At 72.9% G+C, this 106,029-nt stretch carries 99 protein-coding genes, 2 tRNA genes and 1 pseudogene; 60 read left to right on the top strand and 42 right to left on the bottom strand.

Annotated elements, in window-relative coordinates; genetic code table 11:
• Positions 1–95: 95 nt before the first annotated feature.
• Positions 96–950: an LLM class F420-dependent oxidoreductase gene (locus ACWDN5_RS08955; RefSeq protein ID WP_310973176.1), complete on the bottom strand. Its 855-nt coding sequence runs from the start codon at positions 948–950 to the stop codon at positions 96–98.
• 299 nt (positions 951–1,249) lie between these two features.
• Between ACWDN5_RS08955 and metH the strand changes: the two genes are divergently transcribed.
• Entirely contained in the window at positions 1,250–4,873 is a 3,624-nt protein-coding gene (gene metH, locus ACWDN5_RS08950; RefSeq protein WP_449675651.1) for a methionine synthase, read from the top strand.
• Here the strand turns inward: metH and ACWDN5_RS08945 are convergent.
• Both ACWDN5_RS08945 and ACWDN5_RS08940 read right to left on the bottom strand, forming a co-directional pair.
• Positions 4,855–6,006, bottom strand: coding sequence for an FAD-dependent monooxygenase (locus tag ACWDN5_RS08945; RefSeq protein ID WP_449675649.1), 1,152 nt, complete (start codon positions 6,004–6,006; stop codon positions 4,855–4,857). The genes metH and ACWDN5_RS08945 overlap by 19 nt on opposite strands.
• Positions 6,007–6,062: 56 nt before the next feature.
• Positions 6,063–7,469, bottom strand: coding sequence for a hypothetical protein (locus ACWDN5_RS08940; protein WP_449675647.1), 1,407 nt, complete (start codon positions 7,467–7,469; stop codon positions 6,063–6,065).
• A 102-nt stretch (positions 7,470–7,571) separates the two neighbouring features.
• On the opposite strand from ACWDN5_RS08940, the gene cutA reads away from it, so the two are divergent.
• The 7 genes from cutA to ACWDN5_RS08905 all read left to right on the top strand — a co-directional run bounded on the left by cutA (position 7,572) and on the right by ACWDN5_RS08905 (position 12,234).
• Entirely contained in the window at positions 7,572–7,895 is a 324-nt protein-coding gene (cutA, locus tag ACWDN5_RS08935) for a divalent-cation tolerance protein CutA (RefSeq protein ID WP_449675645.1), read from the top strand.
• Positions 7,896–7,904: 9 nt separating this feature from the next.
• Positions 7,905–8,612, top strand: coding sequence for an RraA family protein (locus ACWDN5_RS08930; RefSeq protein WP_449675644.1), 708 nt, complete (start codon positions 7,905–7,907; stop codon positions 8,610–8,612).
• Between the two features lie 67 nt (positions 8,613–8,679).
• Positions 8,680–9,144 (top strand): DUF6292 family protein, encoded by a 465-nt coding sequence (locus tag ACWDN5_RS08925; protein WP_310973171.1) that lies wholly within the window; start codon positions 8,680–8,682, stop codon positions 9,142–9,144.
• Positions 9,145–9,273: 129 nt separating this feature from the next.
• Positions 9,274–9,915 carry a response regulator transcription factor gene (locus tag ACWDN5_RS08920; protein WP_449675641.1) on the top strand — a complete coding sequence of 214 codons (642 nt, stop codon included), beginning with the start codon at positions 9,274–9,276 and terminating at the stop codon, positions 9,913–9,915.
• Positions 9,916–9,986: 71 nt separating this feature from the next.
• Positions 9,987–10,385 (top strand): ATP-binding protein, encoded by a 399-nt coding sequence (locus ACWDN5_RS08915; RefSeq protein WP_449675639.1) that lies wholly within the window; start codon positions 9,987–9,989, stop codon positions 10,383–10,385.
• Between the two features lie 50 nt (positions 10,386–10,435).
• The gene (locus tag ACWDN5_RS08910; RefSeq protein WP_449675637.1) at positions 10,436–11,857 is read left to right on the top strand and encodes a PAS domain-containing sensor histidine kinase; all 1,422 of its coding nucleotides are present in this window, start codon (positions 10,436–10,438) and stop codon (positions 11,855–11,857) included.
• Entirely contained in the window at positions 11,854–12,234 is a 381-nt protein-coding gene (locus ACWDN5_RS08905) for a response regulator (protein WP_310973167.1), read from the top strand. Before ACWDN5_RS08910 ends, ACWDN5_RS08905 begins: the two co-directional genes overlap by 4 nt.
• Before the next feature lie 4 nt (positions 12,235–12,238).
• On the opposite strand, the gene ACWDN5_RS08900 is transcribed toward ACWDN5_RS08905, so the two are convergent.
• On the bottom strand, positions 12,239–12,631 hold the full coding sequence (locus ACWDN5_RS08900) for an STAS domain-containing protein (protein WP_449675635.1): 393 nt from the start codon (positions 12,629–12,631) through the stop codon (positions 12,239–12,241).
• Between the two features lie 221 nt (positions 12,632–12,852).
• Between ACWDN5_RS08900 and ACWDN5_RS08895 the strand changes: the two genes are divergently transcribed.
• Positions 12,853–13,161, top strand: a complete 309-nt coding sequence (locus tag ACWDN5_RS08895; RefSeq protein ID WP_449675633.1) for a DUF4326 domain-containing protein — start codon at positions 12,853–12,855, stop codon at positions 13,159–13,161.
• A 46-nt stretch (positions 13,162–13,207) separates the two neighbouring features.
• Positions 13,208–15,778 (top strand): hypothetical protein, encoded by a 2,571-nt coding sequence (locus ACWDN5_RS08890; protein WP_449675631.1) that lies wholly within the window; start codon positions 13,208–13,210, stop codon positions 15,776–15,778.
• Here the strand turns inward: ACWDN5_RS08890 and ACWDN5_RS08885 are convergent.
• Positions 15,775–17,220, bottom strand: coding sequence for a phenylacetate--CoA ligase family protein (locus ACWDN5_RS08885; RefSeq protein WP_449675629.1), 1,446 nt, complete (start codon positions 17,218–17,220; stop codon positions 15,775–15,777). The genes ACWDN5_RS08890 and ACWDN5_RS08885 overlap by 4 nt on opposite strands.
• Positions 17,221–17,248: 28 nt before the next feature.
• Here ACWDN5_RS08885 and ACWDN5_RS08880 point away from each other — a divergent pair, with 28 nt between their 5' ends.
• The 9 genes from ACWDN5_RS08880 (at position 17,249) to ACWDN5_RS08840 (ending at position 26,250) form a co-directional block, all read left to right on the top strand.
• A complete protein-coding gene (locus ACWDN5_RS08880) occupies positions 17,249–17,737 on the top strand; it encodes a MarR family winged helix-turn-helix transcriptional regulator (protein WP_310973162.1) in 489 nt (162 codons plus the stop codon).
• A gap of 209 nt (positions 17,738–17,946) precedes the next feature.
• A complete protein-coding gene (locus tag ACWDN5_RS08875) occupies positions 17,947–19,032 on the top strand; it encodes a hypothetical protein (protein WP_449675627.1) in 1,086 nt (361 codons plus the stop codon).
• A gap of 100 nt (positions 19,033–19,132) precedes the next feature.
• Positions 19,133–19,432 (top strand): DUF1883 domain-containing protein, encoded by a 300-nt coding sequence (locus ACWDN5_RS08870; protein ID WP_310973160.1) that lies wholly within the window; start codon positions 19,133–19,135, stop codon positions 19,430–19,432.
• An 83-nt stretch (positions 19,433–19,515) separates the two neighbouring features.
• On the top strand, positions 19,516–19,992 hold the full coding sequence (locus ACWDN5_RS08865; RefSeq protein WP_449675625.1) for an MSMEG_6728 family protein: 477 nt from the start codon (positions 19,516–19,518) through the stop codon (positions 19,990–19,992).
• Between the two features lie 423 nt (positions 19,993–20,415).
• Positions 20,416–23,043: a glutaminase domain-containing protein gene (locus tag ACWDN5_RS08860; protein ID WP_449675623.1), complete on the top strand. Its 2,628-nt coding sequence runs from the start codon at positions 20,416–20,418 to the stop codon at positions 23,041–23,043.
• Between the two features lie 24 nt (positions 23,044–23,067).
• Positions 23,068–24,216: a type III PLP-dependent enzyme gene (locus ACWDN5_RS08855; protein WP_449675621.1), complete on the top strand. Its 1,149-nt coding sequence runs from the start codon at positions 23,068–23,070 to the stop codon at positions 24,214–24,216.
• Complete coding sequence (gene speD / locus ACWDN5_RS08850) at positions 24,209–24,568, top strand: adenosylmethionine decarboxylase (RefSeq protein ID WP_449675619.1); 360 nt, start codon at positions 24,209–24,211, stop codon at positions 24,566–24,568. The genes ACWDN5_RS08855 and speD overlap by 8 nt, the downstream gene beginning before the upstream one ends.
• Positions 24,568–25,440, top strand: coding sequence for a spermidine synthase (locus tag ACWDN5_RS08845; RefSeq protein ID WP_449675618.1), 873 nt, complete (start codon positions 24,568–24,570; stop codon positions 25,438–25,440). Before speD ends, ACWDN5_RS08845 begins: the two co-directional genes overlap by 1 nt.
• Before the next feature lie 183 nt (positions 25,441–25,623).
• Complete coding sequence (locus ACWDN5_RS08840; protein WP_310973154.1) at positions 25,624–26,250, top strand: DUF4360 domain-containing protein; 627 nt, start codon at positions 25,624–25,626, stop codon at positions 26,248–26,250.
• Between the two features lie 267 nt (positions 26,251–26,517).
• Here ACWDN5_RS08840 and ACWDN5_RS08835 read toward each other — a convergent pair whose 3' ends face one another.
• The gene (locus ACWDN5_RS08835; RefSeq protein WP_310973242.1) at positions 26,518–26,949 is read right to left on the bottom strand and encodes a MarR family winged helix-turn-helix transcriptional regulator; all 432 of its coding nucleotides are present in this window, start codon (positions 26,947–26,949) and stop codon (positions 26,518–26,520) included.
• 93 nt (positions 26,950–27,042) lie between these two features.
• On the opposite strand from ACWDN5_RS08835, the gene ACWDN5_RS08830 reads away from it, so the two are divergent.
• Entirely contained in the window at positions 27,043–29,133 is a 2,091-nt protein-coding gene (locus ACWDN5_RS08830) for an MMPL family transporter (RefSeq protein ID WP_449675616.1), read from the top strand.
• A 236-nt stretch (positions 29,134–29,369) separates the two neighbouring features.
• On the top strand, positions 29,370–30,872 hold the full coding sequence (locus tag ACWDN5_RS08825; protein WP_449675615.1) for an alpha/beta hydrolase: 1,503 nt from the start codon (positions 29,370–29,372) through the stop codon (positions 30,870–30,872).
• 3 nt (positions 30,873–30,875) lie between these two features.
• On the opposite strand, the pseudogene ACWDN5_RS08820 reads toward ACWDN5_RS08825, so the two are convergent.
• The 8 genes and pseudogenes from ACWDN5_RS08820 to ACWDN5_RS08785 form a co-directional block, all read right to left on the bottom strand.
• A pseudogene (locus ACWDN5_RS08820) lies at positions 30,876–31,090 on the bottom strand (IS481 family transposase); the annotation flags it as partial.
• 16 nt (positions 31,091–31,106) lie between these two features.
• Positions 31,107–31,457, bottom strand: coding sequence for an STAS domain-containing protein (locus tag ACWDN5_RS08815; RefSeq protein WP_310973151.1), 351 nt, complete (start codon positions 31,455–31,457; stop codon positions 31,107–31,109).
• Positions 31,454–32,524, bottom strand: coding sequence for a cobalamin B12-binding domain-containing protein (locus ACWDN5_RS08810; RefSeq protein ID WP_449675614.1), 1,071 nt, complete (start codon positions 32,522–32,524; stop codon positions 31,454–31,456). Before ACWDN5_RS08810 ends, ACWDN5_RS08815 begins: the two co-directional genes overlap by 4 nt.
• A complete protein-coding gene (locus ACWDN5_RS08805; protein WP_449675613.1) occupies positions 32,521–34,149 on the bottom strand; it encodes a PP2C family protein-serine/threonine phosphatase in 1,629 nt (542 codons plus the stop codon). The genes ACWDN5_RS08810 and ACWDN5_RS08805 overlap by 4 nt, the downstream gene beginning before the upstream one ends.
• On the bottom strand, positions 34,142–34,540 hold the full coding sequence (locus tag ACWDN5_RS08800) for an ATP-binding protein (protein ID WP_310973148.1): 399 nt from the start codon (positions 34,538–34,540) through the stop codon (positions 34,142–34,144). The genes ACWDN5_RS08805 and ACWDN5_RS08800 overlap by 8 nt, the downstream gene beginning before the upstream one ends.
• Before the next feature lie 92 nt (positions 34,541–34,632).
• Positions 34,633–35,016, bottom strand: a complete 384-nt coding sequence (locus ACWDN5_RS08795; protein WP_449675611.1) for an STAS domain-containing protein — start codon at positions 35,014–35,016, stop codon at positions 34,633–34,635.
• Positions 35,017–35,115: 99 nt separating this feature from the next.
• The gene (locus tag ACWDN5_RS08790) at positions 35,116–36,282 is read right to left on the bottom strand and encodes a VanZ family protein (RefSeq protein WP_449675610.1); all 1,167 of its coding nucleotides are present in this window, start codon (positions 36,280–36,282) and stop codon (positions 35,116–35,118) included.
• Between the two features lie 74 nt (positions 36,283–36,356).
• Positions 36,357–36,551 carry an antitoxin gene (locus tag ACWDN5_RS08785; protein WP_310973145.1) on the bottom strand — a complete coding sequence of 65 codons (195 nt, stop codon included), beginning with the start codon at positions 36,549–36,551 and terminating at the stop codon, positions 36,357–36,359.
• A 324-nt stretch (positions 36,552–36,875) separates the two neighbouring features.
• On the opposite strand from ACWDN5_RS08785, the gene ACWDN5_RS08780 reads away from it, so the two are divergent.
• From ACWDN5_RS08780 to ACWDN5_RS08765, 4 genes are all read left to right on the top strand, one after another.
• Positions 36,876–38,591, top strand: a complete 1,716-nt coding sequence (locus ACWDN5_RS08780; RefSeq protein ID WP_449675653.1) for a sulfatase — start codon at positions 36,876–36,878, stop codon at positions 38,589–38,591.
• Positions 38,592–38,810: 219 nt separating this feature from the next.
• The gene (locus ACWDN5_RS08775; protein WP_310973144.1) at positions 38,811–39,140 is read left to right on the top strand and encodes a hypothetical protein; all 330 of its coding nucleotides are present in this window, start codon (positions 38,811–38,813) and stop codon (positions 39,138–39,140) included.
• Positions 39,141–39,547: 407 nt separating this feature from the next.
• Complete coding sequence (locus ACWDN5_RS08770; RefSeq protein WP_449675607.1) at positions 39,548–40,672, top strand: S1 family peptidase; 1,125 nt, start codon at positions 39,548–39,550, stop codon at positions 40,670–40,672.
• 103 nt (positions 40,673–40,775) lie between these two features.
• Positions 40,776–41,318 (top strand): dihydrofolate reductase family protein, encoded by a 543-nt coding sequence (locus ACWDN5_RS08765; RefSeq protein WP_449675606.1) that lies wholly within the window; start codon positions 40,776–40,778, stop codon positions 41,316–41,318.
• Here the strand turns inward: ACWDN5_RS08765 and ACWDN5_RS08760 are convergent.
• From ACWDN5_RS08760 to ACWDN5_RS08750, 3 genes are all read right to left on the bottom strand, one after another.
• Positions 41,315–41,905, bottom strand: a complete 591-nt coding sequence (locus tag ACWDN5_RS08760) for a TetR/AcrR family transcriptional regulator (RefSeq protein ID WP_310973141.1) — start codon at positions 41,903–41,905, stop codon at positions 41,315–41,317. The genes ACWDN5_RS08765 and ACWDN5_RS08760 overlap by 4 nt on opposite strands.
• A 4-nt stretch (positions 41,906–41,909) precedes the next feature.
• On the bottom strand, positions 41,910–42,779 hold the full coding sequence (locus tag ACWDN5_RS08755) for an alpha/beta fold hydrolase (RefSeq protein WP_449675604.1): 870 nt from the start codon (positions 42,777–42,779) through the stop codon (positions 41,910–41,912).
• A 347-nt stretch (positions 42,780–43,126) separates the two neighbouring features.
• On the bottom strand, positions 43,127–43,573 hold the full coding sequence (locus ACWDN5_RS08750; protein ID WP_449675601.1) for a YybH family protein: 447 nt from the start codon (positions 43,571–43,573) through the stop codon (positions 43,127–43,129).
• 50 nt (positions 43,574–43,623) lie between these two features.
• Here ACWDN5_RS08750 and ACWDN5_RS08745 point away from each other — a divergent pair, with 50 nt between their 5' ends.
• Together ACWDN5_RS08745 and ACWDN5_RS08740 are read left to right on the top strand one after the other, a co-directional pair.
• Positions 43,624–44,259, top strand: a complete 636-nt coding sequence (locus tag ACWDN5_RS08745) for a helix-turn-helix domain-containing protein (protein WP_449675599.1) — start codon at positions 43,624–43,626, stop codon at positions 44,257–44,259.
• Between the two features lie 68 nt (positions 44,260–44,327).
• Complete coding sequence (locus ACWDN5_RS08740) at positions 44,328–44,846, top strand: VOC family protein (protein WP_449675597.1); 519 nt, start codon at positions 44,328–44,330, stop codon at positions 44,844–44,846.
• On the opposite strand, the gene ACWDN5_RS08735 is transcribed toward ACWDN5_RS08740, so the two are convergent.
• Positions 44,843–45,268 carry a DoxX family protein gene (locus ACWDN5_RS08735; protein WP_449675595.1) on the bottom strand — a complete coding sequence of 142 codons (426 nt, stop codon included), beginning with the start codon at positions 45,266–45,268 and terminating at the stop codon, positions 44,843–44,845. The two genes, ACWDN5_RS08740 and ACWDN5_RS08735, sit on opposite strands and share 4 nt — an antisense overlap.
• A gap of 433 nt (positions 45,269–45,701) precedes the next feature.
• On the opposite strand from ACWDN5_RS08735, the gene ACWDN5_RS08730 reads away from it, so the two are divergent.
• The 6 genes from ACWDN5_RS08730 (at position 45,702) to ACWDN5_RS08705 (ending at position 50,447) form a co-directional block, all read left to right on the top strand.
• Positions 45,702–46,388, top strand: a complete 687-nt coding sequence (locus ACWDN5_RS08730) for a TetR/AcrR family transcriptional regulator C-terminal domain-containing protein (protein ID WP_449675593.1) — start codon at positions 45,702–45,704, stop codon at positions 46,386–46,388.
• Positions 46,388–47,479, top strand: a complete 1,092-nt coding sequence (locus ACWDN5_RS08725; protein ID WP_449675591.1) for an FAD-dependent oxidoreductase — start codon at positions 46,388–46,390, stop codon at positions 47,477–47,479. The genes ACWDN5_RS08730 and ACWDN5_RS08725 overlap by 1 nt, the downstream gene beginning before the upstream one ends.
• Before the next feature lie 13 nt (positions 47,480–47,492).
• Positions 47,493–48,155 carry an alpha/beta fold hydrolase gene (locus ACWDN5_RS08720; RefSeq protein WP_449675589.1) on the top strand — a complete coding sequence of 221 codons (663 nt, stop codon included), beginning with the start codon at positions 47,493–47,495 and terminating at the stop codon, positions 48,153–48,155.
• Between the two features lie 29 nt (positions 48,156–48,184).
• Positions 48,185–49,444, top strand: coding sequence for a PucR family transcriptional regulator (locus ACWDN5_RS08715; RefSeq protein WP_449675587.1), 1,260 nt, complete (start codon positions 48,185–48,187; stop codon positions 49,442–49,444).
• A gap of 85 nt (positions 49,445–49,529) precedes the next feature.
• The gene (locus ACWDN5_RS08710) at positions 49,530–49,778 is read left to right on the top strand and encodes a hypothetical protein (RefSeq protein ID WP_310973131.1); all 249 of its coding nucleotides are present in this window, start codon (positions 49,530–49,532) and stop codon (positions 49,776–49,778) included.
• A 45-nt stretch (positions 49,779–49,823) separates the two neighbouring features.
• Positions 49,824–50,447: an NAD(P)H-dependent oxidoreductase gene (locus ACWDN5_RS08705; protein WP_449675585.1), complete on the top strand. Its 624-nt coding sequence runs from the start codon at positions 49,824–49,826 to the stop codon at positions 50,445–50,447.
• Here the strand turns inward: ACWDN5_RS08705 and bla are convergent.
• On the bottom strand, positions 50,444–51,364 hold the full coding sequence (gene bla, locus ACWDN5_RS08700) for a class A beta-lactamase (RefSeq protein WP_449675583.1): 921 nt from the start codon (positions 51,362–51,364) through the stop codon (positions 50,444–50,446). The genes ACWDN5_RS08705 and bla overlap by 4 nt on opposite strands.
• 109 nt (positions 51,365–51,473) lie before the next feature.
• On the opposite strand from bla, the gene ACWDN5_RS08695 reads away from it, so the two are divergent.
• Complete coding sequence (locus ACWDN5_RS08695; protein WP_449675581.1) at positions 51,474–52,343, top strand: LysR family transcriptional regulator; 870 nt, start codon at positions 51,474–51,476, stop codon at positions 52,341–52,343.
• Positions 52,340–53,233, top strand: coding sequence for a serine hydrolase (locus ACWDN5_RS08690; RefSeq protein ID WP_449675579.1), 894 nt, complete (start codon positions 52,340–52,342; stop codon positions 53,231–53,233). Before ACWDN5_RS08695 ends, ACWDN5_RS08690 begins: the two co-directional genes overlap by 4 nt.
• A gap of 438 nt (positions 53,234–53,671) precedes the next feature.
• Here the strand turns inward: ACWDN5_RS08690 and ACWDN5_RS08685 are convergent, their stop codons facing one another.
• Complete coding sequence (locus ACWDN5_RS08685; protein WP_449675577.1) at positions 53,672–54,238, bottom strand: cysteine hydrolase family protein; 567 nt, start codon at positions 54,236–54,238, stop codon at positions 53,672–53,674.
• Between the two features lie 202 nt (positions 54,239–54,440).
• Between ACWDN5_RS08685 and ACWDN5_RS08680 the strand changes: the two genes are divergently transcribed.
• On the top strand, positions 54,441–54,581 hold the full coding sequence (locus tag ACWDN5_RS08680; RefSeq protein WP_449675575.1) for a hypothetical protein: 141 nt from the start codon (positions 54,441–54,443) through the stop codon (positions 54,579–54,581).
• Here the strand turns inward: ACWDN5_RS08680 and ACWDN5_RS08675 are convergent.
• Positions 54,578–54,790: a DUF2795 domain-containing protein gene (locus ACWDN5_RS08675; protein WP_310973123.1), complete on the bottom strand. Its 213-nt coding sequence runs from the start codon at positions 54,788–54,790 to the stop codon at positions 54,578–54,580. The genes ACWDN5_RS08680 and ACWDN5_RS08675 overlap by 4 nt on opposite strands.
• Before the next feature lie 57 nt (positions 54,791–54,847).
• On the bottom strand, positions 54,848–55,840 hold the full coding sequence (selD, locus tag ACWDN5_RS08670) for a selenide, water dikinase SelD (protein WP_449675573.1): 993 nt from the start codon (positions 55,838–55,840) through the stop codon (positions 54,848–54,850).
• 54 nt (positions 55,841–55,894) lie between these two features.
• Here selD and ACWDN5_RS08665 point away from each other — a divergent pair.
• From ACWDN5_RS08665 to ACWDN5_RS08650, 4 genes are all read left to right on the top strand, one after another.
• Positions 55,895–55,989: transfer RNA gene (locus tag ACWDN5_RS08665), tRNA-Sec, on the top strand.
• Positions 55,989–57,272: an L-seryl-tRNA(Sec) selenium transferase gene (gene selA, locus ACWDN5_RS08660; protein ID WP_449675571.1), complete on the top strand. Its 1,284-nt coding sequence runs from the start codon at positions 55,989–55,991 to the stop codon at positions 57,270–57,272. The genes ACWDN5_RS08665 and selA overlap by 1 nt, the downstream gene beginning before the upstream one ends.
• On the top strand, positions 57,263–58,987 hold the full coding sequence (gene selB, locus ACWDN5_RS08655; protein WP_449675569.1) for a selenocysteine-specific translation elongation factor: 1,725 nt from the start codon (positions 57,263–57,265) through the stop codon (positions 58,985–58,987). The genes selA and selB overlap by 10 nt, the downstream gene beginning before the upstream one ends.
• Before the next feature lie 467 nt (positions 58,988–59,454).
• On the top strand, positions 59,455–61,590 hold the full coding sequence (locus ACWDN5_RS08650) for a P-loop NTPase fold protein (protein WP_449675567.1): 2,136 nt from the start codon (positions 59,455–59,457) through the stop codon (positions 61,588–61,590).
• Here the strand turns inward: ACWDN5_RS08650 and ACWDN5_RS08645 are convergent.
• On the bottom strand, positions 61,587–62,426 hold the full coding sequence (locus ACWDN5_RS08645) for a helix-turn-helix transcriptional regulator (protein WP_449675565.1): 840 nt from the start codon (positions 62,424–62,426) through the stop codon (positions 61,587–61,589). The genes ACWDN5_RS08650 and ACWDN5_RS08645 overlap by 4 nt on opposite strands.
• A 126-nt stretch (positions 62,427–62,552) precedes the next feature.
• Here ACWDN5_RS08645 and ACWDN5_RS08640 point away from each other — a divergent pair, with 126 nt between their 5' ends.
• A complete protein-coding gene (locus tag ACWDN5_RS08640) occupies positions 62,553–63,326 on the top strand; it encodes an SDR family NAD(P)-dependent oxidoreductase (RefSeq protein ID WP_449675563.1) in 774 nt (257 codons plus the stop codon).
• On the opposite strand, the gene ACWDN5_RS08635 is transcribed toward ACWDN5_RS08640, so the two are convergent.
• The 3 genes from ACWDN5_RS08635 to ACWDN5_RS08625 all read right to left on the bottom strand — a co-directional run bounded on the left by ACWDN5_RS08635 (position 63,317) and on the right by ACWDN5_RS08625 (position 65,798).
• Positions 63,317–64,195, bottom strand: a complete 879-nt coding sequence (locus ACWDN5_RS08635; RefSeq protein ID WP_449675561.1) for an alpha/beta fold hydrolase — start codon at positions 64,193–64,195, stop codon at positions 63,317–63,319. The genes ACWDN5_RS08640 and ACWDN5_RS08635 overlap by 10 nt on opposite strands.
• A gap of 67 nt (positions 64,196–64,262) precedes the next feature.
• Entirely contained in the window at positions 64,263–64,445 is a 183-nt protein-coding gene (locus ACWDN5_RS08630) for a CsbD family protein (RefSeq protein WP_308670772.1), read from the bottom strand.
• A gap of 87 nt (positions 64,446–64,532) precedes the next feature.
• Entirely contained in the window at positions 64,533–65,798 is a 1,266-nt protein-coding gene (locus ACWDN5_RS08625; protein WP_449675559.1) for a cation:proton antiporter domain-containing protein, read from the bottom strand.
• Between the two features lie 344 nt (positions 65,799–66,142).
• Between ACWDN5_RS08625 and ACWDN5_RS08620 the strand changes: the two genes are divergently transcribed.
• Together ACWDN5_RS08620 and ACWDN5_RS08615 are read left to right on the top strand one after the other, a co-directional pair.
• Entirely contained in the window at positions 66,143–66,487 is a 345-nt protein-coding gene (locus tag ACWDN5_RS08620; RefSeq protein WP_310973115.1) for a hypothetical protein, read from the top strand.
• Positions 66,488–66,526: 39 nt separating this feature from the next.
• On the top strand, positions 66,527–67,834 hold the full coding sequence (locus tag ACWDN5_RS08615) for a cytochrome P450 (protein ID WP_449675557.1): 1,308 nt from the start codon (positions 66,527–66,529) through the stop codon (positions 67,832–67,834).
• On the opposite strand, the gene ACWDN5_RS08610 is transcribed toward ACWDN5_RS08615, so the two are convergent.
• From ACWDN5_RS08610 to ACWDN5_RS08595, 4 genes are all read right to left on the bottom strand, one after another.
• Positions 67,818–69,125: a DJ-1/PfpI family protein gene (locus tag ACWDN5_RS08610; RefSeq protein ID WP_449675555.1), complete on the bottom strand. Its 1,308-nt coding sequence runs from the start codon at positions 69,123–69,125 to the stop codon at positions 67,818–67,820. The two genes, ACWDN5_RS08615 and ACWDN5_RS08610, sit on opposite strands and share 17 nt — an antisense overlap.
• 2 nt (positions 69,126–69,127) lie before the next feature.
• A complete protein-coding gene (locus tag ACWDN5_RS08605; RefSeq protein ID WP_310973112.1) occupies positions 69,128–69,517 on the bottom strand; it encodes a hypothetical protein in 390 nt (129 codons plus the stop codon).
• Positions 69,518–69,603: 86 nt separating this feature from the next.
• Positions 69,604–70,257, bottom strand: coding sequence for a response regulator (locus ACWDN5_RS08600; RefSeq protein ID WP_449675553.1), 654 nt, complete (start codon positions 70,255–70,257; stop codon positions 69,604–69,606).
• Positions 70,254–71,348: a sensor histidine kinase gene (locus tag ACWDN5_RS08595; protein ID WP_310973110.1), complete on the bottom strand. Its 1,095-nt coding sequence runs from the start codon at positions 71,346–71,348 to the stop codon at positions 70,254–70,256. The genes ACWDN5_RS08600 and ACWDN5_RS08595 overlap by 4 nt, the downstream gene beginning before the upstream one ends.
• A gap of 120 nt (positions 71,349–71,468) precedes the next feature.
• Here ACWDN5_RS08595 and ACWDN5_RS08590 point away from each other — a divergent pair, with 120 nt between their 5' ends.
• The 3 genes from ACWDN5_RS08590 to ACWDN5_RS08580 all read left to right on the top strand — a co-directional run bounded on the left by ACWDN5_RS08590 (position 71,469) and on the right by ACWDN5_RS08580 (position 76,375).
• Positions 71,469–74,048: a glycosyltransferase gene (locus ACWDN5_RS08590; RefSeq protein ID WP_449675551.1), complete on the top strand. Its 2,580-nt coding sequence runs from the start codon at positions 71,469–71,471 to the stop codon at positions 74,046–74,048.
• Positions 74,048–75,478, top strand: a complete 1,431-nt coding sequence (locus ACWDN5_RS08585) for a radical SAM protein (RefSeq protein ID WP_449675549.1) — start codon at positions 74,048–74,050, stop codon at positions 75,476–75,478. Before ACWDN5_RS08590 ends, ACWDN5_RS08585 begins: the two co-directional genes overlap by 1 nt.
• 93 nt (positions 75,479–75,571) lie before the next feature.
• Positions 75,572–76,375, top strand: a complete 804-nt coding sequence (locus ACWDN5_RS08580; RefSeq protein ID WP_449675547.1) for a GH25 family lysozyme — start codon at positions 75,572–75,574, stop codon at positions 76,373–76,375.
• Here the strand turns inward: ACWDN5_RS08580 and ACWDN5_RS08575 are convergent.
• Entirely contained in the window at positions 76,372–76,614 is a 243-nt protein-coding gene (locus ACWDN5_RS08575; RefSeq protein WP_310973106.1) for a hypothetical protein, read from the bottom strand. The two genes, ACWDN5_RS08580 and ACWDN5_RS08575, sit on opposite strands and share 4 nt — an antisense overlap.
• Before the next feature lie 128 nt (positions 76,615–76,742).
• Between ACWDN5_RS08575 and ACWDN5_RS08570 the strand changes: the two genes are divergently transcribed.
• The 6 genes from ACWDN5_RS08570 to ACWDN5_RS08545 all read left to right on the top strand — a co-directional run bounded on the left by ACWDN5_RS08570 (position 76,743) and on the right by ACWDN5_RS08545 (position 81,185).
• Positions 76,743–77,984, top strand: a complete 1,242-nt coding sequence (locus ACWDN5_RS08570) for a GDSL-type esterase/lipase family protein (RefSeq protein ID WP_449675545.1) — start codon at positions 76,743–76,745, stop codon at positions 77,982–77,984.
• A 56-nt stretch (positions 77,985–78,040) separates the two neighbouring features.
• A complete protein-coding gene (locus ACWDN5_RS08565) occupies positions 78,041–78,427 on the top strand; it encodes a hypothetical protein (protein ID WP_396136954.1) in 387 nt (128 codons plus the stop codon).
• 30 nt (positions 78,428–78,457) lie between these two features.
• Positions 78,458–78,793 (top strand): ClpX C4-type zinc finger protein, encoded by a 336-nt coding sequence (locus ACWDN5_RS08560; protein WP_310973240.1) that lies wholly within the window; start codon positions 78,458–78,460, stop codon positions 78,791–78,793.
• A gap of 95 nt (positions 78,794–78,888) precedes the next feature.
• Positions 78,889–79,614, top strand: coding sequence for a dihydrofolate reductase family protein (locus tag ACWDN5_RS08555; protein ID WP_449675543.1), 726 nt, complete (start codon positions 78,889–78,891; stop codon positions 79,612–79,614).
• 21 nt (positions 79,615–79,635) lie between these two features.
• Positions 79,636–79,989 (top strand): YciI family protein, encoded by a 354-nt coding sequence (locus tag ACWDN5_RS08550; protein ID WP_310973238.1) that lies wholly within the window; start codon positions 79,636–79,638, stop codon positions 79,987–79,989.
• A complete protein-coding gene (locus ACWDN5_RS08545) occupies positions 79,986–81,185 on the top strand; it encodes an RNA polymerase sigma factor (RefSeq protein WP_449675542.1) in 1,200 nt (399 codons plus the stop codon). Before ACWDN5_RS08550 ends, ACWDN5_RS08545 begins: the two co-directional genes overlap by 4 nt.
• A gap of 216 nt (positions 81,186–81,401) precedes the next feature.
• Here the strand turns inward: ACWDN5_RS08545 and melA are convergent, their stop codons facing one another.
• The 6 genes from melA to ACWDN5_RS08515 all read right to left on the bottom strand — a co-directional run bounded on the left by melA (position 81,402) and on the right by ACWDN5_RS08515 (position 87,718).
• On the bottom strand, positions 81,402–82,709 hold the full coding sequence (gene melA, locus ACWDN5_RS08540; protein ID WP_449675540.1) for an alpha-galactosidase: 1,308 nt from the start codon (positions 82,707–82,709) through the stop codon (positions 81,402–81,404).
• 27 nt (positions 82,710–82,736) lie between these two features.
• Positions 82,737–83,618: a carbohydrate ABC transporter permease gene (locus ACWDN5_RS08535; protein WP_310973099.1), complete on the bottom strand. Its 882-nt coding sequence runs from the start codon at positions 83,616–83,618 to the stop codon at positions 82,737–82,739.
• Positions 83,615–84,529, bottom strand: coding sequence for a carbohydrate ABC transporter permease (locus ACWDN5_RS08530; RefSeq protein WP_310973098.1), 915 nt, complete (start codon positions 84,527–84,529; stop codon positions 83,615–83,617). The genes ACWDN5_RS08535 and ACWDN5_RS08530 overlap by 4 nt, the downstream gene beginning before the upstream one ends.
• Before the next feature lie 9 nt (positions 84,530–84,538).
• Positions 84,539–85,804, bottom strand: a complete 1,266-nt coding sequence (locus ACWDN5_RS08525; protein WP_449675537.1) for an ABC transporter substrate-binding protein — start codon at positions 85,802–85,804, stop codon at positions 84,539–84,541.
• A 206-nt stretch (positions 85,805–86,010) separates the two neighbouring features.
• Positions 86,011–86,826, bottom strand: coding sequence for an endo alpha-1,4 polygalactosaminidase (locus tag ACWDN5_RS08520; RefSeq protein WP_449675536.1), 816 nt, complete (start codon positions 86,824–86,826; stop codon positions 86,011–86,013).
• Between the two features lie 91 nt (positions 86,827–86,917).
• Positions 86,918–87,718 (bottom strand): DeoR/GlpR family DNA-binding transcription regulator, encoded by an 801-nt coding sequence (locus tag ACWDN5_RS08515; protein ID WP_310973095.1) that lies wholly within the window; start codon positions 87,716–87,718, stop codon positions 86,918–86,920.
• Between the two features lie 127 nt (positions 87,719–87,845).
• On the opposite strand from ACWDN5_RS08515, the gene ACWDN5_RS08510 reads away from it, so the two are divergent.
• From ACWDN5_RS08510 to ACWDN5_RS08475, 8 genes are all read left to right on the top strand, one after another.
• The gene (locus ACWDN5_RS08510) at positions 87,846–88,967 is read left to right on the top strand and encodes an SIS domain-containing protein (RefSeq protein ID WP_449675533.1); all 1,122 of its coding nucleotides are present in this window, start codon (positions 87,846–87,848) and stop codon (positions 88,965–88,967) included.
• Position 88,968: 1 nt separating this feature from the next.
• On the top strand, positions 88,969–89,925 hold the full coding sequence (locus tag ACWDN5_RS08505) for an N-acetylglucosamine kinase (RefSeq protein WP_449675531.1): 957 nt from the start codon (positions 88,969–88,971) through the stop codon (positions 89,923–89,925).
• Positions 89,926–89,934: 9 nt separating this feature from the next.
• Entirely contained in the window at positions 89,935–90,831 is an 897-nt protein-coding gene (locus tag ACWDN5_RS08500) for a DMT family transporter (RefSeq protein ID WP_310973092.1), read from the top strand.
• Positions 90,828–91,745, top strand: coding sequence for a 1-phosphofructokinase family hexose kinase (locus ACWDN5_RS08495; protein ID WP_449675529.1), 918 nt, complete (start codon positions 90,828–90,830; stop codon positions 91,743–91,745). The genes ACWDN5_RS08500 and ACWDN5_RS08495 overlap by 4 nt, the downstream gene beginning before the upstream one ends.
• The gene (locus ACWDN5_RS08490) at positions 91,742–92,596 is read left to right on the top strand and encodes a class II fructose-bisphosphate aldolase (protein WP_449675527.1); all 855 of its coding nucleotides are present in this window, start codon (positions 91,742–91,744) and stop codon (positions 92,594–92,596) included. The genes ACWDN5_RS08495 and ACWDN5_RS08490 overlap by 4 nt, the downstream gene beginning before the upstream one ends.
• A 136-nt stretch (positions 92,597–92,732) precedes the next feature.
• Positions 92,733–93,383, top strand: a complete 651-nt coding sequence (locus ACWDN5_RS08485) for a hypothetical protein (RefSeq protein ID WP_310973089.1) — start codon at positions 92,733–92,735, stop codon at positions 93,381–93,383.
• 130 nt (positions 93,384–93,513) lie between these two features.
• A complete protein-coding gene (locus ACWDN5_RS08480) occupies positions 93,514–95,643 on the top strand; it encodes a DUF6351 family protein (protein ID WP_449675524.1) in 2,130 nt (709 codons plus the stop codon).
• Between the two features lie 19 nt (positions 95,644–95,662).
• Positions 95,663–101,899 carry a beta-ketoacyl synthase N-terminal-like domain-containing protein gene (locus ACWDN5_RS08475; RefSeq protein ID WP_449675522.1) on the top strand — a complete coding sequence of 2,079 codons (6,237 nt, stop codon included), beginning with the start codon at positions 95,663–95,665 and terminating at the stop codon, positions 101,897–101,899.
• A 146-nt stretch (positions 101,900–102,045) separates the two neighbouring features.
• Here the strand turns inward: ACWDN5_RS08475 and ACWDN5_RS08470 are convergent, their stop codons facing one another.
• The 5 genes from ACWDN5_RS08470 to ACWDN5_RS08450 all read right to left on the bottom strand — a co-directional run bounded on the left by ACWDN5_RS08470 (position 102,046) and on the right by ACWDN5_RS08450 (position 105,929).
• Positions 102,046–102,189, bottom strand: a complete 144-nt coding sequence (locus ACWDN5_RS08470) for an ANTAR domain-containing protein (protein ID WP_449675520.1) — start codon at positions 102,187–102,189, stop codon at positions 102,046–102,048.
• A complete protein-coding gene (locus ACWDN5_RS08465) occupies positions 102,189–103,142 on the bottom strand; it encodes a hypothetical protein (protein ID WP_449675519.1) in 954 nt (317 codons plus the stop codon). The genes ACWDN5_RS08470 and ACWDN5_RS08465 overlap by 1 nt, the downstream gene beginning before the upstream one ends.
• Positions 103,139–103,906, bottom strand: coding sequence for an ATP-binding protein (locus tag ACWDN5_RS08460; protein ID WP_449675517.1), 768 nt, complete (start codon positions 103,904–103,906; stop codon positions 103,139–103,141). Before ACWDN5_RS08460 ends, ACWDN5_RS08465 begins: the two co-directional genes overlap by 4 nt.
• 127 nt (positions 103,907–104,033) lie before the next feature.
• Positions 104,034–105,500: a multicopper oxidase family protein gene (locus ACWDN5_RS08455; protein ID WP_310973084.1), complete on the bottom strand. Its 1,467-nt coding sequence runs from the start codon at positions 105,498–105,500 to the stop codon at positions 104,034–104,036.
• 355 nt (positions 105,501–105,855) lie between these two features.
• A tRNA-Pro gene (locus ACWDN5_RS08450) sits at positions 105,856–105,929 on the bottom strand.
• Positions 105,930–106,029: the final 100 nt, after the last annotated feature.

Below are 106,029 nucleotides of genomic sequence, written 5' to 3'. Positions count from 1 at the left end.
CGACCTTGATGTGCTTGCGGACGGCGTTGAAGCCGAGGTCCTTCTGCGCCTTCAGGTTGAAGACGAGGGCGTCGTCGCTCGGGGCGGTGTTCAGGTCAGTGTGCGGGGGCGAGGGTGAGCTTCCCGGCCAGCCGGCCGATCCACGCTTCGACTTCCTCCGGTGACCGGTCCGGGAGGCCGAAGATCGTCTCGGTGACGCCGAGGGAATCCAGGTGCGCCAGCCGTTCCGGGTCCGGTCGCTCGCCGAGCGCGCAGATCCGCGGAGCGCCTTCCCGGCCTTCGGCGTGCCAGATCTCCTTCAGCAGGGCCACGTGCCCGTCGAGGTCGGTGTCGGCCGGCGTGGTGAGCCAGCCGTCGGCGTGGCGGGCGATCCAGCGGAACGTCTTCTCGGTCGGGCCCGCGCCGAGCAGCACCGGGATGTGCGCCTGGACCGGTTTCGGCCACGCCCAGCTCGGCCCGAAGGAGACGAACTCCCCGTCGTAGGCGGCTTCCTCCTGCGTCCACAGTGCACTCATCGCCTCGAGGTACTCGCGCAGCGCGGTGCGGCGGCGGTTCCCGGGCACGCCGTGGTCGGTCAGCTCGTCGACGTTCCAGCCGAACCCGGCGCCGAGCGTGACGCGGCCGCCGGAGAGGTGGTCGAGGCTGGCGATCGTCTTGGCGAGCGTGATCGGATCGCTCTCGACCGGCAGCGCCACCGCCGTGGACAACCGGATGCGCGACGTGACCGAGGCCGCCGTCGCCAGGGCGACCCACGGGTCGAGCGTCCGGCTGTAGCGGTCGTCGGGCAGCGACGCGTCGCCGGTGCGCGGGTGCGGTGACTCGCGCTTCACCGGGATGTGGGTGTGCTCGGGGACGTAGAAGGTCGAGAACCCCGCGGCTTCCGCGGCGCGCGCCGCGGCCGCCGGGGTGATCCCCCGGTCGCTGGTGAACAGCACGATTCCGTAGTCCACCCGCGGAGCGTATTAGAACGTGTTTCAGTTTTCAAGGTGGGCAGTCCACGAGGTGAGCACTGCCGCCGCCACGGGGAGCATGGGGGGTGGAGGTGCAGGGTGGAGACAATGCTCTACTGTGGACGGTCGCGGCCGGTGTCCCAGATCGTGGACGCCCGGGCGGGGCGGGATGGCCAGCCGGGTGCCGTATCCACTATCCTCGGTTACGGGCCGAGAGGCGCTGCAACGGACCGCGGGGTCCGCCACGCTCGACCCGCTCCACCGCACCAAGGGCGCCTCCCGGACGAGGGAGGGCGCCGATGAGTCAAGATCCCACCAGCCGGCTGCGTGAGCTGCTCGACCAGCGCGTAGCGGTCCTCGACGGTGCCTGGGGCACCATGCTGCAGGGCGCCGGGCTCACCCCGGCCGACTACCGCGGCGACCGCTTCGGCGAGCACACCCACGACGTCACCGGCGACCCCGACCTGCTGAACCTCACCCGCCCGGACGTCATCCTCGACGTCCACCGCCAGTACCTGGCCGCGGGCGCGGACATCACCACGACCAACACCTTCACCGCCACCGGCATCGGCCAGGCCGACTACGGGATGCAGGCGTACGTCCACGAGATGAACGTCCGGGGCGCGCAGCTGGCCCGCCAGGCGGCCGACGAAGCGGGCGGCCGGTTCGTCGCGGGCTCGATCGGCCCGCTCAACGTCACCCTCAGCCTGTCGCCGAAGGTCGACGACCCGGCGTACCGAGCGGTCACGTTCGAGCAGGTCAAGGCCACCTACGCCGAGCAGATCGCCGGGCTCGCCGAAGGTGGCGTCGACGTGCTGCTCATCGAGACGATCTTCGACACGCTGAACTGCAAGGCCGCGGTCGCCGCCGCGCGCGAGGTCGCGCCGCACCTGCCGCTGTGGATCTCGGTCACCATCGTCGACCTGAGCGGGCGGACGCTGTCGGGGCAGACCGTCGAGGCGTTCTGGAGCTCGATCGAGCACGCGAAACCGCTGGTCGTCGGCGTCAACTGCGCGCTCGGCGCCCAGGAGGCCCGCCCGCACGTCGAGGAACTCTCGCGGCTCGCCGACACCTACGTCGCCTGCCACCCGAACGCCGGCCTGCCGAACGCGTTCGGCGGCTACGACGAGACGCCCGAGCAGACCGCCGGGCTGCTCGGCGGGTTCGCCCGCGACGGCCTGGTCAACCTGGTCGGCGGCTGTTGCGGCACGACCCCGGCGCACATCGCGAAGATCGCCGAAGCGGCGAAGAGCATCGGCCCGCGGGTGATCCCGGCGCCGCGCACCCACACGCGCTTCAGCGGCCTCGAGCCGTTCGGCATCGGCGCCGACACCGGGTTCGTGATGATCGGCGAGCGCACGAACGTCACCGGCTCCAAGCGGTTCCGGCGGCTCATCGAATCCGGCGACCACCAGGGCGCGGTCGACGTCGCCCTCGAACAGGTCCGCGGCGGCGCCAACCTGCTCGACGTCAACATGGACGCCGACCTGCTCGAATCCGAGCAGGCGATGACGACGTTCCTCAACCTCATCGCCACCGAGCCCGAGGTGGCCCGGATCCCGGTGATGGTCGACAGCTCCAAGTGGAGCGTGCTCGAAGCCGGCCTGCGCTGCCTGCAGGGCAAGGGCGTGGTCAACTCGATCAGCCTCAAGGAGGGCGAGGAGCCGTTCCTGGCCCAGGCCCGCACGATCCGCGACTACGGCGCCGGCGTCGTCGTGATGGCCTTCGACGAGCAGGGCCAGGCCGACACCGCCGACCGCAAGGTGGAGATCTGCGCCCGCGCGTACGACCTGCTCACGCAGCAGGCCGGCTTCGCGGGCGAGGACATCATCTTCGACCCGAACGTCCTCGCCGTCGCCACCGGTATCGCCGAGCACAACGGCTACGCGAAGGCGTTCATCGACGCGCTGCCCCGGATCAAGGAACGCTGTCCCGGCGTCCACATCTCCGGCGGCATCTCGAACCTGTCGTTCTCCTTCCGCGGCAACGACGTCGTCCGCGAGGCGATGCACTCGGCGTTCCTCTTCCACGCCATGCAGGTCGGCCTGGACATGGGCATCGTCAACGCCGGCCAGCTCGCCGTCTACGAAGACATCCCCAAGGACCTGCTGGAGCTGGTCGAGGACGTGCTCTTCGACCGTCGCGAAGACGCCACCGACCGGCTGGTCGCCTTCGCCGAGAACGTCAAGGGCAGCGGCACCAAGCGCGTCGTCGACCTCTCCTGGCGCGAAGGCCCGGTCGGCGACCGCCTGTCCCACGCCCTGGTCCACGGCATCGTCGACTACATCGAGGAAGACACCGAAGAGGCGCGGCAGCAGCTGCCCCGGCCCCTCGACGTCATCGAGGGCCCGCTGATGGACGGCATGAAGATCGTCGGCGACCTGTTCGGCTCCGGCAAGATGTTCCTGCCGCAGGTGGTCAAGAGCGCCCGCGTGATGAAGCGCTCGGTCGCCTACCTCGAGCCGTTCATGGAGGCGGAGAAGGAGCAGGCGCGCCAGGAAGGCCGGCTCGCCTCCAGCGGTGGCCAGGGCAAGATCGTGCTCGCCACGGTCAAGGGCGACGTCCACGACATCGGCAAGAACATCGTCGGCGTCGTCCTCGGCTGCAACAACTACGAGGTGATCGACCTCGGCGTGATGGTGCCGGCGGGCAAGATCCTGGACACCGCGGTCACCGAAGGCGCCGACGCCGTCGGGCTGTCCGGGCTGATCACGCCGTCGCTGGACGAGATGGTCGCCGTCGCCACCGAAATGCAGCGGCGCGGGCTGAAGATGCCGCTGCTCATCGGCGGCGCGACGACGTCCAAGCAGCACACGGCGGTGAAGATCGCCCCGGCCTACGACAACGCGACGGTGCACGTCCTCGACGCCTCGCGCGTGGTCGGCGTCGTCTCCGACCTGCTCGACCCGGACCGCTCGATCGCGCTCACCGCGAAGAACCGGGCCGACCAGGAAGTGCTGCGCGAGCAGCACGCGAGCAAGCAGCGCCGCCCGATGCTCACCCTCGAACAGGCCCGCGCGAACCCCGAGAAGGTGGCCTTCGACGGCTTGCCGACCCCGGCGTTCACCGGCTTGCGCGTGGTCGAGCCGAGCATCGCCGAACTGCGCGAGATGGTCGACTGGCAGTTCCTGTTCCTGGCCTGGGAGCTCAAGGGCAAGTACCCGGCCATCCTCGAACAGCCGGTCGCGCGCGAGCTGTTCGACGACGCGAACACGCTGCTGGACCAGATCATCGCCGAAGGCAGCTTCACCGCGAAGGGCGCGTACGCGTTCTGGCCGGCGCACAGCGAGGGCGACGACATCCTGCTCGAAGGCGACTACGCGCACGTCAAGTTCCCGATGCTGCGGCAGCAGACGGCCAAGCCCGAGGACCGCGCGAACCGCTGCCTGGCCGACTACATCGCCCCGATCGGCGACCACCTCGGCGGCTTCGCGGTGGCGATCCACGGCGCCGAGGCGCTGGCCGCGCGCTACGAGGCCGAGCAGGACGACTACCGCGCGATCATGGTCAAGGCGCTGGCCGACCGCCTCGCCGAGGCGTTCGCCGAGCACATCCACCTGCGCGCCCGCCGCGACTGGTTCGAGCCGGACGCGCAGCCGAAGCTGGAGGACCTGCACGCGGAGCGCTTCCGCGGCATCCGCCCGGCGCTCGGCTACCCGGCCAGCCCCGACCACAGCCAGAAACGCGAGCTGTTCGAGCTGCTGGAAGCGGACGGGCTGGGCATGGCCCTGACGGAGTCGTTCGCGATGACCCCGGCGGCGAGCGTGTCCGGCCTGATCTTCGCCCACCCGGACTCCCGCTACTTCACCGTCGGCCGCCTCGGCCGCGACCAGGTCGAGGACTACGCCCGCCGCAAGGGGGTCGAGGTCGCCGAGGTCGAGCAGTGGCTCCGCCCGAACCTGGCCTACGACCCCGAGGCGTAGTCCGGCAGCTCGATGTCCGTGGCGAACTTGTCGGTCGCCTTGAGCATCAGGCCGAGGAGGAAGCGGGACTTGAACGTCCAGTCCCGCAGCTTGATCCGCAGCGGCGACGGCGGCGCCAGGAACGGCCCGGCGCTGCCGCGCTGCGAGACCTTGGCGTAGTCCCGCATCTGCTCCTCGTAGCGGGCGAACGCGACCCGGTGGTCGCCGTCGGCCGCACGCAGCTCGCCGGCCAGCACGTACGCGCCGACGACCGCCAGGCCGGTGCCGAAGCCGCCCAGGGTGTTGCCGTACGCCGCGTCGCCGAGCAGCACGACCCGGCCGCGGGCGTAGCCGTCGATCGTCACGCGGCTGAGCGAGTCCAGGTAGAACTCGCGCGCCTGGGGGATCTTGGCCATCAGCTCCGGCACCCGCCAGCCGACGCCCCGGTAGGCGTCCATCAGCAGCTGGCGCTGCTTGTCGGTGTCGGTGCGGTCGTAGTCCAGCTCGGGGGAGGCGAACACGAAGAACGCCGACGCCTTCGGACCGCCGACCGCGGCCATCCGGCCGGGCTCGTTGTACGTCTGCGCGTCGCCGCCGCCGAGCTCCTCGCCGAGCTCGGCCAGCGCATAGTGGTAACCGAGGTACTGCACGTAGTCGCGCTCCGGGCCGAAGGCGAGCCGCCGGACGTTCGAGTGGATGCCGTCCGCGCCGACGACCAGGTCGAACCGGCGCGGCTCCGCCCGGGCGAAGGTGACGTCGACGCCGTCGGTGGTCTCGGTCAGCGACGTGATGGTGTCACCGAAGAGGTACTCGCAGTCCGTGTGGCTGTACAGGATCTCCGACAGCTCGCCGCGGCGGATCTCGATGTCGCCGCCGGTGAATTCGCCGGGGATCACGGCCCGCGGCCTTCCGGTCGCGTCGACGATCGTCTGGTCCTGCCCGCCGGTCTGGCGGCGCAGGACCTCGTCGAGGACGCCCAGGCGGCCGAGCACGGCGCGGTGGGTGGCGCCCTTGAAGTCGACGGCCTGGCCGCCGGGCCGCAGCGCCGGAGCGCGTTCGACGACGGTCACGGTGCAGCCGAAGCGGGTCAGCCAGCAGGCCAGCGCGGGGCCGGCGACGCTCGCGCCGGAGATCAGGACGGTGAGGTTCTTCATGCCGCCGAGCTTCGCCAGGGCCGCTTACCGGTCCCTGGCGAAGCGCTGACGGCCGGCTACTCGACGGCGCCGTTGTTCGTCAGCAGCGTCTGGTACCAAGCGTCGTACGGGTGGTTGGTCGCCGGGTAGTTCGCCAGGGGAGTCGTCGCCTGGCTCGCGGAGTCGAAGTCCCAGCCGCGGACCAGCCTGCCCGCCTGCCGGGCGGAGGTGATGAACGCCGACTCCGTCGCGGGCGCGCCGTAGAACAGCGCGCCCTGCTGCAGCTCGGCGCTGTCGCCCTTCTGGAACTCGTCGAAGGCGACCTGCCGGTAGCGGATGCGGTCACCGGCGACGCGGTCGGTGTCGGCGCGCAGGGTCTGCGCCGAGGTCGGGCCGTCCGCGCCGGTCCACACCGACACCGTGCGGCCGGCGCTGCTCGACGTCGCCTTCGCGAACCGCGCGTCGGAAGTCTTGCCGTTGCCGGTCCACGCCACCGTGATGCCCGCGAGCACGCCGTCCCAGGCCCAGTTCTGGCTGTTGTTCTGGCTCTTGTGGATCTCCCGCAGGTGCGTCCCGTCGGTGAAGGCGACCGTCGGCAGGACGCCGTTGTCGTACTGGTGGCTGGCCTGCCAGGTGATCTCGCCGTCCGCGCCGAGCTTGCCGACGTGGGACCACAGCGTGGTCGCGCCCTGCGACTGGTGGACCTCGACGAGGTCGCCGTTGTCGTTGAGGGCCACGGCCGGTGTCTGCCCGCTGTCGTACTTGCCGTGCCGCAGCCAGGTGACCCGCCCGTCGGCGCCGTAGGTCCCGGTCCAGTACCAGAGCGCGCCGGCCCCGGAGTCGTGCACCTCGACGACCTGGCCGCGGCCGTTGAGCGCGACGGCCGGGTGGTAGCCGACGTCGCGCTTGTACTCGGTGCGGGAGCCGCCGTCGCCGGACAGCAGCGGCAGCACGCGCCCGCGCAGCGCGTCGACGTCCGGCTGGGCCGCCGGGTAGTCCTGCGCCCGCAGCAGCCTCGCGCCGAACACCGACTCGAGCTCCTGGTTGAGCGCGGTCAGGTTCCCCGCGGCGAACGAGGGGTTGTCGGTCAGGTCGTCCTTCAGGTCGAGCATGACGACGATCGGCGCGGCGGCCGGGTGCTGCGCGGACCAGGTGTTCACCACGGCCAGCCAGTCGCGGAGGTTGTTCGACGCCGGGTTGCCGCCGCCGTGGTCCACGAGGTTGCCGGGCGAGTCGTGCCCGACGGCGTAGTCGTGCGAGGTGGCGTAGCCGTTGTCGTGCACGTCGAGTTCGAGGAATCGCACGCCGTGGTCGAGCTGGTAGGCGAGGGAGTTCTTGGCGCCGTCGACGTTGCCCGAGTAGCTGTTGTGGGTCGCGCGGAAGACCGACGCGGTGAACGGCGGGCTCGCGGCGTGGGCCGTGGCGGGTATCAGGAGGGCGGAGGCGGTGAGTGCGGCGGTGGCCAGTGCGGGCAGACGGCGCATCCTGGAGTCCTCACGTCGGCAACGGGGCGCGGCCCATCCTGGCGCCCGCGCGGTGGCGCTGTCTCGAATTCCGGGTGAACGGTCACCGGTAATCTCGCCGGTATGGCGGCAGAACACGTGATCGTGATGTCCACGACGGACTCGGAAACCGCGGCCCGCGAGCTGGCCACCGAGGCGGTGGCCGCCCGGCTCGGGGCGTGCGCCCAGATCGTCGGCCCGATCACCAGCGTCTACCGGTGGGAGGGAGCCGTGCAGACCGATCAGGAGTGGCGGGTGGAAATCAAGACCACCGCCGAACGGGTGCCCGCGCTCACCGAACGCCTCCGGCAGCTGCACGGCTACGACCTGCCGGAGGTCGTCGCCACGCCGATCACCGGGGGCAGCGCCGAATACCTGGCGTGGCTGACCGAGGAGACCGCTGGCTAGATTCGGCGCATGGACCACGATGGACTCAGGCAGCGCTTCGCGACGCTGACCACCGCCCACCTCGCCGACGCGTGCATCCGCGCCGGGCTCCCGGTGCGGTGCGCACCGGCCCCGACCCGAGCCGTGGTGCCGGGCAGCCGGCTGTTCGGGCCGGCCGTTCCGGCCCGGCACGTCGGCAGCGTCGACGTCTTCCTCGAGGCGTTCGAGGACGCCCCCGGCGGCGGCGTGCTGGTGGTCGACAACGGCGGACGCCTCGACGAAAGCTGCGTCGGGGACCTCGTGGTGCTCGAGGCGCGCGCCGCCGGGCTGTCCGGGGTGGTGATCTGGGGCCTGCACCGCGACACCGCGGACATCCGCGCCATCGGGCTGCCGGTGTTCAGCCTCGGCTCGCTGCCCACCGGCCCGCTCAGCCTGGGGCCCCGCATCGACGGCGGGCTGGCCGAAGCGATCGTCGGCACGTGGCGGATCGGGCCGGCCGACCTCGTGCTCGGCGACGACGACGGCGTCCTTTTCGTCCCGCTCGCCCGTGCGGGTGAATTGTTCACCCTCGCCGAAGGAATCCGCGACACCGAACGGCGCCAGGCCGACCGCATCCGCGGCGGCGAACCGTTGCGGCAGCAGGTGCGGTTCGGTGACTTTCTTGCGGCGCGGGAAACGAATCCGGCGTTGACTTTCCGTGCCCATCTCCGGGCCGTGGGCGGCGCGATCGAAGAGTGAGCGCGAAAGTGTGATCACCCGCCTGATCGGGTATTCCGGGCCTGCAGCGGGCGCGGGAGGCGGAACCATGAACACGCTCATCGGCTTCGGCCGGGACATCGAATACCACTTCGCCCGGGGGCTGCGTGCCTACCTCGCCCGGGTCGCCCGGGCGGTCGGCGTCGGCTTCGAATCGTGTTCGCTCGACCTCGACGAGCCCGCCTCCGGGTACGTCGCCCTCGACCGCACGCTCCCCGACCTGCCGGGGCACGACCTCGCCCTGATCTGGGACGAGGTGCACGGCTGGTCGGCGGTCGTCGAGCCCGCGGGCGGCGGGGCGGCGAAACCGCTCGCCTACCTCGGCGGCCCCGAGGTGCTGCCCGCGCCGCGCGTGGTCGCCCGGTTCCTCGAGGTGCTGCGGGTCGCCGGGTCGCCCGCCGGGTCGTTCCGGCCGCCGGTGTTCCGGGCGGCCGGGCACCACGAGGAGCTCGTCGACTGGCTGCCGGTCACCGGTCCCGAAGGCCTGCTGCGGCCGAGCTCCCCGGCCTGGTGACCGGCGGCGATCCCGCGCTCGGCCGCCTAGGATGGGTGGGCACACCGCTTTCGGGGGCCCGGGTGGCGAAGCCCCCGGCTCGGGGCGAAGCCCCGGTTGTCACAGCCGTAACCGGAGTGAGGGACCACCGTGAGCAGCGCCGAGGAGCCCCGACCAGTCCGTGTCCTGCTCGTGGAGGACCACGACATGGTCGCCGAGGCCCTCCAGCAGGCCCTCGACCGCGCCGACGGGATCACCGTGGTCGGCCGGGCGCGGTCCCGGGCGGAGGCGGTGGCCGACGTCGCCGAGCACGCCCCCGACGTCGTGGTGCTGGACCGGCGGCTCGCCGACGGCGACGCCCTCGGCGTCCTCGCGCAGCTCGGCTCGGGCGGGGCGCGGGTGCTGGTGCTGACCGGCGACGCGACGCCCGCGATCGCCGTGCAGGTCGCCAAGGCGGGCGGTGCGGGGCTGCTGCTGAAGTCCTCCCAGCTCGGCGTGCTGGAATCCGCCGTGCGGGACGTCGCCGCCGGCGGGGTCGTCTTCGACCCGGAGCTGCTGCCCGGCGTCTTCGACCGGCTCACCGGCCGCGGCGGGGGTGCGGCGCTGACCGCGCGGGAACGCGAGACCCTCGACCTGCTCGCCGAGGGCGCGACCACCGACGAGATCGGCCGTCGGCTGGGCGTTTCCCGCAACACCACGCGCAACCACGTCCAGCGGGTGCTGGAGAAGCTCGGCGCGCGCTCGAAGCTCGAAGCGGTCGCGGTGGCCCGCCGGGAGGGCCTCATCGGCTGATGCAGCTGCACCAGCCGCGTGAGGGCTTTTGCATCTCGCGCCGCCCGGGCCGCTTCGACGAGGCTTACCGCGTGACCATCCCTGCCCCGCTCACCGCGGAGTGCGTGCTGACCGGCTCGGTACACGGGCTCGCGCTCGCCCGCCGGTTCACCCGGCTCGCCCTGGTGGCCTGGACCGACGGCCGCGCGGTCGACGACGCGCTGCTCGTCGTCACCGAGCTCGCGACCAACGCGCTGCGCCACGGCGTCGGCGACCCGGTCCTGCGGCTGAGCGTGGATGGCGCGGACGTCCGCATCGAGGTCTTCGACGACAACCCGGCGCCGCCGGTCCGGCGCCCGGCGGGAGCCGACGGCGGCTGGGGGCTCGTCCTGGTCGACCGCCTGTCCTCGGTGCGGGGAACCGAACGCCACGGCCGCGGGAAGGTGGTCTGGTGTGTCCTGCCCGCCTCGGCGGCCGAACTCGCGGGCTGAGCCGGGTTCGTGGCCGTGCCGGGCGGGCGGTCATCCGGCAGAGTTGCCGCATGGACGACGACCGGTTCCGCCTCCTGGTGCAGGGAGTGCTGGACTACGGGATCTTCATGCTCGACACCGGGGGCCGGATCTCGACGTGGAACGCGGGGGCGGAGCGCATCACCGGGTACGCGGCGGAGGAGATCGCCGGACGGCACTTCTCGGTCTTCCACCCGCCCGAAGACGTCGCGGCGGGTGAGCCGGCCCGGGAGCTGGAGACTGCCGTCGCCGAGGGGCGGCTGGAGGACGAGGGGTGGCGGGTGCGCAAGGACGGCACCCGGTTCTGGGCGAACGTGGTGATCACGGCGTTGTACGACGAGCAGGGGCGGCTGCACGGGTTCGGGAAGGTCGTCCGGGACATGACCGAGCGCCGCGCGGCCGAGCTGGCGCTGAGGGAGAGCGAGGAACGGTTCCGCCTGCTCGTCCAGAGCGTCCAGGACTACGGCATCTTCATGCTGGACACCGGCGGGCACATCTCCAGCTGGAACGCCGGCGCCGAGCGGATCAAGGGGTACGCGGCCGAGGAGATCATCGGGAAGCACTTCTCGGTGTTCTACCCGGCCGAGGACGTGGCCGCCGGGAAACCGGCCTGGGAACTGGAGGCCGCCGTCGCGGAAGGGCGGCTGGAGGACGAGGGGTGGCGGGTGCGCAAGGACGGCACCCGGTTCTGGGCGAACGTGGTGATCACGGCGTTGTACGACGAGCACGGCCGGCTGCACGGGTTCGGGAAGGTCACCCGCGACATGACCGAACGCCGCAACGCCGAGCAGGCCCTGCGTGAACGCCGCCGGCTGGTCGGGCACCTCGTCGAGGCGCAGGAGGTGGAGCGGCGCCGGATCGCCTGGGACGTCCACGACGAGTCGATCCAGTCCATGGTGGCCGTCGGCATGCGCCTGCAGCTGCTGGCCTCCCGGCTGCCGGAACCGCACGCGAGCGCCGTCGGCGGCCTCGACGAGTCGGTCGCCGCCGCGATCGCGCGGCTGCGCGGCCTGGTCTCGCGGCTGCGGCCGCCGGAACTCGACCGGCACGGCCTGGTGGAGGCGGTCTCGGCCTACACCGACGAGGTCGCGGGCCGCTGGGGATTGGCGCACGAGGTGCGCGACGAGCTCACCGCCGAGCCGTCGCCCGAAGCGGCGATCACCGTGTACCGGATCTGCCAGGAGGCGCTCAGCAACGTCCGCAAGCACGCGCGCGCCACCCGGGTCGGCGTCTCGCTGTCCACAGTGGACAACGGCACCCTGGTGCGGATCACCGACGACGGCGTCGGCACGGCCGGCGGCGATGCCGGCGCGGGCCACTTCGGGCTGGTCGAGATGCACGAACGCGCCGAAGCCGCGCACGGCTGGCTCTCGGTGGACAGCACGCCCGGCGAGGGCACCGTCATCGAGTTCTGGCTGCCCCTGCTGCCCGACGCGACGGAGCTCGAACCGTGACCGAGCTGCGCGTGCTGATCTCCGACGACGACGTGCTGATCCGGGACGTCCTCAAGGAAGTCCTGGACGCCGAGGACGGCATCGCCGTGGTCGCGGTGGCCGGCGACGCCGACGAGGCGATCCTGCTCGCCGAGCGGCACCGGCCCGCGGTCGCCGTCCTCGACGTCCGGATGCCGGGCGGCGGCGGGGCCCGGGCGGCCCGCGAGATCGTCCGGCGCAGCCCGGACACCGCCATCCTGGCCTTCTCCGCCTACGCCGACCGGGCCTCCATCGCCGGGCTGGCCGCGGCCGGCGTCACCGAGTACCTGGTGAAGGGCGCGCCGAACACGGCGATCGTCGAAGCCGTCCGGCGGCTGGGCGGTCAGGCGGCGGGGTGAGCGGTCAGGGCACCGGCCGGACGTTGGCGACGCAGTCGAAGTCGGTCGGCAGCAGCGTGAACAGCCGCCGCACCGCGCGCGATCGCCCGGCGTCCACGGTGAGGCGGGCGCCGGCGGAGTCGGCGAGCAGCTGGGCGCGCAGCAGCGAGTTGAGCCCGGCGACCGAGAAGAACGTGACCCCGGCCAGGTCGATGACGAGGTCGCCGAGGTCGCCCCGGACCCGGTCCTGCAGGAGCTCGTCGAGGCGGCGGGCGGTGCTCAGGTCGACTTCGCCGGTCACCTCGACGAGCAGGGTGCCGGTGCGGGGGGAGCGCACGCGCAGGGACATGTGGCCGCCGGCGTGGAGCCAGTCGGTGTCGGTGAGCCGGTGGTCGGCCGAGCGTGGTTCCGGAACCATCGCGGCACCCTTTCGTCGGGCAGCGGAAGCGGACCGGACGTTGCGGGACGGGGATGCCGGACGGGGGCAGCCTGCCGGCCCGGGCGCGGAACGTCCGGCAGCGGCTGACGGCTCAACCGTGAGCCTCAAGCATAGTGCATCTGCACTACGTGGACCATCGGGCGCCACCGGATGGGCGGCGAACCGGTGGACAATGAACCACCACGGGTGAAGGAGGCCGGATGCCGACCACGGTCGTCAACCTGAAGGGACACCGGGACGACCCGGACTACGCCGACGTCGTCTACGTCGGGCGGGCGATGCACCGCGGCGGCTGGCACCTCGACGGGTCGAAGCTGGCCAGCCCGTTCCGGCCCGGCCCGGACGGCACGCGCGAGGACGTCGTCGCGCGGTACCGCGAGTACCTGCTGTCCCGGCCGGACCTGCTGGAGCTGCTGCCCGGGCTGCGCGGTCGCCGGCTCGGGTGCTGGTGCGTCCCCGAACCGTGCCACGCCCAGGTGATCGCCGAGCTCGCGGATAACGGGCCGTAACAGAACGGACCCCCTGTGCGAGTAACCTGACACGAGGGGGTGAGTAATGGTGCACGCGCGGCGACTCGGCGGGTTCGACCAGGCCGAACTCCCCGCGGCTCACCGGATCCGGTGGTGGCTGGCGGCGGTGGCGGCGGGGCTCGTCGCGGCCGGCTTCGCCGTCGTGCCCTACCTGCCGTTCTTCCAGTCCTGGACGTTCGTGCGGGACCCGAAGGTCGCCACCGTGATCACCTGGACCGTGCTGCAGACGTCCGTGGTGCTCGTCTCGGCCGTCCTGACGCTGTACTTCATCGGCAAGGCGCGGCTGGAAGCCGCCGCCTACCGGGCCAACCAGATCGACATCCGGGTGTTCGTCGACGAACGGCCCGAAGGCAGCCACGACCGCGAGATCGACTCCGCCGTCGAGCTGACCGCCACCTTCAAGCGGTTCCTCAACGACTCCCGCCTCTACACCCCGACCCCGGTCCCGGGCGCCGGGAGCTCGTACGACTTCCTCCAGATCGTCGAGCACGCCGGCGACGCCGCGGAGGGCTGGTGGAAGGCCGTCACCAAGGTGATCCGGCTCGCCCAGCCGCCCGCCGCGTTCACCGTCACCGGCACCGTCCGTCCCGGCAACACCCCCGGCCGCCACCAGCTCATCCTGGAACTCGTGCGCGTCCCGCGCTTCGCTGCGAGCCCGCTGGTCATCGAGGACGCGAACTGGCCGCGCGTGCTGCACCGGGCGGCGAACGCGGTGGCCGCGCTGGTCATCCCGCGCAGCGCGTACGTCCGTTCCAACATCCACTGGTCCGCCTGGCGCGGTGCGAAGATCCCGTACGAGCTCTTCGACGCCTACCAGCGCGCCAACCACTTCATCGCCTACCGCCGCTACGACGAGGCCCTCGCGGAGTACTACCGCGCGGTCAGCCTCGACCCGGCCAACGTCTACATCAGACTCGAGATCGCCGCCCTGCAGGAACAGCTCGACCTGCACCTCGACGCGCTCGCCACCTACGACGACGTGATCACCGTGTGCAGCCGCGGACACCCGCGGCTGGCCCGCTGGTGGATCGGCCCCGACTTCGCGCGCCAGCCCCGCCACGCCGGCCGCGGCCGCGACGTCGCCCTGCTCATCGCCCGCTACCGGCACGCGCTCGTCCTCGGCCACGGCGACTCCGTGGCCGGGTCCTGGTGGGTGCGGCGCACCACCGCGGGCATCCCCGGCGACGCGCGGGCCCAGCGCCGCGCCGAACTGCGGGCGGCGATCGAGCTGCGCTTCCGCCGGTACGTCGACCTCGACGTCCGGACGCGCCCGTACGCGATCCCGCGCGAGAAGCGCCTGGAACTGCACCGGCGCGTGCTGAAGGTGCCGGTCGAGGAACTCTTGGTCAGCGAAGCGACCCCGGAACAGCTCGCCGAGTACAACCAGCGCGCGGCGGAGATGCGGTCCTACTTCTGCGCGCTGTCGCAGTACGAGATCGAGCGGCTCATCGAGGACTACCGGCGGTTCGGCCGGCGCTGGCGCCGCAGCTGGCAGCAGCTGACCAACCGCGCGCTCGACCTGTCGCTGGTCTGGTCGGTGCTGCGGCGCGCGATGGCGGACGTCGAACCGGTCACCGGCGCGGTGCCCGAACCCCAGCCCGCCTACCCCGGCAGCCGCGTCCGGTTGGCCGACGTCTGCCCGGACCGGCGCTGGCCACCCGACCCGGGCAGGCTCGACGCCACCGTCGAAGCCGCGGGGCCCCGCAAGTCGTGGGAAGAGTGCTACAACGCGGCGAGCGTGTACGCGGTGGCGATGCTCGAAGTCGGCCCGCGCGGCGAGCGCGACCTGCGTGACCGCGCGCGCAACCCGCGTCTGCTCGGCGAATCGCGGGACGAGGTGGCCCGCCGCGCGGTCCGCGAGCTCTACCACGCGGCGACGATCAGCCACAGCGGACGGCTGCCGGAGCGCCGCTCCTGGGTGATGGGGGAGGACCCGGACCTCGCCGCCCTGCGCGGCCACGAGCTGTTCCGCGTGTTCGAGATGGTGACGTTCTCCCCGGACCGGGCGGCGCCGCTGCGGCCGCAACGCGCCCACGTCTGGGAGCAGGTCGGCTACGTCCGACGCCTGGTCGCCGAGATCGCGGGCTGCCGGGCGCACTTCTGGCGCGTCCGGGCGCACGCCGAGGGCCCGCCCCCGGACGGCCGCACCCTCGACCGCTGGCGGTCGGCCGATCGCGACGCCTGGCGGAAGCTGGCGAGCCTGGCGGCCGGGAAACAGGACTGGTACACGCGCTACCAGGCGATCTGCGCGTTCCGCGAGTGGGCGGCGGAGTCCGGCTACCCGGGCTCGATCTCCGGATTCCCGCTGTACTGCGAGGAAAGCCTGCACGCCCAGCTGCGGGGCGCGGCCGGCCCGCGGGCGAAGACGAACCTCGACGCGAACATCGTCGTCCGCGAGTACGTCCGGCTCTGCGACCGCCGCCTGGACCACCTGGTCGCGGACATCGCCGAGCTGACCGAGCAGTCCACCATCGAGGACTTCGCGAGCTGCGCCGAACTGTGGGCGGCGCTGTGCTCGTGGTTCGACGACGACATCGCCGACGGCTCGTCGGCCGACGAGCGCCGCGAGCGGTTCCGCAAACTCGCCCGGCCCTAGTTCTGCCGCGTGTAGCGGTGCTTCACCCCGGCGGGGAAGTACTCGGGGTCGCCCGCCGGGCGCAGGACGACGTCCGGCAGCTGCCGCTCCGGCGGGACGTAGTGGGCGAACTCGCTGTTCAACCGGACGAGCTGGTCCCGCACGGCCGTCGCGATCCGGCCCGCGTCGGCGGTGGTGCCCGGTGCGGTCTCCACGGTGAGGCGCAGCCGGCGGTCGCGGTCGGCGTCCTCGACCGACTCGATGACGAACTTGCCGGTCACGGTGTCGCTGATGCCGGGCTGCTCCAGACCGACGGTGACGTTCTCCGGGTAGACGTTGGCGCCGAAGAACGACACCGTGAACAGCGAGCGGCCGAACACGTAGACGAACGGGAGCTCGGGGCCCGGTGGTGGGGTGAAGCCGTGCCGGGCGCAGAAGGCCAGCAGCTCGGCGTGCGAGAGGAGCCCGCCGTCGTCGGCGATGTGGTAGCGGACGAGCGGGATGCCGCCGTCCGCGGTGAACAGCAGCGTGCCGTCCTCGACTTCGAAGAAGCGGCTCGCCGGGTCGTATTGCACGAGCGTCGGCAGCCGCGCGTCGCCGAAGACCTCGCGGGCCAGCTCCGGGCGGCCGGCGAAGAACCGGCGGATGCTCGCCGACCGGGGCGTTTCGGTGCCGAGCACGCCCGCGTCGGCCGTCCCGTAGAGCGACGCGATGTCGCGGACGGGGTCGGCGATCCCGGCCCGCCCGGCGACCAGCTCGCGCCACTGTTCGCTGAAGACCTCGCCGGCGAGCACGAGCTTGACGGCGTAGGAGGGCCAGTCGACGCCCTCGGCGAGTCCGGTGTCGACGACGTCCTTGACGAACGGCGGGTAGCCGAGCAGCACGACCTGGTCGAAGTGCGGCGCCAGCTCGGGCAGCACGCGCAGGATCTCGGCCTTGTTGTTGCCGGGCGCCACGACGGTGATCGGGCAGCCCTTGGCGGCGAGGTGGCGCACGCAGGCCGTGGTGAACAGGCCGCCGACCCAGGTGCCGAGCGGGAAGCAGACGACGGCGAGGGTGCGGCGCCGATCGGCCTCGAAGGCGTCGACGAGGACGGTTTCGAACCGCCGGGCGACGTGCAGCTCGTCTTCGAGGGCCCGCGGCCAGATCGTGGGGTGGCCGCTGGAGCCGGAGGAGACGGCGATCATGTCGAGCCCGTCGAAGGTGCCGCCGCGGCAGAGCTCGGGCAGCGGGTGTTTCCGGTGGTAGCCGGCCTTGTCGGTGCGGGGCAGCGTCCGGAAGTCCGCCATGGTCCGGACGGCCTGCGGCTCGATCCCGTGCTCCCGCAGGAACTTCCGGTACGCGGGCACGGTTTCCGCGGTGCGGTGGAACAGTTCGAGGACGGCGGTTTCCGGCGCCGGTGCCGCGGGGCCGAAGAAGGAGTCGAGCGCCTGCCGCACGCGGGTCTGCCGGCCGAGGTCCATGATCGGAGCATAGCGGCGGAAGCGTGCCATGATGGGCGCCGTGACGACCTCGGCCCAGGAGCAGCCCGCCGGCCCGCCGTTGACCCTGTACCTGGTCAAACGGCTCGAGCTGGTGATCAGGGCGCTGCTCGACGACGCCCTGCGGCCGCTGGGGCTGACGACGCTGCAGTACACGGCGCTGAGCGTGCTGGAGGCCAGTGGAGCCCTGTCCTCGGCCCAGCTGGCCCGCCGGTCGTTCCTCCGTCCGCAGACGATGCACGAAATGGTGCTGACGCTGGAGAAGCGCGGCTTGATCGCGCGAACCCCGAAGGCGGACAACAAGCGCGTCCTGCTGGCGGGCCTCACGGACGCCGGACGCGAGCTGCTGGCGGGCTGCGCACCGGCGGTCACCGAGCTGGAGAACGCGCTCCTGGCGGACCTCAGCCCGGGCCAACGAGCGACGTTCCGCGAGGGCCTCCAGCACGGCGTCCGGGCCCTGGGGGCGCTGTCGGGTCAGCGGCGCGCACCGGAAGCCTGATTGCCCCGGAGGTACGTCTTCGGGGACACCTGGTGGATCGGTCTCCCCCGAGTGGAGTCTCGAGCCGGGCTTGCCGAGCCGGAAGTGCTAGGCCGACCGAGTGGAAGCGCCGGACGGCCCGTAGCAGGCGTGTGGGGTGCGGCGTTGGAGGGTAAGTCCCAGGCCTGTTCTCACCGTGGAGGTTCGCCGACGTGACCGGGGCTCGCGAGGTGTCCGTCGCCGCCCGCAGGTTGCTGGTCCTGGCGGCGGCGGTGGCGGGCTTCTGGCTGGTTTCGTGGCTGGTGTCGGGTAACGCCTCGGCGGCGGAGGGCCGGAGTGCCGAGCTGCCGGTGCTGGGCCCGCCCTCGGGGGCCGGTGCGGTGGTGGCTGCCGGGGTTTCGCCGGCGCGGCCGAGCGCGGTGGATGCACCGGGTGCCGTCGCGTCCGCGAGGTCGGTGGCGCGTGCCGCGGAGCCGATCGCGCGTGTGGTGGGAGTGGTTGCCTCGCCTGTCGCCAAGAGCGCGGCCGCGGTTGCCGAGCCGGTATCGCAAGCGGCGGCACCGGCGACGCGTGCCGTCGGCGCATTGGGTGAAACGGCGGCCGCGGGGGTCGCACCGGTGACTCGTGCGGCAGGCGCCCTTGTCGCGCCCCTGGGCCGGGCCGCCAACGCCGTTGTCGCGCCGGTTGCCGATGCCGTGACCTCGGCTGCGCCGGTGACCCGCGCCGTCGTTGCGCCCGTCGTGCGTTCGATCGAGCCGATCCTGAGCCCGGCGAAGGCGCTCCTCTCGCCGGTGACGAAGACCGTCACCGGCCTTGTCGACCCCGTCGTCTCCGACACCGGACTGACCAGCGTCGTCCAGCCGGTCACCGGCGACACCCCGCCCGTCGTGAACCCCGTCGCCGACCGGGGCCGGCAGCCCCATGCGACACACGCACCCGTGGCCGGCGCCGTCGTCCGGCCGATCACCCCGCCGGCCGAAGCGACGGCGACCGGCCCGCTGCCGAACCAAGTCCGGCAGCCCGTCGCCGTCATCGGGAAGACGGCCGGCCGCACCTGTGTCCCGCCCAGCTCACCCCGGCGGCACAAGCTCTCCGTGCACCACACCGGCGTTGCCGGGCACCGTTCCGGGGGGACCCCGAGCCACCCCGTCGCGCCCGTGTCGTCTCCCGATGCCGCGACCGGCGCCGGCGCCGGCATTCCGCCCGCCTTCCTGAGCGCGGGCCACGGTCCACACCACTTCCGCGCGTCCCCCTGGGCGCACGGGGATTTCGTGCCGCTGTGGCGGCCGCGCGAACCGGGCACCGGGCCCGGCTAGCCCGTTCCGATCTTCCGCCCGTCGTGTGCTGCGCGGCGCGATCCGCGCTGCCCGCGACCGTCGAATCCGAACCGAAAACCACGCGTGGAAGAGGGACGAAATGGAAGCGAGCGTGTTCGACCTGGGGAAGGTCCGAAGAGACGCGGTGGTCACCGTCCGCCTGGACGCGATGGCCAACGTCAGGCTCCTGACCGCGGTCAACTTCCAGGCCTACCGGCGCCGGCAGTACTACCGGATGCACGGCGGGGTGGCCACCGCACCGATGTTCAAGATCCACATCCCGGCGAACGCCCACTGGTTCCTGGTGATCGACGTCGAGGGCCTCGAAGCCCGGCCCCTGCGCCCGCGGGTGAGCGTCGAACCGGAAGCGGCCGTCACGGCCAAGGCGCGCCCCCGGTGACCCCGGCGGCGGCCCCGATCCCGCGGTCGGGGCCGCCGCGGCTTTCCCCGCGTCGGCGGGCGGATGCGGGGTACCCGGCCGGGATGCAGACGTTCCTGCCGTGCACCGACTTCACCGCCAGCGCCCGCACGCTCGACCGCCGCCGCCTCGGCAAGCAGCGCGTGGAGGCGCTCCAGGTGCTGCGCGCGCTGGTGATCCCCGGCTACGGCTGGCGCCACCACCCGGCGGCGAAGATGTGGACGGGGTACGAGGAAGCGTTGACGCGCTACGGCCTGGAGGTGTGCGCGGTGTGGTGCGAGCTGGGCGCGGCGGACACGTGCGCGGCGAAGCTGGGGGAGGAGTTCACCCGGTCGGTGGGCAAGACGGAGATCCGGACGCAGCGCGACCTGACGGCGGCGGGCGACGTGCCACCGTGGCTGGGCGACGAAGCGGTCCACCGCAGCCACCAGTCGGCCCTGGTGCGGAAAGACCCGGACCACTACGGCGCGCTGTTCCCGGGGGTGGCGCCGGACCTGCCGTACGTGTGGCCGCCCTCGGACCGGCCCAGCCGCACGGCTTGACCTGCCCGCGGCGGGCGGTGGGCCGGAGCCTTGGGGGCGGTTGATGCGGCTCGGGTTGGTTGGCGCGGGCCGGGCGGCGCGGGTCGGCCGGGGTGGGGCGAGTGGCTCGGGTTGGCTGGTGTGGCTTGGGCTGGTGTGGTGCGGGTTGACCGGCGGCCGCGGGCGCGGCCAGGGCGCGGCGAGCGGCTCGGGTCGGCGGGCGTGGTTCGGACCGAGGCGGGTGCGAGGCCGGAAATCGGCTGAGGCAGCGCGAGTGGCCCTGGCGGGCCTGGGGCGGTTGCCAGCGGCCGGAAACCCGTGTGGACCTGCGGCTCCACTGGTCCACACCCTACTCCGGCGCCGACCTTCGGCGGATTTACAACGTTGTACCAACGATGTAAAAAAGTCCCTGCCCGGCTCGCACGCCGTTGGAAGGGGTCACCGATGTCCTCTCAAAACCGAAATCGAGACCGATACCAGGGCCAGCATCAGCACCGAACCCGGGAAACCGGCCACCTCACCCGCCGCGACCTGCTCCGTCTGGCCGGAGGCACCACCGCAGCCGTCACCGCCACAATCTGGCTCCCCGCGACCGCCGAAGCCGCACCCGCAGCGACACCCGCGGCAGCCCCAGTCACCGAAGCCGCCGCCGGGACCTTCAGCCCGATCCGCCCGCCGGCCACCCCGCTGATCGTCCGCTCGCCCTACCTCTCCACCTGGCAGCCCGCCGACACCCTCACCGGCACCTGGTCCAGCTTCTGGACCGGCCACACCACCGCCCTCTGCGGCATCGCCCGCATCGACGGCACCGCCTACCTCTTCGCCGGCGCGCCCGGCAGTCCGGCGCCCACCCCGATGACCCAGGTCAGCCTCCAGGTCACCGGCACCCGCTCGACCTACCTCCTCACCGGCGGCGGCGTGAACCTCACCGTCACCTTCTTCTCCCCGGTCGATCCCGCGAACCTGCAACGCCAGTGCATCCCCTTCGGCTACGTCACCATCCAGGCCGCCAGCGCCGATGGCCGCGCGCACGCCGTCGACCTGCACTTCGACACCTCCGCCGAGTGGGTGCACGGCAACACCGCTACCCCCGTCACCTGGACGCAGCAGCAAACCGGCGGCTACACCCTGCTCAGCTGCACCCCCGCGAACCCCGGTGTGCTCCAGGAGAACGGCGACCAGGCCGGCTGGGGCTCCCTCGTCCTCGCCGCCCCGGCCTCCGGAACCACCTGGCAGATCGGGCAGGACACCGTCGTGCGCGCCGCGTCGGCGGGCCAAGGCGTCCTGAACAACACCAGCGACACCGCCCAGCCCCGCGCCATCGACGACCGCTGGCCGGTGCTCGCCTTCAACAAGAACCTCGGCACGATCCCCGCCGGCGGGGCGGCCACGCCCTTCACCCTGGCGATCGGGCACGTCCGCACGCCCGCGGTCCGCTACCTCGGCAGCGAACTCCGTCCCTGGTGGACGCACTACTGGAGCACCTGGCCGGACATGGCGGTCTGGTTCGCGAACGACTACGCCGCCGCACTCGCCGCCGCCACCTCGATCGACCAGCGGCTGCACGACGACGCCGTCGCCGCGGCCGGGGGCGGCAGCACCGGTGAGCACTACGCCGGGATCTGCGCGCTCGCCCTGCGCCAGGCCTTCGGCGGCACCGAACTGGTCGACCGCGGCGGCGCGCCCTGGGCGTTCCTCAAGGAGATCTCCTCCAACGGCAACATGTCCACAGTGGACGTCACTTATCCGGCGTTCCCGGCCTACCTCTACCTTTCGCCCGCCTACCTGCGCCTGCTGCTGGAGCCGTTGCTCGACTACGCCGAGCGCGGCGGCTGGCCGATGCCGTTCGCCGAGCACGACCTCGGCACGCACTACCCGGACGCGACCGGGCACAACGACGGCAACGAGGAAAGCATGCCCGTCGAGGAGTCGGCCAACCTGCTGATCATGGCCGCCGCGCTGGTGCAGCGGCTGCCGCAAGCCGACGCCGTCGCCTTCGCGACCACCCACTACCGGATCCTGCGGCAGTGGGCCGAATACCTGGTCGCCAACACCCTCGACCCCGGCTTCCAGAACCAGACCGACGACTTCACCGGCTTCATCGCCCACAGCGCGAACCTCGCCCTGAAGGGCATCATCGGCGTCGGCGCGATGGGCATCATCGCCGCCGCGACCGGCAACGCGGCCGACACCCAGCGGTACCGGTCGACCTCGCGCGGCTACGTCAGCCAGTGGGTGACGCTCGCCGAGGACGGCCAGCACCTGCGGCTCGCCTACGACCAGCCGGGCACCTGGAGCCTCAAGTACAACGGCTTCGCCGACCGCGTGCTCGGCCTCGACCTGGTCCCGCTCGGCGTCGCCGCGCAGGAGGCCGCCTGGTACCAGGGCCGCGCCGGCGCCCACGGCGTCCTGCTCGACCCGCGCAACAACTACACGAAGGCCGACTGGGAACTGTGGACCGCGGCCTGGCTCGCCGACCAGCCGAACATCCGCACCACGCTCGTCGAAGGCGTCTACAGCTACGCCGACACCACGCCCCAGCGGGTGCCGTTCAGCGACTGGTACGTCGTCGCCGACGCCACCCAGCGCGGCTTTCAGGCCCGCCCGGTCGCCGGTGGCTACCTCGCGCTGCTGACCCGGCCCGCCGCGTCGGCGACCGTCTGGCGGAAGCTGCAGAACCAGCGCTCGGGCAAGGTGCTGGCCGTCTCGGACATGTCCCTGGCCGACATGGCCGAGGTGACGCAGTGGTCGGACAACGGCACCGCCGACCACCTGTGGGCCGTCGTGGACAACGGCGACGGCACCGTCCGGATCGTCAACCGCAACAGCGGCAAGGTCCTCGCCGTGCACGACCAGAGCCTCGACAACGGCGCGCACGTCCAGCAGTACCGCGACAACGGCACGCCGGACCACAACTGGCGGATCGTCGACGCCGGCGGCGGCTGGTCCAAGCTCGTCAACGTCCGCAGCGGCAAGGTCCTGGCGGTCGACCAGCAGTCCACGGCGGACGGTGCCCAGGCGACCCAGTGGGACGACAACGGGACACCGGACCACCTGTGGCGGTTCGTCTGACGCCGGTTTGCGACACTGGCGCCCGTGTGCGCCGACTACACCCGGATCCGCCGCTTCCTCGAGGAGCGTGAGCCGCCGACGCCGTGCCTGGTCGTCGACACCGACGTCGTCGCGGCGCGGGCGCGGGAGTTCGGCGCGGCGTTCCCCGGTGCGCTGATCCGGTACGCGGTCAAGGCCAACCCGGCGCCGCCGGTGCTCGACGCGCTGGTGGCGGCCGGGATCGGCTTCGACGTCGCCGGGCCGGCCGAACTGGACCTGTGCCTCGGCCGCGGCGCCGCCCCGGCGGACATCGCCTACGGCAACCCGATCAAGAAACCGCGGGACATCGCCTTCGCGTTCGACCGCGGGGTCCGGGAGTTCACTTCGGACGCCCCCGCCGACGTCGACCACCTGGGCCGGCACGCACCGGGCTCGGCGGTGTCGATCCGGGTCGTACTCGACGCCCCGGATTCGGTGACGCCGTTCGGGCGGAAGTTCGGCTGCGCCCCGGCCGAAGCCCTCGACCTGGTGCTGCGCGCGGCCGCGCTCGGGCTGCGGCCGGGCATCGCCTTCCACGTCGGTTCGCAGCAGCCGGACGTCGGCGCCTGGGAGATCGGCATCGCCACGGCGGCGAAGCTGTTCGGCGAGGCCGCGGCGCACGGTGTCGCCATGACCCGGCTCAACCTCGGTGGCGGCTTCGCCACGGCGCACCGCACCGCCGTCCCGTCGCTGGCCGCGTACGCGTCGACCATCGCGACGGCGCTCGAGACCGCGTTCCCGGAGGACCGGCCGGAGCTGCTGCTCGAGCCCGGCCGGGTGCTGGTCGCCGACGCCGGCCTGCTGCGGACCGAGGTCGTGCTGGTCGCGCAGCGGGACACCCGCCGCTGGGTCTACCTCGACATCGGCCGCTACAACGGGCTCGCCGAGGCCGAGAACGAAGCCATCGCCTACCGGTTCGAACCGGTGGCGGCCCACGACGGCCCGGACGGGCCGGTGGTGCTCGCCGGGCCCACCTGCGACGGCGACGACGTGCTCTACCAGCGGACGCCGTACCGGCTGCCGCTGTCGCTGCGCAGCGGTGATGGGCTCGACCTGCCCGGCACCGGGGCCTACACCGCGAGCTACGCCTCGGTCGGGTTCAACGGGATCGAGCCGCTGCGCACCTACTGCCTCGGGAGGTGGGGCGATGCCTGACGTCGGCCGGTTCACCGGGCGGCACGTGCTCGCCGAGCTGCACGGCGTCGACCCGGGCCTGCTCGACGACCCGGCCCGCCTCGGCGAGCTGCTGCGGGCCGCGGTGACGGAGGCGGGCGCCACCGTCCTCGACGTCGTCGCGCAGCGGTTCGCACCGCAGGGCGCCACGGTGATCGCGCTGCTGGCCGAGTCGCACGCCTCCGTCCACACCTACCCGGAACACGGGTCGCTCTTCGCCGACGTGTTCACCTGCGGGGAACGCGCCGATCCCGAGCACGCCCTGCGGCTGCTGGCCAAGTCCCTGGACGCCGCGCCGGTCCACCTGTCGGTCCTCCACCGGGGAGAACGCTGATGCCCCTGATCCACGAACCGGTCGGCGCCGGCCTCACCCGCGTCTGGGAGGTCGGCGAGGTGCGGTTCCACGAACGCACGCCGTACCAGGAGGTGCTGATCGGGACCACCGCGCAGGGGGTTTCGCTGTTCTGCGACGGCGAGCGCCAAAGCACCGAGGCGAGCCAGCTGGTGTACCACGAAGCCCTGATGGTGCCCGCGCTGCTGCTGGCCGAGCGGGTGCGGCGGGTGCTGATCGTCGGGTCGAGCGAGGGCGTGGCGAGCCGGCTCGCAGTCGACGCCGGCGCGGTGCACGTCGACCACGTCGACATCGACGAACAGGCCGTCCGCGCCTGCGCCGAGCACCTGCCCTACGGCTACACCCCGGCGGAGCTGGCGCGGGCCGAGCGCGGGGAGGGGCCGGTCCGGGTGTCCTATGTGGACGGCTGGGTCTTCCTCGCCGAGGCCGAGGGCCGGGGTGACACCTACGACGTGGTCGTGATCGACCTGCCGGACGAGAACACCGATCCGGACGCGCAGCACAACCGCTTGTACGGCACTGATTTCCTCGCCCGCTGCGCGCGCCTGCTGGCGCCGGGCGGGGTGGTGGCGTGCCAGGCGGGCTGCCCGACGCTGTGGCGCAACGAGACGCTGCGCGCGTCCTGGCGGCGGTTCCGCGAGGTGTTCGGCGCGGTGCTGTACTTCGGCTCCGACGAGCATGAGTGGGCGTTCCTGTCCGGGCGCGTGGACCGGGTCGAGAACCCGGGCGCGCTGGTGGCACGGCGGTTCGCGGACCGGGGGAGCACGGCGGTGACACTCGACGCCGAAGCGTTGCTCGGAGGCGTCACCCCGCCCCGCTCCCTGCGCGTGGGTGGTCTGAACCAGTCGTCTTGACCTTCGATTCTCCGCATTTCGAGCCCCGGGAAACGGGAAATAGCGGGAAATGGATTTCCCGCGCGCTCCGCTGTCGTGTTACTCCGTTCAGTGGCCGTCGAAAAGGTTGCGATCGCGCTACGATCCTCTCCGCGCGCGATCATCATCACCACCTAGGCACCGTGGCCCATTTGGAGGAGCGTCATGCTCGGTATGTCGGTCGTAGGCGCAATGATTCTGTCCACCCTCGTCGCTCCCGTCGATTCTGCGGCGATGTCGGCGCCGAGCGAAAAGATCACGCTCGACATCAAGACGATCAACGGCTCCGGCTGCCCGGCGGGCACGGCCACCGCGTCCGCCGACGTCGCGTCCGACAACACCTCGTTCACGGTGCACTACACGAACTTCACCGCGAAGGCGGGCGGCGGCGCGTCCGCGCTCGAAGCCCGGAAGAACTGCCAGATCAACGTGCTCGTCCATGTGCCGCAAGGGTTCACGTATGCGATCGCCGAGGCGGAGTACCGCGGCTTCGCGCACATCGAGAGCGGGGCGAGCGCCCTCGAACAAGCCAACTACTACTTCGCCGGGACGGCGCCGACCGCCCGGGTGCGCCACACCTTCCCCGGTCCGTTCCACGGCGTGTGGCGGGCCACCGACACCACCGACGTGGCCGAGCTGGTGTTCGCCCCGTGCGGCGAGAGCCGCAACCTGAACATCAATGCGGAACTGCGGGCGGACGCGGGTTCGTCGTCCGGCGGAAGTTTCATCGAAATGGATTCCGAACACGCGAGCGTGGACACGATTTACCACTTCGCGTGGAAGACCTGCTGAATTCGGGAGGTTATTGCCGCGGCGCCCGCTCACCGGAACCCCTCGCCGGTGAGCGGGTTTTGCCGTGTCCGCCGGACCGGGGATTTCCGTTGAACACGGATCAACCTTTCCGCGTCAGCCGCGGGCCGGCGCGCGTTCGGTTTCGGGGCTCGGCACCAGCCGGCACCGGCGCTCGAACCGCTCCATGAGGACGGTAGCGATCAGGACGGCCACTGGGGTGCTCACCGCGATCCACATGTAGGAAGATCTACCCACCGGCGCGCGCTCTCAATCGCCCGCCGACAGCCGGGTGATGAGGTCCAGCAGGCCGGCGCGGAAGGCGCCGTCGTCACCCAGGCTGCCGAGCAGCGCGGGTTCGGCGCGCACGGCCCGCTCGTGCACCTCCCGGCCGCGCGGGGTCAGCCGCGTGAGCTGGCGGCGGGCGTCGGCGGGGTCCGCGGCCCGGCTGACGAACCCGGCCTTGGCCAGGCGGTCGAGCGTGCGGCTCATCGTCTGGTCGGTCACCTGGCAGCGCTGGGCCAGCGTCCGCTGGGGGAGCGGCCCGTCGCGCAGGGTGTGCAGCGCGATGAGGCCCGCGTGGGTGAGGCCCATGCCGTCGAGCACGGCGACCCAGCGTTGCTCCACCAGCCGTGCGGCCACGGCGAGCAGCCGGCCGGTCGGCCACGTGCTCAGGTCGGGTTCGGGGGCCGTGCTCACCATCGCTGTGTTCACCGTCACTCACGGGTCGTCGTGCAGAATGTTCAGCTTGCTGAACAATTGGGCGTGTTCGCGCTCGAAAGGACCTTAGCGACCATGAACGACTCCCCGCGCCGCCTCCGCTGGCTGATCCCGGCCCTCCTGGTGATCGCCTGGCTGGGCCTCGGCGGGTTCGGCGGCCCGTTCGCCGGCAAGCTGAGCGAGGTCGCGAAGAACGACAACGCCGCCTTCCTGCCGCGCTCGGCGGAGGCCACCGAGGTCTCCGACGAGCAGAAGGCGTTCACCCCGCGCCAGGTCCTGCCCGCCACCGTCGTCGCCGAGCGCGCCGGCGGCCTGACCGCGGACGACCGGCGGTTCCTCGAGGCCAAGGCCCAGGAGCTGGGCCGCGTGCCGGGGGTGGCCGGCCCGCTCGGCAAGCCGGAGCAGGCGCCGCGCGACGACCAGGCCGCGCAGCTCGCCGTGCCGATCTTCGCCGACGGCAACCCCGCCGACGTCGTCAAGGAGGTCCGGGCGCAGCTCGGCGGCGCGCCGGCCGGGCTCACCGTGCTCGTCACCGGCCCGGCCGGGCAGATCGCCGACCTGGTCAAGGCGTTCGGCGGCATCGACGGCATCCTGCTGCTCGTCGCCGGCGGCGTGGTCGCGCTCATCCTGATCGCCGTCTACCGCAGCCCGCTGCTGCCGTTCCTGGTGCTGCTGTCGGCGGTGTTCGCGCTCGGGCTCGCCAGCCTCGTCGTCTACCTGCTGGCCGAGCACGACGTCCTCGCGCTGAACGGCCAGAGCCAGGGCATCCTCTCGATCCTCGTCTTCGGCGCCGCGACCGACTACGCGCTCCTGCTGGTGGCGCGGTTCCGCGAGCAGCTGCGCGACACGCCGAGCCGGTTCGACGCGCTGAAACTCGCCTGGCGCGCGACGCTCGAACCGATCGCGGCGTCGGCGGGCACGGTCGTGCTCGGCGTGCTGTGCCTGCTGTTCAGCGACCTCAACTCGAACAAGGGCCTCGGCCCGGTGGCGGCGATCGGCATCGGCGCCGCGCTGCTCGCATCGACGACGTTCCTGCCCGCCGCACTGGCCCTCTGCGGGCGCGGCGCGTTCTGGCCGTTCAAGCCGGCGCTGGGTTCGCCGCACCCGGAGACGTCCGGGATCTGGGGGAGGGTGGCGCGCCTGGTCGGCCGCCGCCCGCGCACGGTCTGGGTGGTGACGGCGCTGGTGCTCGGCGTCGGCGTGGCGTTCCTGCCGCAGCTCAAGGCGTCCGGCACCGCGCAGTCGGACGTCTTCCTGACCCAGGTCGAATCCGGGACCGGGCAGGAGATCCTCGGCCGACACTTCCCGGGCGGCCTCGGCGCACCGGCGATCACGATCGCCGACGCCGGCGCGCTGCCCGCGGTGCTGAAGGCGTCCACAATAGACGGAGTGGCGCAGTCGTTCCCGTTGCCGGGCCCGGACGGCCGCCCCAAGGTGGTGAACGGCCGCGTCCAGATCCTGTCGGTGCTGACGGACCCGGCGGACTCGGAGACGGCGGTCGCGACGGTCGGGCGCCTGCGCGACGCGGTGCACGCGGTCCCGGAGGCGAACGCCAAGGTGGGCGGCCCGACGGCGATCCAGCTGGACACGCAGCAGACGTCGAAGCGCGACCGGGCGCTGATCATCCCGATCGTGCTGCTGGTGATCTTCCTGGTGCTGGCGCTGCTGCTGCGGTCGTTGCTGGCCCCGCTGCTGCTGATCGCGACGGTGGTCCTTTCGTTCGCGGCGACCATGGGCGTGTCGGCGCTGATGTTCAACCACGTCCTGGACTTCCCGGGCGCAGACCCGGTGGTGCCGCTGTTCGGCTTCGTCTTCCTGGTGGCGCTGGGGATCGACTACAACATCTTCCTGATGACCCGGGTGCGGGAAGAGGCGCTGACGCGGGGAACGCGCGACGGAACGTTGCGCGGGCTGTCGCTGACGGGCGGGGTGATCACGTCGGCCGGCGTCGTACTGGCGGCGACGTTCTCGGCGCTGGCGGTGATCCCGATCCTGTTCCTGGCGCAGATCGCGTTCATCGTCGCGTTCGGGGTCCTGCTGGACACGCTGCTGGTGCGATCCCTGCTGGTCCCGGCGCTGACCATCGACGTCGGGCGGCGGATCTGGTGGCCGTCGAAGCTGGCACGCCAGGAGGTCCAGGGCCGGCAGATCGCTCGTGAGGAGTAGGCCTTCTCGCCGCGGGCACGGTCGGGCCGGTGGTGAGCCCGGCCGCGTCCGGTTCGGCGAATCCGCAGGAGGCGCGGGACCATCGGCCCGTCCCCGGCCTGCCCGGGGCCGACCGGCGAGCAAGCCGGCAGCCAGCTGAAACTTCTGCCAGGCAGCCCCCAAGGCGGCGATCGCGGTCGACAGCACCCACACCCCATGATAAGAATCTTAGTAGCCGAACATCTCATGGGGGAAGTATGTGGGGAAGGATCGCGGCACTCGTCGTCCTGCTCGTGGCCGTCGTCGCTCAACCCGCCTCCGCCGCCCCGGAACGCCCTGACTGGGTGCCCTGCGGCGTGGGTGCGGAATGCACGAAGATCGCCGTCCCGCTGGACTGGGCTCGGCCGGACGGGCCGCAGATCACGCTGGCCTTCAACCGGCACCGGGCGGACCCGGCGCACCGCAAGGGCGTGCTGTTCATGGCGCCGGGCGTGGGGTTCGACTTCCTGCTCACCGACGTCCACGCCGGGGTGTTCGCGATGTTCCCCGGCCTGCTGCGCGACTTCGACCTCGTCGGCGTGGACCTCCGCGGCGGCGGGGTGCACCCGTTCACCGGCCGGCTGCCCGCGCCGGTCCGGTCCGACGCGATCGACTGTGGCCTGCCGGTGCACGACCCCGGCGTGACCGTGTTCCCGCGCTCGGCCGCCGAGGTCGACGCGCTGGTCCGGCACAACCGGACGTACGAAGCCAGCTGCGCCGGCCCGTTGCCCGGCCACCTGGACACCGTCACCCAGGCCAAGGACCTCGACGCCGTCCGGGCCGCCTTGGGCGAAGAGCGGGCCAGCTTCTTCTTCTACGGCTACGCCGGGCCGGGGCAGGCGTACGCGCGGCTGTTCCCGCAGCGCGTCCGGGCCATGGCGATGGACAGCCCGCTCGACCACAGCGTTCCGGTGGTCGTCCGAGCCGCGGAGTACGCGTCCACAGTGGAGCGTGAATTCACGCGGTTCGTGGCGTGGTGCCGGCGATCGGTGAACTGCGTCCTGCACGGACAGGACGTGGCTGCGGTCTACGACGCCCTGCTGCGCGCAGCCGACCGGCACCCGGTCCGGCTCGACCTGCCGCCCGAGCCGGGGCGCCCGCAACCGCAGCAGGCCACGGTCGCGATGCGCGGCGACGACCTGGCGTTCCTCACCGAGCAGCTGCTGGAGATCGGCGACCTGACCCTCCCGGGCGGCGGCATGGGATGGGCCGACCTGGCGACCGCCATCCAGCAGGCGAGGAGCGGCACGAGCCCGGTGTTCGCCTTCGTCTACCGCTACTCGTGGGGCTTCCGCGACCTGTGGAACCCGATGCGGGCCGGCATGTGCGAGGACTACCCGGCCTCGGCGGCCGATCTGCTCGCGGCCCGGCCGATCGTGGCCGGGCTGGCTCCGCACACCCGCGGCGCGTCCCAGGCGTGGGACGCGCTGAGCGGCTGCGTCGGCCGCCGCACACCGGGCACGAACCCGCCCCGGCCGGCGATCGTCCGGGACGCGCCCCCGATCCTGATCGTGGGCGCCGAGGGCAACCCGTGGTCGCCGTACGGGAACGTCGCCAGGGTGTCGGCGCAGATCCGGGGGAGTGTGCTCCTGAAGTACGCGGGCGACGCGCACATCGCGTTCCTGTCGTCCCCGTGCGTGGCCGGCCGGATCGAGGCCTATCTGGACGACCTGCAGCTGCCCGCCAGGGGAACCGTGTGCCCGGCCATCCCCACTCCCTAGGTGTGCGGCGTGCTCGTAGCGGCGGACCGGCTGGCCGGTGACCCGATCGAGGTCCACCGTGGAGGGGTTGAGACCGAGCAAGCAGGCGATGCGAGCCGGTCCCCACGGCGCAGGACACGGACCTTGATGACGCGCCGCTCGGTCCGCAACGGCGTGCGGGCCGGACTGCTGCGCGGGCGGCTGGACCGGTCGGCCATGCCGGCTTCGCCCACGCTCCGGGGGAGGCGGACCGGCTCAGGAATCCCGCCGGGCCCGGGAAATCACCGCTTCGCCGGTGAGGTAGCCGGCGGTGCCGGTGCGGGTGAGCAGCCGGTCCAGGGCGGGCTGGCGGTTGTCCAGGTGCAACCGGGCGCCCGCGTCGGCGGCCACGTGGAGCACCTTCATCAGCTCCGACAGCCCGGAGGAGTCGCAGAAGCCGATCCCGGCGCAGTCCAGCCGCACCTCGTGGACGCTCGCGGGGCCGGCCAGCCGGTCGGTGACCAGCCGCAGCAGCGTGCCCGTGGTCGCGAACTCGAGGTCGCCGTCGATCGCCACGCGGGCGACGCCGTCCTCCACCACCCAGGTGCAGGTGAGCCCGGAAGTCATGCGGACCGCTCCGATCCGGCGGCCGGCTCCGCCAGGTGGGTTCGTGCGGTGCGGAGCATGCCGGTGGCCCGCGGGAAGTCGCGCAGTTCCGCTTCGAGCAGCTCGAGGGCCGGCTCGAGCGAGGCCGCCGGGACGCCCCGCGCGGTCAGGATCCCGGCCGTCCAGCTCAGGTATCCGGTGAACAGCTCGGTGTCGCCGACGTAGAGCGCGGTCGCCAGGTAGTCGACGGTGTGCGCGAGGTCCTCGGCCGTGTACTGGCGCTGCAGGTCGGTGTAGGCCCGCATGGCCGGGATCCGCTCCTCCAGCCCGGCCAGCACCGTCTTCACCAGCCGGCCCGAGCTGCGCGTGACGAGCGTGTACTCCTGGTCGGCCAGGTGCGGCAGGTCGTCGAGCGGCTGGTGGGCGGCGTGCGGCCGGGGGAGCGGCTCGGCCAGCCGGTCGGCGGCCGCCCGCGCGTCCGGGGCCCACGCTTCGGCGCCCAGCAGCCGCGCGTACCGGCCGTCGGGCCCGAAGGCGGCGCCGCCCGCGATGACCGGGGTCGCCGCCGCCTGGCACGCCGTGATCGTCGCGTGCGCCGTCGGCAGCCGGGGCGCGAGCGAGCCGGACAGCGCGACCGCGTCCGGGCCGGTCCGGTGCAGGTGGGCCACCAGGTGCGGGGCCGGCACCTGCGCGCCCAGGTAGTCGACGTGGAACCCGCGCAGCCGGAGCACTTCGGACAGCAGCCGGGCCGGCATCGCGTGCCACTCCCCGTCGACGCACGCGACGGTGATCCGGCCGAGGTGCGGTTCCGGGCGCTTCAGCACGTAGCCGAAGGCGGCGATGACGCGGTCGTTGATCGCGGTCGCCGCGTGCTCCTGGGCGACGGTGAGGCGGTTCGCCGCCCACTCGCGCCCGACCCGCCGCTGCACCGCGCCGATCACGTCGAGCAGCACGCTCTCCGGGTCGGTCCCGTCGCCGAGGGCCCGGACCACGACGTCACCCGCCGTGTACTCGTCGCCGGCCGTGACGGCGGACCAGAGCCGTTCGGCGTGCTCGGCCACCCCGGTGCTCCGGGTAGCGGTGCTCAAGCGGTGTACCTCCCGCGTCCGTGGCCGCCCACCGCGGCCAGGTGCTGCCCGCGCGGCGCGGTGATCGCCACCACGGCCATGTCGTCGTGGGTGCCGCGCCCGATCCACTGCGAGGCGAGCATCTGCACGCGCTCGACGACGGCGTCGGCCGGCATGTTCGCGCACTCGGCCAGGGCCTGCATGAGCCGCTCCTCGCCGAACATGGCGTCCCCGAGCGGGCCGCCCTTCGCCTCGACGATCCCGTCGGTGTAGAGCAGGCAGGTCTCGCCGGGGTGCAGCGTGATGTCCGCGCTCGACGACTCGATCTCGGGCAGCACGCCGATCAGGCTGCCCTGGCTGTCGGCCTCCTCGACCCGGCCGTCGGCCCGCACGATCAGCGGTGGCGGGTGTCCCGCACACGTGACGCGCAGCCGGACGGTGGCGCCTTCGCGCCGCGCGGAGGCCAGCACGAGCGTGACGTAGCGGGCGTCGGCGTTCTCGCCGAGCGTGCGGTTCAGCAGTTCGAGCAGCCGGTGGTGGTCGCCGGCCATCGGCAGCAGCGCCCGCAGCGTGGTGCGGATCTTGCCGGTGAGCACGGCCGCGTCGAGGCCCTTGCCGCAGACGTCGCCGAGCACGGCCAGTGACTCGTCGCCTTCGGTGGTGACCGCCGAGTGGACGTCGTAGAAGTCGCCGCCGATCCGCTCGCCGTCGCGGGCCGGGCGGTAGCGGCCGGCGAACTCGACGCCCCCGAGCTGTTCGAGGGTCGGCGGGAGCAGCTCGCGCATGAGCGTGTCGGTGATCGACGCCTGCAGCGCGAACACCCGCGCCGCCGACATCGCCGCGCCCGCCCGCGCCGCGAACAGCCGGGCGAAGAGCTCCTCCTGGGCGGTGAACGACGCCCGGTCGCCGCGGCGCAGCAGGACCAGGGCCCCGGCGGGGACGCCGTGGCCGGGCAGCGGCGTCACGACGATCGAGCCGACCGGCCCGAAGCCCTCCGGCAGCACCCAGGACGGCGCCGCGTCCGGGTCGAGCCAGCGCGACGGCACCGGCGGGAAGCCCTGCAGCGCTTCGCCGAGGCCGGGCAGGTCGTCCGGGTCGATGTCCAGCCGGGACCGGGTCGGCCGGCCACCGCGCACGCAGGTGACGGCGGGGAAGGTCGTCCCCGCGGCGGGGGCCAGGACGAGTGCGGCGTCGGCCAGGTGCTCGGCGGCGAGCTGGGCGGCGACCTCCATGCAGCGGTCCAGGTTGAGCGAGCCCAGCAGCGCGGCGGAGGCCTCGCTGAGGAACGTGGTCCGCTCCTGCTCGCGGGCCAGCGCCTCGCGCGCCGAGTGGACGTCGGTCTCGTCGACCAGCCACCAGGTCACGGCCTCGCCGTGCGGGACCGGGTGCGCGGCGAACGCCTGGTCGCCCACTTCGCCGCGGACGACCTCGTCCGAGCCGCGGTCGTGGGCTTCGACGAGCCAGCCGGCGACCGTCCCGGCCGCCGGCCGGCCGGGTGCGGCGGCGGGGAACAGCAGGTGGGCGGCGTCGTTGAGGGCGCGGATCGTCCCGGACCGGTCGAGCACCACGGCCGCGGCCGGTGCGCCCGCCCAGCCCGCGGTGCCGTCGATCGCGACGGCGGACGCGGTGTGCGCCGGATCAGCCACGGGCGCCCGCCGGATCCGGGTCGGTGGCCAGCTCGGCCCACAGGGTCTTGCCGCTGGGCCGGCGCAGCTGACCCCAGGCCGCCGCGCAGCGTTCGACCAGCAGGAGCCCGCGGCCGCCGTGGTCGGACGGCGTCCGGCGGCGGGCACTCTCGCCCCCGCTGTCGTCGACCTCGATCCGCAGCTTGGCGGCGCTGGGCAGCAGGCGGACGTGGTAGGGCGCGCGGCCGTGGCGCAGCGCGTTCGACGTCAGCTCGTCCACCACCATGACCGCGGTGCCGACGAAGTGCGCCGGGAAGCCGCGCAGGACCGTCCGGACCCAGTGGCGGACCCGCGCCAGTTCGGAAAGCTCGGGGGAGATGCCGAGTTCGTGCCGGATCGATCGGAGTTTCACGTCCGCCTCCTTCGCCGTGCCGGCCCCCGCGGGGAGGCCCTCCCCTTCTTCATGCCCGGAACCGGGCCCGCCGACACGGGTGTCCGAGGTCGTCATGCCGCACCCCAGGAAGCTTCGACCGACTCGTGGGCCGGGTACACGGGCATGACGTCGCCGAGGCCGAGCAGGCCGATGGGCCGGGTCACGGCGGGGGAGGCCGACACGACGGCGAACCGGCCGCCCGCCGCGCGCAGCCCGCGGGCCAGCCGCAGCAGGACCTGCAGGCAGCTGGAGTCGCAGTACGCGACCTCGGCCATGTCCACGACGACCCGCGCGGGGCCGGGCTCGGCCGGGAGCAGCTCGGCCAGCTTCGCCGAGGCCGCGAAGTCGAACTCACCGCGCAGCGTGTACACGCCGGTACCCCCGGAGTCGTGCGCTTCGAGTGACCAGCCGTCACCCGAATGCCGCTGCCGGGGCCGCGCTGCGTCGGTGGTCATCACAAGCTCCTGGATGGGGATCGGGACACGGGCTGGCGGCTCAACCCGTTCCGGACGCAATCTACCAGCGCTGTCGACCGTGGGCAGGCCGGTGTCCCGTTACTGTCCTTTAAGGACTTTCTCCGGCGGCGCGGGCGCCGGCTCCGGTTCCGCGGCCGCCGGCGGCACGACGGCGGTGTTCACGGTGCGGGTCAGCCGCTCGTAGGGCGCCCGGTGCTCGGGGTCGAGCAGCACCGCCAGCGGCGTCCAGACGCCGACGACGAACACCGACGCGGCCAGCGCGACCGGCAGGAGCAGCTGCTCGGGGTGGCCGGCCAGGTCCCAGCGGTCCAGGTCCAGCAGCAGCCAGGTCAGCCACAGCGGCGAGAGCAGCACGCCGTTGCGGACCAGCAGGGCGACCGGTCCGGCCCGGCGGCCGCCGCGGCGGGTCACCCGCAGCAGCACCGCGCGCTTGCCGGGCGTCGACCCGGTCACGGCGGGCAGAACGACGAACCACACGAGGGCGAGGATGACCACCGGCGTGTCGCGGTGGCGCAGGTCCTCGCCGAACAGCGTCAGCAGGCCGAAGAGGAACCCGAGCAGCGCGCCGAACCCGAGCAGGTCGGTGGCCAGCGCGAACAGCCGCCGGGTGAAGGTGACCCGGGCGGCGTAGCGGCGCCGGTCGTGCTCGGGTTCCGGCGACGGGAGGAGCCGCCCGAGCGGGCCGGCCAGCAGCCAGCCCACGACGACGCCCGCGGTGTTGAGGATCAGGTCGTCGACGCTGAAGAGCCGGTACGGGCACGGGTAGACGAACCAGAGGCCGGTCAGCTGCGTCAGCTCGAAGAACAGCGACACGCCGAAGCCGATCAGGGTGGCCGGCAGCAGCCGCATCCGCTGGGCGTAGCGGACGTAGAAGCCCAGCGGGGCCAGCATCACGACGTTGAGCGCGGTGGTCCAGACCGCCGGGTTGTGCAGCAGCGCGCCGGGGCTCCAGTGGCCGCGGGCCCGCTGGGAGACCACCTCGACGAAGTAGAAGGGCCGCAGTTGCGGCGAACTCGCGTACGTGTGGCCCGCGCAGTACGCCGGGTCGGCGGGCAGCGGCAGCACCGTCTGCGTGGCGATCGCCAGCAGGTAGAAGAGGAACGCGTAGAAGACGAACGTCGGCCACCCGCCGGCGCGGCCGCGGCGGCGGTAGCTGACGAAGGCGGCCGGCAGCATCACGGCGAGCGCGACGAGCGGGAACAGGAGCAGGGCGGTCCGGACGGGGACGAGGTAGGTGGCGACCACGGAGCCGGTGGTACCCAGCCGCGGGGGCGGCGAAGCGTGCTTCCCCCGGACGGCTGGGGATCACCCGCGACGGCTCACTGAGGCGGCGCGTCCTGCTGCCCGCCGCCCTGCTTGTGCAGGAACTCCTTCGCCTTCTCCGAGCCCTGGTCGATCTTGTCGGAGTGCTGGCCGAACCGCTCCTTGGCGGCCTCGGCGGCCTTGTCGACACCCTGGTCGGCCTGGTCCGGGTGTTTCCCGAGCGCTTCCTTCGCCTTGTCGAACAGGTTCATCGTGGGCCTCCTTCGGAGTGGATCTTCGGACCTCCCGAGGAGAACACCGGCCGAGCGGGCCCGCAACGCTCGTTCCCCTGTGCCGGGGATTTCGGGTGTTCGCGCGGGTGAAAGGCGGTCCGCGGGGGTTTGGGCAGATCGCCGGCGGGTAGCGGCGGCCGATCGTCCGGTTCCTCCCGCGATGACGGACGCCGGCCCACCGGCTGGGCGAGCGGACCCGGGGTGCGTGAACCGCGCGCCGCCGCGGCCCGTATATCGGGGGTGACGATCGCCGCCCGGCCGCACGGGCCGGCGATCACCGTGCACCACGACGTGAGGCTCGCCATGGTTGGAAACATCGGTCTGCCGCTGGTGCGGCGCGTCCGCCGCCGCACCCCCGTCCCGGGGGTGGCCCTGCCCGACTTCGGGCTGCCCCGGCCCGGGCGGCGGCGGCACGTCGTCGCGAGCCGGGCCCTCACCGCGCTGGCCGCGCTGCTCGTGCTGTTCGGGCTGCTCGCCCCGGACGACCTCAGCTCGTTCTCCGCCGCCGCGCTGGTGCGCGTGCCCGTCGAGGGGCTCGTCATCGGGGCGGTCCTGCTGGTCCTGCCGCCGCGGGCGCGCCGCGTCGCCGCCGTGCTCGCCGGGCTGGGCCTCGGGCTGCTGACCCTGATGAAAGCCCTCGACACCGGCTTCTACGCGACGCTGGAGAAGCCGTTCGACCCGGTCTACGACTGGAGCTTCTTCCACGCCGGCGTCGAGTTCCTGGCCGGCCAGATCGGGAACGCGGCCACGATCGCCGCGCTGGTCGGCGCCGGTCTGCTCGCGGTGGCCGTCGTGGTGCTTATGGTGCTGGCGATGCTGCGGCTGAGCCGCGTCGCCGCCGGACGGCGGACCGGCGCCACCCGGGTCGTGGCCGTCCTTTCCGTGGTCTGGATCGTCTCGTCGGTGTTCGGTGTCGAGATCGCGCCGGGGCAGCCGGTCGCCGCGCAGAGCGCCGCCGCGCTGGCCTACGGCGACCTGCGCCAGGTGGGCGCGGACCTGCGCGACCAGCGGCCGTTCGAGGAGGTCGCCGCCGAAGACGCGTTCCGCTCGACCCCGGGCCCGCAGCTGCTGAACGGGCTGCGCGGCAAGAACGTCGTGCTGACGTTCGTGGAGAGCTACGGCCGGATCGCGCTCGACGACCCGGTCATCGGCGCGAAGATCGGCCCGACGCTCGACGCGGGCACGGCCGAACTGCACGCGGCCGGCATCGGCGCGAAGAGCGCGTTCCTGTCCTCGTCGACGTTCGGCGGCGGCAGCTGGCTCGCGCACTCGACGGTGCAGTCGGGGATGTGGATCGACAACCAGCAGCGGTACAACGACCTCCTCGCCGGCGACCGGCTGACCCTCGGCGGGGCGTTCCAGCGGGCGGGCTGGCGGACGGTCTGGGACGTGCCCGCGCACACGAAGGACTGGCCGGAAGGCCAGCGGTTCTACCACCCGGACGCCTACTACGACGCCCGTTCGATCGGGTACCACGGCCCGGGCTTCGCCTACGCGACCATGCCCGACCAGTTCTCGCTTTCGATGCTGCAGCGCAAGGAGCTGGCGAACGCCACCCCGCAGCGGCCGGTGATGGCGGAGGTCGACCTCGTCTCCAGCCACGCGCCGTGGTCGCCCCGGCCCTGGCTGGTGGACTGGAACCAGGTCGGCGACGGCTCGATCTTCAACCCCCAGCCCGCGGCGGGCGAAGCGCCGGAGTCGGTCTGGAAGGAGCCGTCGAAGATCCGCGAGGCCTACCGCGACGCGACGGACTACTCGCTGAAGACGGTGATCTCGTTCGTCAAGCAGTACGGCGACGAGAACACGGTGCTGGTGTTCCTCGGCGACCACCAGCCGCCGGTGGTCACCCCGCAGGGCGCGGTCCACGACGTGCCGATCACGATCGTGGCGAAGGACCCGAAGGTGCTCGACCGGATCGCCGGCTGGGGCTGGCAGGACGGCCTGCACCCGGGCGCGCAGGCACCGATCTGGAAGATGGACTCCTTCCGGGACCGGTTCCTGAACGCCTTCGCGCACTGACCGTCCTGTTCGGACGCTTCCACCGGTGGTGCCGGGCTGCGAGCGGAGCCACGGGCCGCGGCGGGGAATCCGCCATCCGTCCAGGGGCGCGGGCTAGCCCGGATGGAGCAGCGCTGTGACTTTCCGCTGCGTGCCGATTCACTGGCCCGATGAATTGCCGGTAATTCTCGCGCACTTCTACGCTCGGCACGTCGGGTTCTCGGCGTCGGAGGAGTGGTCATGCGAAGGAAATGCGCGGTTTTTGCGATCGCGGTGTTTTCCCTGTTCGGTCTGTCGGTCGTGCCGGCGGCCGCGGCGACCGGTGATTTCGCGCCACCCGGCTGCTTCGGCGAGCGTTACGGGACCCTGTTCGGACAGGGCGTCTCCGTCAGCTGCTTCCCCGGTGAGGGCTACGGGTACCGCGTCCTCGCGCACTGCTCGAACGGCAGCGCGTTCTGGCTGGTCGCCGGTCTTCCGGTGCCGTACGGATTCGGCCCCGCGGTCGCGGAGTGCTCCGGTGCGCTCCTCGTGCCGGCCCGGGTGATCGCCTACCAGGTCGACGAAATCTGATTCCGGGCACGGAACCGCCCGGCCACCGGAAAATCGGTGGCCGGGCGGCGTCGTGCCCGGAGTTCTCCCATTCGGGGCCGTAGTGGCCAGGGGACGGCCGGGCACGTCCGGTGCCCGCCAGACTCCTGTCCGCGCTCGCCGTCGTGGAAACGTGTTCTACTTGGTTCAGACCTTTCCCAACGCCGCGAAGAAGGGGTGGCGACACCGACGCGGGGCGGCCCGAGAGCCGGTCCGCCTCTCCGGCGTGCGCGGCAAAATCCCTGCCGGGCAAGCAATCTTCACTATCCACAGTGGACAACAAGCGTGGAAATCGGACAGAAGACCGGACAAATCTGGCCCCGGCGCGGACCTCACCCGCACACTCTGCGGACGGTGTGTTTCTTTCCCCCGGCCTTGGAGGAGTTCCCATGCGTCGAAGAATCGCCCTGACCCTCGGCAGCGCCGCCGCCGTCCTCACCGCGTCCCTGACCGCCCTCACCCCCGCCGTCGCCCAAGCCTCACCCGGGCTGATCGCCGCCATGCAGCGGGACCTCGGGCTCACCGCCGCCCAGGCGTCGGCCCGGCTCACCCAGGAAATGACCGCCTCCCGGGTGCTGCCCGGCGCGCAGCAGGCCGCCGGTGCCGCGTTCGGCGGGGCGTGGTTCGACCCCGCGCGGGGCAAGCTGGTGGTCGGCGTGACCGACCCGGCCGCGGCCGCCGCCGTCCGGCAGGCCGGTGCCGAGCCCGTCGCGGCCACGACCAGCGCGGCGAAACTCGACGCCGCCAAGGCCGCGATCGACGCGTCGGCCAAGGCGAAGCCCGCCCCGGCCGCCGTCAGCGGCTGGCGGACCGACCCCCGCGCCGGCAGCGTCGTGGTCACCCTGCAGCCGGGTGCGCACGGCGCCGACGTCGACGCCTTTCTCGCGAAGGCCCGCGCCGCCGGCCCGGTCACCGTCCAGACCGCGCCGGCCGCGCGGCCCTTCTCGGCCGGCACCGTCGGCGGCGACCCCTACTACATCAACGGCAACACCCGCTGCTCGATCGGCTTCTCCGTCCAGGGCGGGTTCGTCAGCGCCGGGCACTGCGGCGGCACCGGCAGCTCGGTCGTCGGCTGGGACGGCTCGTGGATGGGCACCTTCGCCGGCTCGTCCTTCCCGGGCAACGACTATTCGTTCATCAGGATCGGCGGCGGCTGGTGGACCGCGCCCGTCGTGCTCGGCTGGGGCACGGTGAGCGACGCGCTCGTCCGCGGCTCCTGGGTCGCGCCGGTCGGCACGTCGGTGTGCCGCTCCGGCTCGACCACGCACTGGCACTGCGGCACGGTGCTGGGCCAGAACGAGACGGTCAACTACGCCCAGGGCGCCGTCTACCAGATGACCCGCACCAACGTCTGCGCCGAGCCCGGCGACTCCGGCGGCTCGTTCATCACCGGCGACCAGGCCCAAGGCGTCACCTCCGGCGGCTGGGGCAACTGCGGCTCCGGCGGGGAGACCTGGTTCCAGCCGGTCAACGAGATCCTGCAGACCTACGGCCTGTCCCTGGTGACGGCGTAGGAAAAAAGTTCCGGCGGCGGCCGATGAATCCGGCGGCCGCCGCCGGTAGGTACCGGTGCGGCCGCGCCACCGGGGCGCGGCGAGGGAGACACCGGGAGCAGTCATGAGCGTGATCGTCGTCGAGTTCACCACCCTGGACGGCGTCGTCGAGGACCCCGACGGCAGCGGCGGCACCCCCGCCGGCGGCTGGGCGTTCCGGCACGGCCCGGACGCGGTGGCGGGGGACAAGTTCCGGCTCGGGTCCCTGCTGGACACCGGCGTCCTGCTGTTCGGGCGAGCAACGTGGGAGCAGTTCGCGAAGCTCTGGCCCGGCCGCTCGGGCGAGTTCCCCGACCGGCTCAACGCCGCCGCGAAACTGGTCGCCACGCGGACCCTCCACGACGTGTCCGCGTGGCAGAACTCCGCGCTGCTGCAAGGAGAGCTCGCCGAAGCGGTCGCCCGGGAAGAACGGGACGTCGTCATCATCGGCTCGGTCGGGATCGCCCAGGAGCTCGCCCGCCACGGCCTCGTCGACGAGTACCGCCTGCTCGTCTTCCCGAGCGTCGCCGGAACGGGCCGGCGGCTCTTCGTCGACGCCGTGGACTTCCACCTGGTCTCGGCCACCCGGGTCGGGCCGGCGATCCTCAGCACCTACCGGACACGCTAGGTCCGCACCAGGCTGCCGAGCCAGCCGCCGAGGACCTCCTGCACTTCGGCGCGGGTGCGGGCCGGGTCGTCGGCCGCGGCGATCATCCGCGCCGCTTCCATCACCGCACTGAGCACCAGCTGGGCCAGGGCGCGGACGGGCAGCTCGACGATCAGCCCGTCCGCCCTGGCCTGCTCCAGCACGGCGACGATCAGGCCGAGGCCGTACTCCGCCTCGATCTCGCGCCAGACGTCCCAGCCGAGCACGGCGGGGGCGTCGGTGAGGGAAATGCGGCGAACCTCCTCGCGCAGACACGCGTCGAGGAACACACCGAGGCCCTGCAACATGCCGGAAAGGGGGTCGCTGCCGGCGGCGAACGCGGCCCGGACCTCCTCGGTCAGCTCGCGTTCCAGCTCCTCGACGACGGCCCGGAACAGGCCCTGCTTGTCGGCGTAGTGGTGGTACAGCGCGCCGCGGGTGACCCCGGCGGCGCGGGTGATCTCGTCGGCCGGCACGGCCTGGTAGCCGCGGGCGGCGAACAGTTCGCGCGCGGCGGCGACCAGGGCGGCCTTCGTGCCGGCGGAACGGTCCTGCTGGGTACGTCGCACCCGCCTAATCTGCCATGACGCCCGCGAACTCGACGACGTGGCGGGCCAGCACCGCCGGCTGGTCCTCGGACAGGAAGGTGTAGGAGTCCGGCACCTCCACGAGTTTCGCGTCCGGCAGCAGCTCGGCGAGCCGGTGGGCCAGCCGGATCGGGAACAGCTTGTCCTCCGGCGCCCACGCGAGAAGCACGGGCCGGTCGAAGGTCCGCAGCTTCTCCGCGGCGGCCAGGGTGTGCCGCGGATGCACCTCCCGCAGCAGCTTCCGCAGGTCACGCCGAACCCCGGCGGACTTGCGCAGCGGCGAAAGGTAGGCCTGCGCGACGGCGTCCGGCAGCGGCCGCTTGACGACCCAGCCGAAGAGGACCGGCAGCGGGTGCAGCGCCCGGATCCGCAGCAGCTGCCCGAGCACCGCCATCGACCCGGGGATCCGGGCGAGCGGCGGCAGCGCCTTGAAGATCGGCGGGAAGAAGTACTCGAAGCAGTCCGACGGCGTGAGCACGACCCGGCCGACTCGCTCGGGGCGCCGGCCGAGCAGGATCTGCGTCAGCGCGCCGCCGGTGTCGTTCGCGACGAGCGTGACGTCCCGCAGGTCCAGCGCGTCGAGGAAGTCGGCGATGACGTCGGCGTTGCCGGTGGGGGAGAGGTCGGCGTCCGCGCGCATCGGCAGGTCGTGCGCGCCGAGCGGCAGATCCGGCGCCAGGCACCGGAACCCGGCCGCGGCCACGTCGGGCACGACCTTCCGCCACAGTTCGGCGTTCGTCAGCACCCCGTGCACGAACACCACCGGGGCGCCGGCGCCCCGCTCGAAGTACCGCACCTCGCCGGCGGGCAGCCGGACGCGGTGCTCCTGACCCAGTGCTTCGCTGCGCTTCGTCATGCGGCCATGGTTACATACATGGTGTATGTATGTAAATGCGTCCGAAGGCGACGGTGAAGCGGGTTCGCTGGTGGGGTAGGTCGCGATCGGCCGCGGCTCGGCGGGGAAGTCCGGCGCGTCGAGCACGGTCGCGCCGCCGGGGGTGCGCCGGAACGTCGGTGGGAGGGCTGATCGATGCGGTGATGCCCCGGGACTTGGCTTCGGGGAAAGGTCGGATCCGGGGGCACCACCGCCCGCGGGACAGCTGACACGGTGTCCTGCGGTGGACCTACCCTACGAACCGCCGGTGGCTCTGACCAGGGCCTCGATGCGGTGTCGAAGGTTTGTCGCCCGGTCGGTCGGCGGACCTACCGAGAGTGGGTGCCGGTCAGCGTTTCCCCGGGCTCCGGTTCGTCCGGCGGCCGGTCGCCGTGGCGGTGGACGATCTTCCACTCGCCGTTCTCGCGGCGGTACACGTGCGTGGCGCGCAGGGTGTACGTCGTGGGCTTGCCGTTGACCGACACGACGTTGTGCTCGAAGCCGACGGTGTAGGCGAGGTCGCCGCTCGCGCCGGCGGCGACGATCTCGAAGCGGTAGTCCTGCGAGCCGGAAAACTGGGCCGCGACGCGCTTGAACGCCTCGCCGACGTCGGCCCAGCCGGTCCGGAGGGGCAGCCAGGCGCCGAAGAGGCTTACCGGATCGGTGTGCGACCAGGTCTCGCTGCGGGGGCCGGCGTCGCCGTCGTGGATGGCTTCTTCGGCGGCGAGCTGCCGCGGCAGCATCTCGGCCAGGAAAGCGTCGGTGGGGGATGGCATGATGACTCCAATACAGTCGTGCTGTTTTCAATACAGTGAGGATGTATCGGATGAACGGGCCCGTCAAGCGTCAGTACGACTCGAGCCGGCGCCGGGAGCAGGCGCTGGAGAACCGGCGGCGGATCCTCAGTGCGGCGCACGCCCTGTTCGTCACGCGCGGTTACGGCCGGACGACCATCGCGGACGTCGCCGCCGAGGCCGGGGTCGCTCCCGAGACCGTCTACGCGGCGTTCAAGAACAAGCCCGCGCTGCTGCACCGCGCGTGGGATGTGGCCGTGGGCGGGGACGAGCAGGACGTGCCCCTGCTGGAGCGTCCGGAACTGCGGGCCGTGTTCGCCGAGCCCGAGCTGCCCGCCCGGTTCGCGGCGCTGGCCGTCGTCAACACCGCCGTCATGCGGCGGACCGCGCGGCTGCACCTGGCCGTGCGCGGCGCGGCGGCGAGTGAGCCCGCGGCGGCGGCGTTGCTCGAGGAAATCGACCGCGAGCGGCTGGCGGCGATGGCCGAACACGCCCGGGCCGCCGCGGCGACCGGGCGGCTGGGGGTGTCCGAAGACGAGTGCCGGGACGTGCTGTGGTCCACGACGGACGGGACGCTGTGGCACCGGCTCGTCGAGCAGCGCGGGTGGTCCGACGAGCGGTACGCGGCCTGGCTCGGCGGGCTGTGGGTGGCGGCACTGGTGGGTTGACCGGTGCTGAACACGCGCTTAACATTAAGTTGAAACTTCAACCGATCTGCGCGCAGCACGGAGCCCCGATGTCGATCTTCCGCCTGAACCACGCCGTGCTCTACGTCCGCGACCTGGCCGAAAGCGTGGCGTTCTACCGGGACGTGCTCGGCTTCGGGTACATCGACGGCGGGGACGCGCACCGGGGCGCGGCGTTCCTGCGGGCGCCCGGCTCGGCCAACGACCACGACCTCGGGCTCTTCGAGATCGGCCCGGACGCCGCGGACTCCGGCGCCGGGCGGACCTCGGTCGGGCTGTACCACCTCGCGTGGGAGGTCGACACGCTCGGCGACCTCGAGCGGCTCGCCGCCCGGCTCACCGAAGCGGGCGCGCTGGTCGGCTCGTCCGACCACGGAACCACGAAGTCCTTGTACGCCAAGGATCCCAGCGGGCTGGAGTTCGAGGTCGTCTGGATCATCCCCCGCGAGCTGCTGACCGAAGAGGACCGCGCGAAGGGCGCGTCGATCGGGCGGCTCGACCTCGCGGGGGAGCTGGCGAAGTACGGTCCCGACGCGCGCAGCGGCATCGGGATCTCGCGCTCCTCCTAGACTGCGGCGCCGGCCCGGGTCGGCTCGGAGGACCGCTGCCGGACGGTCAGGTTGTCCAGCGCGAAGCGGCCCGCGCCGACGAACGCGACGAGCAGCAGCGACCAGCAGAACAGCGCGGCCGCTTCGCCGCCGTTCTGGATCGGGAACAGGCCGGTCGGCAGGTGGACGACGAAGTACGCGTAGGCCATCGAGCCGGAACCGAGCACGGCGGCGACCCGGGTCCCGAGGCCGACGCAGACGAGCACGCCGCACACGAGCTGGATCACCGCGGCCCACCAGCCGGGCCAGGTGCCGACGGCGACGGTGGACTTCGCCCCGAACAGGCCGAAGAGCGACTTGAGGCCGTGGCAGGCGAACAGGAAGCCGATGACGATGCGGTAGAGCCCGATGACGTGGTCGCGGGCGGGGTCAAGGCGGTGCATGGTGGTGCCTCCGGGGAGCGGGGGAAGGGCGGCATCGAACCGGCCGGCTGTGCGAGGCGGCCGTGTGCGAATTCAGGTCACCCAGATATACCGCTCGTGGAGAGTTGCCACAAGCGCCAAATGTCGTGTAAGGCAGTTTCGAAAACCGTGCGCCGCTCCCATCGCTCGTCCGGCATCGTTGCGGTGCAAGGAGAAGCCGCCGTACGGGTGATCTTTCCCCAGTGGTCTGGACCTCGAAAATAATCGCGCTCGCACTTTCGCGATTATTTTCGAGTCTTTCGAGGTGGTGCTTAACGGACGACTTAACAAAATGGTGGATCCGAATGTCGCATTCCACGCACCCGAATGATGTGTTGATTCGTGTGGCGTGGATCACTACGAACATGTTCGTCTCGAACGTGCTCGCAACGAACATGTTCGCTACAGTGGAGGCATGACTCCGGGAAGCACGTACAACCGCCGGGAACGCCCGGCGAAGCCGGCGTTGACGCGCGAGGGGATCGTGGCGGCCGCTGTCGCGGTCATGCGCGCCGAAGGCGTCGAGCGCGTCACCATGCGCCGGCTCGCCAAGGAGCTCGACACCGGCGCCGCCTCGCTCTACGTCTACGTCAAGGACACCGAGGAGCTGCACGCCGCGGTGCTCGACGAACTGCTCGCCGAGGTCGCCCTGACCGGCGAAGGGGACTGGCGCGAACGCCTGTGGGCGGTGCTGGACTCCTACCGGTCGGTGCTGTTCGCCCACCCGAGCCTGGCCCGGGTCGCGCTGGTGACCCGGCTGAGCGGCCCGCACTACCTGGCCCTCGTCGAGGCGGTGCTGGCCCTGCTCGACGAGGGCGGTATGGCACCGGGGCAGGCCGCGTGGGCGGTCGACGTCCTGCTGCTCACCGCCACCGCGACGGCCGTCGAACACGGCAGCCGCCGGGAGCGGCCCGGTGCCGCGCGCGAGCACGAGGTGATGACCGAGTCCCTGGCCGGCGTCTCGCCGGGGACGCACCCGCACATCGCCGCGCTGGCCACCGACCTGGTGTCCGGCCCCGGCCCCGCCCGCGCGAGGTGGGCGTTCGACGCACTGCTGAACGGCGCGCTCGCCACCCCGCGCCCGGGCTCGGGGGAGGCCTGATGACGCCGTCGATCGCGATCGCCGGCGGCGGCCTCGGCGGCCTCACGCTGGCCCGGATCCTGCACACGCGCGGAATCGCTTCGGCCGTCTACGAACTCGAAGCGTCACCGGCCGCCCGCGACCAGGGCGGCACCCTCGACCTGCACGAGGAGTCCGGTCAGCGGGCGCTGGCCGAAGCCGGGCTGACGGCGGAGTTCCGCGCCGTCGTCCGCGAGGAGGGCGAGGCGCTGCGCATCCTCGACCGGCACGGCACGGTCCGGTTCGAGGAAACCGGTGGCGACGGGACGCGGCCGGAGGTCGATCGCGGCGAGCTCAAGGGGATCCTGGCCGGATCGCTGCCGGACGGCGTCGTCCGCTGGGGTACCAAGGTGGCCGCGGTGTCACCGGGGCGGCTCACCCTGGCCACCGGCGAGGTCGTCGAAGCGGACCTGGTGGTCGGCGCGGACGGCGCCTGGTCGAAGGTCCGGCCGGTGCTTTCGGAGGCCGTGCCCCGCCATTCCGGTCTGTCCTTCGTGGAAGCCCGGCTGTCCGATGTGGACGACCGGCACCCGGCCGTGGCGGCGCTGGTCGGGCCGGGCTCGATGTTCGCGCTCGCCGAAGGGAAAGGGCTGATCGCCCAGCGCACCGGCGGCGGCCGCATCCGGGTGTACGCCGCGGTCCGGGCCGAGGACGCCGCCGGGTTCGCCGACCGGAATCGGCTCCTCGACGTCTTCGCCGACTTCGCCCCGGAACTGCGGGCCCTGGTCGCGGACAGCGACGAACCCCTGATCCCGCGGCCGATCCACGCCCTGCCGGTCGGCCACCGCTGGTCACGCGTGCCGGGCGTGACCCTGCTCGGCGACGCCGCGCACGTCATGTCGCCGTTCGCCGGCGAGGGCGCGAACCTGGCCATGCTGGACGCCACCGAGCTGGCCCTCGCGCTGGCCGGCCACGACGACGTCGAAAGCGCTCTCTCGGACTACGAAGCCGCGATGTTCCCCCGCGCGGAAGAAGCCGCGCGGGCCTCGGCGGACAACCTCGAAGCCTGCTTCGCCGCCGGCGCGCCCGACGCGATGGTCGAGCAGATGACCCGCTTCGCCGCACAACACTGACGGAAGGAAACCCATGGAATTCGACCTCGTCGACACCGGCGGCGGCGACCGTGCCGTGCTCGTCCTGCACGGCGGCGCCGGACCACGCAGCGTCACCCCGATCGTCGAACACTTCGCGCCGCGCGCCCGTGTGCTGGCGCCCACGCACCCGGGCTGGTCGGGCACCCCGCGGCCGGACGCGTTCACCGGCGTCGACGACCTCGCCCTGGCCTACCTCGACCTCCTGGACGACGAAGGCCTCGAGGACGTCGTCGTGGTGGGCAGTTCGTTCGGCGGCTGGGTGGCGGCCGAACTGGCCGTGCGGGACCGTGGCCGGCGCCTCGGCCGGCTCGTGCTGCTCGACGCGATCGGCCCGGAGATCGAGGGACACCCGGTGCGCCTGCCGCAGCCGCCGCCCGGCGCGCCCGGACCGGACCCGGCAGACCTGGCCGCGATGCGGGCCTACGCCGGCCCGGGCCTCGCCGACCCGAAGCTGCTGCGCCGGCTCGCGCGGGTCCGGGTCCCGGCCCTGCTGATCTGGGGCGAAGACGACGTCGTCGTCCCGCCGGCGTTCGGCAAGGCGTATGCGGTGGGGTTCGCCGACGCCCGGTTCGAGGTGGTGGCGGGCGCCGGGCACCAGCCGGCGCTGCAGGCTCCGGACCGGACGTTCGACTTGATCGACGAGTTCCTCGGCTAGCTTGAAGCGTCACCCCCTAAGGTGGCTCCATGGTGGACGAAGAAGTCGTCTCGGACCGCATCCGGCAGATCGCCGCCACCCTCGCCGACCGCGCGGGCGAACTGACCGGCGAACTGGTCCAGCTGTACGCCGCCGACCTGCCGCAGCTGGTCAACGACGACGAGCGCATGGTGAGCCTGCTGTCGTCGAGCGTGTACCAGAACATCGAGACGGCGCTGCAGATCTTCCGGCACGGCATCGACCCGGCCGGTGTCGAGCCGCCGGCCGCGGCGATCGAGTACGCGCGGCGGCTGGCCCAGCGCGGCACGCCGGTGTTCGACCTGATCCGCGCGTACGACCTCGGGCAGGCCGCGATGCTCGACTTCGGGTTCCAGGAGTGCACCCGGCTCGTCGACGACGCGGCCCTGCTCGGGGCCATGATGCGCCGGCTGCTGCGGGTCGCCTACGAGTTCATCACCCGGGTCGTCCGCCACCTCGTCGCCGTCTACCAGGACGAACGCGACCGCTGGCTGCTCAACCGCAGTGCCGCGCGGGCGGCGAAGGTGGCGGACCTGCTCGACGGCAACGGCGGCCCGCCCGACGTCGACGCGGCCGAGGCGCTGATCGGCTACCGCCTGCGCGGCACGCACGTGGGCATGATCGTCTGGCACGCGTCGGCGGCCCTGGTCGACGATGCGCTGTCGTTGCTGGAATCGGTCGCGGTCGCGGTGTCCGAGCGCGTCGGCGGGCAAGGCCGTCCGCTGTTCGTCCCGCGCGACGAGGCCAGCGCCTGGGTGTGGCTCCCGCTCGCCCCGGGCGCGACGGTCGGCCGCGAGCACCTCGACGCGGCGCTCGCCGAAGCCGGAGTCCGGGTGACCGTCGGCGATCCCGGCACCGGGGTCGCCGGTTTCCGCGACACCCACCAGCAGGCCCGCCGGGTGCACGCGCTGGCGCTGGCGGCGGGGGAGCACTGCGACCGCGTGCTGACCTTCCGCGAGGTCGGCACGGTGGCACTGATGACGAGCGACCTGAACGCGGCCCGACTGTGGGTCGCGAGCAGCCTCGGCCCGCTGGCCGCCGACGACGAGAACTGCGGCCGCCTGCGCGAGACGCTCCAGGTGTTCCTGAGCACGGGCGGCAGTTACACGGCGGCGGCCGCGGAGCTGACCATGCACAAGAATTCGGTGCAGTACCGCGTCCGCAAGGCCCAGGAGCTGTTGCCCCGCGGCCTCGGCGAGTCGCGGTTGGACGTCGAGCTGGCGCTGGCCCTGTGCCGCCGCCTGGGCTCGGCGGTGCTGTCCCCGGCGTGACTTTGGTGTCCGGGACCACCGGTGCCCAAGATCGTTGGGCCGACGGCACGAAGCCGTTGCGCTGTTCGTCGCTTACCGTGCTGGCATGGGTGAGAACGGTGGGATGCTCGCACTGGTGCGGCTACGCCGAGGCGTCGTCGGCGAGAGCAGACGCGTCTGTCACCTGATCCCGGTGCCGTCCGGCCCGGTGCCCGAGCAGCTGACGGCGCTGTGCGGGGAGTCGATCTTCCCCGGGGAAGCCGAAGTGCTGGACGGGCTGCGGGGGATGCCGTGCCACCGGTGCCTGGTGAGCAGCGCGCCGGCCGGGCCGGGCTTGCTGGCCAACGCGGGCTGAACGCTCCGCGGGACCCGCGGTGCGCCGTGGCAGGATGGCGCGATCATGGTGATCGACGCAAAGCCGGTGGTGGTCCTGCTGGCCCATCCCCGGCCCGGCAGCTTCAACCACGCACTCGCCGCGCGAGTGGTCGACGCGCTGGAGCGGGCCGGGGTGCCGGTGCGGTTCCACGACCTGTACGCCGAAGGCTTCGACCCGGTGCTGACCGCGAAAGAGGCCTACACCAGCGGGGCCCGGGTGGAGGAGTTCCTCGCGGCCGAACCGGACCCGCTGGTGCGGCGGCACCGTTCGGAACTGCGGGAGGCCGGCGGGCTCGTCGCGATCCACCCCAACTGGTGGGGCAAGCCGCCCGCGATCCTCGGCGGCTGGCTCGACCGGATCCTCGTCCCCGGCGTGGCCTACCGCCTCGACGACGCCGGCGGCGCACCCGAGTCGCTGCTGTCCCTGCGGCGGATGCTGGTGGTCAACACCTCCGACACCCCGGAGGAGCGGGAGCGGACGCTGTTCGGCGACCCCCTGGACGCGATCTGGCGGCGCTGCCTCGCGCCCTACCTCGGGGAGCCGGAGGTGCGGCGGCTCGTCCTGCGGGTGGTGGCCGACGCCGACCCCGCCCAGCGGGCCGGCTGGCTCGACGACGTCTCCTCGGAAGTGCTGCGGCTCTTCGGTTAGTTCCCCTTCAGGGCGTCGAGTGTCAGCTTCGCCGCCTGCGCGATGAGCCGGTCGTCGTGGTCGGCGTCCTCGGCCTGGCGGCTGGACATGATCGCGAGGACGATCGGTGCCCGCCCCGGCGGCCAGACGACCGCGATGTCGTTGCGCGTGGCGTATTCGCCGGTGCCGGTCTTGTCGGCGACGGCCCAGCCGGCCGGCGTGCCCGCCCGGATCACGGTCGCGCCGGTCCGGTTGGCGCGCATCATGTCCGTGTACAGGGCGCGCTTGTCCGGCGGGAGCGCGTCGCCGAGGGCGAAGGTGCGCAGGCTGCCGGCCATCGCGCGCGGGGTGCTGGTGTCGCGGAGGTCGCCCGGCGCGAGGTCGTTGAGCGCGGGTTCGGTCCGGTCGACGTGGGTGGTCGTGTCGCCGATCGCCCGCAGCGCGGCGGCGAGTCCCGGCGGCCCGCCGAGTTGCTGGAACAGCAGGTTCGCGGCGGTGTTGTCGCTGTAGCGCAACGCCGCGTCGATCGCGTCGCGCAGCGAAATGCCGGTGTCGACGTGCTTTTCGGTGACCGGGGAGTTCTCCTGCAGGTCGGCCCGGCGGTAGGTCAGCACTTTCGCGAGGTCGGCCATGTTGGTGCGCTGGAGCACCGCGGCGGCCGAGAACGCCTTGTGCGTCGAGGCGTAGCCGAAGCGCTCGTCGGCGCGGTGGGCGATCTCGCGGCCGGAGCCGGTGTCGAGGGCGTACACGCCGAGGCGGGCGTCGAAGCTGCGTTCGAGCGGGGCGAAGTCCGGTTGCGGTGCCGCGGTCCGTGTCGTGGCTCGGGTCGGTGTCGCTTCCGGCGTGTTCGGTGTTTTCGCCGGTTCCGCGGTGCAGGCGGTCAGCGGAACGAGGAGCAGGGCGGCGAGCGCGGCCTGCCGGGCTCGGGGGAACGGCACGAAGACATCCTTCCGGTTTCTTGATCGTCCTCGCAGTCTCACGACGATCGTCCATGCTGTCCAAGACGGAAGTGCGCGGTTCGATGCCGATCTGGCATAAGGTGTGGTCGTGGACCTGGTCGGCGGCTGCAGGGCGTTCGTGAGCGTGAGCGAGACGGGGAGTTTCACGGCGGGCGCGGCGCTCGCGCGGATCCCGCAGCCGGTCGCGAGCCGGCGCATCGCCGCGCTCGAACGGCATTTCGGGGAGCGGCTCTTCGACCGCTCGACCCGCCGGGCGAGGCTGACGCCGTTCGGCCGGGACGTGCTGCCCTCCGCCCGGCGGCTCGTGCAGCTGGCCGAGGAGATGGAACACGACGCGCGGCGCGCCCGGCTGCGGCCGGTGCGGGTGGCCGTGCCGGCGACGTGCGGGGTGCGGGAGCTCGCCGGGCTCGCCGCCGAAGCCAGGGGCATGGGGATCCACCTGGAGTTCCGCGAGGCGGGGCCGGGGGAGCGGGCCGCGCTCGTCCGGACGAGCGAGGTGCGGGCCGCGCTCACCGCCGTCCCGGCCGAGGAAGCCGTGTGGTCGGTGCCGCTGGGCGTGGCCGGCGTCGGGGCGATGCCGGGCCGGGTCGTGCACCTGGAGACGCTGCGGCCGGGCCGGGCGGCGGCCGTGCGGCGGCGTGTCTGGATCCAGCCGGAAGACGACGTCCCGCACGTCCGGGACCGGGTGCTGCGCGTGCGGGACGCGGTGGGGCTGTCCCCGGCCCAGGTGGCGGTGGCCGAGGCGCTGACGGCGGCGGCCGCGGAGGTGTTCGCGTCGCAGGACCTGCTGCTGTGCTCACCGGCGCAGGCGGAGGACCTGGGCCTGACCTGGCGCCCGATCGGCGAGCTGGACCTCGCGCGCGGCTTCGGCGTCACGGCGCCGCTGGCCGAGGACGCGGACCGGCTCCGGACGACGTTGCGTGCGGCGGTCGGCCGGTGCCTCGGAGCGACCCGGTGACCGCGGCCCTGGTCCGCGACCTGCGCGCGGCCCTGGACGACGGCGGCCTGCGCGGCTCGTTCCTGGTCCGCGACCTGCGCACGGGCGCCGAAATCGGCCTCGACCCGGACCGCGAGTACCCGATCGCCTCCCTGGTCAAGGTCCCGTTGGCGGCGGCCACCCTGGACCGCATCCGCCGCGGCGAGCTCGACGCGGCCACCCAGCTGGAGGTCCCGCCCGGCGGCGTCACGACCCCGGGCCCGATCGGCTTGACCCGCTTCCGCCACCCGGCCCGCGTCGCGGTCGGCGACCTGGTGTACCTGAGCACGTCCCTGAGCGACGGGACGGCCGCGGACGTCCTCTTCGGACTGACGCCGCCGCCGGAGGTCACGCGGATGCTGGGGGAGTGGGGTCTGCCCGGGATCGCGGTGCGCCACCTGATGCGCGACCTGGTGGAGACGCCGGCCGAGCGCTTCTCGGAGGGCGACGCGCACTTGGCCCACGCACTGGCGATCGGCGCGTCGACGGCGGGCCAGGGCCACCGCGTCCCGCAGCTCGACGTCACCCGCGCGAACTCGGCCTCGGCCCGGGCGCTGGTTTCGTTGCTGGAGGCGCTGTGGCGGCCGTCGAGGATCGACCCCTCGGTGGCGGCGGGCGTCCGCGACCTGATGGCGAACAACATGATCCGCCACCGTTTGACCCCCGACTTCGCCTCCGACGCGGCCCGCTGGTCGTCGAAGACGGGAACGCTGCTCAATTTGCGGCACGAGATGGGCGTGGTCGAGCACGCGAACGGAGGTGTGTTCGCGGTGGTGGCCCTGACGGAGTCGAGGGTGCCGGCGGTCCTCCAGCCGGAGGCGGAGGTGCTGATGGCCCGGGTGGCCCGGACGTTGCGCGACGCGTTGCGTTGAGAAACCGGTTGGGGCGCGAGGTGATCATCGCGAGGGTGCTGGACGCGGTCCGGCGGCGCGGGCAGGATGCGCGCGTCCGGGAGGGCCGGGCACGCCAACTCGCCGCGGCGGGCACGCCCGGCCGCTCCGCCGCGGTGGAGCGGCCGGCGGGTCCGGCCGCTCCACCACGACTGGCGAGCCCAGCCACTCGACCGCTGGCAGGCCCGGCCGCTCCACCGCGGCTGGCGGGCCTGGCCGCGCAACCACGGCAGGCGGGCCGGCCGCTCCACCACGGCTGTGCGGCGACTCGGGTTCGCCCCTTGGCTCGCTTGGTAGTCGTTGGCGTACGTGGGCAAGCCTGCGCGGGGCGCTGGCCAACGCGTTCCGCGCCCAGCGCGAAGTCACCTCACCCGGCGGCCCGGCCCGCCCGGCCCGCCCAGCCCAGCAGAACCTCCCGGCTCAGACCTCCGCCTTCACCCCGAACTCCACCTCGGCCGTCTCCACCGTCCCGGCCGTCCGGCCCGGCGCGGTCTGGTACTTCCAGTACAAGTTCGTGTGCGCGATGACCTGCCCGGGTGGCGGGGCGCCATACGCCGACAGGTCCTCCGTCGAGTGCGCGTCCGAAACCAGCGTCACGTCATATCCCCGCGCCAGCGCTCCGTGCAGCGTCGAGCGGATGCACGCGTCCGTCTGCGCGCCCGCCACCACCAGCGAGCCGATTCCCCTGCTCGCCAGCACCTCCTCCAAGTCCGTGTCCTCGAACGAGTCGCCGTACTCCTTGTGCACCAAGGGTTCCGCTTCCCGGCGCACCAGTTCCGGCACGTACTCCCACGTCTGGCTTCCCCGGGGCAGCTCGTCGCTGGTGTGCTGGACCCACACCACCTCGGTGCCGGCGGCGCGGGCGCGGTCCACCAGCGCGACGATGTTTGCAACGACGGTTTCGCGGTCGTGTGCCGTCTCCATCACGCCGTTCTGGACGTCGATGACTACCAGCGCGGTGTGCGGACGGTCGGTCAGTATGGTCATGGCGTCACCCTAGCCACCGGCACCGACAATTTCCGGAAGTAGCATGCCGCGGTATGGACTACGGGATGCTCTTGCTCGGTGTCGTCGCGCTGGTCGCGGTCGTCGGACTGGCGTCGTCGGCCACGGAGCGGCGGCTGGGGCGGGTCGATCGGCGGCTGGCGCGGGTGGAGCGAAGCTCGACGCGATCGCCGAGCGGCTCGGCGTGCCCACCACGGAGCCGGAACTCGCCGAGGTCACCGAACTGCTGCGGCAGGGCAAGAAGATCCAGGCGATCAAGGCCTACCGCGAACGCACCGGCGCCGACCTCCGGGAGGCCCGGGACGCCGTGGAGCGGCTCTCCTAGGGCGCCCCGCCGATGTGTTTGGCGGACACCGCCTCCCACACCGCGTCGAAGTTGTCGTAGCGGTCGCTGTCCGGCAGCCCGCCGAGCGAGCCCAGCACCGAGTCGCCGCCTCCCGCCGCCGCGGCTCGGCGCAAGAGCTCGTCGCGGCCGCAGGGGTACTCGGTGTCGGACAGGTGCTGCTCGAGGCTGGTCCGGTCCGGAGCGGGCATCGCACACCTCCTGATCGTTTCCCCACCCCGCGTACCCGGGCCGGCCGGGCCGGAAACTCAGCCCACGACGATCGTGTGGTCCGATCGCGGCTCCAGGGTCCCGATCACCGGGTGGCCCGGCAGCTCCCCGGCCACCAGCAACCCGCCCGACGTCTGCGCGTCCGCCAGCAGCAGCGCTTCCTCCTCCGAGATCCGGGACAGCTCCGCGTGCGGGCGGACCCAGTCGAGGTTGCGCCGGGTGCCGCCGCTGACGTAGCCGTCGCGCAGCGCCTCCCGCGCGCCCTCCAGGTACGGCACCGCCGCCGGGTCCAGCCGGGCCGTGACGCCGCTCGCGCGCGCCAGCTTGTGCAGGTGGCCGAGCAGGCCGAACCCCGTCACGTCGGTCGCGCACACCGCCCCGGCGGCCAGCGCGGCCCGGGACGCCGGCGCGTTCAGCGTCGTCATCGCCTCGATGGCCTGCGGGAACCGCTCGCCGGTGGCCTTGTGCCGCGAGTTGAGCACGCCGACGCCGAGGGGCTTGGTCAGCGTCAGCGGTACGCCCGCGCGGCCCGCGTCGTTGCGCAGCAGCCGCGACGGATCGGCGACGCCGGTCACCGCGAGGCCGTACTTCGGCTCCGGGTCGTCGATGCTGTGCCCGCCCGCCAGGTGGCAGCCCGCCTCGGCGCAGACGTCGAGGCCGCCGCGCAGCACCTCGGCGGCCAGCTCGAACGGCAGCGTCTCGCGCGGCCAGCCCAGCAGGTTGACCGCCACCACCGGGGTGCCGCCCATGGCGTAGACGTCGGACAGCGCGTTGGCCGCGGCGATCCGGCCCCAGTCGTAGGCGTCGTCGACGACCGGGGTGAAGAAGTCCGTGGTGGCGATCAGCGCGGTGTCGCCGGAGATCCGGACCGCGGCCGCGTCGTCGCCGGTGTCGAGGCCCACGAGCAGCTCACCCGGTGGCGCCACGGGCGCCGCGCCGGTCAGGCCGGCCACGGCCGCCTCCAGTTCGCCCGGCGGGATCTTGCACGCGCAGCCGCCGCCGTGCGCGTACTGCGTCAGTCGGTAACCCACCGGTTCATCGTGCCCGCCGGGCGCGAACTTGGCAGGATGGCTGCCATGGTGCAGGGAGGCGTATCCGGCCTGGTGACCGGCGCGGTCTTCAAAACCGTCGAACGGCAGGTTCTGCCGCTGGCGGGTTCGATTCCCGTCCGCCTCCGCCATGCCTGACCCGCGCCGCGCGATCCCGCGGACCGACGCGCTCCTGGCCGAGCCCCGGATCGCCAAGGCCGCCGGGACGCTCGGCCGGGACCTGGTGAAAGCGGTGGTCAACGCCGTCCAGCAGGCGGCGCGGGCGGGCGAGATCGCCCCGGACGCCGTCGCCGACGCCGTACTCGCGCGGCTGCCGGCGGGCGCGTCCTCGCTGCGGCCGGTGGTCAACGCGACCGGCGTCGTCGTGCACACCAACCTCGGCCGGGCCCCGCTTTCGGCCGCCGCGCTCGACGCCCTCGCCGCGGCCGGCGGCGCCACCGACGTCGAATTCGACCTCACGACCGGCGAGCGCGCCCGCCGGGGCCGCGGTGCCCTCACGGCGCTGCAGGCGGCCGTGCCGGACGCCGGCGGCGTGCACGTGGTCAACAACAATGCGGCCGCCCTGCTGCTCTGCGCGCTCGCTCTCGCCCCGGGCCGGGAGATCGTCGTCAGCCGGGGCGAGCTGGTCGAGATCGGCGACGGCTTCCGCATCCCGGACCTCCTGGAATCGACCGGCGCGCGGCTGCGCGAGGTCGGGACCACGAACCGGACGACCGCCGGCGACTACGCCGCGGCGATCGGCCCGGACACCGGATTCGTGCTGAAGGTCCACCCGTCCAACTACCGCGTCACCGGGTTCACCGCGGAAGCGACGCTCGGCGAGCTGGCCGGGCTCGGCGTGCCGCTGGTCGCCGACATCGGCTCCGGCCTGCTGGCCCCGCACCCGCTCCTGCCGGACGAACCCGACGCGGCGAGCGCGCTGCGGGCGGGCGCGACGATCGTCACGGCCAGCGGGGACAAACTGCTCGGCGGCCCGCAGGCCGGCCTGTTGCTCGGCGACGCCGACGTCGTCGAACGGCTTCGGCGCCACCCGGCCGCGCGGGCCCTGCGCGTCGACAAGCTCACCCTCGCCGCGCTCGAAGCGACGCTGCGCGGGCCGGAACCGCCGGTGCGCGCGGCGCTGGAAGCGTCCGTCGCGAGCCTGCGGGAACGGGCCGAAGCGCTGGTCAAGGCCCTCGGCGACGTCGATGCCGAGGTGGTCGCGTCGCTGGCGGCGGTCGGCGGCGGGGGCGCGCCCGGCGTCGAGCTGCCCAGCGTCGCGGTGAGCCTGCCCGCCCGGTACGCGGCCGCGCTGCGCACGGGCGAGCCGGCGGTGGCCGGCCGGGTCGTCAAGGACCGCTGCCTGCTCGACCTGCGGACCGTGCGCCCGGATGAGGACGCGAAGCTGCGGGAAGCCGTCCGCCGATGCGGGTGATCGTCACCGCCGGGCACGTCGACCACGGGAAGTCCACGCTCGTGCGGCGGCTGACCGGAATGGAGCCGGACCGGTGGGCCGAGGAACGCCGCCGCGGCCTCACCATCGACCTCGGCTTCGCCTGGACGCGGATCGGCGAGGAGGACGTCGCGTTCGTGGACGTGCCGGGCCACGAGCGGTTCGTGCCGAACATGCTCGCCGGCGCCGGGCCCGCCCCGGCGGTGCTGTTCGTGGTCGCCGCCGACGAGGGCTGGATGCCGCAGTCGGCCGAGCACCTCGCGGCGCTGGAGGCGTTCGGCGTCCGCCGCGGCCTGCTGGTCGTCACCAAGGCCGACCGCGCCGACCCGGCCGCGGCGACGGCCCTCGCGCTGCGGGAGATCGCCGCGACGTCGCTGGGGGCCGTCCCGAGCGTCGCCGTCAGCGGCACGACGGGCGCGGGCCTCGACCGTCTGCGCGCGGCGATCGGCGAGCTCACGGCCGGGCTCCCGGCCCCCGACCCGGACGCCGACGTCCGGCTGTGGATCGACCGCGCCTTCACGGTTTCGGGGGCCGGCACGGTCGTCACGGGCACCCTCTCCGCCGGCACGATCGCCAGGGGCGACGAGCTGCTGCTGGGGTCGGCGCGGGTGAAGGTCCGTGCGCTGCAGGCCCTCGGCGAACCCCACGCCCGGGTGAGCGCGGTGGCCCGGGTCGCGGTGAACCTGCGCGGAACCGCCCGTGGTGACGTCCGCCGCGGCGACGTCCTGCTCACCCCGGGCCGCTGGCGCACCACGACGGAGTTCGACGTCCGGCTGCGCGGCGCGGTCGCGGCGGACCTGCACCGCGAGCTGGTGCTGCACCTGGGCACGGCGGCCGTGCCGGTCCGCGTCCGTCCACTCGGGACGGACACCGCCCGCCTCACCACGGCGACCGCGCTGCCGCTGCGCACCGGCGACCGCGGCCTGCTGCGCGACCCCGGCGAGCACCGGATCGCCGCCGGGTTCGACGTCCTCGACGTCGACCCGCCCGCGTTGTCCCGCCGGGGCGCGGCCCGGGCCCGCGGCCGCGAGCTGACCGAGCCCGACCTCGCGCGGGTTTATCTGCGCCGCAAGGGTTTCGTGCCCGCCGGGGACTTCGCGGCGATGGGTCTGCGCCCGACGGGGGAGCGGCTGGGCGAGTGGTGCGCGGACGAGGAGCGGCTGGCGGCGTCGCGCGTGCAGGCGGCCTCGGTGGTGGGCGCGTGGGACACCACGGCCGCGGGCGTGCCGGTGGAGGCGTTGCGGCAGCGGCTCGGGCTGCCCGCCCCGGAGCTGGTCGTGCCGGTGCTGCGGGGGACCGGGTTCGAGGTGGCGGGCGGGCTGGTCCGCCGCCCCGGCGCCGGGTTGGCCCCGGCCGTGGAGAAGGCCCTCGAAGTGGTGGCGAAGCGGCTCGCGGAGCACCCGTTCCGCGCCCCGGAGGCGGACGAGCTGCGGGAACTGGGCCTCGGCCGCCGAGAGCTGGCGGCAGCCGTCCGCCTGGGCCGGCTGACGGCGCTCGCCGAGGGGGTGGTGCTCGGCCCGGACGTGGCGGAGCGGGCGGTGGAGGGGTTGCGCCGGCTGCCCCAGCCGTTCACGGTGTCGGAGGCCCGCAAGGCCCTCGACAGCACGCGCCGGGTGATGATCCCGCTGCTGGAGAGGTTGGACGCGGCAGGCCGGACCGAGTCACTCGGCGACGGTACGCGCCGGACGAGGGATTAGGCCTTTCTCCTCGCGGAAACGGCGGGCATACTTCGCTGACTGTCCGCCTCCGCACCCGGAAGATCATGAGCGTCGAGAACGAAAAGGCCCCGGCCCGGAACCCGTTTTCCCCGCTCGCGGTCGCCACCCCCTCTCGCGTTCCCGTGTTCACGATCGAATCGGAACCGTTTCGCAGGGTCCGTGCCTGCCTCGGTGACTACCTCGGTGAATCCGCGGGCCCGGGCAGCACGGTCGTCGTCCTCGGGGAGCACGGCACCGGGAAGACTCACACCGCCCTGAGCCTGGTGCGGTCGGTGGTCGATCCACCCATTACCAGTGTGTACGTGGAGGCGGGGAGCACGTTTCGGGAAACGTACCTGCGTCTCGTGAATCAATTGGGCATCGACACCTTTGTCGACCTGGCGGGAGGACTCGACGAGAAATCCCGCGGATACGTTTCGGAGCCGGATTTCGTCAGCGCGCTCTTGATGCTCTTGCAAGCCGAGTTCAAGACGGCGGTCTGGGACTGGCTCACCGGTCAACTGCCCGCCGATGCCCTGCTCTACCGGGGGATTACCTGGGCGATTGACTCGGAAGCCGCGGCGTTGAAGGCCATCGCTTCGATCGCCCAGCTGTACGGTGCCCAGCGGCGGAAACTGGTCGTAATGCTCGACGATCTGCGAATAGTGCAGTTGAGTGCGTTCCGGTCGCTGCTTGAGGTGTTGTTTCTTTCCGGAGTCCTGCTCGTGCTGCTGGGAACCCCGGACTTGCTCGAGCAGCTCGGTGCGGACGTCCGTCAGCGCATCGGCCAGGTGATCGTGATGACTCCGTTCACGGTGGACGACGTCCGAGCACTCATCGAGCAGTCGCAGGGACGGTCTTCGGGACGTTATCGCCTCGAGCCGTTCACCGAAGAAGCCGTCTCCCACCTCGTGGACCTGACCGGCGGCAACGTGCGCGCCGTGATCAGGCTGTGCCACGAGGCCTTCCGGCGGGCCACGGCGGAAGGGGTGCCGGCGAACGCCGTTTTCGTCGACCAGGTGGCCCGAGACACCCTGCCGACGATCGAAGCGGCCGACGAGCCGCCGCCCGACGTCCAGGAGAAGTCCGATGTCGAGTGGACCACCGACACGCCGACCGAGATCGACCTGCTCAAGCGGGACGCCCTCGCCGAGGTGCTCGCCTCCCGGATCGTGGAAACCCGGGAGCGGCACCCGGACACGTCGTTGATCGTGCACGTCGACGGGGAGTGGGGTGCCGGCAAGAGCACACTCCTGGGCCTGCTGGGCCGGCGGCTCACGGGTGCAGGCCTGCTCGTCACCCCGTTCGACGCCTGGCAGCAGTCGCGGTTGTCGCCGCCGTGGTGGGCGCTGCTCACGGCGGTCCGGAACGCGATCGTGCAGGACCGGGGCTGGTGGGCGCGGCGGCGGTTCAAGGTGAAGGAGCTGGCCGCGCGGGCCCGTCGCTCGGGGGCACCGTTCGTGCTGTCGGCCATCCTGCTGGTCCTGTGCGCGGGCGGGGTCGGCCTGCTCGTCCGCGCGATCGTCGGGACCCAGCAGCCCGGTTCGGAGTGGCTGAAGGTGGCACTCTCGGCGATCGCGGCGGTCGGCGTGCTGTGGCCCGGTGTCCGGGTGGCCGGCCGGGTCCTGCTGTGGGATTCGGCCGGGGGTGCCCGGCTGTTCGAGCAGACCGGCGCGAACCCGATGGGCCGGGTCGCCGAGCACTTCGACTGGCTGCTCCGCCAGTCGGGCAAGCCGGTCGTCCTGTTCATCGACGACCTCGACCGGTGCAAGCACGACTACGTGGTGGAAGTCCTCGAAGCCGTCCAAACGCTGCTGCGGGCCGCTCCCGGCGGCCGTGGTGGCGGGCCTCCGGCGGCCTACGTCGTCGTCAGTGCCGACGGATATTGGCTCCGGCAGAGCTTCGCCACGTGGTACGCGGAGTTCGACGAAGAGGGAAGGCAGTCGGCCGGCCGGTTGGGTTACCAGTTCATGGACAAGCTCTTCCAGCTGACCGTGCCGATGCCGGCCCTGGGCACCGCGGCCCAACGACGGTTCCTGGGTCACCTCTTGAACGTCACCGAGGGCGATGCCGACCTGCGGAAGGCCCCCGCCGCCGTCGAGGCCAGGGGCAGGATCCAGGCCGCCGCCGGCGACGAGGGCCGGATCCTGGCGGCGCTCGACGCCATCGCCGAGCCGGAGATCCGCACCGCCGTGGCCGTCGACGCGGTCCGCGCGGTGGCCGCGCCGGAGACACAGGCGAACACCGAGCACATGCTGCGGAAGTTCGCACCGCTGATCGGCAGCAACCCCCGGGAGATCAAGCTCTTCCTCAACACCTACAGCATCCTGCGTGCGGTCCGGACGCTTGAAGGCCACACTCCCGAGACCGGGCTGCTGGCGTTGTGGGCCGTCCTGCGGGTCCGCTGGCCGGCGGTCGCCGATCACCTGCAACGCCGCCCGGCGTCCGTCCTCGGGATCCGGGAGCCGCAGTGGTGTCCCGAGCTGTTCCCGGAGCACCTGCTGGACGTCGTCCGCGGCAAGGAGTTGCGCGCGGTCGTCGGCGACCCGGTGCACGGCCCGCTGACCGAGGACGCCATCCGCCGCTGCTGCGGAGCGGACTAGCGCCGGTCCTCGACCAGTGACTGCGTCCCGATGACACCTAGCAGTGCCAGCCGGTCGGCGGCCTCCGTGCCCGGCTCGGCCGTGTACACCATCATGCGCAGGTCGCTGCCCGTCACGCTCAGGACGTCGCAGTCCAGGGTCAGCTCGCCGACGTCCGGGTGGTCGATCGTCTTGCGGGCGGCTTCGTGCCGGCCGATCGCGCCCGAGTCCCACAGGTCTGCGAACCGCGGGCTGTGCTGCCGGAGGTCGGCGATGAGCGTCCGGAGGCCGGTGTCGTCGGGGTAGGTGCCGGCCGTGCGGCGCAGGTCGGCGACCAGGGCGGCCTGGAGCGCGTCCCGGGACTCCGGGCTGTCGCGCACCCGGGCGTTGGGGCTGAGGAAATTGCGCCGGACGCCGTTGAGGTCGTCGCCGTGCCATTCGCCCATCAGCGCCGTGTACAGCGGGTTGGCCAGGAGCTGGTTCCAGGCCGCGTCGAAGACGGCGACCGGGGTGCCGGCCAGCCGGTCCAGCATGCGGTGGACGCCCGGGGTGATGTGCCGGGGGACCGTGCCCGGGCCCGGCGGCACGAGCCCGGCCAGGCGGAACAGGTGCGTCCGCTCGTCCCGCGTGAGGCGCAGCGCCCGGGCCAGCGCCTCGACCACCTGCGCCGACGGGCTGGTGGCGCGGCCCTGCTCGAGCCGGACGACGTAGTCGGCGGAGATGCCCGCCAGCTGGGCCAGTTCCTCGCGGCGCAACCCGGCGGCGCGACGACGGCGGCCCGCGGGCAGGCCGGCGGCCTGGGGCGGGACGCGGTCGCGCCAGTGGCGCAGGGCCGTGCCGAGTCCGGTGTTCGCCATACCTCGATTGTGCAAGCCGGCCGGGCGGTTGTCCTGGTACTGCCGCTCCCAGGAAAACCGGGCCGCTTCCTGCGCCCTCGCCGCGGGCCGATCGTGGTGGCAGACCCCACGGAAAGGATCGCGACCATGAACCAGCTCGCCCTCGTCACCGGCGCCACCTCCGGCATCGGCCGGGCCTTCGCCGACCGCCTCGCCGCCGACGGCTACGACCTGATCGTCACCGGCCGCCGCGAGGACCGCCTCGCCGAGCTCGCCGCCGCCCACCCGGACGCCGAGATCCGCACGGTGGCCGCCGACCTGTCCACCGACGACGGCGTCGCGGCCGTCGCCGCGCTCTGCGCCGCCGAGCCGCTGACCCTGCTGGTCAACAACGCCGGCGTCGCCCACTACATGCCGCTGGCCCAGCTGCCCGCCGGCAAGGCCGGCGAGCTCGTCCACGTCAAGGTCGCCGCGCCCACCATGCTGACCCGCGCGGCCGTCGCGGGCATGCAGGAACGCGGCGAGGGGAAGATCGTCAACGTGGCCGGGATGATCGCGTTCAGCGGCCCCGCCGACGCCTCCGTCATGCCCCGCCGGGCCGTCTACGCCGGTTCGCTGGCCTACCTGGTCGCCCTGTCCCAGACCCTGAACGCCGAGCTCGAGGGTACCGGCGTCCGGGTGCAGGTGCTGTGCCCGGGTGTCGTCGCGACCGAGTTCCACGAGCGGCAGGGCCTCGACCTCAGCACGGTGCCCCGGATGTCCGCCGCCGACGTCGTCACCGCGTCCCTGCGCGGCTTCGAGCTCGGGGAGGTCGTCACCGCCCCGGGAGTCGAGGACGCCGGGCTGCTCGACGCTGTTTTCCGGGCCGACCTCGCCGCCTTCGGCGGGCAGCGCCCGGAACTCGCCTCCCGCTACCGCTGAAGCCCGCCGAAGAACTCACCCAGCGCGGCCGCGAGGGCCTCGGGATTCTCCTCGGCGACGTGGTGGCCGGACTTGATCGCGTGCCCGCGCAGGTCGGTCGTCCACGGCCGCCAGACGGCCAGGACGTCACCGTAGAGGTCTTCCAGGTCGTCGTCGCTCGACCAGAGCACCAGGGTGGGGCAGGTGATCCGCCGGCCGGCGGCGCGGTCGGCGTCGTCGTGGGCGCGGTCGACGCCCAGGCCCGCGCGGTAGTCCTCGAGCATCGCGGTGACCGTGGCCGGGTCGTGGATCGCGCGGTGGAAGTCGGCGAAGTTCTCCGCACCGAGCCGCTCGGGCGAGTTGCGCGTGCCGACGTCGTACCAGGCGTCGGGATCGGCGGTGATCACCCGCTCGGGTTTTTCCGGCTGGGCGAAGAAGAACCAGTGGTACCACTCGCGCGCGAACCGCGCGTCGCAGCGGTCCAGGGCCTCGACGATCGGGACGGCGTCGAGGATCGCGGCGCCGCGAATCACGTCCGGGTGATCGAGCGCCAGGCGGGTGGCCACGTAGGCGCCGCGGTCGTGGCCCGCCACGAAGAACACGTCGTGCCCGAGGTGCCGCATCAGCGCGACGCAGTCCGCCGCCATGACGCGTTTGCTGTAGGGCGTGTGGTCTTCGTCGGTCGGCGGCTTGGCGGACTCGCCGTAGCCGCGGGTGTCCGGGCACACGACGGTGAACCGCTCGGCGAGCCGCGGGGCGACGCGGTGCCACGTCGTGTGCGTCCGCGGATGCCCGTGCACCAGCAGGATCGGCGGCCCGGAGCCGCCGTGGCGCACCCGCAGCGGCACGTCACCGACGTCGACGCGCTCCAGCGTGAAGCCTTCGAACATGCACAGTCCCCCGGACACGAACCCGCTGCCGCACCCCGGCGTCCGGGGCGCGGCAGCGGGAAACGGGTCACTTCTTGTCCGTGACGCCCTTCACAGCGTCCTTGATCTTCTCGCCGGCCTGCTTGAGCGAGCCCTTGGCCTGGTCGGACTTGCCCTCGGCCTGCCACTGCTCGTTGCCGGTGGCGTCGCCGACGGCTTCTTTGGCCCGGCCCTTGAGCTCTTCGCCCTTGTTTTCCAGCTTGTCGTTCATCAGGGTGCACCTTCCGTCGTAGCGACATTTCCGGATCGGCCAGTCGCCAAAGGGGCCTTGCCTGGGGGTTACCCACTGGTTCGCGGGCTACACATCGGCCGGCAGGTGCCCGCCCATCCGCTCGATCCGCTGGATCGCCGGCTCCGCGAGCACGCCGTGCACGACCACCGACACCGCGACGGCGAGCGCGCCGACCCGCCACAGCACGTCCTGCTGCGGCACGGGAAGCCGGTTGAGCGCGTAGGCCAGGTAGTAGAGCGTGCCGATGCCGCGGACGCCGAAGAACGCGATCGCCGCGGTGGCCGGCCGGCCCGGCGACGGCGCGCCGAGCAGGGACAGCCAGCCCACCAGCGGCCGGACCACGAGCACGGCGACGACGGCGAGCACCACTTCGAGGGGCTGCAGTCCGCGCAGCAGGCCGTCGCCGATGGCCAGGCCCAGTCCCAGCAGGGCGAGCGGGACGAACAGCCGTTCCAGCTGGTGGCCGAAGGCGTGCAGGACGCCGTGGTAGTCGTGCTCGCGTTCCTGCGTGCGGACCGCGACGGCCGCGACGAACACGGCAACGAACCCGTTGCCGTGGACCAGTTCCGACAGGGCGTAGGGCACGAACGCCAGCGCCAGCAGGACCAGGCCGTCGGCGTACTCGGCCAGCCGCAGCCGGTCCGACGGCGCTCGGAAGATCGCCCAGCCGAGCAGCCGCCCGCTCAGCAGGCCGGCCACGACCCCGACGGCCAGGGGCAGCAGCAGGTCCACCAGCACCCAGGACAGCTCCAGACGCGGCTGCCCGCTCGCCAGGGCCAAGCCGAGGAGGACGAACGGCATGGTCAGGCCGTCGTTGAGCCCGGCCTCGGTCGTGAGCGTGAAGCGGATCTCGTTGTTGCGGGCCAGTTCCGGCTCGACGTCGGGGTGCGGGACGCCGATGTCGCCCGCCAGCACCGGATCTGTCGGCGCCAGCGCCGCGGCCAGCAGCAGGGCGACGCCGGGGGCCAGCGCCAGCCACCAGTGACCGAGCACGGCGATCGCGAGGATCGACACCGGCATGGTGATGGCGAGCAGCCGCCACGTCGAGCCCCAGCGCTTCAGGCCGAACGGGCGGTCCACCGACAGGCCCGCTCCGGCGAGGGCGACGAGAATGCCCAGCTGGGCGAAGGATTCCACGCCGTGCAGATGGGCGGCGGGGTCGCTCCAGCCGTTGCCGTAGGGGGCGGGCAGCGGCAGCAGCCCGAGCACGACGCCGGCGCCGAGCATCACCAGCGGCACCGAGAACGGCCGGTCGGCGACCAGCTTCGGCACGATCGCCGCGGCGAGCGCCAGCAGGCCGGCCACTCCGAACAACACGGTCAACGACGACAAAAGGCTCCTCCTGCTCACCGGTCCCCGCGCCACCGCGATCGGCCGGGCACCCGGCAGCCGGGTAGCGTGGCAGGAAGAGGCGCGCCGCGACCCGGATTCCCGGCGCGCGGGCGGCGAAACCGAGGAGGCCGCGGTGACGTACGGGGCAGGCCGGTTCTCCGGCAGGCAGCTCTGTGTGAGCGGCGCGGGGGACGTGCGGGCGGCGGCACCGAGGAGGCCGCGGTGACGTGCGAGGCAGGTCGGTTGTCCGGTCGGCGGCGTGATCCTCGGGTGGCCGGCCGGAGCGGGCCGGTCTGCATGGGCGGTGCGAGTGGCGCGCGGGCGGCGGGACCGAGGAGGCCGCGGTGACGGCGGTGAACGGGGCGGGCGGGCCCTGCCGGTTCTGCGGGAGGCGGCGGGATCCCCGGGTGCCCGGCCGGAGCGGGCCAATCTGCGTCGACTGCGTCCGCGCCGGCCTGCGGGTGGCGCGCGACGGTGCCGACCGGGAAAGCGGTGCCGGTGACGTGCTGGCCGCGGTGACGTCGCCGCTGGCCGCGGTGTGCGATTTCTGCGGGCGCCGGGAACGCCGGACCTTCCTCGGGCTCCGGCGGCCGCTGCTGCGGGTCGACTGCGCCGCGCGCGACGCGGTGATCTGCGTGGACTGCCTGGACCACGCCGGCGACGTACTGAACGTCGCCCTGCGCGGCTAGCGGCGTTTCCGGACCGGCGCCCGCGGGTAGCCGGGCGCCATGACGTCCACTCGGGAACACCGCACGCACCCGGAGACCGCTTCGGTGGCCGAAACCCTGCGTGTCGCGCTCGGAGTGGCCCTGCCCACGCTGGCCGGCGGGGTGATCAAACGCCGTCCCGCGGCCATGGCGGTGGCCGGGAAACTGCAGTACGACCGCCCGGCCGTGCGGCTGCTGCGCCGGCTGCACGACCGCCACTACGGGCACCCGCTGAAACTGCGCGTGCCCGGCCGGTCGGTCGGGCTGGCCCTGTCCGGGGCGGACGTGAAGCGGCTGCTGGCTGGCGCCCCGACGCCGTTCAGTCCGTCCACAGTGGAGAAACGCGCCGCGCTGGGGCATTTCCAGCCGCACGGCGTCCTCATTTCCGCTCCGGCCGACCGGCCCGCCCGTCGCCGGTTCACCGAAGCCGTCCTGGAACCCGGCCGTCCGCTGCACGAGCTCGCGGCACCCTTCGCCCGCGCCACCGCCGAGGAGGCGGCCGTCCTGCGGACGTCGGAAACGCTCGACTGGAACACCTTCAACGTCGCCTGGTGGCGGCTGGTGCGCCGGATCGTGCTCGGCTCGCAAGCCCGTGACGACACGACACTCACCGACCAGCTCGAACGGCTGCGGCTGGACGCGAACTGGGCGTACCTGCACCCGAAGCGCAAGCAGCTGCACGCACAGTTCCGCGCACGGCTCGTCGCCCACCTCGGCCGCGCCGAGCCCGGCAGCCTCGCCGCCGTAATCGCCGAGACCGGCGAAGACACCGCGCCCGACCAGGTGGCGCACTGGCTGTTCGCGTTCGACGCGGCCGGCATGGCGACCTACCGGACGCTGGCGCTGCTGGCGAGTCACCCGGCGGCCCTGGACCGGGCCCGCACGGACCTCGACGGCGTCGACCTGGCCGAGCCGAACCAGCTGAGCTACCTGCGCGCGTGCGTGCTGGACGCGGTCCGGCTGTGGCCGACCACCCCGATGATCCTGCGCGAGACCACCGAAGAGACGACCTGGGGCCCGGCGGGGACGACGGTGCTGATCTTCACGCCGTTCTTCCACCGGGACCCGGACCTCCCGTACGCGGATCGGTTCGACCCGGACCTGTGGCTCGACGGCCGCGCGGCGGAGAACCCGGCGCTGGTCCCGTTCAGCGCGGGCCCGGCAGTCTGCCCGGGCCGGGACCTGGTCCAGTTCTGCGCGAGCACGATGCTGGCGAACCTGCTGCGCGACCACCGGTACGAGCAGGCGTCGGGGACGGTGCTGTCCCCGGACCGCCCGCTCCCGGCCACTCTCGACAACTTCCACCTGAAGCTCAGGCAGCTCGGCTGAGCCGCCTGCGCCGGACCCGGACGACCACGACCACCGCCGCGACGCCCGCCAGGATCAGCGCGATCGGCAGCGCCGTCGGCAGCCACGGCCAGGCGTCGCCTTCAAAGACGACGTCGTCGGTGGGTAGCTCCAGGACCTTCGCGGTCCACCGGGCGGTCGCCACGTCGGTGCGGCGGGACAGCGCGCTCACCGCGGTGTCGTACGGGAAGCCCGGCCGGTCGTGGACGTACTCGGGCGCCGGCCCGCCGGGTGCGGTGATCCCGCGGGTCGCGCCCGGCACGAGCAGCCGGTCGAGGTCCGCCGAGGCGAGGGCCGCCCGGGGCAGGAACACCAGCCCGTGCCGGGAGCGGATCGGGCCGCCGTCGAGGCTCACGGCGAGGGTGCGCGAGGACAGCGACTGGCCTTCGGTGTCGAACACCGACGCGAGTTCGACCTCGCCGACGCCGTTCGCGAGCAGCACGCCGATCTCGTCGGGGGTCCAGCGGAACCCGGCGTTGACGATCGCGGCCGCGCCCGGTGTTCCCTCCGGGGGGTGCACCGGCACCGCGGTGCCGTAGCGGCGCCAGCCGATGGCCGCCGCGGCGTCGGCCGCCACCTGGCGCCCGGCCAGCCGCTCTACCCAGTGCAGGGTGCCGTCGATGCCGGAGAGGATCCCGGCCGTGGTCACGACGGTGCCGTCGTCGACGAACCGTTCGCCGCGGACCCACCGCACCGCCGGGTATTCGGCGGCCCAGGCGTCGACCTTGAGCCAGTGCGCGGTGGCCGGCCGCCCGTCGAGCAACCCGGCGGAGGCGAGCACCGCACCGCCGTTGCAGACGCTCAGTAGCTTCGAGCCGCGTGCGGCCTGCTCCCGCAGCCACGTCGTGACCGGTTCGGCGCTGGGCTCGCCGACGTCCGGGAACGCCGGCACGACGACGAGGTCCGGCGCCCGGGACCCGAGCCGGGTGGCGAGGCCGGCGAAGTCGAAGTCGGGCACCAGGTCGAGGCCGCCGGTCAGCGGCTTCGGCTCGCGGTGGGGTGCGACCGTGTAGACGTTGAACCGGCCGGTCGCGGCCAGGATCTCGTAGGGGGCCAGTGCGTCGGAGACGACGGCACCGCGGTCGCCGACGACGACCACCGCGGTCGGCTTGGCCGGGTCGTGGGGGCCCGGCGCCGCGGCGGGGACGGGCCGCGCCGGGCCGGCGGCGTAGAGCGCGTCGAACGCGCCGAGGGCGGCGACGGTCGCGCCCGCGGCGGGGACCACCAGCACGGCGATCACCGCGGCGAGGAGGAAGGCGATGCGCTTCAGCATGGTCAGTGCCAGTACTCGGCGCGGCGCCACACCATGGCGGCCAGCATCAGCGGGAACATGATCACGTGCCCGGCGACCATCAGGGCCGTGCCGGAGATCGCGCCGAGCCAGTACGGCACGAGCAGCGCGACGAACGGCAGGTACATCACCGCGGCCATCTCGGCGATCCGCGGCCACGAGTGCCGGCGCAGCGCCATGGCCAGGACCATCGCGACGGTCATGTCCGTGGCCATGACGAGCGCGTCGACGTCCGGGCGTTCGAGCCAGGCGGACGGCCACAGCGGGGCGAGCGCCACCATGCCGACGAGCATGGCGACGACCATCTCGACGTAGTGGCCGGTGAACCGGGCGAGCTTGCGGGCGGTGGTCCGCGGGGTTTCGGTGGTGGTCATGAGTCCCTCCAGGTTGTTCCTGGAAGGAGGATCGCGGCCGGCGGCCGTGCTGCCAGGTGCCGGAAGTCATGACCGGGGGTCACGGTCTAGAGCAGGCCGAGGTCCCTCGCACGCAGGGCGGCCTGGGTGCGGTCGCGGGCACCGAGCTTGCCCAGCACGTTGGTGACGTGGTTCTTCACCGTGCCCTCGGCGAGGAACAGCGTCGTGGCGATCTCGCGGTTGCTGCGGCCGTCGGCGAGCAGCCGCAGGACGTCGAGCTCGCGCGAGGACAACGGCACCACCAGCGGCTGCGGCCGGGGCTCCGGCGCGTCCGGCAGCTGCGCGAACCGCGCGACCACCTTCGCGGCCACCGACGGCTGCAGCACCGACTCCCCGCGCGCCGCGGCCAGCACCGCCTCGACCAGCCGCGCCGACGAGACGTCCTTCAGCAGGTATCCGACGGCACCCGCGCGCAACGCCGCGAAGACGTCTTCGTCGTCGTCGAAGGTGGTCAGCGCGATGACCCGGGTGCCGGGCTGCTCCGCCCGCAGCCGCCGGGTCGCGGCCACGCCGTCGAGGACCGGCATGCGCAGGTCCATCAGGACGACGTCCGGGGTCAGCGCGGCCGCCGAGCGCAGGGCCTCGTCGCCGTTGCCGGCTTCGCCGACGACGGCGATGCCCTCGTGCGTGGCGAGCAGGGTGGCCAGGGCCTCGCGGAACAGGGCCTGGTCGTCGACGAGCAGGACGCGGACCGGCGTCATCCGGGGATCTCCATGGTCAGGGCGCTGCCGCGGCCGGGGGTCGAGGTGAAGGCGAGCTCGCCGCCGAGGTGGGCGGCCCGCTCCCGGAGCCCGACCAGGCCGAAGCCGGTCGGCGGGCCGCCGTCGCTGCCGCGGCCGTCGTCGCGGACCTCGACCCGGACCGCCGCCTCGGCGTAGTCGAGCACGACGTCCGCCGTGGCGGCGCCGGCGTGCTTGCGCACGTTCGTCAGGCCTTCCTGCGCGGCCCGGAAGAGGGCTTCGCGCTGCTCGTCCGGCAGCGGGCGTTCGGTGCCGGTCACCGTCAGCCGGGCCGTGACCCCGGTCGCCGACGTCTCTTCCGCGAGGGCCTTCAGCGCCTCCGGCAGCGCCGGGACCGGCCGCGGCTCCCGCAGCGTCCGCACCGAGCGGCGCACCTCGGCCAGCGCGGTTTCCGCCTGCTCCTGCGCCTTCGCGAGGACGTCGTCGGCCTTGCCGGGATCGGTCGGCAGTACCGCCCGCGCGGCCTTCACCTGCATCTGGACGACGGTGAGCGAATGCCCGAGCCCGTCGTGGATGTCGCGGGCGACCCGGTTGCGCTCCTGCGCCGTCGCGAGCCGTTCCGCCTGGGCCGCGTAGTCGCGGAGTTTCGCGTGCGCTTCGGCGAGTTCGGCGCGCGACCGCTGCTCCCGCAGCAGCAGCTCGGTGATGATCGCCGCGAACAGCACCGAGATGAGCGTGCCGATCCCTTCCCGCAGGCCTTCGCCCAGCGACATCCCCAGGTGGACGAGCGGGACCACGGCGATGACGAGCGCGATCGCCGGCCGCGGCAGGCGCAGCAGCACGCACTGGCTGACCAGGACGACGAGGAACAGCGTCGTCCCGACGCCGGCGTCGATCGTGAAGAGCACGAAGGCCAGCGGCAGCTGCACGGCGACGTAGGCCGCGCCCCACGCGAGCCCCTTCCCGTCGCGCACCCAGCCGAAGGCCGCCGTCGCCAGCGCGGCGAAGACCACGCCGAGCACCAGGGCGAGCCAGGGTTCCCCGGAGCCGAGGACCCCAAGCACGATCGAGAGGAGGGCACCGCAGGTCAGCACCCCGAGGGCCCGGTTCATGCGGTCACTGTGGAGGCTGCGGCGGCCCGCGGTCAACCACGAACGCGTTCACACGGCCGTTCGACACCCCGGCGCTTACGCTGGACCCGACGGCCAAGCCGATTCGGGGGTTTGACATCGATGTCAGTGCTCTGGGGCGTCTCGTTCGACGCCACTCCGCTGTCCGGGGTCGTGGTCGAGTTCCTCAAGACGGCGCACCGCTTCGCCGGTCGGGGCCACCGCGTCCACCTCGACCTCGGGTACGACATCAAGGCCGACAAGGACGCGTTCTTCCGGCCCTACCGCGACGAGGCCCAGCTGCTGCCGGCGTGGGTCACACTCGACCGCGTCGAGGGTGTCGAGCGGATCCGCGGCTACGACCGCGCGTTCGTCGAGCGGGTCCTGCGCGAAGTCGTGCAGGGCGGTGACACCGCGCTGCGGCCCGAGATCGACCGGATCGCCGGGGAACTGGCGGACCGGATGGTGGCCACCTGGGAACGGCTCGGCGTGACCGTGGTCCTGGTGGAAAACGGGACCCTGCCGGAAAACCTCGCCTACACCGAGGCGCTCTACGCCGCGATCGACCGCTACGGCGCGCGGCACCGGCTCGGCCGGTTCGTGTTCTGGCGCGACCACGACCTGATGTGGCAGAGCGAGCCGGGGATCGCCAAGTACGGCACGTTCCCGTACCCCGGCGTGCCCGCGCCGCGGAACTCCCCGCACATCCACTACTTCGCCCTGCACGAAGAGGCGCTGGCGCGGACCCTGGAGTGGGTGCCGGGCCTGGCCAACATCGACGTCCTGCCGAACTCCTTCGCCATCGCGCCCGCGCGGATCGACGAGCGCAACGCGGCTTTCCGGCGCGACCACGGCATTCCCGACGGCGTCCCGCTGCTGGCCCGGATCACCCGGATCATCCCGCAGAAGCGCATCGACCGGGACCTCCACCTGCTCGCGCTGCTGCCGGACGCGTGGCTGTTCGTCGCCGGCGACACCCGCGAGACGCCGACCGAGCACGCCCGGCTCGTCGACCTCGCGACGCGCCTGGGCGTGCGCGAGCGGGTCGTGTTCGGCGGCTGGCTGACGCCGTACGACACCGCGGTCCCCGGCCGGTACTCCGTGCGCGACCTCCTCGCGCACGCGACGGTCGTGTCGTTCCTGACCTCCTACGACTACGAGAGCTACGGCAACCCGGTGAGCGAGGCGATCGCCTCCGGGACGCCGTACATCACCAGCGGCTACGAGCTCTACGACGTCGTCTACGCCGGCTTCCGGGCCCCGGTGCTGGACATCCGGAGCCGCGACCTGCCGGACGCGGCGTTCGCGCGCGAAGTCGCCGAGCTGATCACCGACGAAGGGAAACGGGCGGAAGTGGTGCGGGTGAACTCGGAACTCGGGCAGGCGCGGTTCGGGGCGCGGGTCGTCGACGAGCTGGTCGACCGGCTGTACCCACCGCCGATGGGCGCGGCGACGCGGCTGAGCGTCGTACTGCCGGTGTACAACGAAGCCGCGAACCTCCCGGAGGTGCTGCGGACCCTGCACGACCAGCGCGACGGCGACGCGCCCCTGGACAAGAGCCGGTACGAGGTCGTGCTGGTCGACAACAACTCCACCGACGACACGGTCGCCATCGCGCACGCCTTCGCGGCCGCGCACCCCGACCTGGCCCTGCACGTCATCCACGAGCCGGAGCAGGGCGTTTCGTGCGCGCGGCGGGCCGGGATGGACTTCGCCGCGGCCCGCAGCCGCAACCGGCCCGACAGCGACCCGGGGGAGCGGTTCTACCTCGTCTCCGCCGACGCCGACTGCCGCGTCGACGCGCACTGGCTGAGCGAACTCCTCGACGCGATGGAGACGACCAAGGCCGCGATCGGCGTCTGCGACTACTACTACAACGCCGAGCACTTCACCGGCCGGCCGCGGCTGTGGGACGCGATCCAGCGGACCCTGCGCTGCCGCGCCGTCACCTTCGCGCTCTTCGGCGGCTTCCCCGACGGCAAGGGCTTCGCCGTCGAGCGCGACGCCTACGAGCGCGCCGGCGGCATCGAGATCTTCTACCAGCTGCAGGACGGCAAGTTCGTCAACCACCTCTCCGACGACTGGGACTTCGGGATCAAGGTCGCCAACGGCGGCGACCCGATCACCTACGCGCCGCGCTCGCGCGTCGAGATCAACCCGCGGCGCGTGGACCACGCCATCGACGAGGTCATCGCCGGCCGCGCCTACGGCTCCGACGGCATCATCGTCATGCGCGACATCCGGCCGTCGGCGCCCTCGGAACCCACCGACCTCACCGAAGCCGAGGCCGAGCAGGCGTGGGCGTTCTCGATCAAGGACTTCACGCCGAAGAACACCATCCTGCCGGTGCTGCTCACCCCGGCGCTGCTCGAGGACGACGCCGTCATCGCGTTCTTCGGGCCCGATCTCGCCGCGCGGCTGGCGCGGCGGATCAGCGAGATCCGGCACGAGATGCGCGTCGTCGACTTCACCCCGATCCACGCCTACAAGACGCCGTCCTACCGGCTGTACTTCGAGTTCGCCGACGAGCTGTTCGCGTGCCTGCGGCGGCACGTCGGCGAGGACATCGGGTACCCGCCGCCACTGCCGCCCTGCCTGGCGGAGATCCCGGCCGCGCGGTTCGCCGAGTTCGTCCGCTACTACTGCGAAGACCGGGAGTCCGGCGAGGCCCACAACTACTTCGGCAACGGAGGGGTGTTCTGATGACCCTGGGCTATGAGGAAGCCGTCGGCTCGCTGCACGCGCTCGACCCCGCGTGGCCGCGGCCCGCCGTGCTCGACGTGCTCGAAGCGCCGGAGAACCGGCACCTCCTGGACTTCGTGCAGGAGGACCCGTTCGGGGCGCACGTGTTCCCCGGCAACGTGCCCGGCACGCCGGCGGAGTTCCTGGCCGACCTCGACGCGCAGCTCGCTTCGTCCGGGCCGATCCACCTGTGGTCCTACATCCCGACGTGCGCCTACCGCTGCCGGTTCTGCCAGTACCCGGTCGTGCTGGTCAAGGGGAAGATGGAGAAGGCGGCGGACTGGGTCGACCTCAACATCGCCGAGGCGAAGCTGTGGCTCGAGGCCGTGCCCCACCTGCGTGGCGCCGAGGTGGGCGAGTTCAACGTCTTCGGCGGCACGCCGTCGCTGCTGCCGGAACCCGAGATCCGGCGCCTGCTGGAGTTCTACCGGTCGAACTTCGGGTTCACGCCGGAGACGACGATCCGGTTCGAGGGCGACCCCAGCACGTTCACCCCGGCCAAGCTGGAACTGCTGCGGGAACTGGGCTGCACCAAGCTGTCCAGCGGCGTCCAGTCGTTCGACGACCACGTGCTCCGGCTGTGCGGGCGGGAGCACTCCGCGGACATGTGCGTCGACTTCGTCCGCAACGCCCGGTCGCTGGGCTTCGAGTGGGTCAGCATCGACCTGATGTACGGCCTGCTCGACCAGACCCTCGACAGCGTCCGCCGCGACCTCGACATCGTGCTGGAGAACGAGGTCACCGCGGTGGTCTGCACGAAGCTGCACCTGGCGTCCTACAGCGACACGCGCACCGGCGTCACCGGCGAGAAGCCGGCGGCGTGGCAGCTGCCGTCCTACCGGGACAAGCTGGTGCGCGACGGCCACCGCTGGCCGCCGCTCGGCGAGCAGTACCAGATGCGGGAGCTGCTCACCGAGGGCTTGCGCGCGGCCGGGTACACCGAGCACCCGACGATGTACTTCGCGCGCGACGGCCTCGGACCCGAGAAGTGGAAGTCCATCATGGTCGACCAGGACAAGCAGGAACCCGAGGTCGCGATCGGCCTCGGCGGCAGTTCGAGCTGCCGCGCGTCGGAAGCGATCACCGACGTGAACTCCCGCCGCTACACCGAAACCGTGCTCTCCGGCCGGATCCCGCTGGGGTCGGCGACCCGGTTCACGCCCGAGGCGCAGGAGGCGCGGGCCGTCAAGATGGCGCTGACGACGTTGCGGCCGGTGCGGGATTCCTTGCACCGCCAACGCTTTCCGGGCCGCTCGCTGTTCGCGGAGCCGTGGCTGGGCAAGTTCCGGTCGCTGGCCTCGCGGGGCCTGGTCCGGTTGGGCCCGGACGCCGTCGAGCTGACCCCGGCCGGGGAGGTGCTCGTCGAGGCGATCATCACCACCGAACTCTGAAGATCACTGCATCGGGTGACAGACGCCTCGCGGGAAGCGCGCGCGGCAGGCAGCATGGGCTCCGGACCTGTTCCCGACGTGATCGGAGCCCGGATGAACCGAACCGTGGCGGGACAGCGGCTGTCGGGTGCGGCCGCGCTGGCGGTGCTCGCGGCCGTGGTGGTCGCGACGCCGGCGCGAGCCGACTACTCCTCGGCGGACACGAACTACGCGGGCACCCAGATCGCGCGGCACGAGGGCGTCCACGGGACACCTCGCGCCGAGGCGGTCGGGCAGACGCTGGGGCACGACGTCAGCGGGCACCAGGGCCCGGTCGACTGGGCCGCCGCGGCGGGTGCCGGGGCGAAGTTCACCTACGTCAAGGCGACCGAGGGCACCGGGTTCGTCAACCCGCAGTTCGGGCAGCAGTACGACGGCGCGCACGCGGCGGGCATCATCCGCGGCGCGTACCACTTCGCCCGCCCGGACGTCTCGGGCGGCGCCGAGCAGGCGGCGTACTTCATCGCCCACGGCGGCGGCTGGCGCCCGGACGGCACAACGCTGCCCGGCGCGCTGGACATCGAGTACAACCCGTACGGCGACGTCTGCTACGGCAAGAACCCGGCCGACCTGACGGCGTGGATCACCGACTTCACCCGCACCTACCTGGCGCAGGCCAAGCGCAGCGCGCTGATCTACACCAGCACGGCGTGGTGGAAGCGCTGCACCGGCAACACGAACCGCTTCGGCAACACCGACCCGCTGTGGCTGGCCCGGTACGGCCCCGAGGTCGGCGAACTGCCGGCCGGGTGGGCGAAGCAGAGCATCTGGCAGTTCGCCCGGGGCGGCGGCCTGCCGGGGGACCAGAACTACTACAACGGCCCGATCGGCCGGGTCCAGGCGCTGGCGAAGGGTTAGCGCCACCACCCGCGCAGGTCCGGCCACGGCGGCCGGTGCACCATGGCGACCCCGGCGAGGGTGGCCGCGACCAGCCCGACACCGATGCCCAGCAGGGCGACGCGCGTGGCGTCCACCGCCGGCTCCCACTTGGCCTGGCCGTCGCGGACCGCGAACACGCCGACCGGCCGGTGGACCGGGATCACCGTGGTCCCGTCCGGGGTTTCGTGCGGATCGCCGAAGATGCGGGGTTCGGTCATGTCCGCCATCGAACCGGAGACCGCCGCCGCTGACAAGATCGGACAAAACCTTGTCGCCTCCGTGACCGGCTGCTTACCATCGGCGGGCAGCTCGTCGACGTTCGTCCTTTGTGGACTCGGGAGGCGCCGTGCGCAGATTCGCCCTTCTCGCCGTGGTTTCCGCGGCTGTCTTCGCGTTCGCCCCGGGGGCCGCCGGAGCCGGGCGGGCGTGGTTCACGTCGTGGGCGCAGTCGCAGGACGGCCGGGCCGACGCGGCCGTCACCGGCCAGACGCTGCGGATGATCACCCACCTCAGCCAGGGCGGCGACGCCGTGCGCGTCCGGTTCCAGAACACCTTCGGCACCGGGCCGCTGACCATCGGGCACGCCACGGCCGGGCCGAGCGCTGGCGGCGCCGCCGTCACCTTCGCGCGCGACCTGACCTTCGCCGGCCGTCCCGCGGTCACGATTCCCGCCGGTGGCGAGGTGTGGAGCGACGAAACGAGGCTGGTGACGCGCCCGGATTCCGACCTCGCGGTGAGCATGTCGGTCGAGGGCACGGCCGTGCCCGGCCGCCACGGCGCGGCCTTGCGCGACAACTACCTGACGCCGCCGGGCTCGGGCGACCACACCGGCGACATCCCGGCCGGCGCGTTCACGGCCACGGTCGGGTCGACGTACGTGGTCAGCGCCGTCGACGTGCACAATGCCGCGCTGGCGGGCGTCGTCGTGCCGTTCGGCAGCTCGGTCGTCGACGGCATCGGCAGCACCAACTGTGGCCCGGGCTGCACCGAAGCCGGCACCAACCGCCGGTGGACCGACGACCTGGCGCGGCGGATCGTCGCCGCGGGGGCGCCGCTCGCCGTCGCCAACGCCGGCGTCTCGGGCACGACGAGCGCCCGGTCGTGCCCGGGGATGCCGCCGTCGGTCGCCGGCCTGGACGCCGCGAGCCGGCTGGACCGGGACGTCCTGGCGCTGCACGGCGTCCGGGCCGTCATCTACTACTACGGCACCAACGACCTGGCGTACGGCTGCGACGCGGCGACGATCCTCGACAGCTACCGCGCGGTGTTCGCGCGGCTGCGGGCCGCCGGGATCGCGGTGTACGTCACGCCCAGCACGCCGCGGCCGGGGTACGGCGACCAGGCGAACCTGGCCCGGCACGAGATCGCGCTGTTCGTGCAGCGCTGGAACACCTGCGGCGGCACGTGTTCGGGGGTCGTGGACTTCGACACCGTGCTGGCGGACCCGTTGAAGCCGAACAGCATCCTCCCGGCGTACGACAACGGCGACGGCATCCACGCCAACGCCGCCGGCCAGCAGGCGCTCGCGGACTTCGTCTCGGTGTCGATGCTCACCCGTTCCGGGCCGGTTGGTCACACGATGGGGTGACCGAGCGAGTCGGAGCGGCGCGGCTGTGCGTGCCGGTCAGCAGAGTACGTCCGGTGATGAACGAGTCGATGGACGACGCCGGGTGCTGCCTGCTGTCGGTGGCCTGGAACGTCGCCCCGCTGGCCGAAGGAGGCTCGGGCTCCCGCCGCGGCGACCTGCGGCGCACGGTGGTGGCGGTGTGCCGGACGGCGGGTCACGGCGCCCGCGACTGGGCCGCCCGGCACGGGGCCGGTACGGAGGCGGAGTACCGGCCGTTCCTGCAGCTCGCCGACGTCGCCTACGAGATCGCGACGCTGTTGCTGCTGGTGGAGGACTTCCTGGTCCCGGACCTGGAGCGCGAACACCGCCGCTGGGCGGAGATCGAGGAACTGACCGGCCGGCTGACGGAGCTGGCCGAGTGGACGGCGGCGTTCCTCTTGTCAGGCGCTCCCTTACGGCTGTAAGGTCGCGCCTGACAAAGGAGGTCGTCGATGGTGATCGCGCGTTGTTCCTTCTGTGCCAAGCCGAACACGGAGGTCGAAGTCCTGGTCGGTGGCCCGGGCGTGTTCATCTGCGACGGCTGCGTCGGCCTGTGCGTGTCGGTGATCGAGGGCAAGCCGGCGGACGCACCGATGATCGCGCCGTGGGAGCACGACCTGCCGCTGGAGCAGGTGCTGTCCAACCTGGCCCCGGTGTCGGCGGCGAGCACCCAGGTCCAGCAGAACCTGGCGGCCTGGGTGGGCAAGGCCCGCGACCTGGGCGGCACATGGTCCCAGATCGGCGAGGCCCTGGGGATGACCCGCCAGTCGGCGTGGGAGCGGTTCGCCTAGGAGCCGGCGGCGGCGCGTGTCGAGAACGCGCGGCCGGCTCCGACTGAGGGGCAGCGGCGGCCGGGAGAGGCTGCCCCCAACCACGGAGCGTGAACATGACGAAGGTGACCGCCCAGATGTCGGTTTCCCTCGACGGCTTCTACACCGGGCCGCGGGACACCCGGCCTGACCAGGACATGAGCGGCTGGCTGCGGGGCCCCGAAGCGCCCGGGTTCTTCCGGGTGACCCGCTGGGCCGTCGACGCCATGGCCTGGCGCGAGCGGCAGGGCTTCGCCGGCGGCGAGCAGTCGGTCGACTCGGAGATCGTCGCCGAGACCTTCGCCGCGGCCGGGGCCTACGTCATGGGCCGGCGGATGTTCGACGCCGGCGAGGTCCCGTGGGGCGACGAACCGCCGTTCCGCGCCCCGGTGTTCGTCGTCACCCACCGGCCCCGGGCGGTGCTCGAACGCCAGGGCGGCACGTCCTTCACCTTCGTCACCGAAGGCGTCGAGCGAGCCGTCGAGCTGGCTCGGGCCGCCGCCGGCGACAAGGACGTGGCGGTGGCCGGGGGCGGTGAGCTCCTGCGCCAGGTGCTGGCCGCCGGGCTGCTCGACGAGCTCGAGTTGCACATCGCGCCGGTGCTGCTGGGGGAGGGCCAGCGCCTGTTCGGCCCCGAGCTCGGCCTCGGCGCGGACGACGGCATCGAGCTGGTCCCGGCCCGGGTCGTCGACACGCCCGGGGTGACCCACCTCCGCTATACCGTCACCGGACGGTCGAAGCTGGTGCTGGACGACCGCGGCGCCAGTGGTGACCTGGTCGGATCCGCCGAGACGGGCCAGTGAGAGGAGCGAACGGTGAAGTACATGCTGCTGATCTACGGCAACGAGGAAGCCTTCAACTCGGTGGGTGCGGAAACCCTCGCCGAGGTCATCCGCGAGACCGACGCCCTCAACCGGGAGCTGTTCGAGTCGGGCGAGCTGGTCGGGGCCTACGGCGTCGCCGACGAGGTGAACACCAAGATGGTCCGGGTCACCGACGGGACACCGGTGGTGACCGACGGCCCCTACGCCGAAGCGAAGGAGTTCCTGGGCAGCTTCATGATCGTCGACTGCGACAGCATGGACCGGGCGCTGGAGATCGCGGCGCGGGCCCCGTCCGCGCGCTACTGGGGTGTCGAGGTCCGGCCGCTGATGCACGAGGCCGAAGTCGCGCCGTGACCGGCTGGCAGGCCGTCCGGCCGCTGGTTCCGGAGGTGCTCGGCGTGCTGGTGCGCCGCTACGGGCAGTTCGATGCGTGCGAGGACGCCGTCCAGGAAGCGCTGGTGGCGGCCGCGGCCCAGTGGCCGGTGGAGGGGTGGCCGGAGAACCCGCGGGCGTGGCTGGTGACGGTGGCTTCGCGCCGCCTCGCCGACCAGGTGCGCAGCGACGCCGCGCGCCGCCGGCGGGAGGAGGCGGACGCCCTCCGCACTCCGCCCGCCGGTGGCGAGGTCGAAGCCGGCGACGACACGCTCACGCTGCTGTTCCTGTGCTGCCACCCGGCGCTGACGCCGTCGTCGCAGATCGCGTTGACGCTGCGGGCGGTCGGCGGCTTGTCGACGGCGGAGATCGCCCGGGCGTTCCTCGTGCCCGAGGCGACCATGGCCCAGCGCATCAGCCGTGCCAAGCACCGCCTCAAGGGGGCCGGCTTCGCGCTGCCGCCCCCGGCCGAGCAGGCGGCGCGCCTCGGCGCCGTGTTGCACGTGGTCTACCTCGTGTTCAACGAGGGCTACACGGCGACGTCGGGGACGCGGCTGGTGCGGGCGGAGCTGGCGGCCGAGGCGATCCGGCTGGCCCGCGAGCTGCACCGGCTGGTCCCCGGCGACGGCGAGGTGGCCGGGCTGCTGGCGTTGCTGTTGCTGACCGACGCCCGCCGCCCGGCCCGCACGGCCCCGGACGGATCCCTCGTACCGCTCGGCGAGCAGGACCGGACGCGGTGGAACGCCGAAGCGATCGCCGAGGGCGTGGCGCTGGTGACCGGCGCCCTGGCGAGCGGCCCGGTCGGCCCGTACCAGCTGCAGGCCGCGATCGCCGCGCTCCACGACGAGGCCCCGACGGCGGAAGCCACGGACTGGCCCCAGATTTTGGCGTTGTACACGCTCCTGGAGCGAGTGGCGCCCAACCCGGCGGTGACGCTCAACCGCGCGGTGGCGGTGGCCGAGGTCCACGGCCCGGCAGCGGGCTTGGCCCTGCTCGAAGCCCTTTCGGCCGACGACCGCCTCTCGGCATCGCACCACCTGGTGTCGGTGAGGGCTCATTTGCAGGAGCTGGCAGGCGACCACGCGGCGGCCCGCGCGGGCTACCGCGAGGCGGCCCGCCGCACGACGAGCGAACCCGAGCGGCGCCACCTCCTGACCCGCGCCGCCCGGCTCGGGTGACGGGCCGCGGCCGGCTTGCCAGGATTTGGTGACCCGCGGGTCGCCGGTGGCCAAGCCGACGCGGTGCCGTTTCGCGGCCCGGACCAGGCAACGCGGCGGGAGCGAAACCGCGCTGGCGCGCCGTGGCCTGCGCCGGCTACCGCGAGGCGGCCCACCCCACCACGAGCGAACTCGAGCGGCGCCACCTCCCGACCCGAGCCGCTCAGCTCGGGTGACTCACCCCCCGAGCACCGCCCGCAGCGCAGGCTGAAGCCGGTCGCCGTGGGCGTGGACCATCGCGTCGCACAGCGAGAAGATCCGCTCCACCGGCAACGCCGCCGCCGTGGCCGGGTCGACCATCGCCGCGTGGCGGATGTGGTGGGGGTTGTCCTCGATCGCCGCTCGCACCACCAGTTCGTTCACACTCAGGTACGTCCGGTTCAGCGCGGCCAGCTGCGGGGGCAGCTCGCCGATGCGGGTCGGGCGGAGGCCCGTGCCGTCGACCAGGCACGGGACCTCGACCACGCCGCCCGATGGCAGGTTTTCGATCAAGCCCCGGTTGACCACGTTGCCGTAGACCGTCCTCGGCGTTCCCGTCAGGACACTGTGGATGATCTGCGGCGCGTATTCGCCCGTGCCTTCCACCGGCAGCGGCTCGTCGGCCGCGATCGCCCGGCGGGTTCGCTCGTACTCGGCCTCGTTCTCCGCGACGATGTCCAGGTACGCGCCGATCGGCAACCGCAGGCGGTCGATCTCGGTGTCGTGCTTGAGGTACCAGGGCACGTACTCGGCCGAGTGCTCGCTCGTCTCCGTCGGGTAGTAGCCCAGCCGCCGCAGCATGTCGAACCGGACGCGCCGCCGCAGCTGCTCGTCGGACTCGGCCAGCTCGCGCAGCCGCGGGTAGAGGGAAGCGCCCGCGTGCTCGAACCGCAGCACCCACGCCTGGTGGTTGACGCCGGCCGCGACGTAGGTGACCTCCTCGAACGGCACCCCGACCAGCCTGGCGAGCCCGTGCACCGTCCAGTACACCGAGTGGCACAGCCCGACGACCCGCGTCAGCCCGGTGACCTCGCTCAGGTACTGGACGTTCATCGCCATCGGGTTCGTGTAGTTCAGAAGCCACGCCTCCGGGCAGACGTCGGCGATGTCCGCCCCGAGCGCCCGGAGGAACGGGAACGTCCGCAGCGCGCGGAAGATCCCGCCGATGCCCAGGGTGTCGCCGATGGTCTGGTGCAGACCGAACTCTTCCGGCACCTCGAAGTCGGTGCGCGTCGCCGCGCCCATCCCGATCTGGACCATGTTCACCACGAAGTCCGCGCCCGAAAGGGCCTCCCGGCGGTCGGCGTGCGCGGTGAGCACCGGCTTGACACCCCGCACGGCGGCGATCCGCTGGGCCGCGGCCAGCGCCGTCGCCAGCCGGTCCGGGTCGATGTCGTGCAGGGCGACGTGCACGCCGTCCAGCTCCGGATAGGTGAACAAGTCGGCGAGCAGGCCCTGGGTGAACACGACGCTGCCCGCGCCGACGAAGGTGATCTTGGGGGTCATCGGATTCCGATCAGGTTGGGAGGGAGGTCAGCCCTTGAGCCCGCTGGAGGTGACGGACTGGATGAACGTCTTCTGCGCGCCGAGGAAGGCCAGCAGCACCGGCAGCACGGTGATGACGTTGCCCGCCATCACCGCGGCCCAGTTCGTGTGGTGCTGGCCCTGGAACGTGGTGAGCCCCAGCTGCAGCGTGTACGTCGTGTCGTGGTTGACCGCGATCAGCGGCCAGGTCAGGTCGTTCCAGGTGCTCAAGAACGTCAGCACGGCCACCGTGCTCAACGCGGGCCGGGACAGCGGAACGACGATGGTGAACAGCACGCGCAACCGCGAGCAGCCGTCGATCCACGCCGCCTCTTCGAGCTCGCGGGGCAGCGACAGGAAGAACTGGCGCAGCAGGAACACCGCGAACGGCGTCACCAGCGACGGCACGATGAGCGCGCCGAGGGTGTCGATCAGGCCGAGCTTCTTCATCACCAGGAACGTCGGGATCATGGTGAGCTGGAACGGGATCGCCATCGTCGCGACCATCAGCGCGAGCAACGCCCGCGACCCGGTGAACCGCATCCGCGCGAACGCGTACCCGCCGAGCGTGCCGAACAGCAGGTTCGACACCACGGTGACCGCCGAGACGATCAGCGAGTTCGTGAACCAGCGCACGAACAACGCGTTGTCGAGGACGTAGCGGTACCCCGAGAAGTCCACATGGGACGGCCACAGCGCGGGCGGGAACCGGTTGATCTCGGCGTTGCTCATCACCGAGCTGAGCAGCAGCCACCCCAGCGGCGCCGCGAACACCAGGGCCAGCGGCACGAGCAGCAGGTGCCAGGGGCTGAACGGCAGCCGGGGCCGGCGCAGCACGGGCAGCGCGGCGCGGGTCGCGGGTGCGTCGAGCCGGGCGGGCTGTGTGGTCATCGCAGGGCCTTCCCCGGCCGGCGCAGCACCCGCAGGACGGCCACGACGACCAGCAGCGCCAGCGCGAGCACGTAGGCCGACGCCGCGCCGTAGCCGGCGGTGAAGTTCTTGAACGCCTGCTCCCAGACGAAGTAGACGATGACCGTGGTCGAGCCGAGCGGGCCGCCCTTGGTCGTCACGTACACCAGGTCGAACACCTGCAGCGACGTGATCAGCTGCCACAGCACGAGGAACGCCGTCACCGGGGTGACCGCGGGCAGCGTCACGTGCCGCAGCACCCGCCATGTCCCGGCGCCGTCCAGCCGCGCGGCCTCGACCAGCGACGGCGGGACGTCCTGCAGCGCGGCGAGGTACACCACGACGCAGAAGCCGGTGCCGCTCCACAGCGTGATGCCGACCAGCACCAGCAGCGCCTGCGCCGGGTCGGTCAGGAAACCCTGCGGCGACACGCCGAGGTGGTGCAGCAGCGAGTTGGCCGCGCCGAACTGCGGGTCGAGGATGAAGGAGAACAGCACGCCCTGGGCCGTCGCCGACAGCACGAAGGGGACGAACACGAGCGTCCGGTACACGCCGACCAGGCGGATGCGCCGGTTGAGCGCCTGGGCCAGCAGGAACCCGAACAGGATGCTGAGCGGGACGTAGAACACCGTGTACAGCACGGTGTTGCCGACCGCCTGGGCGAAGTGCGGGTCCTGGGCGAGCGCGGCGTAGTTGTCCAGGCCCACCCAGCGGCTCGGGGTCACCAGGTCGTCGGCCTGGAAGGACATTACGAGCGACCAGGCCACCGGCACCACGCCGAGGCCGAGGATGATGAGCACGGCGGGGGAGATGTAGGCCCACGCGGCCGCGGTTTCGCGACGCCGTCCGCGTGACGGTGGGTTCACGGTGATGGGCCTCGGCAGTCCGGGCATGGCGGCTCCCTATCGCGGAATGATCAGGGCGGCGTTCGCGGCCGCGGCGCAGTCGCGCATGGCGTCGGCCGGCGTCGCCCGGTCGAGCAGCACGGCGACGATCGCGGTGCCGAGCGCCGCCGACACCTGCGGGTAGGCCGGGTGCACCGGCCGGACGCGGGCGTTCTCCAGCGCGTCGACGAACACCGGCAGGCCCGGCGTTCCGGCGGTTTTCTCCTGCCACGCGGGCAGTTGCTGCGTCCGGCGGCTCAGCGGGAGGCTGCCCGCGCCGTCGTCCCAGCGGACGTCCTGGGCCGGGTCCGCCAGCCAGGACAGGAAGGTGCGGGCCGCCGCCACGCGTTCTTCGCCGTTGTCGAACAGCGTCCAGGTGTCCGGGCCGGAAATGGTGACCGGGCGGCCGCTGAAGCTCGGCAGCGGCACGACCGCGTAGTCGACCCCGGCGTCGGCGATGTCGGGCAGCTGCCACGGCCCGGTCGGCACCATGCCGATGTGCCCGGCTTGGAAGGCCTGGTACATCTGCTCGCTGCCGGTCTTCGGGTCGAGGTAGACGGCCTTTGCCGCGGCGAGGTCGCGGACCACCTCCAAGGCACGGACGCCCTGGCCGGCGAACCCGATGCCGCGCCCGCCGTCACCGATGACGTCGCCGCCGAGGTCCCACACCATCGGCCACAGCCGCCACACGGTGTCCTCGTCACCGGTGGCCGGCCACGCGGTGCCGAAGGTGCCGTTGCCCGGGTCGGTGAGCTTCTTCGCCGTGACGACGAAATCGGCCCACGTCCAGCCCGCGGCGGGCAGCGGGATGCCGGCGCCCGCGAACAGCTCCTTGTTGCACACCACGGCCAGGGAGTCGAGCAGCGCCGGGACCGCGCGGACGCGGCCGTTGACGGTGACCGCTTCCCGGGCCGGTGCCCAGAAGCCGGGGCCCGCGTCGACGAGGTCGGTGACGTCGACGACGCTGGGGCTGCGCGCCACGCTGGCGAGGTCCGAACCGAAGACGTAGGCGATGTCCGGGAACGACCCCGACGCGAGCGCCGCGGTGATCTTCTGCAGCATCGCGTCGGCGAGGACCCCGCCGCCCAGGTCGATCCGGATCCCGGGGTGGGTGCGGTGGAAGTCCGCGACGAGCTCGTCGAGGACCTTCTTGCCGGTGTCGGTCTGGCCGTGCCAGACCTCGACCGTGACCGGGCCCCCGGTGGCCCGCGCCGGGCCGCAGCCGGCGAGCGCGGCGCCGAGGGCCAGACCACCGGCGCCGCGCAGGAATCCGCGGCGGTCCATCAGCTCGTCTTGCGGGGGAAGGAGAAAGTCATCATCGCCGACTCCCGATGATGGTGGGCACGACCCCGCCTCGGACTCTCGCGTCCTGGCGACTCGGTCCGGGCTCGCGGTGGAACCGACATACCGGCTGGGCGTACCTCTGACGTCGGTGCTCCCGACGTGGACAGCAGTAAAGCGAGCGCGATCGAACGTGTCAAGGCGGGCGGTCAGCAGGTCTTGCGGACGTACCCGCTCGTCCCCTGGGGCACCACGTACAGGTCACGCCGGACCATGCTGATCTTGTTCTTCCACGACGGGCAGCCCTTGCTCATGCCCGACGCGGTGTACTCGACGTCGACCACCCGGTTGTTGAACGGGCCCGCGTAGTCGGCGCACTCCTCGTACTCGCCGCACTCCTCGGTGACGGCGAAGTCGAGGCCGTTGGCGACCCGGTTGCCGGCCAGTTCGGGGGTGTTCTTCTGGGCGATGGCGAGGTTCTTGCCGTGGGCGTGGGCCGACAGCAGCTTGATGTACTCCTGCGCGTGCGTGGTGGTGAGCAGGTTCTTCGACCGCGAGTAGCTGTCGTAGTTGTCCGGCTCGATCGCCTGGTAGCCCTTCGACGCGCACGTGTCGATCCAGCTGCCGACCTTGGCCGCGACCCGCGAGCGCTTGTCGGCCGTGCGCAGGTCGAGCAGCGTCTCCTTCCAGTCCGGATCGACGACCTTGTTGCCGTTCGCGTCGCGCAGCAGCAGGTCGCTCGGCCAGTCGCCGTCCGCGCCTTCCTGTGCCTGGAAAGCGTTGAGGTAGCAGATGTTGTACTTGCCGCTCGCCGGGGCCGCGGAGACGTCGCGGCTGACGATCTGCACCCCCGACGGCGGGGTGTAGGCGCCGCCGATCTGGTAGTCGAACCCGGCGGCCTGCGGGGGGAGCGTGATCGCGGCCGACGCCGGTGCGGCGACCGCGGTGAGCGTGCCGACGGCCAGCGTGCCCGCGGCCGTGAACGAGGCGAATCGCTTGCCGTGGACGGGGAAGGAACGTTTCATCCGGAACTCCGTCATCGTCGGGGCTGGTGACGGCGAAAGGTAGGCAGGACGGCCACCGCGGTCAACGAAACGCGCATTCGCGATGCGCGTTTCACCGGCCGGCGGCGGCCTCGACCACGGTGACCCGGACACCGGCCCGGCGGATCGCCGCGACCGCGCCGGGCGCGGCGGAGGAGTCGGTGATCACCTCGTGCACGTCCCGGATGTCACCCATGCGGGCGAGGGTGGTGCGCCCGAGCTTGCTGCCGTCGGCCAGCACGATCACCCGCTGCGCGCGGCCCAGCATGGCGCGGTTGGTCCGGGCCTCGTTCTCGTCGTGGGTGGTGATGCCCGCCGTGGCGTCGATGCCGTCCACGCCGACGAACGCGGTGCCGACGCTGATCGAGGCCAGCACGTGCTCGGCCCAGGGCCCGACCAGCTCGTAGGACTGGGGCCGGGCGACGCCGCCGACGACGACCAGTTTCAGCCGGGGGTGCAGGGCCAGGTCCATCGCGATGTTCAACGCGTTCGTGACGACGGTCAGGTCCGCCCGGCCCGGCAGTTCCCTGGCGAGTTCGCTCGTGGTGGAGCCGCCGGTCAGGGCGATGACGTGCGGCCCGGACGGCAGCGTGCGGATCGCCGCCTGCACGATGGCGCGTTTGGCGTCCCGGGACCGGTTTTCCCGGTAGGGCGGCGGCACTTCGGTCGTGCGTCCCCGGGGCCGGGCGCCGCCGTGGGTGCGGGTCAGCAGCCGCTGTTCCTCCAGTTTGGCCAGATCACGCCGCAGCGTGGCGGAGGAGACGCCGAACCGGGCGCTGAGCTCGCCCACCTGCAGCGAGCCGGTGTCCGCGAGCACGCGCAGCAGCTCCGAGAGCCGTTCGGCGCGGGTGGTGCGCCGTTTCCGCGTGGACATGGGGCGAGCCTACGACAGCCGCCGAAACGCTCACTCGGAATGCGCATTTGGCCACCGGACCTTGCCCGCTCGCGCGGCGGCGGATGACTCTGCCGGAGGACGTCCTCGGACATCGGAGGCAACACCTATGCACAGCAACGGGCGGTCGTCCGGCGACAGCTGGACCGCACGGGAGATCGGGCAGCAGCCCGCCACCTGGCTCCGGGTGGCGGACGCCGTCCGGCGCGCCCGGCCGGACATCGAGCGGCTGATCGCCTTGCCCGGCCGGCGGATCGTGCTCACCGGGGCGGGCACTTCGGCGTTCGTCGGCGAGGTCGTGGCCCGCGACCTCGCGCGCCGGCTCGGCCGGCCGGTCGAGGCGATCGCGACCACCGAGATCGTCGCCGACCCCCTGGCCGTGGTCGACGAGCGGCCGATCCTCCTGGTGTCCTTCGCGCGCAGCGGCAACAGCCCCGAGTCCGTCGCGGCGGCGGACCTGCTGGACCGGCTGACCCCCGAGCTGGCGCACCTGGTGATCACCTGCGATCCGGCGGGCGAGCTGGCGCGGCGGTGGGCCGGTGCCGACCGGGCCGTCGTGGTGTCCCTTCCGGACGAGGTCAACGACCGCGGGTTCGCGATGACGTCCTCGTTCACCGGGATGGCCCTATCCGCCCTGCTCGCCTTCGGCGTGGACGTCGACGTCGAAGCGCTGGCCCGCGCCGGGACCGCCGTGCTCGCCGACGCCGCGGACCACGCGTCGGCGATCGCCGGCGCCAAGCCGGCCCGGCTGGTGTTCCTGGGCTCCGGACCGCTGCGCGGGCTGGCCCGCGAGGCCGCGCTCAAGTGCCTGGAGCTGACCCGGGGGGAAGTGGTCGGCATCGCCGACTCCGCGCTGGGCTTCCGGCACGGCCCGAAGTCGGTGCTCGACGAGCGCACCATCGCCGTCGTCTTCCTCTCCACCGATCCGCACACCCGGCAGTACGACGTCGACATCGCCCGCGAACTGGTGCTGTCGCTCGGCGAGGAGCGGGTCGTCGTGGTGGGTGACGGCACCGGAACCGGGGGTGCCCCGGTCTGGCCCGTGCCCTCGCCACCCGGCCTCCCCGTGGCCGGCTACGCCTTGCTCGCGGTGATCGCGGCCCAGACCACGGCGCTCGCCTGCTCGCTCGCCCTGGGCGTCACCCCGGACAACCCGTTCCCCGACGGTGAAGTGAACCGCGTGGTGCAGGGCGTGGTCATCCACGATTTCACTCCTCCGGAGGTGAGCTGACGTGTACCTCGGTGTCGACGGCGGCGGGACGAAGACGGCGTTCTGCTTGGTCAGCCCGGACGGCCGGGTGGTCGCGGAGGCCAGGACCGCGAGCGTGTACTACCTCAGCGACGGCCTGCAGATCGTGGAACCCTTGTTGCGCCAAGGGATCGGCGAGGTCTGTGCAGCCGCGGGCATTCCGGTCCCGGACATCTCCTACGCCTTCTTCGGCCTGCCCGCCTACGGGGAGATCAGCGCCGACGTGCCGGTCCTCGACGCCATCCCCGGCCGGATCCTCGGCACGCGGAACTACCGCTGCGGCAACGACATGATCTGCGGCTGGGCCGGGTCGCTGGGGGCGATCGACGGCATCAACGTCGTGGCCGGCACCGGCTCCATCGCCTACGGCGAGCACGACGGCAGGCAGTGGCGCGGTGGTGGCTGGAGCGAGCTGTTCGGCGACGAAGGCTCCGGCTACTGGGTGGCGATCCAGGGCCTGAACGCGTTCAGCCGCATGGTCGACGGACGGCTGCCCGCCGGCCCGCTCGTGGCGGAGCTGCGCCAGGCGCTCGGCCTCGCCGCCGACTTCGACGCGATCGACGTCGTCGTCAACCGGTGGCACGGCGACCGGGGCCGGATCGCGAGCCTGAGCAAGGTCGTGGTCCGGGCCGCGGACGCCGGCGACGCGGTCGCGACCGGCGTGCTGCGGGAAGCCGGGCGCGAGCTCGCCCTGCTCGTGGACGTCGGCCGGACGGCCCTCGGCTTCGAGGCCGGGCACAGCGTTCCGCTGTCGCACTCCGGCGGCGTGTTCGGGTCGGCGCACGTGCTGTCGTCGTTCCGCGATGCGCTGTCCCTCGAGTACGACCTGCGGGCACCCCTGCTGGAACCGCACATCGGTGCCGCGCTCTACGCGGCGCGCCTGCACGGGCACCCGTTGCGGGCCGAGCAGGTCCACTCCACCGCGTCCCTGCCTCGCTGAGGAGCCGAAATGACCGGAACCGCCGTGTCCACCCGCACCTGGATCCCGTACGCGGGCCTGCTGGTGCTGTTCTGGGGCGTGTGGGGCGCCTTTTCCAGCCTGCCCACCAAGCTCTACGCCTACCCCGACCCGATGGTGTACGTGGTGTGGGCGCTGACCATGCTCGTACCCGCGTGGTTCTCGTTGCGCGGCAAGAAGTTCAGCCGGAGCCGGGTCGCGGCCGGCTACGGGCTGCTGATCGGGCTCACCGGCGCGGGCGGCCAGCTCGTGCTGTTCAAGGCCCTGACGATCGGGCCGGCCTACGTGATCTTCCCGATCGTCGCGCTCTCGCCCGCGGTCACCGTGCTGCTGGCCTTCGTCGCGCTGCGGGAACGGCTCGGCGGGTGGTCGTGGGCCGGGGTGCTGCTCGCGCTCGTCGCCGTCGTCCTGTTCTCCGTCTCCACCGGGGACGGCGGGGACAGCGGGTGGCTCTACCTGGTGCTGGCGGCCGGGGTGTGCGTGGCGTGGGGGGTGCAGGCGTTCTTCATGCGCAAGGCCGCGCTCGCCGGGGTCGACGACGCGTCGACGTTCGGGTGGATGACGATCAGCGGGCTGCTGCTGATCCCGGTCGCCGTGCTGATGATGGGCGGGCTCCCGCTGGGGTTCCCGTGGCAGGCACCGGCGCTCACCGCGGGCACCCAGCTGCTCAACGCGGTCGGCGCGCTGTTCCTGGTGATGGCGATGAGCCGGGGCAAGGCGTCGATCGTGGCGCCGGTGACCAACGCCCTCGCGCCCGTGCTGACGATCGTCCTTTCGCTGCTGTTCTTCGGCGCCACCCCGACCGGGTTCCAGCTCGCGGGCATCGTGCTGGCCCTGGTCGGCTCGACCCTGATGGTGTACCGCGCGGAAGTGACCGCCGAGCCGTGACCGCTCGGATCCTGACGATCACCCTCAACCCCGCCATCGACGTGACCTACCGGGTGGACGTGCTGCGCCCGGGGGAGACCGTGCGGGTGGCGGACGTCCGGTCCCGCGCCGGCGGCAAGGGGGTCAACGTCGCGGCCGTGGTCCGCGAGCTGGGCGGCGAGAGCGTGGTGCTGGCCCTGACCACCACCCGGACGCCGGACGAGTTCCGGGACGGGCTGGACCGGCTGGAACTCGCGCACCGGCTCGTCCCGGCGCTGCCCGCCGTGCGGCGGACGGTGGCGGTGGTGACCCGCGCCGACGGCACGACCATGTTGCAGGAGAACGGCTTCCCGGCCGACGAGACCGCGGAAACCGGCATCCTCGACGCGCTCGGCGCCGAGCTGGCGGCCGGGGCGGGAGCCGTCGTGATCTCCGGCAGCGTTCCCGAGGGGCTGGGCGCCGACGTCCCCGCGAAGCTGGTCCGGCTGTGCTCACGGCACGGCGTGCCGGTCATCGCCGACGTTTCCGGCGCCGCCCTCCGCGAGGTCGCCGGAAGCGGCGCGGTGCTCATGCCGAACGAGGACGAACTCGGGGACCTGGGCGGGCCCGGCGCCTGCCGGGACCTCGTGGCCGCGGGAGCCCCCGCGGTGGTGGCGACCTGCGGTGCCGACGGCGCGATGGCGGTGACCGCCCAGGGTGCCTGGCGGGCCCGGCCCGCCGAGGTCGTCACCGGCAATCCGGCCGGCGCCGGGGACGCGGGCGCCGCCGCGCTGGCCGGCCACCTGATTGGAATGTCCGAAGTGGACTGGCCGGTGGCGCTCGCGGACGTCGTCGCCACCTCGGCCGCCGCGGTGCTGCGGCCGGTCGCCGGCGAGATCGACATCGCGGCCAGGAACCGCTGGATCCCGGCGGTGAACGTGGAGAGGATCCGATGAACTGGACCACCCTGCTGGACGACCTGCGTGCCCAGCGGCGGGCGATCGGGGCGTTCAACGCGATCCTGATCGAGCACGCCGAAGCCGTCGTGGCCGGTGCCGAGCGCAGCGGGTTCCCGGTGGTCCTGCAGATCTCGCAGAACGCCGTCCGCTACCACGGTTCGCTCGCGCCGTTCGCGCTCGCCTGCCTGCGGCTGGCCGAGACCGCGACCGTGCCCGTCCTGGTCCACCTCGACCACATCGAGGACGAGGAGCTCATCCGTGAGGGGCTCGACCTGGGCATCACGTCGGTCATGTTCGACGCCGCCGCGTTGCCCTACGCCGAAAACGTGGCCCGGACGAAAGCGGTCGTCGAACGCTGCCACGCCGCGGGGTGCCGCGTCGAGGCGGAACTCGGCGAGATCGGCGGCAAGGACGGCGCCCACGCCCCCGGCGTGCGCACGGACCCGGACGAAGCCCGCGAGTTCGTCGCGGCGACCGGCGTCGATTCCCTCGCCGTGGCCGTCGGCTCGTCGCACGCCATGGCCGACCGCAGCGCGGTGCTCGACGAATCGCTGATCGCGGCCCTCGCGCACCGGGTCCCGGTGCCGCTGGTGCTGCACGGTTCCTCCGGCGTGCCCGACGAAGGCCTGCGCGGGGCGGTGGCCAGCGGCATCGTGAAGGTCAACATCGGAACCCGGCTGAACCAGGTGCTCACCGAAGCCGTGCGCTCGACACTGGGGTCGCACTCCGCTCTCACCGATCCTCGCCGGTACCTGGCCCCCGGCCGGGACGCGGTCCGGGACGAGGTGGCCCGGTTGCTCACCTTGCTCGCGCGGTGCGGCCATCCGGGTGGCGCACTCGGCTGTTGAGCTGAAACAGCCTGCCCCGCAACGCTTTCGGCCGAATCCCGTGTAACGCCGGGAACGCCGGCGCGACTCCCTGCTCGGAGCTCGTTCGGAGAATCCGTGCTGACGACGCCTTCGGGCGTGGAGGGAACGTGCACGCATGCAGATCACCGAAGTACAGGCCGGGGACCGGGCGGCGGTCGTCAAGGTGCTGCTGGGCTGGATCGACCTCGCCCCGGAGGTGCTCAAAGCGCAGCCGAAGCGGCAGCTGAAGTACACCGATCGCGACTACGTGGTCAAGGAGATCAAATCGATGGCCGACGGCCTGGGCGGGGCGACGTCGGCCAAGGAGCACTACTTCGTCGCCTCGCACGACGACGAGGTGCTCGCGGTGATGAAGGTCGGGCTCTGGGGGAAGCTGGTGCTCCACCACATCATCGCCAAGCCCAAAGCCGAAAACGCGAAGTGGCCGGGCGGCGAGAGCCCGGTCAGCGCGCTGATGGCGAAGGCCGAGACCTACGCCGGCGACAACGGCAAGACGGTCGTCAGCCTGAACGCCGAGGACCCGTCGCTGATCCCGCTGTACTTCTACTACGGCTACCGGCTGATCGACGCGGACCTGCAGGCCGAGGTGGCGGCCGCGCTCGGACTCGGCCAGGTCGGACCGGGCGACTGGAAGGCCGCCTGCCGAGGGGTCCTCGGCGGGCTGAGCGGCGCGCTCGGCGACGAGTGGGGCGCGGTGATCGCCCGGATCGCCAGGGCCCGGCCGTCCCGGTTCGAGAAGGAGGAGATGCAGAAGCAGGTGGGCTAGCGGAAAAGGTGCGGTGCTTTCCGCGGAGGGCACCGCCGGCCGGCCGTTGTTCCGGCCGGGCCGCAGGTGCTATACCGGGCAGTAGCCCGGTGTCGCGACGACGCGATGCCACGAACGACCGGAGGGTCTGGTGGCACACCGTGCTGTGCGTTCGTCCGCCGTGGTCGCGGCCCTGACCGTGCCCGTCCTCCTGCTGGGGGCCGCCACCGCCGTGGCCGCTCCGCCGGGGCGGCAGCTGACGATCGAGACCGTGTCGAATCCGCGGCCCGCCCTCGTCAGCGGGGGACAGGTGCTGGTCAAAGTCGCTCCCGCCGACAGGCGGGTCACCGTCAGCCTCAACGGTCACGACGTCACCTCGAGCTTCCGCGCCCAGCCGGACGGCAGCCTGCTCGGCCTGGTCACCGGCCTGCGCGACGGCGGCAACGACTTCGGCGCCCGGACGCGGGACCGGCGGGCGAACCTGCGCGTCACCAACCACCCGATCACCGGGCCCGTCTTCTCCGGCGCGCAGCAGCTCCCGTTCTACTGCGAGACGCAGGCGTTCGGCCTCCCCGCGGCGCAGCAGCCGCTCTGCAGCGCGCCGACCCAGGTCAGTTATCAGTACCGGACCACCGCCGGGACGTTCGCGCCGCTCGCGGACCCGGCAGCCCGGCCCGCGGACCTCGCGACGGCCACGGTCGGCGGGCACGTGGTGCCGTACGTCGTCCGCGTCGAGCGGGGCACGATCGACCGCGCCGTCTACGAGATCGCGGCGCTGTACGACGGCACGCCGTCGCCCGTCGCGCCGGAGGCCGGCTGGAACGGGAAGCTGGTCTACACCTTCGGCGGCGGCTGCAACGCGGGCTACCACCAGGGCACCTCGACCGGCGGGGTGGTCAACGACCTGTTCCTGGCCCGGGGCTACGCGGTCGCGTCCTCGACCCTGAACGTGCTCGACAACAACTGCAGCCCCATCATCTCGGCCGAGGCCGCGATGATGGTCAAGGAGCACTTCGCCGAGACCTACGGCCCGATCGCCCACACCATCGGCTGGGGCGGCTCGGGCGGGGCGATCCAGCAGTACGACATCGCGGAGAACTACCCCGGGATCGTCGACGGGATCATCCCCGGCGTCTCGTTCCCGGACCCGCTGAGCACCGGCGGCCCGGTGTCGGACTGCCGCCTGCTGGAGCGGTACTTCGCCGGGCCGGGCGCGTCGTTCACCGCGGCGCAGAAGCAGGCCGTCGCGGGCTTCGGCAGCTACGACACCTGCGTCTCCTGGGACAAGACGTTCGCCAGCCGCGCCACGGCGACCGGCAGCTGCAACGCGGCCATCCCGGTTTCGGTGCGGTGGGATCCGGTCAGCAACCCGCATGGGGTGAAGTGCAACTCCAATGAACAGCTGGTCAACCAGCTCGGGCGGGATCCGCGGACCGGGTTCGTGCGCAGCCCGCTGGACACCGTCGGCGTGCAGTACGGCCTGAACGCGCTGAAGGCCGGCACGATCACCGCGGCCCAGTTCGTGGACCTCAACGCGGCCATCGGCGGCCTCGACCACACCGGAACACCGGTGCCGCAACGGATCGCGGCCGACCCGAAGGCCCTGGCCACGGTGTACGCCGAGGACATCCTGAACTCCGCGTCGCAAGGCCTGCGGGAGACGCCGATCATCGACCAGCGAACCGACCTCGACTTCGCCGGGTTCGGCAACGACATCCACACCACCGAGTGGTCTTACGTGCTGCGGCAACGGCTTCTGCGCGCCAACGGCACCGCCGGCAACCAGGTCATCATCGAAAACCACCCCACCCCGGCCGAAGCGGCCGCCGCCAGCGCCTACGAACTCGACGCCATGGACCGCTGGCTCACCGCGATCGACGCCGACGGCTCACACCGCAGCCGCCAGCAGAAGGTGCTGGCGAACCGCCCGGCCGACCTCGGCGACGGCTGCTACCTCTCACCCGCGTCGCGGATCACCGAGAAGCTGACCTACCCGGCGAGCGGCCAGTGCGGCGCGCAGTACCCGGTCGCGGCCAACACCCGGATGGTCGCGGGGGAGAGCCTGGCCCTGGACGTGCTGAAGTGCCGGCTGAAGCCCCTCGACTTCCGCGACTACCCGGTCACCTTCACCGCGGCGGAGCGGCAGCGGCTGCGGACGGCGTTCCCCGACGGCGTCTGCGACTACCGCCGTCCGGGCGTCGGGCAGCGCGCGCCGATCGGGACGTGGCTGAGCTACGGCGACGAACGGACCGGCACCGTTCCGCCGACGCAGCCGCGGTGATTGCGGTATACCCGGAGCGGTGGAGGAAATCCGGACCGAGTTCATCCAGCCGCTGCTGACGTCGTTGTCCGCGCACCCCGCGGACCGCCCCGCCTACTCCGACGGGCGGCGGACGCTGACCCACGGCGAGCTGGCCCGCGCCAGTGCCGGGCTCGCCGCGGGGCTCGGCGTCTCCCGGGGCGATCGCGTGCTGATCCAGGTCGGCAGCCGGGTCGAGTTCGTCGTCGCCCTGCTGGCGGTGCTGCGGGCGGCGGCGATCGGGGTGCCGGTGAGCGCGCGGTCGACCGAGACCGAACTCGCCCGCCTGGCCGACGACTCGGGGGCGACGCTCCTGATCACCGAGGCACGGCACGCCTCGCGGGCGGAACGGCTGGGGCTGCGGGTGCTCTTCGTCGAGGACCCGCCACCGGCGAACGCGGGCCCGCCGCGCGACGACCTCGGGCTGGACGAGCCGGCTTGGCTGCTTTACACCTCCGGCACCACGGGCCGCCCGAAAGGCGTTCTCCTTTCGCAGCGGGCGATGCTGTGGTCGACCGCCGCCTGCTACGTCCCCGTCTTCGGGATCGAAGCCGCGGACACCGTGGTGTGGCCGTTGCCGCTCCACCACGCCTACGCCCTGGCGCTCGCCTTCACTGCCACGATCGCGCTCGGCGCCCACACCCGTCTCGCCGACGGCTGCTCACCGGAGTTGCTCGCCGAGCACCCGGGCTGCGTGCTCGCGGGGGTGCCGGCCACCTACCACCGGCTCCACCAGGAGGCCGGCGGCCCGGTCGTCCCGCCGAGGCTGTGCCTGACCGGCGGAGCGCCGTGCACGCCGGCGACCCGCGCCGCGGTCCGGGACCTGTTCGGCCTGCCCCTCGTCGACGGCTACGGGAGCACCGAAACGGGCGGCAAGGTCGCGGTGGAGCGACCGGGGGTCCCGGGACTGGTGCCGGTACCCGGCATGGACGTCCGGATCGACGCGGGGGAGGTGCTCGTCCGCGGCCCGGGACTGCTGCTGGGCTACCACGGGCGAACCGGATCCCCGCTGCGGGACGGCTGGTACCGCACGGGCGACGCCGGCCGGTTCGAAGACGGCCGGCTGGTGCTGGCCGGCCGGGTCGACGACGTGATCGTCTGCGGCGGCCAGAACGTCCACCCGACCGAGATCGAGGCGGTGCTGGAGGAATCCCCGTCGGTGCGGGAGGTCCTGGTGACCGGCCGCCCCGACGACGTCGTCGGGCAGGTGCCGGTGGCGTTCGTGGTAGCCGGGCCCGGCGGCTTCGACGCCGAGGAACTGCGGAGCCTCTGCCTGAGCCGGCTGTCGCTGCACAAGGTTCCCGTGGCCTACCTCGAAATCGATGCGATCCCGCGGACCGCGTCGGGCAAACCGAAGCGGAACGCGCTGAAGCAGCCGGATCTCGCCGCGGTGGTGCGGGCCGAGCTGACGGCCCTCTGCGGCCATGACGGCGGCGACGGCTGGCGGGACCGGCCGTTCACCGACCTCGGGCTGTCCTCCCTCGCGGGGGTGCAGTTCCGGCACCGGATCACCGCGCTGACCGGCGTGCCCGTCCCGCACTCGCTGATCTACGACTTCCCCACGCCGGGCGCGGTGATCGCCGAGCTGACCCGGCTCGGCTCGGCCCGCCCGGAGGAGCCCGCGCGGACGGCCCCGGCGCCGTCCGCGGAGCCGATCGCCGTCGTGGCCATGGCCTGCCGGTTCCCCGGTGGGGTGCGCTCGCCGGAGGACCTGTGGCGGCTGGTGGCGGACCGGGTGGACGCGACGGGGGAGTTCCCCGCCGACCGCGGCTGGGACGTGGCCGAACTCTACGACCCGGACCCCGACCGGATCGGCCATTCGGTGACCCGCCGCGGCGGCTTCCTCGACGGGTTCGCGGACTTCGATGCCGGGATGTTCGGGATCTCCCCGCGGGAGGCCCTGTCCACCGATCCGCAGCACCGGGTGCTCCTGGAGACGTCGTGGGAGGCGTTCGAGCGGGCCGGCCTCGACGTCCCGGCGCTGCGCGGCAGCGACACCGGCGTGTTCGTCGGCGTGATGAACGAGGACTACGCGAGCCGGTTCACCACCGCCCACGAACTCGAGGCGTGGCTGGGCATCGGCTCCTCGCACGCGGTGGCCTCGGGCCGGATCTCCTACACCTTCGGGCTCACCGGGCCGACGCTCACCGTCGACACCGCCTGCTCGTCGTCGCTGGTCGCGCTGCACCTGGCCGTGAAAGCGCTGCGCGAGGGGGAGTGTTCGCTCGCCCTCGCCGGCGGGGCCACGGTGATGGCCACCCCGCGGACGTTCCTGGCCTTCAGCCGGCAGCGCGGCCTCTCCCCGGACGGCCGCTGCCGGTCCTACGCGGCCGGAGCGGACGGCACGGCGTGGTCGGAGGGCGCCGGGGTGGTCCTGCTGGAACGGCTGTCCGACGCCCGCCGGCACGGGCATCCCGTGCTGGCCGTGCTGCGCGGCACCGCGGTGAACGCCGACGGCGCGTCGAACGGCCTGACCGCGCCCAGCGGCCGGGCCCAGCAGGCGCTGATCGCGGCGGCGCTCGCGGACGCGGGGCTGACCGCGGCGGACGTCGACGCCGTCGAAGGGCACGGGACGGGGACGCCGCTGGGCGACCCGATCGAGACGGACGCGCTGATCGCGGCCTACGGGCGTACCTCGCGCCGGGAGCCACTCCGGGCTCCGCTCTGGCTCGGCTCGGTGAAGTCGAACATCGGCCACACCCAGGCCGCGGCCGGGATCGCCGGGATGATCAAGATGGTGACGGCGTTGCAGCACGAGGAATTGCCGCCGTCGCTACACGCGGACGAGCCGAGCCCGCACGTCGACTGGTCGGCCGGCGGGGTGGCGCTGCTGACGGAGGCGCGGCCGTGGCCGCGTTCGGACCGGGTGCGCCGGGCGGGGGTGTCGGCCTTCGGCATCGGCGGCACCAACGCGCACGTGATCGTCGAGGAGGCACCGCCGGCGGATTCTCCGGCCCGCCGGCCGTTCCCCGCGGCGCCGTGGCTGCTCAGCGCCGCGGACCCCGACGCGCTCCGGCTCGTCGCGGCCGGTCTGGCCGACGCGCCCGACACCGTCGACATCGCCTACACCCTCGCCCGGCGGACGGCCCTTGCCCACCGCGTGCTGGTGCCCGCGGCGAACCGGGAGGCCCTGCGTGCCGTCGCCGACGGGCGCGTGCCGGGCCGGACCGTCCGGGCGGGAACCCGGCTGGCCGTCGTGTTCGGCGGGCAGGGCGCGCAGCGGGCCGGGATGGGCCGGGAACTGGCCGAGCGGTTCCCGGTGTTCGCCGACGCCTTCGCCGAGGCGTGCGACGCCCTGGGCGGCGGCGTGCGCGAGGCCGCCTTCACCGGGGAAGCGTTGGACCGCACCGACCACGCCCAAGCCGCGCTGTTCGCCTTCGGCGTCGCGCAATACCGCTTGTTCGAATCGTGGGGCCTGCGCCCGGATGTCCTGCTCGGCCATTCGATCGGGGAGATCACCGCCGCGCACGTCGCCGGCGTGCTGTCGCTGGCGGACGCGGCGACGCTCGTGGCGGCGCGCGGCCGGCTGATGGCCGCGCTGCCCGGCGACGGGGTGATGATCGCCGTCGAGGCCACCGAAGCGGACGTGGCGCCCTTCGTGGGCGACACTGTCGCCATCGCCGCCGTCAACGGCCCGCGTTCGGTGGTGCTCTCCGGGGAAAGAGCCGCGACGACGGCGCTGGCCGATCGCTTCGGTGGCGGGACGCTGCTGCGCGTCAGCCACGCCTTCCATTCGCCGTTGCTGGAGCCGATGCTGGCGGAGTTCCACGAGGTCGCGGCCGGGCTGCCGCACCGCCGTCCGGCCCTCCCGCTCGTCTCGTGCGTGACCGGGGAACCGGTCGAGGAGATCGAGCCGGGCCACTGGCGCCGGCACGCCCGTTCGACCGTGCGGTTCGCCGACGCGCTCGCCACGGCGGCGGCCCCCGGGCCGGCCGTCGGTCTCGAGATCGGCCCGGCGCCGGCGCTCGGCCGCCTGGCCGCGGACGTCCTGCCGCTGGCGCCGGCGACGATGTCGGGCACCGGGGTGCTGGCCGCGGCGGGCTCGGTGCACACCGCGGGCGTCCGCGTGGACTGGCCCGCGGTGTTCGCCGGCTCGGGCGCGCGGATCACCCCGTTGCCCACCTACCCGTTCAAGCGCACGCGGTACTGGCTGGACCAGCCGTCCCCGGAGCGGGACAGCGGTGACCACGCGGTGCTCGGCCCGGCATTGGAGGCGCCCGACTCGCCGCGGGTCGTGCACGGCGGCTCGCTCGGCGTCCGCCGCCACCGGTGGCTGGCCGACCACGTCGTCGGCGGATCCGTGCTGGTGCCCGGGACGGTCTTCGCCGAGCTGGCCCTGCACGCCGGCGGAAAGCTGCGCCCCCGCGGCCCGCTCCCGCCCGTCCGGAGCGGGGAGTGGCCACCGGCCGGGGCCGTGGAAGCCGACGTCGCCGAGGCCTACCGCGCGCACGCCTACGGGCCCGCTTTCCGAGCGGTACAACGGTTGTGGCTGCGCGATGCGGAGTTCTTCGCCGACGTCGAAGTGCCGCCGGGCGTCGGCGGCCGGTTCGAGCTGCACCCGGTCCTGCTGGACGCGGCCGTGCACGCGACCGCGCTGGCCGAGGGACCGGCGGCCGAGCAGCGGGTGCCGTTCCTCTGGAGCGGTGTCGAGGTCTACGCGCCGGGCGTCCGGCGAGCCCGGGTGCACGGCGTCCGCCTCGGCGCCGGCTCCGTCCGCGTCACGCTGTACGACGAAGCCGGGAACCCGGCGGCCGGGATCGAATCGCTGACGACCCGGCCGATGGCGGCCCCCGACACGATGCTCTACCGTCCACAGTGGATTCCGATCCCGCCGGCGGCGGCGACGGAACCGGTCCGGACTGTCGAAATCGCCGGGACACCGGGTGACGTGCGCGCGGCGGCCGAACACGCCCTGTCGGTGCTCCACGACTGGCAGGGCAGCGGCGGCCGGTTGCTGCTGGTCACCCGCAACGCGACCGGCCCCGACCCCGACCCGGCCGCCGCGGCGGCCTGGGGACTGGGCTGCGCGGCCGCGGCGGAACACCCGGGCCGGATCGGCCTCGTCGACCTCGAGCCGGGCTTTCCGGTGACGCGGGTGGCCGACCTCGCCGGCGGCAGCGCGGAACCGCAGATCGCCCTCCGCGACGGCGTGCCCCACGCCCTGCGCATCACCCGCGCCGCCCCGGCCCCGGCACGGCCGATCGACCCGGCCGGGACGGTGCTGATCACCGGCGGGACGGGCGCGCTCGGTGCCCTGCTGGCCCGGCACCTGGTGGCCGCGCACGACGTCCGGCACCTCCTGCTGGTGAGCCGTCGCGGGCCGGCGGCGCCCGGCGCGCCGGAACTGCTCGCGTCCCTGCGGGACCTCGGCGCGGAGGTCCGGATCGTCGCGGCCGACGTCGCGGACCGGGCCACCGTGGCCGGCCTGGTCGCCGGCTGCGACCCGCCGTTGACGGCGGTGGTGCACAGCGCGGCCGTCGTCGACGACGGGGTGCTGGCGGCCCAGACGCCGGAACGCCTCGACGTCGTGCTGCGCCCCAAGGCGGACGCGGCCCTGGTCCTCGACGAGGTGACCCGCGACCTGCCGCTGACGGCGTTCGTCCTGTTCTCCTCGGTCGCCGGCGTGTTCGGCAAGGCGGGCCAGGCCAACTACGCGGCGGCGAACCGGGTCCTGGACGCCCTGGCCTGCCGCCGCCACGCGGCCGGGCGGCCGGCGTTGTCCCTGGCGTGGGGGCTGTGGGAGCTGGGCACCGGCCTCGGCGACCGCATCTCGGCCACGGCCCGGCGGCGCATCCGGGCGTCCGGCGTCGAAGGGTTGACGGCCGAGCAGGGCCTGGCCCTGTTCGACGCGGCCCTCGGCTCGCCCGAACCCGTGCTGGTCCCGGTCCGCTTCGACCCGTCGGCGGCACTGGCCCCACCGACCGGCGGTGCGCCCGCCCGCCTGGCTCCGGCGCGGCCGAGCTGGCCGCCGAACCCGGCCGAGCCGGAGCTGCGCGACCTGGTGCGCGCGGAGGTCGCGGCGGTCCTCGGCCACCCGGACGCCGCCGTGATCGCCGACGACCGCCCGTTCCCGGAACTCGGGTTCGATTCGCTCACCGTGATCGAGCTGCGCACCCGCCTCACGGAGCTGTCGGGCCTGGACTTGCCGGCCACGGTCGTCTTCGACCGGCCGACCGTCGCCGAGCTGGCGCGGTACCTGCTGGATGCCCGGGTCCCGGCGGAAGGAGCGCGGACGTGACACCGGTCGTGCTCGCCGGGAATCACCGACGAATGCGGCGGCGGCGTGATCTTCCGGCCGCCGACCTCTCGGCTCCGTTCTCCCGGTGAGCACCATGGCCGCGACCGGCGCGCGAGCCGATCGGAGTTTCCCGCGCCGGCCGATCGTCAAGGGCGCCGGTCTTCGGCCGCCAGCGCGGAATGGTTGCCGACCAGGCCGGCCGCGATGTCGGCCAGCTTGACGTTGAGCTGCTGCGAGGTGCGCCGCAGCAGGTCGAACGCCGCGTCGGCGTCGAGGCCCTGCCGGGCCATCAGGATGCCTTTCGCCTGCCCGATGACGTCCCGGAGGCGATGGCCCGCCGCAGGCTGGCCTGTTCCAGTTCGGCGACCTCGACGCTGCGGGCGTGCTGCAGGGCCAGGGAAGCGTGCGTGGCCAGCAACAGGGCGCGGTGGCGGTCGGCGTCGGTGATGCCTCCGCGGTGGGCGTAGATGTTGAGCGCGCCGCTCACGGCGGCCGGGCCGGACGGCGGCAGGAGCGCGGTCGAGAGGACCGCGCCCAGGCCGTGCGCGGTGGCCACGGCCGCGAACTGCGGCCACGACGTCGTGCGGGCCAGGTCCTGTTCGAGCGCGAAAGCGGGGCCGTCCGGGGTGGCCGCGTCCAGGCACGGGCCCTCCCCGGTGCGGTACTGCACGTCATCGAGGTCGATGGCGACTTCGGGCGCCTCGATCGGGGTGAAGAACCGCCCACCCGGGTCACGCAGGGTGATGCTGACCAGCCGCGCATGCGGGACGACCACGGTGGTGGCGGCCACCACCTGGGACAGCGCCTGGCCGACGCTTCGGGCGTCCAGCAGGACGCGGGTCAGCGCGGCGAGCTGGTCGCCGAGCCGCTCGACCTCGGGGTGCTCGGGAAGCGCCGCGGTGATCGCCTCGTCCACACTCGTGTGCAGGGGCAGCGTGTCCGCGGGCGCCGCGGTGCGCAGGATGCGGGCGTTCACACCGGCCGGGTCGAGCAGCGCCGCGGTCCGGACTCCGTGGTGGGCCCGTTCGAGGGCGAAGGACACGAGGACCCGCGCGCCGGCGGCCGAGAGCAGTTCCAGGTCCCGCAGATCCAGCACGATCAGCGACGGCGGGGGCAGCACCACGGTCGCGTCGGCCAGTTTGCCGGACGCGACCTCCGTCGTGCCCGAGTTCAGCGTCCCGGTCAGCCGCAGCACGAAGGCCTGCTCGGAGGTCACCGGCACGACCTCGATGTCACCGCTCACGATTCCTCCCTCCACGGAACCGGTTTCCGGGCCCGGGGCCGCCGGTCCAGGACCGCCCAGACGACCTTGCCACCCAGCCAGGAGCGGCTGCAGCCCCAGCGTCTCGCCGTCTGCGCGACCACCCGCAGCCCCAGGCCGGGTTCGGTCAACGTCGAACGTTCGTGCAGCACCGCCGGCCGTGGGTCGTCGTCGGCGACGGCCACCCGGAACAGCTCGCGGCGCAGCTCCAGCCGCAGCCGGGCCGGTGATGCCGTGTGCACGACGGTGTTCTCGACCAGTTCGGTCGCGACGATCTGGGCGTCGCCGGCGAACTCCGGCACCGCCCAGCGTGCGCAGACTTCGCCGACGAACCGCCGCGCCATGGTCGAGGCGAACGTCGACGGCGGGAACTCCCGCACGGCCCGTTGGCGGGGAGCCCGGTCGCCCGCCCGCTCCGCGCCGGCCACGTCCGGGTGCACGGCGACGAACTCGTCGATCGAGCGGGCGTGCAGGCCGGCCAGGTGGTCGGCCCGGTCGGTCACCACCGCGAACGACACGCCCGGCCAGTCACCGATCCGCGAGGCGATCACCGAGAACAGGCTGAACAGGCGGTCGTGCTCGACGGTGAGGCCGCGGATGTCGGCGATCACGCAGCCGGGGGCGTCCGTGGCGACCTTGAGCACGCCGTCGCGCAGCCCGGACGCGCTCGCCGGGGTGAGCGTCCCGGCGGCGGTCACCACCGTGCACCCGGCCCGGACCGCCGTTTCGAAGCGCACCTCGGCCACCGGCTCCACCTCCGTCGTCCGCGCCTGGCCATGACCGGCCAAAAAGGATGACTACCCCACCTGCAGGGGAGGGCAAACCTGTACCGCTGGGCAGGCGGACCCGCCGCCCGCCCCGCGGTACCACCCGTCAGGGGACGATCTCCATTTCCGCCATCATGCCGATGCTCGAGTGTTCCAGGAAGTGGCAGTGGTAGACGTACCGGCCGACGTAGTCGGTGAAGGTGGTCTGCACCCGGATCCACTCGCCCGGATCGAGGTTCACCGTGTCCTTGCGGCCCGCGTCGTCCGGTGCCGGCGGCCCGCCGTTGCGGTCGAGCACGCGGAACTGCTCGAGGTGAAGGTGGAACGAGTGGGGTATACCCCGGACGGTGTCGGTGTTGCGGACGGTCCAGATCTCGGTCGTGCCGCGCTTGACCTTCAGGTCCACCCGGTTGGGGTCGTAGGGCTGGTCGTTGACGAGACCGACGGTGCCGGTTTCGTCGAACCGCAGGGTGATCTCCCGCTGGACGGTCGCCGGGCCCAGCGCGGGCAGTGGCCGCAGGACGGCGGGCACGCGGCTGGTGTCGACCGCGAGGCGCGTCACGTCGAACCGCATCACCGGGCCGTAGATGTCCTGGAGCACCAGGTGCGAACCCAGGGGCACGCGCGAGAAGTCGACCACGATGTCCGCGCGTTCCGCGGACCCGAGCAGGATCTCCGACCGCTGCACCGGCGCCGGCAGCAGCCCGCCGTCGGAGCCGATCTGCGTCATCTGGAGGCCGCCCAGGGTGAGCCGGAACTGCCGATCGTTGGCGCTGTTGAGCAGCCGGAACCGGTACTTGCGGGCCGCGACCTGGAAGTAGGGGGTCTCGACGCCGTTGACGAGGGTGGTGGTGCGGTCCGGTGGGAAGTTCGGGTAGACCATGGCGCCGTTGGCGTCGAGCTGGATGTCGCGGATCATGAGCGGCACGTCGTACTGCCCCGAAGGCAGGTTCAGGCCGCGTTCCGCGTCGTCGTCGATGATGTAGAGGCCGTGCAGTCCCCGGTAGACGTTCTCGGCCTCGAGGTGGTGGGCGTGGTCGTGGTACCAGAGCGTCGCGCCCTGCTGGCGGTTCGGGTAGTGGTAGGTCCGGCTCTGCCCGGGGTTGAGCACGTCCATCGGGTAGCCGTCGTCGGCATGGGCGTTGTGCCCGCCGTGCAGGTGGACATTGGACGGCACGTCCAGCTGGTTGGTGAAGGTCACCTCCACCGGCGTGCCGGTCTTGGCGCGGATGGTGGGCCCGACGAACAGGCCGCCGAACGAGCGCACCGTCGTCGGCTTGCCGGGCTGGAACGCGTGCTGCGCCGTCTTGATCGGGATCTTGTAGACGTCGACGCCGTCGCGGCGGCGCACCGGCGTCAGCTCCTGCGGTATCGGCAAGCGTTGCGAGAACGAAACCCCCAGCCCCGCCGCCGGACGGCCCCCGCCGGCCGCGGCACCGTCGGCCGGGGCGTGCCCGGTGTGGTCCGCCCCGCCGGGCGAAGGTTCCCGGGTCAGCACGGAAGGCAGCAGCGCCGCCCCGCCCACCACGCCCCCGGCCGTCGCCCACCCCAGCAGTCGTCTTCGGTTCAACATCACCCGCTCCTCGGAGCTCATTGTTTGTTTCCGGCACCGATTCCGGCGCCACTCCCCGCAGCGATACTCTGCCCGCCGGCGAGTGGGCGGACATCTCCGGAAATGCGAAATTCTTCAAAGCGGGAGCGGGTAACCCCAAAGAAGGAATAGTGATTTTCCACCAGTGCGATCCGTCACCGACCCGGTACGGCGGGTGGGTCTACCACGCCTGATGGCCGTCGAAAAGGGTAATTCATGCAAACAGGCAAAACGGATGAATGTCAACTCGGGACCGGATCCGGTAACCGGGCGGGTGGCAACACAAAGGGCCCGTGAGCGGCGGTGGTGCCGCTCACGGGCCCTGCAAGTGTGTCCGTCGGGCTGACAGGATTTGAACCTGCGACCCCTTGACCCCCAGTCAAGTGCGCTACCAAACTGCGCCACAGCCCGGACTCGCACTCCCTGAGTGCGTGAGAAGCCTCGCTGTGGCGCCCGGCGGCCCGCAGCACCCGGACGATCTTGAGGCTGACGTCCACCCGCGGCGGCTTGG

The sequence above is a fragment of the Amycolatopsis sp. NPDC003731 genome (assembly GCF_053586895.1).
The sequence above is the reverse complement of the archived record's forward strand: the minus strand, read 5'-3'. Positions and strand labels throughout refer to the sequence as shown.

Coding starts and splice junctions, on each gene's coding strand:
- metH (WP_449675651.1), top strand. CDS start 1,250: ATGAGTCAAGATCCCACCAGCCGGCTGCGTGAGCTGCTCGACCAGCGC.
- ACWDN5_RS08945 (WP_449675649.1), bottom strand. CDS start 6,006: ATGAAGAACCTCACCGTCCTGATCTCCGGCGCGAGCGTCGCCGGCCCC.
- ACWDN5_RS08940 (WP_449675647.1), bottom strand. CDS start 7,469: ATGCGCCGTCTGCCCGCACTGGCCACCGCCGCACTCACCGCCTCCGCC.
- cutA (WP_449675645.1), top strand. CDS start 7,572: ATGGCGGCAGAACACGTGATCGTGATGTCCACGACGGACTCGGAAACC.
- ACWDN5_RS08930 (WP_449675644.1), top strand. CDS start 7,905: ATGGACCACGATGGACTCAGGCAGCGCTTCGCGACGCTGACCACCGCC.
- ACWDN5_RS08925 (WP_310973171.1), top strand. CDS start 8,680: ATGAACACGCTCATCGGCTTCGGCCGGGACATCGAATACCACTTCGCC.
- ACWDN5_RS08910 (WP_449675637.1), top strand. CDS start 10,436: ATGGACGACGACCGGTTCCGCCTCCTGGTGCAGGGAGTGCTGGACTAC.
- ACWDN5_RS08900 (WP_449675635.1), bottom strand. CDS start 12,631: ATGGTTCCGGAACCACGCTCGGCCGACCACCGGCTCACCGACACCGAC.
- ACWDN5_RS08895 (WP_449675633.1), top strand. CDS start 12,853: ATGCCGACCACGGTCGTCAACCTGAAGGGACACCGGGACGACCCGGAC.
- ACWDN5_RS08890 (WP_449675631.1), top strand. CDS start 13,208: ATGGTGCACGCGCGGCGACTCGGCGGGTTCGACCAGGCCGAACTCCCC.
- ACWDN5_RS08885 (WP_449675629.1), bottom strand. CDS start 17,220: ATGGACCTCGGCCGGCAGACCCGCGTGCGGCAGGCGCTCGACTCCTTC.
- ACWDN5_RS08880 (WP_310973162.1), top strand. CDS start 17,249: ATGATGGGCGCCGTGACGACCTCGGCCCAGGAGCAGCCCGCCGGCCCG.
- ACWDN5_RS08870 (WP_310973160.1), top strand. CDS start 19,133: ATGGAAGCGAGCGTGTTCGACCTGGGGAAGGTCCGAAGAGACGCGGTG.
- ACWDN5_RS08865 (WP_449675625.1), top strand. CDS start 19,516: ATGCAGACGTTCCTGCCGTGCACCGACTTCACCGCCAGCGCCCGCACG.
- ACWDN5_RS08860 (WP_449675623.1), top strand. CDS start 20,416: ATGTCCTCTCAAAACCGAAATCGAGACCGATACCAGGGCCAGCATCAG.
- speD (WP_449675619.1), top strand. CDS start 24,209: ATGCCTGACGTCGGCCGGTTCACCGGGCGGCACGTGCTCGCCGAGCTG.
- ACWDN5_RS08845 (WP_449675618.1), top strand. CDS start 24,568: ATGCCCCTGATCCACGAACCGGTCGGCGCCGGCCTCACCCGCGTCTGG.
- ACWDN5_RS08840 (WP_310973154.1), top strand. CDS start 25,624: ATGCTCGGTATGTCGGTCGTAGGCGCAATGATTCTGTCCACCCTCGTC.
- ACWDN5_RS08835 (WP_310973242.1), bottom strand. CDS start 26,949: ATGGTGAGCACGGCCCCCGAACCCGACCTGAGCACGTGGCCGACCGGC.
- ACWDN5_RS08830 (WP_449675616.1), top strand. CDS start 27,043: ATGAACGACTCCCCGCGCCGCCTCCGCTGGCTGATCCCGGCCCTCCTG.
- ACWDN5_RS08825 (WP_449675615.1), top strand. CDS start 29,370: ATGTGGGGAAGGATCGCGGCACTCGTCGTCCTGCTCGTGGCCGTCGTC.
- ACWDN5_RS08815 (WP_310973151.1), bottom strand. CDS start 31,457: ATGACTTCCGGGCTCACCTGCACCTGGGTGGTGGAGGACGGCGTCGCC.
- ACWDN5_RS08795 (WP_449675611.1), bottom strand. CDS start 35,016: ATGACCACCGACGCAGCGCGGCCCCGGCAGCGGCATTCGGGTGACGGC.
- ACWDN5_RS08785 (WP_310973145.1), bottom strand. CDS start 36,551: ATGAACCTGTTCGACAAGGCGAAGGAAGCGCTCGGGAAACACCCGGAC.
- ACWDN5_RS08780 (WP_449675653.1), top strand. CDS start 36,876: ATGGTTGGAAACATCGGTCTGCCGCTGGTGCGGCGCGTCCGCCGCCGC.
- ACWDN5_RS08775 (WP_310973144.1), top strand. CDS start 38,811: ATGCGAAGGAAATGCGCGGTTTTTGCGATCGCGGTGTTTTCCCTGTTC.
- ACWDN5_RS08770 (WP_449675607.1), top strand. CDS start 39,548: ATGCGTCGAAGAATCGCCCTGACCCTCGGCAGCGCCGCCGCCGTCCTC.
- ACWDN5_RS08765 (WP_449675606.1), top strand. CDS start 40,776: ATGAGCGTGATCGTCGTCGAGTTCACCACCCTGGACGGCGTCGTCGAG.
- ACWDN5_RS08755 (WP_449675604.1), bottom strand. CDS start 42,779: ATGACGAAGCGCAGCGAAGCACTGGGTCAGGAGCACCGCGTCCGGCTG.
- ACWDN5_RS08750 (WP_449675601.1), bottom strand. CDS start 43,573: ATGCCATCCCCCACCGACGCTTTCCTGGCCGAGATGCTGCCGCGGCAG.
- ACWDN5_RS08745 (WP_449675599.1), top strand. CDS start 43,624: ATGAACGGGCCCGTCAAGCGTCAGTACGACTCGAGCCGGCGCCGGGAG.
- ACWDN5_RS08740 (WP_449675597.1), top strand. CDS start 44,328: ATGTCGATCTTCCGCCTGAACCACGCCGTGCTCTACGTCCGCGACCTG.
- ACWDN5_RS08735 (WP_449675595.1), bottom strand. CDS start 45,268: ATGCACCGCCTTGACCCCGCCCGCGACCACGTCATCGGGCTCTACCGC.
- ACWDN5_RS08730 (WP_449675593.1), top strand. CDS start 45,702: ATGACTCCGGGAAGCACGTACAACCGCCGGGAACGCCCGGCGAAGCCG.
- ACWDN5_RS08725 (WP_449675591.1), top strand. CDS start 46,388: ATGACGCCGTCGATCGCGATCGCCGGCGGCGGCCTCGGCGGCCTCACG.
- ACWDN5_RS08720 (WP_449675589.1), top strand. CDS start 47,493: ATGGAATTCGACCTCGTCGACACCGGCGGCGGCGACCGTGCCGTGCTC.
- ACWDN5_RS08715 (WP_449675587.1), top strand. CDS start 48,185: ATGGTGGACGAAGAAGTCGTCTCGGACCGCATCCGGCAGATCGCCGCC.
- ACWDN5_RS08710 (WP_310973131.1), top strand. CDS start 49,530: ATGGGTGAGAACGGTGGGATGCTCGCACTGGTGCGGCTACGCCGAGGC.
- ACWDN5_RS08705 (WP_449675585.1), top strand. CDS start 49,824: ATGGTGATCGACGCAAAGCCGGTGGTGGTCCTGCTGGCCCATCCCCGG.
- ACWDN5_RS08685 (WP_449675577.1), bottom strand. CDS start 54,238: ATGACCATACTGACCGACCGTCCGCACACCGCGCTGGTAGTCATCGAC.
- ACWDN5_RS08675 (WP_310973123.1), bottom strand. CDS start 54,790: ATGCCCGCTCCGGACCGGACCAGCCTCGAGCAGCACCTGTCCGACACC.
- selA (WP_449675571.1), top strand. CDS start 55,989: ATGCCTGACCCGCGCCGCGCGATCCCGCGGACCGACGCGCTCCTGGCC.
- selB (WP_449675569.1), top strand. CDS start 57,263: ATGCGGGTGATCGTCACCGCCGGGCACGTCGACCACGGGAAGTCCACG.
- ACWDN5_RS08650 (WP_449675567.1), top strand. CDS start 59,455: ATGCTCTTGCAAGCCGAGTTCAAGACGGCGGTCTGGGACTGGCTCACC.
- ACWDN5_RS08645 (WP_449675565.1), bottom strand. CDS start 62,426: ATGGCGAACACCGGACTCGGCACGGCCCTGCGCCACTGGCGCGACCGC.
- ACWDN5_RS08640 (WP_449675563.1), top strand. CDS start 62,553: ATGAACCAGCTCGCCCTCGTCACCGGCGCCACCTCCGGCATCGGCCGG.
- ACWDN5_RS08635 (WP_449675561.1), bottom strand. CDS start 64,195: ATGTTCGAAGGCTTCACGCTGGAGCGCGTCGACGTCGGTGACGTGCCG.
- ACWDN5_RS08630 (WP_308670772.1), bottom strand. CDS start 64,445: ATGAACGACAAGCTGGAAAACAAGGGCGAAGAGCTCAAGGGCCGGGCC.
- ACWDN5_RS08615 (WP_449675557.1), top strand. CDS start 66,527: ATGACGTCCACTCGGGAACACCGCACGCACCCGGAGACCGCTTCGGTG.
- ACWDN5_RS08610 (WP_449675555.1), bottom strand. CDS start 69,125: ATGCTGAAGCGCATCGCCTTCCTCCTCGCCGCGGTGATCGCCGTGCTG.
- ACWDN5_RS08605 (WP_310973112.1), bottom strand. CDS start 69,517: ATGACCACCACCGAAACCCCGCGGACCACCGCCCGCAAGCTCGCCCGG.
- ACWDN5_RS08600 (WP_449675553.1), bottom strand. CDS start 70,257: ATGACGCCGGTCCGCGTCCTGCTCGTCGACGACCAGGCCCTGTTCCGC.
- ACWDN5_RS08595 (WP_310973110.1), bottom strand. CDS start 71,348: ATGAACCGGGCCCTCGGGGTGCTGACCTGCGGTGCCCTCCTCTCGATC.
- ACWDN5_RS08590 (WP_449675551.1), top strand. CDS start 71,469: ATGTCAGTGCTCTGGGGCGTCTCGTTCGACGCCACTCCGCTGTCCGGG.
- ACWDN5_RS08585 (WP_449675549.1), top strand. CDS start 74,048: ATGACCCTGGGCTATGAGGAAGCCGTCGGCTCGCTGCACGCGCTCGAC.
- ACWDN5_RS08580 (WP_449675547.1), top strand. CDS start 75,572: ATGAACCGAACCGTGGCGGGACAGCGGCTGTCGGGTGCGGCCGCGCTG.
- ACWDN5_RS08575 (WP_310973106.1), bottom strand. CDS start 76,614: ATGACCGAACCCCGCATCTTCGGCGATCCGCACGAAACCCCGGACGGG.
- ACWDN5_RS08565 (WP_396136954.1), top strand. CDS start 78,041: ATGAACGAGTCGATGGACGACGCCGGGTGCTGCCTGCTGTCGGTGGCC.
- ACWDN5_RS08555 (WP_449675543.1), top strand. CDS start 78,889: ATGACGAAGGTGACCGCCCAGATGTCGGTTTCCCTCGACGGCTTCTAC.
- ACWDN5_RS08550 (WP_310973238.1), top strand. CDS start 79,636: ATGCTGCTGATCTACGGCAACGAGGAAGCCTTCAACTCGGTGGGTGCG.
- melA (WP_449675540.1), bottom strand. CDS start 82,709: ATGACCCCCAAGATCACCTTCGTCGGCGCGGGCAGCGTCGTGTTCACC.
- ACWDN5_RS08535 (WP_310973099.1), bottom strand. CDS start 83,618: ATGACCACACAGCCCGCCCGGCTCGACGCACCCGCGACCCGCGCCGCG.
- ACWDN5_RS08530 (WP_310973098.1), bottom strand. CDS start 84,529: ATGCCCGGACTGCCGAGGCCCATCACCGTGAACCCACCGTCACGCGGA.
- ACWDN5_RS08525 (WP_449675537.1), bottom strand. CDS start 85,804: ATGGACCGCCGCGGATTCCTGCGCGGCGCCGGTGGTCTGGCCCTCGGC.
- ACWDN5_RS08520 (WP_449675536.1), bottom strand. CDS start 86,826: ATGAAACGTTCCTTCCCCGTCCACGGCAAGCGATTCGCCTCGTTCACG.
- ACWDN5_RS08515 (WP_310973095.1), bottom strand. CDS start 87,718: ATGTCCACGCGGAAACGGCGCACCACCCGCGCCGAACGGCTCTCGGAG.
- ACWDN5_RS08510 (WP_449675533.1), top strand. CDS start 87,846: ATGCACAGCAACGGGCGGTCGTCCGGCGACAGCTGGACCGCACGGGAG.
- ACWDN5_RS08500 (WP_310973092.1), top strand. CDS start 89,935: ATGACCGGAACCGCCGTGTCCACCCGCACCTGGATCCCGTACGCGGGC.
- ACWDN5_RS08490 (WP_449675527.1), top strand. CDS start 91,742: ATGAACTGGACCACCCTGCTGGACGACCTGCGTGCCCAGCGGCGGGCG.
- ACWDN5_RS08485 (WP_310973089.1), top strand. CDS start 92,733: ATGCAGATCACCGAAGTACAGGCCGGGGACCGGGCGGCGGTCGTCAAG.
- ACWDN5_RS08470 (WP_449675520.1), bottom strand. CDS start 102,189: ATGGCCCGGCAGGGCCTCGACGCCGACGCGGCGTTCGACCTGCTGCGG.
- ACWDN5_RS08455 (WP_310973084.1), bottom strand. CDS start 105,500: ATGTTGAACCGAAGACGACTGCTGGGGTGGGCGACGGCCGGGGGCGTG.